Here is a 111,932-nt window from a genome sequence, read left to right on the forward strand (position 1 = left end):
GCGGTCTGCAACGAGTCCTCGCGGGTGCTGCCCGAGATCAACAGGATGCGCGTCATGCCGCCGAGCCTAGATCCCCGGCGTCACGAGCCTGCGCGTCAGGCGGCGCACATGAGGCTGATCTGGGTGGCGACCGGCGTGAGCGCGGGCTTGACTTCACTCGCCAGGGTGGCCGGCTGGTCGTCGTCCGGCTCGTCGGCGTCCGGCTGGTCGTTGCCGGGCCGGTCGGCGGCCGGGTCGTCGGTGGGCTCGTCGCCGGGCTGGTCGGTGGTGGGCTCGTCGGCGGGCTCGTCGTCGGCGGGCTTCGCGGCCCGTACGTCGATCTTGTGGAAGCCGACGCCGGGAACGAGGCTCGCGGCCGTGGCGGGGGCGGCGCAGCCCTTGCGGTGCCACGCGAACCTGGTGGCGGCGGTGACCGTGACAGTCAGGGTGGGGCCCTTGGTGTACGCCACCTTCAGCGTGCCGGTGGCGGCGTCGTACGAGGTCACCGTGCCCTTCTGGTCCTGCGGCACCGGCTTGGGGTCCTTGACCCTGGGCCGCTTGTCGTCGCCGTCGCGCACGCCGTCGCCGTCGGTGTCGGCCTTCGACGGGTCGGTGCCGGCCTTGTACTCGGCCAGGTTGGTCAGCTTGTCGCGGTCCTTGTCGGCCCTGGCGTCGTTCTTGCGCGCGTTGAGGCCGTTCGCCTTCTCGTACGCGTCGGGCATGCCGTCGCGGTCGCCGTCCTTCACCGCCGGGGCGGCCGGCTTGCCGGCGGGCTTCCTGGCCGCGAGCGCGGCGCCGGGGAACGACAGCGCGGTCAGCGAGACGGCGGTGGTCACAGCAACGAGGCGCAGCTTCATGCGGGGGTCCTTTCCGAGCCGGCGGCGGGGAGGGCCGCGGCGTCACCTGTCGATCACGGTAGGTGATCAATCGGCCGGAATGCTCGTTCGGGCGAGAGGTGCTACCGAGGTGCTCCCGACCTGCTCCCACCGCGTACGACGTGACACGCTGGACCCGTGGCGGACGACGTCGAGGTCTTTCTGAGCACGATCGGTGACGAGCAACGGCAGCGCGACGCGCGGCTGCTCGTGCGGCTCATGGGCGAGGTCACGGGCGAGCCGCCGGCGATGTGGGGCGGCGGCATCGTCGGGTTCGGCTCGCGGCACTACCGGTACGAGTCGGGCCGCGAGGGTGACGTGGCGGCGATCGGGTTCGCGCCGCGCAAGGCGCAGACCGTGCTCTATCTGACCGGCTACCTGCAGACGTACGCGGACCTGCTCGAACGGCTCGGGCCGCACACCCACGGCAAGGGCTGCCTGTATCTCAAGCGCGTCGACCGGGCGGACCAGCAGGCGCTGCGCGACATCGTGGCGCGCTCCTACGCCGCCGCCCGCTGATCAGCGGAAGGCGGCCAGGCGTACGCCCAGATCGGGGTCCAGGGTCTCGAGCGCGGTGGCGCGGCGCCCGTCCAGCCGCTGCACGAGGTCACGGATCTTGGTGTCTCCGGGCTCGGCGGCGCGGGCGAGCGTGTGCAAAGCCTGCGCCAGCAGCGCGTCGTCGAGCGTCTCGAGGTGGTCGCTCAGCAACATCCCCATCGGGGCGACCGCGGAGGGGAGGGCGGCGACGCGCGGCGTGAGCAGGCAGCGCAGGGCCAGTTCGGCGCCGCGCGGAGAGGTCAGCCGGCGGGACGCGGCGAGCGGGCCGATGAGGGCGACGACGCGGTCGGGCGGGAGGCGGTCGGCGTCCGCGCGCAACGCCTGCATCAGCAGCGTCGCGGTCGCGCGGCTCTCGGACGTGCGCTGATCGTCGCCGGAGCCGATCGCGGCCAGCGCGGCGGCGACGCGCTCGTAGCGGGCGAGCAGCGCCTCGGGCGACTCCTCGAAGGCGGACGCCAGCCACAGCTCGATCAGGCTGCGGGCCAGCGACTCGTCGGCGCCCGCGTGGTGCACGAAGGTGAGCAGCGCCTCCGGCATCCGGTCGAGCAGGGGCTCCAGCGTGTGCAGCAGGGTGTTGTCGCTGAGGTGGTTGCTCAGGTGCATCGAGGTGAGCGCCGCGCGCCACTCGAACTTGGGCCGCCACACCGGCGCGGGCTCCACGCCCGGCCGCAGGTCGTTGAACCAGCTCACGTCCATGGGGCCGGGGCGGGCGCCGGTCCACGGGACGGCGAGCCGCAGCACGATGTCACGGCGACCCTCGTGCCATTCCCGGGCGACCGTGACGATCTCCATCGCGTCCATGAACATGCCGCCCGGCACCGCCGCGCGCCACTGCAGGGCGGCGCCACGCAGCCAGTACGCCGGGTCCTCGGCCCGGGTGAACAGGTCCGAGGCGCGCAGTTCGCCCCCGCAGGCCAGGGTCAGCAGCAGCAGGTTGAACGAGTACGTGGCCATCCAGTGGTCGGCGCGCTTGTCGACGGGACGGTACGAGCTCTCCCCATACGACGGGTGGGTCAGCGCCTGGCTGGTGCGGCGCACCAGCCACGCGCGCAGGCGGTCGCGGTCCGGGCCGTCGAGCAGGTCGGCGACGAACGGCACGATGGTGCCGCGGGCGGTCAGCGGGGTGAACCCGAGCAGCGAGCGCAGCAGGTCGTCGTCGTGCGACGGGCCCAGGCGCAGCGCCAGCGTGCTCGCCGACTCGCGCGCCTCGGTGTCGCGGACGGCCTGCACGACCAGCCGCGCGACGAGGTACTCGCCGAACGTGGCGTGCAAGAACTCGTACGTCTGCAGGGTGCGGTCGTCGCGGATCGCCTGGGCGCGCTGGATGAAGAAGAACCGGCCGACCATCTCCTGGCCGGCGGTCAGCGGCGTGCGGAAGTTGTCCGCGCGGCCCGGGCGCGACGGGGCCAGGCCGAGGCCCGCGAGGTCGTCGTCGAGCTCACGCTCGGTCACCCACAGGCGCAGCCGATGGAACATCGCGAACGCCACCACCGACAGCCGCAGCAGCTCCTGCTCGACCAGCGCGGGCACGGCCGAGTCCGGCTGCCCGGCGTGCAGCCGGCGCACCTCGCGGGCGGCGAACGAGGCGAGCAGGCGCTCGTAGAGCCGGCCGCCGTCGAGGTCGGCGCCGGTGTCCTGCAGCTGCTGGCTGGTGCCGTCGTAGAGGGCGAGCATGAGCAGCAGCAACGGCTGCTCGGCGAGCTGGTGGAAGCGGCGCACCACCGCGGCGGGCAGCGGCTTGACCAGCGGGTTGGTGTCGTTCCACACGGTCAGCCAGCGCTCGATCTGCGCGTCGTCGAACGGCTCCAGCCGCACGGCCAGGGCGCCCGCGGGCAGCCGGGCGCGGTCGGCCACGGCGATCCGGCTGGTGACCATCACCGCGACCGGGCGGCCCAGCGACGCCTCGCGCTGCTGGAACGCGGCCACCCGCTGCAGGTAGTCGGACTGGTGCAGCCCGGTGGCCTGCAGCAGCTCGTCGAAGCCGTCGAGCAGCACCACCGGCAGCGCCCCGCCCGCGTCGCGCGACAGCTCGGCCCACGACACGGTCTCGCCGATCGCGGTGCGCAGCGCCAGCTCGATCTGGTCCTGGATCTCGGCCTCGGCGGGCACCTCGCGCAGCGCCACGCGGCAGACGAAGAAGTCGCTGGCGGGCAGCCGGGCGGCGAGGATGCGGGTCAGCGAGGACTTGCCGGCGCCGGGCTGGCCGAGCAGCAGCAACGGCGCCTCGGTGGCCTCGGGGCTGGTCAGGTAGGCGGCGAGGAACCCGGAGATGTCGTGGCGGGTCTCGGCGCCGGCCCACCACTGGTCGTCGGCGGGGTGGGCGCCGGGCCCGGCCGAGCGCACCCGGAAGATCGGGTCGAGGTACGCGGCACGCAGCGCGGGCAGCATCAGCTCGCCGGCGTCGCCGCCCAGCACGGGACGGGCCAGCTCGGCCCGGTAGGCACGGGCGAGCGCGTCGCGGTGGCGGCCCGGGTCGCGCCCGGCGGTGGCCCGCAGCAGCACGGCCTCGAGACGTTCGAGGCCGTGGGTGGTCGCTCGGGCCTCGAGGCGGTCGGCCCAGATCGCGAACTCGGGGATCTCCTCCGCCAGCCGCCGGTGCGCCTGGTCGTAGCGGGCGACGGCCGCCTCGGGCAGCCGGCCGAGCAGGCGCTCGGTGACGTAGCGCGCGTTGTCGTCGGCCCGGTCCCACGCCCGCGAGTCGGCGAGCTTGGTCATCAGGTCGGCGGTGGCCTCGGAGAACCAGGTCGCCAGCCGCTCGAGCAGCTCCTGGTAGGGCAGGTCGGGCGCGGGCAGCGGCACGGAGGCCGACAGGATCCGGCGGACGATCGAGCCGTCCTCGCCCGCCCGCACGAACCGCAGGTGATCGAATCCGGGGCTCTCCACGGCGGCCGCGGCCAGGCACTCCTCGAAGGTCTCGAAGAACGCGGTCACGACCAGGACGGCGTGGGCGGCCTGCAGGCGCTCGCTGCGCTCGTGCCGGCCCAGCCCGCGCAGGCTCTCGTTGATCGTGCTCTCGATCTGCGAGCCGAGCTTCACCACGTCGGGCAGCCCCAGCGCGGGCAGCACACTGTCGACGGTCTTGGCGAGCGGGCCCGTTCCGCCGAGGATCCGGACGGCGTCGGCATAGGACAGACTGCGCGGCATCGCATCATGATGGCGTACGGCCTAAAGTCGTCGACCATGCGCGCGAACGATTGGCACGACCCGCGGTGGCAGGCGCAGGCGCACGCGTGGATGCGCGAGCGGCTGGACGCGCCGGTCGACGGGGAGATCGAGGAGACGCGCGTACGGCCGTGGTCGGTCACCCTGTGGGCGCGCACCGCGGCGGGCGTGCGGTGGTTCAAGGCGAACACGCCCGGCTGCGCGTACGAGGCCTCGCTGGCGCCGGCGCTCGCGACGTGGGCGCCCGGCGCGGTCGTGCCGCCGCTGGCCGTGGACGAGGCGCGCGGCTGGCTGCTGACGGCCGACTGCGGGCCCACGCTGCGCGAGGCGCTCCCGGACGACCGGGAGGCCCGGCTGCGCGCATGGGCGGAGATGCTCCGGGCGTACGCGGAGCTGCAGCGCGCCGTCGCGCCCCGGGCCGCGGAGATGGTCGCGCTGGGGGTGCCGGACATGCGCCCGGCCGGGCTGCCCGCGGTGCTCGGCACGCTGCTGGCGGAGAACCCCGAGGTGAGTGTGGACGTCGACGCGTACGCCCGCTGGTGTGCCGAGCTGGCGGCGGACGGGGTGCCGGCGTCGTTGCAGCACGACGACCTGCACGACGACAACGTGTTCCCGGGCAACCGGTTCTTCGACTGGGGCGACGCGAGCGTGGGACACCCGTTCGGGTGCCTGCTCGTGGCGCTGGGCTCGGCACAGGCGTTCTTCGCCACCACGCCGCAGGAGCTGGCCGTGCTGCGGGACGCCTACCTGGAGGCGTGGTCCGATGTGGCCCCGCCCGCGGTCCTGCGCCGGTCGGTGACGCTGGCGTGCCGGGTCGGGCGGGTGCCCAAGGCCGCGGCCTGGCGGCGGGCGGTGCACGACGCAACGCTGCCGGTCGACGAGGACTTCCGTACGGCGGCCGCGTACTACCTGGCCGAGATCCCCAGCCCCACACCGCTCTAGGTCGACTTGACGGGCGTCCCGCCGAGGACTTAGGTGAGCTGTACGTCGATCGGGTGATTACCGACGGTTTATCTCTCGACGGAGGCTTCATGACGGCACCGCAACGGAGCGGCTCGGCGCCGCCATGGGACATGCTCGACGACGCCGAGCGGATGAGCGCGGACGAACTGCGGGCGGTGCAGCTGCAGCGGCTGCAGTGGACACTGCGCCACGCGTACGACAACGTCCCGCACTACCGGCGCGCGTTCGACGACGCCGGCGTGCACCCCGACGACTGCCATGACCTCGCCGACCTCGCGAAGTTCCCGACCACGAGCAAGGCCGACCTGCGCGAGAACTACCCGTTCGGCATGTTCGCCGTCCCCGAGGCCGACGTGCGGCGCATCCACGCCTCGTCCGGCACGACCGGCCGGCCCACGGTCGTCGGCTACACCGAGCGCGACCTCGACACGTGGGCCACGGTGATGGCGCGCTCGATCCGGGCCGCCGGCGGGCGCCCGGGCGACCGGCTGCACAACGCGTACGGCTACGGCCTGTTCACCGGCGGCCTGGGCGCCCACTACGGCGCCGAGCGGCTCGGGTGCACGGTCATCCCGGTCTCCGGCGGCATGACGCCCCGGCAGGTGCAGCTCATCAACGACTTCCGCCCGCGGGTCATCATGGTGACCCCGTCCTACATGCTCACCGTGATCGACGAGTTCGAGAAGCAGGGGCTCGACCCGCGCAAGTCCAGCCTGGAGATCGGCATCTTCGGCGCGGAGCCGTGGACCGAGCAGATGCGCGCCGAGATGGAGGAGCGCGCGGGCATCCACGCGGTCGACGTCTACGGGCTGTCCGAGGTGATCGGGCCGGGCGTCGCGCAGGAGTGCGTCGAGACCAAGGACGGCCTGCACATCTGGGAGGACCACTTCTATCCCGAGGTCATCGACCCGGTGTCCGGCGCGGTGCTGCCCGAGGGCGAGCCCGGCGAGCTGGTGTTCACGTCGCTGACCAAGCAGGCCATGCCGGTGATCCGCTACCGCACCCGCGACCTGACCCGGCTGCTGCCCGGCACCGCGCGGCCCGGCATGCGGCGCATGGAGAAGATCACCGGCCGCACCGACGACATGATCATCCTGCGCGGCGTGAACCTGTTCCCCACCCAGATCGAGGAGATCATTCTCCGGACGCCGGGGCTCGCGCCGCACTTCCAGCTGCTGCTCACGACGCAGGGCCGCATGGACCACCTCACCGTGCAGGTGGAGGCCCGCCCCGACTGCCCCGGCGAGCGCCGCCGACCGGCCGGCGCCGAGGTGGCGAAGGCGGTCAAGGACACCGTGGGCACCAGCGTCGAGGTCGAGGTCGTCGAGCCCGAGACGCTCGCCCGCTCGGCCGGCAAGATCCAGCGGCTCGTCGACCGACGGCAGCGTTAGGAGGTTCCATGGCGATCTTCCGGATACTCGAGGCCACCGCGCGGCCCGGCGCGATCGACCGGCTCACCGAACTGCTCGTGCAGCAGGAGCGCGACGTGGTGGCGAACGCCGCCGGCATCGTGTTCGTGCAGTCGCTGCGCAGCGGCGACAGCGTGCTCGCGGTGTCGAGCTGGGCCAGCGTCGAGGACATGCAGCGCTACCTCGACCAGGACGTGACCGGCGAGTTCTACCGCCGGCTGCCCGAGCTGCTGATGGGCATGCCGAGCGTGCGCACCTACGAAGTGATCAGTCCCGGCGGGTGGGCGTCGTGAGCTGGTACTACCCCAAGGGGTGGACCGACCAGGAGGACGGCGTCGACCAGGTGCTGATCCACTACGCCGCGACGCCGCCCGGGCAGTGGCCGGACTGGAGCTGGGGCCACGAGGCGCGGGTGCTGCAGGACCTGGGCGGCTTCCCCCGCCGGCGGCTCAAGGTGCTGCGCATGCCCCGCTCGGTGTGGGACCTCGAACACGGCTGGTCGACCCCCGAGTACCGCTTCCACTACTACTTCGAGGTCTTCCAGCACGGGCACCGGTGGACGACCGACCTGTTCACCGAGGACATCGTCTATCGCGACCTGTCCTACACCGACGAGTCCGGCTGGGTGACGAACATCTGCATCTACTGGTCCGTGGGCGACTGGACGGCGCCGGTCTACAGTCCCATGGAGGACCCGCGCATCCCCGCGGACTCCGAGTTCGTGGCGACCAACTACTACACGTACGAGGACAAGGAACGCTTCCACCACGAGAAGTACCAGCTGCTGTACGGGCTGAGCCTCCCGCACACGTTCCGCTCGCGCATGTGGGGCCCGCGCGGGGCGACGCTGGTGCAGCAGTACCACATCGGCCGCATGTACCCGCCACAGGAGAAGAGCGAGACGTGGCTGGGCCCGCACGGCCCCTCGAAGCCGGGAGGTGACAACCGTTGGGTGCACCACCTGTGACCATCTTCGGGCTGCGCAAGACATGGGTCGATCCCGGGCCGGGCATCTCCATGGTGCAGATCCACTACACCACCTCGCCGCGCGGCGAGCCGCCCGACTGGACGCTCGGCGACCAGGCCGTGCTGTCGCCCGTCACCGACAGCCCCGAACGCAGCACCGTGATCGAGGTGCCGCGCGACGCCGGGCGCTCGCTGCACCACTTCTTCTTCGTCGTGGGCATGCACGACCGCACGGCCTCGCCCGTCTTCACCGAGGACATCGTCTCCCACGACATCACGTATCCCGACCACGAGGGCGTCTACACCTCCGTCGGGATCATGTGGAGCTGCGCGGGCGTGCCGAACTACACGAGCACGGTCATGGACGGCCTGCCCTTCGAGTCCGCCGGCAGCTCGCCCGCCGGCGGCAACATCTACGAGTTCGTCCGCGCCCAGCCCCTCCCCCACGTCTTCCGCGGCGCGGTCTGGGGCGTCCCCGGTTCGACCATCCGGTACGGCTACCACCTGATCAGCAACGGCCACCCCGACCCGTCCGACAACACCGAGTCCTGGAACGACAACGACGGCGTCGGCTGGACCGTAGACCTGTGACCACCCCCGACCCGTCCCCCAACCACCCACCCGACCGCGCGCCACCCCCCGGCCACGCCTCGCCCACAGGGCACGCCTCCCCCACCGGGCACGCGTCCCCCGACGACGCACCCGGCGGCACGCGCGGCACCGCACCGCCCGGCGCCGCAGCGGCCGGCAGCACCGCAGGACCCGGCAGCACGCCGCACCGCACCGCCGCGCCCGACAGCACGCCGCACGCCATCGCCGCGCCCGGCAACGCGCCGTCCGGCACCGCCGCGCCCGACAACGCGCCGCACGCCACCGCCGCGCCCGGCGGATCGGCACGCCCCGGCGCCGCGCCACGGTGGGCAGGCGACGAAAGCGCCGCGCCCGGCCCCAGCGGCCCCGCCCAGCGGCCGGGTCGTTACGACCGCCCCCTCCAGTGGCTGACCCCGCCGGCGGAGCGGACGCGCCAGGCCCGGGTGCGCTACACCGGCCCGCTGGCGAGGGACGGCCGCGACCTCGTGCTGCATGTGGGCCACGACGGCTGGACGGCGCCGCGGAACATCGCGATGGAGCGCACCTCCCCGCACGCGTGGGTGGCCGACGTGCCGACCGAGGGCCGGCTGGTGCTCGACTGTGTGGTCCGCTCCTCCTCGTCCGCGCAGTGCGACAACAACGTCAACGCCGATTACCGGCTGTGGGTCGGGCTCGACCCGGTGGACGCGCACGTGCACGCCCGCGGACCCGGCGGCGGCCCGCTGGGCTTCGACAGCCTGCGGACAGCCGCGGCCTCCGGCGGCATGACCCATGCGCTGGTGTCGTGGGGCGACAACGACTTCGTCGACGTCGCCGCCGCGGCAACCCCGTGGCTGACCCGGCTCGTGTGGGTGCGTCCCTTCGGCCCCGACCCCTCCGACGTGCGCCGGAGGCTGGCGGACGGCGCCGCGGGACTCAAGCTACATCCGGCGTACGACAATTTTCCGGCCGACACCGCGGCGCTCGACCCGTACCTGACGGCGGCCGAGGAGGCCGGGGTGCCGGTCACCGTCCACAGCGGTCCGGGCAACGCCGACCCCGACCTCATCGCGCGGCTGGCCGAGCGGTTCCCGGCCGTGCCGTTCGTCTTCTACCACACCTTTCTCGGCTTCCCGGAAGGCCGGCGGCGGGCGAGCCGGCACGCGAGGCGGCTGCCCAACGTGCACCTGGAGACGTCGTGGTGCGCGTCGGACGAGGTCGAGCGGCTGATCGACGAGGTGGGGCCGGGCCGGGTGCTGTTCGGGTCGGACGCGGCCACCGACGGGCACGAGCACTTCGTCCGCAAGCCGCCCAACATCGAGATGCGCGAGAACTACAACGGCTCGCTGCTGCGCCTGGCCAAGCGCCTGCCGCCGGCGGTGACGCGCGCGCTGCTGGAGGACAATGCCCGCGCGCTCTTCGGCGTTCCGCGACCCGCGTACGGCGTACAGCTGCGGGCCTCGGATCTGCAAAGGCTGCTGGCGACGGCCCTGGACACCCACCGGCGGCTGATCGCGGCCGTGCGAGCGGACCAGTTGACGCTGGCCACGCCCTGCGCGGAGTGGGACGTACGGGCGCTGCTCCGGCACGTGATCGACGTCGCGCGCAGAGCCGGGCTCACCCCTGCCTCGCCCACGGACCGCGCCACTGTGGACGAGCTGCGGCGTACGTTCGATGCGGCCGCGGCCAGAGCCCGGTCGGCGTGGGCCCGCCCCGACGCCCTGACCGGCAACGTCGAGGGACCGTGGGGGCGCCTGCCCGCAGCCGTCGCACTATCCGGATTCGTCCTCGAGCTCGCGGCACACGCCTGGGACCTTTCCGCAGCCGTCGGCGACCGCACGCCGCTCGACCCCCGCCTGGCCACCACCGCGCTGGAGATCGCCACCCGGCTCGTCCCCGCCGAGTGGCGCGACGGCCGCACCTTCGCCGCGCCCCGGCCCGTACCGCCGGAATCCGACGACGGCATGCGCCTCGCCGCCTACCTGGGCCGCCACGTCTGAGGATCTAGCGGCGCAGGAACACCCCGTCGAGGGTCGCACCGGACGCGGCGGTCAGCGTCAACGTGCCGGTGCGCTGCTTGCCGGCGGGCAGCCAGACCACCACGCGGGTGGCCGCCGGCGCCTTGAGCGAGACCGTCCCGAGGGTCACGCCGGCGTGGGTGACCGTCACGCTTCCGCAGCTCGGGCAGGCGCGGGCGACGACGCCGACCTGGGTGGCGGTCACGCCGGCGTGCGAGGCGCTGCCCTTGGCCGGCACGGTGGTGGCCGTGTTCGCGACGAAGCCGGACCAGGCCACCCGCTTGCCGCCCTTGGACACCGTCAGCCAGCGGTCGTCGAACGGGCTCAGCGTGCAGCGCTCGGCGGACCAGTCGCTGGTGGTGGCGGCCACGTCGCGGGCGCGGGCCGAGAAGCAGTACGCCTTGCCGGCTGCCAGGGTCACCGTCGCACGGGCCGCCGCGATGCCCTGCAGCGACGACGGATAGCCGTAGCCGCTGGTCGGCTGGACCGCGGAGGTCGTACGCCATCGAACGTCGTAGGTGACCGGGCCGGCCGCGTCCGTGGCCGCCCAGCCGACCGCCGCCGAGCTCGCCAGCACGGTGGCCGGGGCCGAGACGGCGGGCACGGTCGGCGGGCCGAAGTCGACGGCGAACGAGGCGTCGGCGACGGGCACGGTCACGCCGCGGATCTTCGCGCTCAGGTGCAGGGTGTGCCGGCCCTCGCCGAGGTCGGCGGGCACGGCGACGTTGGTCCAGTACAGGCTCTGGGTGGCGGTGCGCCGGATCGGCGTCTGCATGTTCACCGGCAGCTTGCCGTCGAGGGTGGCGCTCACCACGTCGCCGGGCCCCGGGTTGGTGACCTGCAGCCCCAGCGACACCAGCGTCGTGCCCGTCCCGAAGACCTGCCCGGCCTTCGGCGCGGTGATCACGGCGGACGGGGTGGCCCTGACGGTGACGGCGGACGTGCCGAGGGCGCCGCACGTGGCCCAGTCGAGGCAGTCCTCGGCCAGGACGGCGACGCGTACGGGACCCTGCGTCACGTCCTGCGCGGGCACCGTCATGCGGAACGTGCCGTCCTCGGCCACCGGCGCGCTGACCCCGCGCATGCCCTGCGCGCCGATCATCGGCGTGACCCGGTGCACGACGTCCGGATGCGCCACCCGGCCGGCGATGACCAGCCCGTCGTCGCCGAACGAGGTGACCGTGGAGCCGGGCGCGGGCGAGGTCACGACGATGTCGCCGGGGTCCTCGTCGACGTACACGATCGTGCCCGCGGTGAACCGGTAGCCGTTGCCGTCGGGGACGTCGGCGTAGATCGTGTACGGCCCGTCGGGCAGCGGCCCGGTGTCGAACGTGCCCGAGAACCGTCCGTCCACCACCGGCACGGTCAGCTTCACGTCGTTCTGCAGCGAGATCCGTACGGTCTCGTCCGCCGGGGAGCCCGTGGTGTGCCCGCTCACAGTGATCTTGCCCGGTTCGATCAGCTGGTACGGCGTGAGGCTGTCCACCCGGATCGTGGTCGCCGCCTGCGCCCACGGCTGCACCACGGCCACCGCGCCCGCCACCAGCACAGATGCGCCGCCCACGGCGGCCCACCGCCTCGCCCGAGTCCACCGCATGCTGATCGTTTCCCCGTTCCCCGGATTAGCCGACGGCGCATCCTGTCGTCCCGGCGCCCGACCCCGCATCCTCCGTTCGGTCCGCCGACCCCGCCATCATGATCAATATGACGATCGCACAGGTCGGATAGGGTGGGCGCCATGCCGACCAGACGCCTTCGCCGCCCGTCGGCAGTCGCCGTCGCGGCCGTTCCGCTGGCCGGCGCGCTGCTCGTCGCCGGCTGCGCCTCCGCGAAGCCCGCGCCCGTGAGCAACGCCGCCGCCACGACGCCCGTGAGCACGCCGACGACCGCGTCGCCCTCACCGTCCGCATCGGCCGCAGTGGCCCCCAAGCTCGGGTCCGCCGCCTACCTGACCTCACCCCCGCCGAAGCCGTCGGCCAGCGCCGCCCGCAACGACGTCGACGTCGACCTCCACGTCGACTGCGAGAAGGGCGACGACGGCAACAAAGGGACGCTCGCCAAGCCGCTGCGCAGCATCGGGGCCGCCACCTCGCGGGACCTCGCCCCCGGCACGGTGATCGGGCTGGCTCGCGGGTGCACCTGGCAGACGACCGTTCAGCTGCGCGGCGACGGCACCGTTCTCACCGCGTACGGGACGGGCGCGCTGCCGGTCATCGACGGCGGATCGGCGGGCTCCGAGAGCGTGGTGCTGCTCACGGGCGAACGCCAGACCGTCCAGAACGTCCGCATCACCGACGCCGAGACCAACGGCGTCGAGATCCAGGGCGCGAACAGCGGCGTACGGTCGAGCACCATCGACAACGTCGGCGTGGGCGTGCTGCTCAAGGCCCGCGGCGCCTGGGCCGACCGGGTGACCGCCCGCGACCTGCACATGGTCCGCGACACCCCCGGCGGCGACGACGACTACGGCGCGATCGGCTTCTCGGTGGAGGCCGACGGCGTCGACATCGGCCGCAGCAGCTGCACCAACTGCCGCGCCACCAGCCACGACTACGGCCACGACGGCGGCTTCGTCGAGGTGTGGAACTACGCCGACGACCTCGACGTGCACGACAACACCGGCACCAACACCCAGGGCATCCTCGAGATCGGCGCCGACAAGGCCGACTCGTCGGCCCGCGGCATCAAGCTGCGCAACAACACGTTCCGCAACTCCCACGGCGGTCTGGTCCTGCACACCGACGGCAACTTCGCCATCGCCGCCGCGCAGATCGCCGTCAGCGGCAACACCATCACCAGCACCGGCTCCGAGGACCCGCCGATCCTCGACGGCGACCTGAGCAACGTCACCTTCGACAGCAACCGGGTGACCACGGCCAGCTTCGTGAGCCATTCCGAGCCCGCCAGCCACCGCTGCAACAGCATCACCCTCCGCGCCGGCGCCGAACTCGGCTACCAGCGCCACAGTTCCGAAAAACTGGGCGGCAAGGCCACCTGCTCCTGAGCTCCCGGCGTGCGTCCGGCCGCGCGTCAGCATGATCGACCCGCGCACGATCGACCGACAGGGGCCAGGCATGACGTACGACGAGACGGCGGAGCCGGTCGGCGCCGGTCGCGCCGCCACATCAGCGTCGGACGAGGCCGCACGCCTGATCGGCTGGAAGGGCAACGAGGAGCTCTGGCGCCGGCAGAACCTGCTCGGTGAGCTGAACGACTTCATCGCCGGGCTGCCGGGCATCGACGGTAGTGGCTACATCCAGTCGGTGAACGACCCGGACCGCATGGCGACGACCCTCCAGTGGCACGGCGCAGCCGATCCGATCCAGCAGGCGATCAAGGACGAGGCCCGCCGGCTCGGGATCACCGTGGCTGTCGAGCAGCGGCGATATGGCAGGAGCGACCTCGAGCGCGCTGCCGATGCGCTGGTGGGGCTCTCCGGAAGCGGGCTGCTCACCAACTTCAGCATCAACTACATCGCGGTGCTGACCTCCGACTTCGACGGTGTCATCGTCGTTGGCGAACACATTCACCCCATCACCGGGAGCCGCGCCGCAGCGGATTCCGCCCTCGCGGAGGCGCTGACCTCGGAGCTCGGCATCCCCGTCGCCGTCGAGGCCGGCGCGAAGTTCGAAATGCTCTGAGGGCGGACAGGCGCCGCTGTCACCAAGTTGGTCACCCCGCCGTCAGAATTTTCGGCGGATCGCCGGCCACGGCGTACAAAGCGTTCTCGTACGCGCCCCCGAAGTCGACCCTAGTGATCTTCCGTAGTGACCACTTCGTGGGTTCACGATCCCAGGTGGCCTGCGGGCTCACCTCCCGGATTCCCACGGTGCGCTTGCGGAAGCCGACGAGACGGCCGATGAAACACGCATCCGGGATGGACTTCTCCAGGTGCAGGGTCACCAACGCAAAGTGCTCGGCTACCGACGCGATGAGCCTTCGAACATCAGTCAGGTCCACGTTTGGTGGCGCGGTGGGTGGCCAGGTGCCTTGCAGTGCGAGCGCTTTGCCGACGAAGTCGCCTCTCAGAAGCGGCTTGACGGCAACGACGTCGGAGGATCGCAGCGCCGCGAAGCCGTTGAGCCGGATCCCGTCATCCACGACGGCCATCAACAGCCACGAGTCAGCGTGCATCACGACATACCCCTCGAGCTTGTCCGCCCGATCGATCCCGCGACGCAGACGTACCAGCCGGCGTTCGCGCATCGCCCGATCGAGCCGGAAAGCCACCAAGGCTCTTGCCCGTACCTTCGATCTGCCCATCGTTCGATCATCATCGAACGTAATATCGCGACGCGGGCATTTCCAGGCGAAAGACGAGCCTGGACCACAGACATGCGCACCCGCTGTCGATCCAGCCTTGACGCGGGGTTGGATGGCACCACCGAGTCGGTGACGGGTGCGGCGGCGCGCGAATGCAGTCACCTCGGCACGTCCCGGGGTGATCGGGCTGGCAAGCTGAGCGTCGTGAAGGTGAAGAACTATCCAGTCGTCCTGGGTCCCGAAGGAGGGCCGTTTGCGTGCCCCTGCTGCCGATACTTGACCTTGGGCGAGCGTGGCGGATTCGAAATCTGCGACGTGTGCTTCTGGGAAGATGACGGCCAGGACGATCCGGACGCCGACGCGGTACTCGGCGGCCCGAACGGTCCTCTGAGCTTGACGCAGGCGCGGGACAACTTCGCCGCCTACGGCGCTTGCGATCGCCGGATGGTGAAGCACGTGCGTGCACCCCGTCCCGAAGAGATCCCGAGCGGTGGTCAGGACCCCACCTCCTGAGTCACCGGCATGCCGTCGAGCGGGTGAACGCATCGGCCGACTCGGATCGACCGCCGCAGGTTGCGGCGCAGCCGTCGGCATCCGATACCGTCAGGGCGAGACGACGGAATTCAGGCGGACGTGCCACCCATGTCCCGAGACAGATCTGTCACGCACGTCATGAGACTCGGCATCCAGGCAGCCGCGGTGGACGCCCCGGGAGCAACGGAAAAAGACCACATCCATCAATGGGATGTGGTCTCTGACCTGCGTGGGCGATACTGGGATCGAACCAGTGACCTCTTCCGTGTCAAGGAAGCGCGCTCCCGCTGCGCCAATCGCCCTCTGGCAACTTCGCCGAGGTGGAGACGGGATTTGAACCCGTGTAGACGGCTTTGCAGGCCGTTGCCTCGCCTCTCGGCCACTCCACCGAGCCGGCCCAGCACGTCTGTGAAGGCCTCTCCGAGCGGACGACGGGATTCGAACCCGCGACCCTCACCTTGGCAAGGTGATGCGCTACCAGCTGCGCTACGTCCGCATGTCGCTTCGCTCACCCCGTGTTCGGGCTTGCCCGGCGACGGATGAAACATTAGCGGGTCACCCGGGGCCTTGCCAAACCGGGGTCCCCCGGCGCGTCGCGGGGCGGGGTTCACCAGGGCGCCGGGAGTTATCCACAGCTTGGAAATCCGGGCGGCGGCCGAGGGGCGCTCCAGTGTTGGATGAGCCCATGGAATTCCGACAGATCAGCGCGGCGGAGCGCACGGCGGCCATGTTCCCCCTGCAGTCGTACGCGTTCCTGCCGTCGCCGTGGCCCGAGGAGGACGAGGCTGCGTACCGGCGGCGCATGGTGTTCTTCCGGACGGCGATCAACTTTGTTGCCGAGGAGGGTGGGACGGCGCTGGCGGGCGCGGCGGCGCTGCGCATGCGGCAGAACGTACGCGGCAAGGTCCACGACATGGCCGGCGTGGCGTCCGTGGCGTCGCATCCGTCGGCCCGGCGACGAGGGCTGGTCCGTGGGGTGCTCGAGCGGCTGCTGCGCCAGGCGCGCGACGAGGGGCACACCGTAAGCGCGCTGTATCCGTTCCGCCCCAGCTTCTACGCACGGTTCGGCTATGTCGGGATCCCGCGCCACCGCACGGCGACGTTCGCACCGGAGGGGCTCGATCACCTGGTGCGGGCGGAGCTCGCGGGCGAGGTCGAGCGGCTGCCGATGACGGACGGCTTCGACGAATGGCAGCAGCTGCAGCAGCGCCTGCTGGGCGAAAGGCACGGTTTCGCGGTGTACGACGAGACGCGCGCGGCCGAGTTCCGTGGTGACAAGTGGTGGATGGCTGTCGCGCGCGCCGGCGGCGAAGTGGTCGGCGCGGTGCCGTACCGGGTGGGCTCGTACGGCGGGGAACTCGAGGCGGAAAATCTGCTGTCCACCGGCCCGCTGGGGCGTGCGCTGCTGTTGCAGTTCTTCGCCCGGCACGTCGACCAGGTGGCGCGCGTGCGCGTGAAGCTCGACGCCGACGACGTGCCGGAGCTGTGGGGCACCGATTTCGCCGTGACCACCGAGGCCAAGGTCGACCATCCGCGGCGCGGCGGCCCGATGGTGCGGGTGCTGGACATGCCCGCGCTGACCGGCAGCGAGGCCGGCGACGGGGACGTCACGATCGAGATCCCGGACGACACGCTGACCGGCGGCCTGTGGCGTCTGGTCGGCGAGGGCGGCCGCCTCACCGTGACCAAGGGCACGGCCACGCCCGAGGCGACGCTCACGATCGGCGGTCTCAGTGCGCTGCTGTACGGCGTGCTCGACCCCACGGAGGTCGTCCTCCGCGGGCTCGGCACGGTCGACGGCGCCGCCGAGGGGCCGTTGAGCAGTCTGTTCCCGCGGCACATGCCGTACCTCTGCGCGGACTTCTGAGGGCCGCGCGCCAACGGGAAGGGGGCCATAATCGCGGGATGAGAGACAGATCGATCCTGTCGTACCGGTCCGAGGGTTCCGTGCTCAGCGTCTACTCGAAGGGGTCGGTGCTGTCGATCGGGTCGGTCGGGTCGTCGCTCTCGATCGGGTCCATCGGCTCGAACCTGTCGATCCTCTCGATCGGGTCGTGGCTCTCGATCGGCTCGATCATGTCGGCCGTCTCGATCGGCTCGGTCATGGCCTGGCGGTCGCGCGGCAAGATCATGGCCGCCCCGCCGAAGGACGTGGAACGCGCGCAGGCCCTCCTTCGCCGGCACGGGAAGTGACGGGTCGACGGAGGGACCGGGCGGCCTGAAGCCCACGCCGGCTGCCGGGTGAGTGGCTTGCGGCTGCCGGGGCGATCTCGTCGATCCTGAGCAGGGCTCCGGGCTCCAACCGGTCCTGAGGGTGAGTCCGGGCTCCGATCGGTCCTAAGGGCGAGTCCGGGCTCCGATCGGTCCTAAGGGCGAGTCCGGGCTCCAATGCTGAGGGTGACTCCAAGCTCCGATATCGAAGAATGTGAACGCGGTCGCGATGCAAGCGACCGCGACAGTCGCGGGGCGCCGATCGCGCCGGCGCCGGTGCAACGGCGCGATCACGCCGCGGGTCTCCATGCGCGCTTTCTGGACTGAACAGGGGCGACCAGCCATCCCAGTGCTGGGTGGGTCGAGGGCGCGCACCGGGAGGAGCTCAAGCCTCCCCTGCCGTGAGGCGGACGTGGGTTCCGAGAAATTGAACTCCATGACATTATCGTTACCAGCCAGTAACGTCGATCTTCGAGGGCCGCCAACGCACAAGCTCCGGTTAGCCGGGCGAAGGCGCGGGCCGGTCGGATCCGCCGGTGGGGAGCGGGGCCGGTCGAAAGGCGCGGGCCGAGCGGCTTGGCCGGCGCGGAGTACGGCGGGTCGAAGGCGCGGGCCAGATGACTCGGCTGGTGCGGAGTACGGCGGGCTGAGAAGGAGGCCGGACGGCTCGGCTGGTGCGGAGTAAGGCGGGCTGAAAGGCAGGCCGGATGGCTCGGCCGGTGCGGAGTACGGCGGGTCGAACGGCGCGGGCCGGACGACTTGGCCGGTGGGGAGCAGGGCCGGGCGGAAGGCGCGGGCCGGGCGGCTCGGTCGGCGCGGAGCAGGGCGAGGTATGCGGACGCGGAGGGGCGGCCGATGTTGTACGGAGTGCAGGCGCCGCGCCGGCGGGATGCGCAGCGTAACCGGATGGCGATCGTGCGGGCGGCCAGCGATCTGATGACCAGTGAGCGCGCGGCGGTGGGCATGCCGGAGATCGCGCGGCGTGCGGGGGTCGGGCTGGCGACGCTCTACCGGCACTTCCCCGACCGGTGCGCCCTCACGGCGGCGGTCATCGGCTACCAGGTGGAGCGGCTCGAAGCGTGCATCGCGGCCACCCGGCAGCAGCCGGCCGCGTTCCGGGCGACGCTCGACGCGGTGCTGCGCGCGCAGATCGCGATGCGGCCACTGGTGGGTCTGGCCCGGCGGCTCGAACCGGCCGTGCAGAACCGCTACCTGCGCCGCATCGTTGCCCTGCTCGCCGAGCCGCTGAGCCGCGCGCAGGAGCAGGGCTACGTCCGCCGGGACCTGGAGCCCGGCGACCTCTTGCTGATCTTCAGCATGGTCGAGGGCGTCCTGGCCACCCGGGAGGACGCCGATGCCGCCGCGGACCGGACGATCGCGCTGGCGCTCGACGGCGTCTTCCGCACGGCGTGACCGCCGCCGGAGCGCGACCACCGTGTGACCCAACGCCGGACAACCCCGTGTGACCGGCGCCCGAGTTCATCCGCCCACAGCCAGAGGGCAACACCCGCGGGAGCCCCGCCGGAAGACAAGCAACTGCGGGAGCGCCGCCTGGAAACAAGCAACTGCGGAAGCGCCGACGGAGGACAAACGCTCGTCGAACTCGGCCGCGCACGAGCCCGCGTGACCGCCGTCGGAGGACGAGCCCGCGTGAGCGCCGCCGGAGGACGATCACTGGCCGAAATCAGCCACGCATGGCCGGAGGACAAGCCCACGGGAGCGGCGGCTGGGATCAGTCGCTGCTGTGCCAGGAACGCCAGAGGGCGGCGTAAGGGCCGTTCGCGGCGACCAGGGCGTCGTGGGTGCCTACCTCGATGATGCGGCCGTCCTCCATGACGACCACGCGGTCGGCGTCGTGGGCGGTCTGCAGGCGGTGGGCGATGGCGATCACCGTACGTTCGTGCAGGACGGCGGCCAGGGCGCGCTCGGCGGTGCGGGCGGCGGTGGGGTCGAGCAGGGCGGTGGCCTCGTCGAGGATGACCGTGTGCGGGTCGGCGAGCACGACCCGCGCCAGGGCGAGCTGCTGGGCCTGGGCGCCATCGGGCGGAGACTCGCCCAGGTCGCGGTCGAGGTCGTCGGCCCAGTCGGCGCCCACGGTCTTGAGGGCGCGGCGCAGCTCGTCGTCGGGGGCGGGAATCATGAGGTTGTCGCGCAGCGACTCGCGGAAGACGTGGTGCTCCTGGGTGACCAGGACGACCTGGCGGCGCAGCACGTCGGCCGGCAGGTCGGCCACGGGGACGCCGCCGACGGTCAGCGAGCCGGACCGGGGACGGTCGACGCCGGCCATGAGCCTGCCCAGGGTGGACTTGCCGGCGCCGGAGAGGCCGACGACGGCGAGCCGCTCGCCGGGGCGCACGGTGAGGTCGACGTCGTGCAGCACGTCGCGGCCCTCGTCGTACGCGTACCGGACCTTGCGGATCTCGATGCGGTCGTCGGCGGGCAGCGTGGTCGCGACCGGCGGCGCGGCGGGGACGGCGGCGAGGCCCTCGACGCGGGCGAACGACGCGAGGCTGCTCTGCAGCGACTCGATCCAGATCAGGATCATGTCGAGCGGGCCGACGAGCTGGCGCAGATAGAGCACGGCCGCGCTGACCGTGCCGAGCGTGACGCGGCCGTCGAAGTAGAGCAGGCCGCCGAGCAGCAGCACCAGCACGCTCGGGACGGCGTACGAGATCTCGACCGACGGGAAGAAGACGCTGCGCAGCCGCAGCGTCGCCAGCCGGGTGCGGCGGGTCTCGGCAATCGCGCGCCGGCCCACGTCGAGGCGCCGTCCGGCCAGGTCGAAGGCCTCGATCGTACGGGCGCCGGCGGTCGTCGCGGCCAGCTCGTCGGCGAGCCGGGAGTTGGCCGCGCCCTCCTTGAGGTAGGCGGCGCGGGCGCGGCGCAGGTACCACCGCGTGGAGAACCAGATGCTGGACAGACCCAGGACGCCGACGACGCCGAGCAGCGGGTCGAGCACCAGCACGGCGACGACGATGAAGATGATCTGGACCACGCCGATGAGCACGTTCGGCAGGATGTCGCGCAGCGTGGTGGCGACCGCGTCGACGTCGGTGGTGCCGCGCGCCGCGAGGTCGCCGGCGGGCACGCGTTCGATCACGGCGGCGGGCAGGCCCAGCGAGCGGCGCAGGAAGCCCTCGCGGATGCGGGCGGCGGTGCGTTCCCCGAAGCGGTACGCGATGGCGAGCGACTGCCGGGCCAGCAGCGTCTGCGCGAGCGCGCAGGCCAGCACGCCCGCGGCCAGCCGGTCGACCGCGCCCACGCCGCCTCCCCCGGCGACCGTGTCGATGATGCGGCCCAGCAGCCAGGGGCCGCCCAGCCCGGCGAGCGCGGCCAGCACGTTGACCGCGGTCATGACGGCGATCGCCCGCCGGTCGGCCACGATCAGGCGCCAGCCGGCCCTGGCGACCAGGCGCTGCCCGGCGATCGGCAGCGTGGCGCTCATCGGTCCTCCTCGCCGAAGACGCGGGCGACTGCGCGCCGGCCGACGATCGGCAGCGTGGCGCTCATCGGTCCTCCTTGTCGAAGAAGCGGAAGACCGCGCGCCGGCCGGCGATCGGCAGGGTGGTGTTCATCGGTCCTCCTCGCCGAAGACGCGGGTTACCAGGGCGCGGTAGCCCGGATGCGAGGCGAGCAGCTCGCGGTGGGTGCCGGAGGCGGCGACCCGGCCGTCGACCAGGTGGTGCACGACGTCGGCCCGGTCGAGCAGCACCGGCGACGTAGAGGCCACGACCGTGCCGCGGCCGCGCCGGGCCTCGGTGAGGCGTTCGGCGATGGCGGCCTCGGTGTGCGCGTCGACCGCGGAGGTGGGCTCGGCGGCGAGCAGCATCTCGGGGTCGGCGTGCACGGCGCGGGCCAGCCGCACGCGCTGCCGCTGCCCGCCGGAGACGTTGCGGCCCGCCCACTCGATCGGGCGGTCGAGCGAGGTGGCGACGTCGTGGGCCACGGCCGTGACGATCGCGGAGCGCACGCGCTCGTCGTCGGGCTCGTCGCGGCCGGCCACCACCTCGCGCAGCTCACCGGCGAACAGGGCGGCGTCGGGCTCGGCGACCAGGATGCGGGCGCGGACCTCGGACTGGGCGACCGCGGCCAGCGGCAGCCCGCCCCAGGTCGCGCCGGTCTCGCCGTAGCGGCCCAGCCGGTCGATGATCTCGGCGGCGTCGGCGGGGCGGGCGCCGGCCAGCGCGGTCAGCCGGCCGGGCTCGGCGACCACACCGGACACGGGGTCGTGCAGCGGCGCCGGCCCGCTCGGCCCCGGCCCGCCGCTCGGGTCGTCGGCGGGCAGCCGCAGGAAGTCGACCACGCGGCGGGCGGCGACCAGGCCGCGGACGACGTCGAACGAGCAGAAGATCATCACGTTGACGGGGATGACCAGCATGGCGGTGTAGCCGTACACGCCGACCAGTTCGCCCACGGTCAGCTCGCCGGACGCGGCCAGCCGGGCCGCCAGCCAGACGACCACTGCCAGGAACACCACCGGCAGCCCGTCGCCGAGCGCACCGATCCAGCTGAGCGGCCCGCCGACGCGGTAGCCCTGGTCGCGCAGCCGGGCGGACTGATCGTCGTACCGCCGCAGGTGGGTTTCCTTGCCGCCGAGCCCGTTGAGGATGCGCAGGCCGCCCAGCACGTCGACCAGCCGGGTGTTGAGCTCGCCCTGCTGCTCGCGGTAGGCCAGCCCGGCCCGCTGGCCGCGCTGCAGCAGCGGGCCGACCACCAGCGCGAGCGCCGGGACGCCGATCAGCACCACGGCGGCGAGCATGGGCGAGGTCCGGAAGAGGATCGTCGCGACCACGCTGATGACCACCGTCGACGCGACGCCGACGCCGCCCACGTTCATCGAGCGGCCGATCGTCCACACGTCGGAGATGCCGATCGTGACGACCTCGCCCGCAGTGATGCGCCGGGGCAGCGCCGAGCCCAGCCTGGTCGCGTGGGCCATCACCAGCTCGGCCGTCTGCAGGGCGGCCGCCATGCGCAGCTTGGTCATGCTGCGGTGGCGCATGATGCCGAGCCCCGCGCTGGCCGCGCCGACGACCAGCACCGTCGCGGCCCAGCCGAGCAGCGCGCCGGTCCGCTGCGGGGCGAGACCACGGTCGATGGCCTGCGAGAGCAGCCACGGCGTGGTCGCCAGGCTGAGGAACCACAGCGATCCGAACAGGGCCCCCAGCCCCACGCGTCCCTTGTTCGTCCGCCCCAACCACCAGAGAAAGCGCGCCGGTCCCCGTAAGTCCACGCCGTCATGCTGCCTCATGCGGGTCGATGACCGCTGCCCAGTTTCGCCCGGTTGTGGACAACCGCAAGGCGGACGTAGCGACTGTCCACAAGCGCGGACGGCTGCGGGGAACGGCTGGGTCAGACGGCGGCGGGCAGGTTCGCTGAGCTGAACGCCCGGCCGTCGTCGGTCACGACCGCCGAGTCGTAGCCGTCGGCCGCGCGCTTGGCCAGCCAGGCGATGCCGGCCTCCCCCATCGCGAGCGCCGCCGTGGCGTACGCGTCGGCGATGGACAGGTCGGGCCCGACGACGGTGACCGAGCGCAGCCCCCGGGCCGGCCTGCCCGTCCGCGGGTCGACGATGTGGTCGCCGCGCTCGTACGTGCCCGAGGTCGCCACCGCGCCGTCGGTCAGCGCCAGCACCCAGCTGACCTTGTCGGCCTCCCACGGGTGCCGGATGCCGACCCGCCACGGCCCGCCCTCGGGGTGGTGGCCGCGCATGCGGATGTCGCCGCCCGCGTTGATGTAGTGGTTCTGCGAGCCCGCCGCGAGCAGCCGGGCCGAGGCCACCTCGACCGACCAGCCCTTGACGTAGCCGGACGGGTCGAGCGACCCCGAGGCGTACGCGTCGAAGTAACCGTCCGTGTCGCGCCAGAGATCCGCACACGCTTCCAGAACGTGCCGCAGGTCGGCCGAGCAGTCGTCGATGCGCAGCTCGCCGCGCGCGAGCCGGGACACCTCGCTGTCGGCCTTGTACGTGCTGAACCGGGCGTCCACCTCGTGCAGCCAGTCGCAGACCTCGGCGACGAGCCGGCGGAGGTCGCCGTCGGGCCGGTCCTCGCCCAGCTCGATGCTGACGGTGGTCCCCATCACCTGCTCGACATGGCGCACGGAGCGGGACCTTACGCCTTTGCCGCGTCCAGTGCCGCCTGAAGCGACTTGACGTACGACTCGCTGGTGTAGGTGGCCCCGGAGACGGCCGCGACGTCGGCGTTCTGCGCGTCGAGCGTCGACTGCTTGAGCGCGGCGATCGCGGGCGGGTTGATCGTGGCGCTGTCGTTCGCGGTCGGATACGTGGCGTCGGCGCCGGTGATCTCGCCGCCCTCCACCTTGATGGTGACCTGGATCTTGCCGTACGGGTTGGCCGCCGCGGCGCCCTTGAAGACGCCGTCCTTGAGGCCGCTCTTCGGCTTCTCCGCGGCCCCCTTCGTGGGCTTCGCCGCCGCCTTGCGCGACGGGGCCGGGGTGCCGGTGCCCAGGTTGGCGACCGGCGCGGCCACGGCGGGCGCCTCGGGCGGCGTCACGCTCAGCCGCACCCCGACGATCAGGGCGGCTCCGGTCAGGGTGCCGACGGCGGCTGCGGTGCTACGTCGCATCGGGGGGAACCTCTCAGAATTCGAACGGGTCGAGGTGCAGCTGGCTGTCGGGGACGTCGAGCTCGCGCAGCGTCGTCACGGCGGCCTCGACCAGCCCGGGCGGGCCGCACAGGTAGACGTCGCGGCGGCTCACATCCGGCACCAGGCCGAGCAGGCCCTCCGGGGTGAACAGCCGCTGCGGGCCGGGGTCGGTGCGTGAGCCCACGATGTAGCGCACCCAGGCGTCGCGCTGCTCGGCCAGCTCCTCGAGCTCGCCGCGGAACACCAGCTCGTCGGGGCGCCCGGCGCGGTAGATCACGATCGTGTCCGGCGGCATGTCCTCGAGCAGGGCGCGGATCGGCGCGATGCCGCTGCCGCCGGCGATCAGCAGGGCCCGGCGGCGGGTGCGGCGCTGGGCGGTGAAGACGCCGAACGGCCCCTCGGCCCAGATCGGCGTGCCGGGCTTCATCTGGGCCAGCCGCTGGGTGTGCCCGCCGACCGCGGTCACGGTCAGCCGCAGCCACTGGGCGTTGGGCGCGGCCGACAGCGAGAACGGGTGCGACTGCCACCAGCCGTTGCGGGTCAGGAACCGCCACCGCATGAACTGGCCTGCTTGGGCGGGCAGCTTCTCGAGGTGCTTGCCGTCGATGTAGATCGAGAACGTGTTGCCGCCCTCGGAGACGACCTCGGCGACCTCGAACTTGTGGCGCAGGTTGAGCCAGACGGGCTCGACCAGGCGGCCCCAGACCAGCGCGGAGATCACCAGCGCGGTGAGGGCGGGCCAGAAGACGGACGCGAACGGGCCGCTCAGGTTGGCGCCGGTCGCGACCTGGTGGCCGTAGCCGAGCAGCAGGACCAGATAGCCGGTGAGGTGGATGAGGTGCCACAACTCGTACGGGAGCTTGGCCTTGGCGGCCCTGATCGAGAGCAGGCTGATGACCACCAGGATGATCGTCGCGGCCGAGGCGCTGAGCATCTCGGGCAGCGTCGTGATGATCGTCCAGCCCTGCTCGACGACGCCGGTCTCGGCGGTGAGCGCGTAGCCGTAGACGATGAACACGATGTGCGCGAGCACGAAGACGCACAGCGAGGTGCCCAGCCAGCGGTGCCAGCGCAGCAGGTCGCGGGCGCCCACCCACTCCTCGAGCCAGCTCACCCGGCTCATCATCAGCAGCTGGATGAACAGGACGTAGCCGCCGATCAGCCCGGTGATGCGGCCTGCCGCGAGCATCAGCGAGGCGGTGTCGCCCACCTCGCCGGCCTGGGTCTCGAACAGCCAGAGCGAGACGCTGGTGGCCAGCCCCGCGAAGAACAACAGGACCGTGAGCAGGCGGTTGCCCGAGACGGCCTCGGCGGGCGGGCGGTCGTCGGGGATCGGGGGCTGCGCCGGGCCGGACGCCTTCCAACCGGTCGGGTCCGTGTGCGACTCGACGAGGATGTCGCTGCGCCGGTACGGGTCGTCGCGGTGCGGGTCGTCGGGCCACGGCTCGGGATCCGCCAGGTCCTCGTAGCGATCGTCCTCGTAACGCTGCTGCGCGGGCCACAGATCGTCGTCCCCGGGCGCGCCCCGCAGCCCTGCGAAGTACTGCTCGTCCTCGTCGGGCACGTAGCGCTGATCTTGAGAGGTCTGGAACGTCGGCGGTCCCTGCGCCATGATCCCTCACCCGTCCAGCGGTCGACTGCGGCGTCTGCCACCCCCTGCGGCCGACGTGACGGCCCGGTCTCGGGGAGCCGTCGGGCTGTTGTACGCACCCGGCTCCGCCTTCGCTCAACCGGACGCGGAAAATCTCGCGGACACCCGCCGCGATAGGTTCGGTGCATGAGCGCCGACACCCCTGCCCTGGTCACGGTGGTCGGCATCGGCGCCGGCGGGTGGCCCGACCTCGGCCGGACGGCGCAGGACGCGCTCGCGCGCGCCGGGGTGGTGCTGGGCAGCCCGCGGCAGCTCGACCTGCTGCCCGCGCCGGACGTGCCGGGCCGCCGGGTGCCGCTGCCGTCACCGCTGCTGCCCGCGTTGCAACGGCTGATCGACGAGCACGCGCCGGCCGGGCTGGCGGTGCTGGCCAGCGGCGATCCGATGTTCCACGGCATCGGGGCGACACTCGTGCGGCTCGTGGGGGCTTCCCGCGTACGGGTCCTGCCGCACCCGTCCTCGGCCGCGCTCGCCGCCGCCCGGCTGGGCTGGCCGCTCGCGACCACGGAGGTGCTCAGCCTGGTCACCGCCGACCCCGCGACCGTGCGGCGCGCCCTCAACCCCGGGCGGCGGCTGCTCGTCCTGGCCCGGGACGCCTCGACGCCCGCGCTGGTGGCCTCGCTGGTGGCGGCCGCGGGTTTCGAGGCCGCCGGGATCACGGTGCTGTCGCAGCTGGGCGGGCCCGGCGAGCGGATCGTCAGCGGCCGGGCCGGTTCGTGGGACGAGCCGCCCGGCGACCCGCTCAACGTGATCGCCGTCGACTGCGGGCCGGACGGGCCGCGCACGTCCGTCGTTCCCGGGCTGCCCGACGCGGCGTACGAGACCGACGGGCAGCTCACCAAGCGGGAGGTGCGCGCCGTGACGCTTGCCGTGCTCGCGCCCGTGCCCGGCGAGCTGCTCTGGGACGTCGGGGCGGGGTCGGGCAGCGTCGGCATCGAGTGGATGCGCAGCCACCCGGCGTGCCGGGCCGTCGCTGTGGAGTCCTCCCCCGACCGGCTCGCGACCATCCGCGCGAACGCCTCGGCGCTCGGGGTGCCCGGCCTGCAAGTGATCGAGGGGCGCGCGCCCGCGGCGCTGGAGGGCCTGCCCACGCCGGACGCCGTGTTCATCGGCGGCGGCCTGACCGGCGACGGGGTGCTCGAGGCGTGCCTGACAGCGCTGCGTCCCGGCGGCCGGCTGGTCGCCAACGCCGTGACGGTGGAGTCGGAAGCCGTGCTGGCCGCCGCCCACGCCAAGCTGGGCGGCGAGCTGACGCGCCTGTCGGTGAGCCGCGGCTCCCCGGTCGGCGGCTTCACCGGCTGGCGCCCGATGATGCCCGTGACGATCTGGTCGGTGACGCGGTGACGGTCCGGCACACCCCCGCGGCCCGCCGCACGACCGGGACGGTGACGCGATGACAGCCCGGCCCACCCCGGCGGCCCGCCCCACGACGACCGGGACGGTGACGCGATGACGGTCCACTTCATCGGCGCCGGGCCCGGCGCCGCCGACCTCATCACCGTGCGCGGGCAGCGCCTGATCGCCTCGTCGCCGGTCTGCCTGTACGCGGGCAGCCTCGTGCCGCCCGAGCTGCTCCAGGAGTGCCCGCCCGGCTGCCGCCTGGTCGACACGGCGGGGTTGACCCTCGACGAGATCGTCGCCGAGCTGAGCGCCGCCCACGCTGCCGGCCACGACGTGGCCCGCCTGCACTCCGGCGACCCCGCCGTGTTCAGCGCCGTGGCCGAGCAGATGCGCCGCCTCGACGCCGCGGGCATCCCCTACGACGTGACCCCCGGCGTGCCCGCCTTCGCCGCCGCCGCGGCCTCGTTGTCGCGCGAGCTCACCGTGCCCGGCGTGGCCCAGACCGTGATCCTCACCCGGACCGCGGAGCGCGCCACCGCCATGCCGCCGGGCGAGGACCTGGCCACCCTGTCCGCGAGCCGCGCCACGATGGTGCTGCACCTGGCCGTCCAGCGCATCGACGCCGTGGTCGCCGACCTGCTGCCCGCCTACGGCCCCGGCTGCCCGGTGGCCGTCGTGGCGCGGGCCAGCCGCCCCGACGAGCTGATCGTCCGCGGCACCCTCGCCGACATCGCCGCCCGCGTCGAAGAGGCCGGCATCCGCCGCACGGCCGTCATCGTCGTCGGCGCCGCCCTGACCGCCGCCCAGTTCCCCGACAGCCACCTCTACTCGGCCGACCGCTGCCGCACCCCCTCCTCCCCGCCCGATGCCTGAAGACCCCACCTCCCACCGATCAAGCCGCACGCCCGCCGCCCGAACGGACAGCCCCGCACCCGGCAAGGCCGCCACCCCGACGGACGGCCCGCCGTCACCCGCGATCGGGGCGACGCGCGTGCTCATCCTGGGCGGCACCAGCGAGGCCCGGGCCCTGGCCGGCTCGCTGCCCGGCACCACGGTGATCACGTCGCTGGCGGGACGGACCTCCTCTCCCCTGCTGCCTCCCGGCGAAGTGCGGATCGGCGGCTTCGGCGGAGCCGACGGACTGGCCGACTATCTGCGGGCGCGGCGGATCGACGTGCTGGTCGACGCCACGCATCCGTTCGCGGCGCGGATCAGCAGCAACGCTGCAGCCGCCGCCGACTCCGCCGGGGTGCCGCTGGTGGTGCTGCGACGGCCGGGATGGGCCGAGCAGCCCGGCGACACGTGGCACCGCGTCCGCGATCTGGCGGAAGCCGCAGACCTGCTGCCGCGGCTGGGCCGCCGGGTCTTCCTGACGACCGGCAGGCAGGGCATCGCCGCGTTCGCCGACGTGGACGCCTGGTTTCTGGCGCGCTCGGTCGAGCCGCCGGAGCCGCCCCTGCCGCACCGGCTCGAGGTGCTGCTCGACCGGGGCCCGTTCACGCTCGACGGCGAGCGCGAACTGCTGGCCGCGCATCGCATCGACGTGCTCGTCAGCAAGGACAGCGGCGGCCCCGACGCCAAGCTGGTCGCGGCCCGGGAACGCGGCATCCCGGTCGTCATGGTGGATCGCCCCCCGGCCCCGGCGACCGCGCACGTGGCTGCCACCGTCGCCGAGGCCGCCGAGCGGGTGCTGAGCCTCTGAGCTCTTTCATGGCCCCGATCCTGCTCCGGGGGTACGACACTTTCCCGGGCCCGGCGGGAGTCCCCGCGGGGGCTACTGACCCAGGAGCCAGCGGTGCGGGGCGGCCAGCTTGCGCGCCGCGGTGGGGCCCCACGACTCCTGGGCGTACGGCACGGGCTTGGGACGGTTCTCGAGCAGTGGCCCGACCGCCTTCCACGTCGCGGCCAGGCCGTCCGGGCGGGTGAACAGCGAGCGGTCGCCCAGCAGCACGTCGTTGATGAGGCGCGCGTACGGCGGCAGCGGCTCGCCGTTCTCCAGCGAGGCCAGCGGCAGCCGCACCGAGCCCGGCTCCACCTCGAGCGCGACCCCGGGCCGCTTCACCAGCAGCGACAGGTCGATCTTCCCGTCGCCGGCCAGGTCGAAGGTCAGCACGTTCGCCTGGGGCGGCAGGTCGGCGATCGGGTGCGACGGCGTCCGCAGCACCAGGCTGACCACCTGGCGGCTCTCGGCCATCCGCTTGCCGGTGCGCAGCAGGAACGGCACTCCACGCCAGCGCGGGTTGTCGACGTAGAGCTTGGCGGCCACGTACGTGTCGGTGGCCGACGTCCGCTTGATGCCCTCGATCTGCTTGTAGCCCTTGTACTGCCCCAGCACCACGTCGGCGGGGTCGATCGGCCGGAACGAGCGGATCACCCTCTCCCGGGCCGTCTGCAGGTCGGCGGCGCCCAGGCTGGCCGGCGGCTCCATGGCGACCTCGGCGGCCACCTGGAACAGGTGGGTGACCAGCATGTCCAGCACCGCGCCGGTCGCGTCGTAGAAGGCGGCGCGCTGCTCCACGCCGAGCGTCTCGGGCACGTCGATCTGCACGCTCTCGATGTGCTCGCGGCTCCACAGGGCCGCGAACGCCTGGTTGGCGAACCGGGCCACGTGCAGGTTCTGGGTGGCCTCCTTGCCGAGGAAGTGGTCGATCCGATACACCTGCTCCTCGTCGAGCACCCGGTGCACGAGCCGGTTCAGCTCGCGGAACGACGAGGGCGAGGTCCCGTACGGCTTCTCGAAGACCACCCGCGCCCCGGCGGCGAGGTCGTGCTCGCCCAGCGCCTTGGTGGTCTCCTCGAAGGCGACCGGCGGGATCGCGAGGTAGTGGACCAGCTGCGGCGACCCGCCCAGCTCCTCGCGGGCGGAGGCGATGACGTCGAGCAGGCTGCCCGGGTCGTCGGTGTTGAACCCGCCGCCGGCGAACCGCAGCCGCGACGCGAAGCTGTCCCACGGCCCGTCCGAGGGCGCGGGGCCGAACTCCTCCAGCGCCTTGCGCACGTGGGTCCGGAAGTCCTCGTGCGAGACGTCCCCGCGGCCGTTGCCGACCAGGAGCCAGTCGGAAGGGAGCAGCCCTTCGATCGCGAGCGTGTAGAAGGCCGGCAGCACCATCCGCCGGGCCAGGTCTCCGGTCGCGCCGAACAGCACGAACACGGTGGGGCCAGGAGTCTTCGCCATGACTTGCAGCCTTGCCCGTTCGGCCGGAACTCACACCGGCTGTGACGACCGGAACGTTCCCCGGTAGGCCTGCGGGGTCGTCGACAGCCGCTGCGCGAAGTGGTGCCGCAGGGTCGCGGCGCTGCCGAACCCGGCCCGCTCGGCGATCGTGTCGATGCCCAGGTGCGAGTCCTCCAGCAGGCGCCGGGCGAGCAGCATGCGCTGGCTGACCAGCCAGTCGTGCGGGGTGGCGCCCGTCTCGTCGCGGAACTTGCGGGCGAACGTGCGCGGCGCCATGTGCGCCAGCTCGGCCATCGTGTCGACGGTGTGCGGCTGGTCGAGCGTCGCGAGCACGGCGTTGAGCACCGGCTGCAGGGTCTCGCACTCCACCGCCTTGAGCGGCGTCTCGATGTACTGCGCCTGGCCGCCCTCGCGGTGCGGCGGCACGACCATCCGCCGGGCGAGCATCGTCGCGACCGCGGTGCTGTGCTCCTGGCGGATCAGGTGCAGCCCGGCGTCGATGCTGGCCGCGGTGCCCGCGCTGGTGAGCACCCGGCCGTCCTGCACGTAGAGCACGTCGGGGTCGACGATCGCGGCCGGGTGCAGGCGGGCCAGCCGGGCGGCGTGCAGCCAGTGGGTGGTGCACCGGCGGCCGTCGAGCAGACCGGCCGCGCCGAGCGCGAACGCCCCGGTGCACACGCTCATCACCCAGGCGCCGCGCTCGTGCGCCCGGCGCAGCGCGTCCAGCACCGGGGCGGGCGGCTCGAAGGCCGGATTGTCGTAGGGCGCGACGACCACCAGGTCGGCCTCGTCGGCACGGGACAGGTCATGGCGCACGGCGACGTCGAACCCGGCACGGCTGGCCACCGGCCCGCCGTCGACCGAGCAGACCGCGAAGTCGTACGCCGGGAGTCCCTCGGCGGACCGGTCGTAGCCGAACAGCTCGCACACCACGCCGAGCTCGAAGACGGCCACCTCGGGAAGGGCGATCACGGCCACGTTGCGGAGCATGTGACGGAGCCTACGGCCACTTGGCAGGATTTTGAAGATGTATGGCATCACTGCCACTGTCGTCCATCGTGGAACCGGACGAGGCTCTCCCTCATGGAACTCGTCATCGCACTGTTCTTCCTGCTCATCCTCGTCGCCGCCATCGCCGGCCGGACCGTCGACTCGCGTGACAGCGCCGACTGGAAGCCATCGGACGGTGGCTTCCGGCATCCCTGAGAAAGGGCGGGGCACACGGCCCCGCCCTCTCGCCTACGGCACCAAGATCGACGGTGGCAGCACCGTCGCGATCGGCGGCCGCTTCTTGGCGGTCGCCGCCGACAGGGTCGTCGCCGTGGGCGCCGGCAACGGCTCGGTGAACGGCTGCGGAGCGTCGGTGCACGTCTTGCGGTCCGGCGGCACCTTGCCGGTCAGCAGGTAGTTGTCGATCGCCTTCGTGGCACAGACGCCGGAGCCGTACGCGGTGTGTCCCCAGTTGTTGCTGGACAGCAGGCTCGCGTTCGGCGCCAGCCGCCGCGACGACACGGCGCCCTGGTAGTTGGTCGCCGGGTCCCAGAAGCTGCCGACGATCAGGAACGGGTTCGCGGTGCGCCGGGTGAACGGCCCGGTGTACGCGTCCTCGTCGCGCACGGTCCAGGTCCGGTCAGCGCACTGGCTGTCGATCCAGCCCCAGTTGCGGCCGAAGTACGGCGCCTCGCGGTCGCGGCGCGCCGTGGCGGCCGGCCAGGACTCGGCCCGTGCCGGGTGGCGGCCGTCGGTGCAGATCACGGTGCTGCTCGCTTCGAACCCGTTCTCGTACGGGAAGTCGTACGCCCGGGCCGCCTTCGTGGCGTTGACCCGCTTGACCAGCGAGGCCGGCGAGCCGCCCTCCTGCACCGCGGCCACCTCGGCCACGAGCTGGGTCACCGCGGCGCCCGCGTCGAAGCTGTAGAGCGAGCCCAGCACGGCGCTGACGAAGATCGCGTACGTGACCCGGATCGTGCCGCCCGCGCCGTCCGGGAAGTCGAGCGGATCGGTCTTGAGGCGGTTGGCGACCTGGGCGAAGTGCTTGACCGGGTCACCCTCGGCGAACGCGCAGTACTTCTCGCCGGCCTTGTCGCAGCGCTTGAGCACCTCGATGAGCGCCCGATACGCGCCGTCGGAGGAGCGCAGCCGCTGATCGAGGATCTGCCGCGTGTTGCCCACCCACGCGACCGGGTTGAGCACGCCGTCGACCACCAGCGCGCGGAAGCGGTCCGGGAACATGTTCGCGTAGTACTGGCCCAGCGCGCTGCCGTAGCTGAACCCCAGGTAGTTGAGCTTGCGGTCACCCACCGCGCGGCGCATGACCTCCATGTCGCGGGCCACCTCGGCGGTCGAGGCGGCGCCGGTGAGCGGCCGGCCCGTGGTCGAGCAGGCGCGGCCCAGCCTCTTGGAGCCCTCGATGTAGTTGCGTTCCTCGGCCCTCGTGTACGGGAACGGGACGTCCATCAGGTCGAGGACCGCGGCTTGCGCGCGTACGGAGGGGAAGCAGCGCACGTTCTGGCTGGCGCCGATGCCCCGCGGATCGACGCCGACGACATCGAAGCGCTGCAGCAGCGCGTCGCTCATCCAGTACTGCGCGTCGAGCGCGAACGAGGTGGCCGACCCACCGGGGCCACCCGGGTTCACGAACAGGCTGCCGAGGCGCTGCGCCTTGTTCTTGGCCTTGACGCGCAGCACGGCGATCTCGGTGGTGGCGCCCTTGGGCTGGTTGTAGTCCAGCGGCAGGCGGACGGTGGTGCACTCGGCGATCCGATAGCACTTGTACCAGTCGAGCTTGGGCGTGGGCACGGCGTCGACGAGCCGAGACTCCTGCGAGCCCCGGCCGCCGGCGACCGCCGGTGCGGCGGCCACGCCGGTCAGGACGACGCCGGCGAGCGCCGCGGTCAGTAGTCGGTGCGTCTGCAAAGGCATAGGACGACCCTTCTGACGATGAGCCGCGGCGGCGGTGCCGCGACGCCAGAGATTGTAGGAAGTCGATGCACGTACAGTGATCTTGTCAAAAGCGACGAAACCCGGCACACCCCCTCAGGAGTGCGCCGGGCGCCGTTCATTTGTCCGGTAAGCGTCAAACCCCGGCCATCGCGAGGTTACGAGTGGTGATCGAGTCCCGCCAGCAGCGCATCGTGGCCGCGACCAGGTCGGCCTCGGTGACGGCGGGGCGCTCGCGGCGCACGTGCAGCACGCCGACGACGATGAGGGCGCTGGTCAGTCCCACGGCCGCGGAGGCCCACACGCCCACCTGGCCGGTCAGCAACCCGTACGTCATCCAGGAGGCGCACGCCCCGGCGGCCAGCCGCCAGCGCAGCGGCGAGAGGCCCGAGATGTCCTGGTCGCGGTCGCGCAGCAGCGCGAGCGGCTGCGGGATCGCCGAGAGGAACGAGACGCCCGCCAGCAGCATGCCGAGCACCGAGGCCACCGCGGGCCCGGAGACGTCCGGCAGGGCCGCCGCGGCGAGGCTGATCAGGGCCGCGGCCACGACCGCGCCGGCGCTGCCCGCGCTGACCCGCAGAGCCCGGCGGGTGCGCAGCTCCGGCCGCGTGACCAGCAGCGCGACCAGGATCGACAGGCCGGCCAGCCCGGTGGCCGCGTTGGTCAGCACCTGCAGACGCTCGCCGCTGAGCAGGCCGTACGTGATCCAGCCGAACGGCATGGCGACCCCGAGGGCGCAGGCCGTGGCGGACAGGCCGTTCGTGCGCCGCTGGACGCACGACTTGTGGACCTGGGGCCAGGAGAGGGACACGGACAGCGCGGCGGCGACGAAGCCGAGGGCGTGGGTAAGCATGATCCATTTCGCGGGTCGGGGTCAGGGTCCGCCGCGCATCACTGCGATCCGCGGCCAGGGTTCTGTTCGCCCGGCTCCCGGGCCCGCTGACCGGCTGCCACCCACCTGCAACGGGGTGCCCCCGAACCGCAACCGGGGAGTCCGGAACGCGCACGGGACAGCAGGGGGGTGCCGGGACAGCGAACCGGTTTGGCACAGTGGACGAATGCTCACCGACGTGGATCTGCCCGCGCCCGGACTGCTCTGGACGCGCTGGGCGGCGCTGTCCGCAGCCCTGACCGGCATCGGCTACCCCGATGTCTGGTTCGTCGACGACCGCGGAGCGCACCACGACGACCACGGCGGCAGCTGGGCCCGCCTGGCGCTGATCGACGGCGCCCGGGCGGTGCTGTTCGGCTACGACCGCGACCACAGCGCCACGGCCGCCGCGGACCCGCCGATCGACGTGCTCACCGGCGCGCCCGACTGGCTGCCATGGGACGACCTGACCACGCTGGCCGAGGCCGACCGGCTGGGGTTCGTGGTGTGGCACGCGGAGGGCCGCTGGTCACGCACCCGCTACCGCGACGGGCTCACCGACGGCCTGGTCGACACTGTCGGGCCCGTGCTGAGCACCGAGAACACGCTGCGCGAGCTGGCCGAGGTGGTCACCGACTGGGGCCGGCACGAGCTGCGGACGCCCGCCGAACGCGACGACGTGCGCGCCGCCGCCGAGGACCTGCTCACCTCGGCCGTCCGCGGCGAGGTCGCCGGTCCCGGCTTCGAGCGGCTGCTCGGCCGGCTCACCGACCCCGCGCTCGACCTGCGGTCGGCCCTGTTCGCGGCGGGGCGGGGCGGCATCACCGCGGGCACCCGGCCGCCGCGGATCGCGCCCGGCGTGCGCCCGCCGATGCGCCGGGTCCGCCGGCTCAGCCAGGGCGAGCACGACCGGCTCGTGTGGGCCGCGATGCAGGATGCGTCCGAGCTGGCCCGGCCGGAGCCGCCAGAGACCACCGAGCTGGAGGCGCTGGTGGCGTGGATGCGCGACCGGTCGCCGTACCACGACGGGCGCTGCACGGTCCTGGCCTACGCCGACGCCACCAGCCTGAGCGTGCAGGCCGGCAAGCACCCGCCGGCCGAGCAGCCGGGCGAGCCGCGCTTCGGCACGTTTCAGCAGATCAGCGGGCTGGTGCGGGCGCTGCGCCGGGCCGAGGCCGATCCCCGGTACGGGCGGTGGCTGTTCCTGCGCGTGCAGACCACCGCGACCGAGGTGATCGTCGAGCGCCGCTACGACTCGTGGCCGAAGTGGTGGGCCGACGACGGCGTCTCCGGACCGTGGCGCACCAACCTGCAGGAAGAGATGGCGGGCCGCGCCCCGCAGTGGCAGCCGGGCTGGCTCCGCCTGCTCGACCCCGAGGTGGCCTACCGCCCCGCGGGCGGCTAGCGGGCCTTGCCGGCGGCCAGCAGCGCCACGGACTTCGCCAGCCGGCGGGCCCGGGTCTCGGCGGTCTTCGCGGACGTCAGCTGGTCGACGTGGTAACGCTGGTTCGAGAACGACAGCGTCGCCCAGAAATCGCGGGCGGCGGGCTCGGCGTCGAGCGCGGCGCGCAGGTCGTCGGGCACCTCGATCTCGCGCGGCGCGGTGTCCAGCTCGACGTCGACGTCGTACGTCTCGCCGCCGCTGATGCCGGCCGCCTCCCGGCGCTCCGAGCTGACGCCGAGCCAGTAGCTGCCGCCCATCTTGGCGATCGCCGAGCGGAACGTGAAGCCGTTGACCACGGCGACGACCTTGGGGCGGCCGCCGCCCGCCAGCCCGGTCACGATCTCGTCGGGCACCTCGAAGCCGGTGGTGGTGCCGCCCGTACGCTGCAGCTCCGCGCGAAACCTCATGCGCGTCAGCCTAGCGGCTCCTCGATCAAGGCGGACCAGTCCGTGACCAGCGGAATCAGCTCACCCGCCGCCCACAGCGGCAGCTGGTCGCGAAAGTGCGGCGAGGCCGGGTCGCCGGACGCGCCGAACGGCACGATCCAGCGGCTGCGCTGCCGGTCGAGGACGTCCCAGACGTAGCGGGCGACCGGACCGCGCCCGCACCGGTCCGTCACGCCGGGAATGCTCGACAGGCAGAGGACCGAGTCGCGCTCGCCGCCGAGCTCGGTGCGCGGGATCTCGGCGGTGAGCCCGGGCAGGCGTACGGGCTCCAGCAGGTGCCGCTGCCCCCAGGTGCCCGCCGGCTCGACCGTCGCCGGGTCCACCACCTCGGCCGCGGTGAGCCCGAGCCCGCGCAGCACGCCGTCGAGGTTGAGCCCGATCCTGACCCGCGGATCGGTCCACGCGTCGAACAGCGGGTCGAACCCGTGCGGCTTCAGCAGCGGCTCGAGCGCGGGGTGCTCGTGCAGGCGCCGTGCCATCGCGGCGCGCCAGGCCGCGAGCCGCCCGGCCTCGACGCTGTCCGCGGGCATCGGCGTGTCCATGTGGATCCGCTGCGACGGCACGCCCTCGTCGAGCAGCTCCCGGATCCGGTCGGCGCGGGCCTTGGCGGCGAAGTCGTTCCCGTACGCCTCGGTGTCCGGCCGCCGGTCGTTGGCGTTCACCGCGGTGCCCGTCACCTCCGCGCGGGTCGTCGGCAGGTATCCCGGCCGCCACGCGTACGCCCGGTCCCACGCCGGCACCGGAACGCTGCGCCGCCCGTCGCGCACCGGGACCCGGCCGACCGTGAGCTGCAGCACCCGTCCGGTGGTGTCGGCCGTGAGGACGCTGTTGACCGGCTCCACCCACCGCTCGAGCGCGGCCGCGACGTCGTCCACCGTGGACGCGTGCAGCAGCGGCAGCAGCGCGCCGAACCCCAGATCCAGCCCCACCCGGGTGGGCGTGCGCAGGCTGAGGGCGCCGTCGACGATCGGCCCGCGCGCCGTCTCGATGACCTCGACCAGCTCACTGCCCGCCCCGCGTACGGGAATGGTCTCGGTGTGCGCCTCGGCCGGCTCCCACCCGCCGGGCCCGCGCGCCTCGACGCCCGACGCCGTGCGGCGCAGCTCCTCCTCGTACAGGTCCTGATAGTCGGCCATCGCGTTCGTGACCGCCCAGGCGACGCCGCCGGTGTGCCCGAAGTGCTGCACGCCCGGCACCCCCGCGAAGGCCAGCCCCGCCACGTCGAAATCCGGGCACGACAGCCGGATCTGCTGGTAGACGCCCGGCAGCTCGATCGCGCGGTGCGGGTCCCCCGCGATCTCCCCCGGCCGGTACCACGCGTTGCTGCCCGAGCCGGCCGACGCCTCCGCCCGGAACCAGCCGACCGCCTCCGGCCCGAGCGTGCGTTCGACGTGCGCGTTCCACATCTTGCCGGGGAAGGTCGCGAACATGATGTGCCGCGCGAGGAACACCCCCAGCGCCGACCACGGATGCCACGCTACGCCGCCGGCACGGACCCCCTCCGCGTACGCCCGCAGCCACTCCCGCGTCCGCACGTCCAGGTTCGCGTAGCACCGCCGGGCCGTGTCGTCGATGCGGGCCCGCCGCGCGAACCTGTCCCACCCCAGCCCGTCCGGCCCGACGAGCTCGGCCAGCAGCCCCTCGGACCGCCGCCGCTCCACCTCGATCTGCTGCCCGCGGTCGAGCGCCGTCACCCGGCCCTGCAGGAACGCCAGCTCGTCGACCGTGCCCGCCCGCAGATGCGGAACGCCGTACCCGTCCCGGAAAACTTGCATCCCCCATCAATACAGGCCCCGGCCGCGGTCCGGTGTCACCGCGAGGTCTCAGAACCAGTCGGTGCAGAAGATCTGGCCGGCGTCGTCGGCGCAGGCGCGCATCGTGCGCGGGTTCGCGTCGGACCAGACGCCGGTGTACGCCGTGGTGCTGTCGGCCTGCCGGTCGACCTGGAAGACGGCGCCGTCCTCCTCGTACTCGAGGTAGACACCGACCGTGCTGCCGCCCTCGTACGAGCCCCACGCGCACTGGCTCTCGTCGTTGAAGCGCAGCTGCACGGTGTTGTAGGAGGTGCCGTCGACCCAGGTGCGCTCGGCCGCGACGCCGAACTCGTCGGTGGACGTCCAGTACTCGGCGTAGATCCGGTCGCCGTCGCCGCAGGCGGGCTCGGCGGCGGAGGCGGCCGGCGCACCGCTCACGGCGGCGACGGTGGCGAGGGCGGCGCTGGTGGCGATCGTGGCGGCGATGCGGCGCAGGTTCATGGCGGTGTCCCTTCCCAGGTGGGCCGCCGTTCTCGGCGGCTTCACTGCCACCACGGGCCCGGCGGCCGCCCTGTTCACCGCGTCATCCGATCGGGGTGGCGGTCACCTCCCTCCCCGTGTCGGCGGCCTCCTCGACGGCCAGCGCGAGCACCTGGTCGTGCACCCCGTCGGCCAGCGGGTACGGCGGCGGGCCCTCGCCGCGCACCCAGGCGGCCATGGCGTCCAGCAGGGTGGCGGTGGCGATCTCGTCGTCGTTGAGGCGGTGACCGGCGTATGGGTTGCGGTGGAGCACCCGGTCGCCGAGCAGGATCGTCTCGGTGTCGAAGCCGTTGAGGTCGAGGTCGTGGCCGCTCTGCCGGCGCACCAGCCGGGTGCGGGCGAGGGTCTCGGGGGCGGGCAGGTGCACGATCTCGTCGTCGTTCAGCTCCCCGTGCGTGCCGCGCACCAGCAGCCGCCGGAAGCGCAGCAGGTTGCGGGTCTGGCCGGTGGTGAAGTCGTACAAGCCGGATCGGCCGCCGCCGAAGTCGAGCGTGGCGATCGTGGTGGTGGCCGGCTCCGGCCGGGTGGCGCCCGTCCATCCGGAACGGTCGAGCGGGTCGAGCAGCGGCGCGACGGTGCGGACCGCGCGCACGGCGGCCCCCACGCGACCGATGCCGAGCAGCCCGCGGATCAGCGACATCGCGTGGTACTGCTGGGTCGACGACACCTGCACCTGGGTGGGGGCGCCGATGAGGCCGGAGCGGACCGCGGCGAGCCGGGCGGCGTGCGAGGGCATCAGCAGGTACTGCTCGGCCACCTGCACCGGCGCGGACGGCCCGACGGAGGCCAGCAGCGCCCGCAGCCCGGCCTCGTCCGCCGCGGGCGGGGTCTCCGCCAGCACCGGCAGGCCGAGCCCGACGGCTTCGGCGATCACGCCGGCGTTCGCCGTACGCGGGACCGCGGTGACGACGAAGTCCGGTTGCGCGCCGCGCACGCACGCCGCGAGGTCGCCGTACGCGGGCACCGGCAGCGGACGCGGGGAGCGCACCACCGCGCCGACGCAGCGCACGCCGGGCAGCGCCTGCGCCACCCGGTGGAACGCCGCCGCGCGGAAGCCGAACCCGACCAGCGCGAACCGCGTCATCAGCCGGCGTCGGCGTCGGCGGGGCCCTCGAGGCCGGCCTTCTCGTCGCGATCGGCCCACTCGAGCAGCGTCTCGAGCGAGTGCGCCTTGTCGTCGATGGTGGCGTGCAGGTCGCCCAGCTCGGCGAAGCGGGCCGGAACCGTGCGGATCGTGAAGTCGCGCGGGTCGGCGTCGGGGATCTCGGCCCACGTGACCGGCGTCGACACCGCGCCGGTCGGCACCCCGCGTACCGAGTAGGCGCTCGCGATCGTGTGGTCGCGGGCGTTCTGGTTGTAGTCGACGAACAGCAGCCGCGGGTCGCGGTCCTTGCGCCACCACGTGGTCGTGACGTCGTCCGGCGCGCGCCGCTCCACCTCGCGGGCGAAGGCGAGAGCCGCCCGGCGTACGTCGGAGAAGCCCCACGACGGCTCGATGCGCACATAGATGTGCAGCCCGCGGCCCCCGGAGGTTTTCGGATAGCCGGTGATGCCCAGGTCGTCGAGCACCTCGTGGGCGACCGCGGCGACCCGCCGCACCCGGTCGTAAGGGCAGTCCGGCATGGGGTCGAGGTCGATGCGCCACTCGTCGGGCTTCTCGGTGTCGGCGCGGCGCGAGTTCCACGGGTGGAACTCGACGGTCGACATCTGCACCGCCCAGATGACGTCGGCCGTCTTGGTCACACACAGCTCGTCCGCGTGCCGGTTGTAGCGCGGAAACTTCACCCGCACCGTCTCCAGCCACGGCGGCGCCCCGTGCGGCACCCTCTTCTGGTGCACCTTCTCGCCGGCCAGCCCGTCGGGAAAGCGGTGCAACATGCACGGCCGCTCCCGCAGCGCCCGCACGATGCCGTCCCCCACCGCCAGGTAGTACTCGACCAGGTCGAGCTTCGTCAGCCCGAGCTCCGGAAAGTAGACCCGGTCCGGGTTCGACACCCGCACCGTGAAGCCACCGACCTCGACCTCGGTCGCCGGGGCCTTGCTCGAAGAGGCCATGCAGCCACCTTAGGACCCCACCGCCCGGCATGCACCGACATCGCCGAGCACCCTCGACCCGGTTCCCCCACCCACCACCGCCACCGGCCGACAGTCCACAGTCCTCGCCGCCGGCGCACGCGGCTCGGCGCCGGGCCGCCGGTGGTGGAACCCACGGGTGTTTAGCCGAGGCAGGAGTCGTCGAGGTCGGCCAGCAACGTGTCACCGGAGTCGAGCAGGTCGAGCAGGGGGACGATGCGGGGCAGTTCGTGGGTGACGAAGTAGCGGGCGGCCAGGCGCTTGCCGTCGTAGAACGGGCCGGGCTTGTCGGCGGCGGCGTTGAGCTGGGAGAGCCAGAGCCACGCGATGACGAGGTGGCCGGTGGCCTCGAGGTACGAGGTGGCGTTGGCGAGCGCGGCGGTGGGGTCGCCGGCGGCCCACAGCTTGCGGGTGGTGGCGGCCAGGCGGTCGCAGAGGGCGATCACCGGACGGCCGAGGTCGGCGGGGGCGGCCACGGCGGTGGTCACGATGCGGCCGATCAGCGTCTGCAGGCCGGCGCCGCCGCGCATGACGACCTTGCGGCCGAGCAGGTCGAGCGCCTGGATGCCGTCGGTGCCCTCGTGGATGGAGTTGAGCCGGTTGTCGCGGTAGAACTGCTCGACCGGATATTCGCGGGTGTAGCCGTAGCCGCCGTGGATCTGGATGGCGTGGTCGTTGGCCAGCCGGCACCACTGCGACGGCCACGCCTTCACGATCGGGGTGAGCACGTCGAGCAGCAGGTCGTTCTCCTCGCCGGGCTCGTCGAGCAGCTTCGACGCATACAGGATCAGCGCCATGCCCCCCTCGACGTACGCCTTGGAGGCGAGCAGCATCCGGCGGACATCGGGGTGCTGGACGATCGGCACGGGCGGCGCCAGCGGGTCCTTGCCCGCCACCGGCCGGCCCTGGGTGCGCTCGCGCGCGTAGTCCAGCGCGTGCAGGTAGCCCGTGTAGCCGAGCGCCACGGCGCCCGCGCCCACGCCGATGCGGGCCTCGTTCATCATGTGGAACATGTAGGCCAGCCCCTTGCCCTCCTCCCCGACGAGGTAGCCGGTGGCGCCGTCGAGGGAGAGCACGGCGTTGGTCGTGCCGCGGTAGCCCATCTTGTGGTTGAGCCCGGCCAGCGCCACCCCGTTGCGCTCGCCGACCGTGCCGTCGGGCTCGACGTGGTGCTTGGGGACGATGAACAGCGACAGGCCCTTGACCCCGGCCGGCGCGCCCGCGACCCGGGCCAGCACCAGGTGGACGATCGTCTCGCTGAGCTCGTGGTCCCCGCCCGAGATCCACATCTTGGAGCCGTTGAGGCGGTAGCTGCCGTCGCCCGCGGGAGTGGCCCTGGTGAGCACGTCGCTCAGCGACGATCCGGCCTGCGGCTCGGACAGGCACATCGTGCCGGTGAAGCGGCCCTCGAGCATCGGGCGCACGAACGTGTCGATCTGCTGCGGGGAGCCGTACGTCAGCAGGAGGTTGGCATTTCCCGCGGTGAGCAGCGAATACGACGACGTCGCGATGTTCGCCGCCTGGAACCAGGCGAAGCAGGCCCGCGCCACCACGTGCGGGAGCTGCAGGCCGCCGACCGACGCGTCCATGGTGGCGCTGAGCAGGCCAGTCTCGTTGAAGACCTTGAGCGCCGCGGCGACCTCGGGGATGACCGAGACGCGCACCCCGTCGAAGGTCGGCTCCTCGAGGTCGCTGCGCCGGTTGTGCGGCGCGAAGTCGCGCTCGGCGATCTGGGCCGAGACGTCGAGGAACGCGTCGAACGTCTCGCGGGAGTGCTCGGCGAACCTCTCGGCGGTGGTGAGCGCCTCGACGTCGAGCCACTCGTACAGCAGGAAGTCGAGGTCGCGACGCGAAAGGATGGAGGACACCGCGGGCACCGCCGTTCTCTGCAGGAGACAGGCCAGGCCCATAGTGTGCCCTGTCAGTCCGCCGCGCGGTGCCTTCCGGCCGGGGGCTGTGGATGGCGGGACCGCTTGACCGCGTACATGGCGTGGTCCGCTGCCCGCAGGGCCTCGTCCGGGTCGGAGGCGCCCGCGGCCAGGTGCACGCCGACGCTGGCGCCGATCCGCACCTCGGCGCCGCCGATCGCGAACGGCCGCTCGAGCGCGTGCCGGATGCGGGCGGACATCGCGTCGCCGTCGGCCGGCGACAGCACGCCCGGCATCAGCACCACGAACTCGTCGCCGCCGACCCGGGCCAGCACGTCGCGCTCGCGGACGCAGCCGCTGAGCCGCTCGGCGACCTGGCGCAGCAGCTCGTCGCCGGCCTCGTGACCGTACGCGTCGTTGACCGGCTTGAACCCGTCGAGGTCGACGAAGAGCACCGCGACCGGCTCCTCGCTCAGCGAGGCGTCCAGCTCGTCCTGCATGCGGCGGCGGTTGGGCAGGCCGGTGAGCGGGTCGTGCTGCGCCTCGTGGGCCAGCCGCTCCTGGAACGCGCGGGTCTCCGAGATGTCCCGCGCGTTGATGACGATGCCGTGCAGCGACGGGTCGTGCAGCTTGTTGGAGGCGGTGAACTCGAACCAGCGGTACTCGCCGTGCCCGGAGCGCACCACGGCCTGCAGCCGCAGCACGGCGTCGCGGTTGGCCCGCAGCAGGGCGAACTGCTCGCGCATGTACGACAGGTGCTCGGGGTGCACGATGTCGAAGACGCTGCTGCCGACCAGCTTGCCCTCGGGGAAGCCCAGCACGGCGACCGCGCTGGGGCTGGAGTACTCGATCCGGCCCTCGGCGTCGAGCACCGAGACCAGGTCGGGGGCGTGCTGGAACAGCGCCTGGAAGCGCTCGTCGGCGCGGCGGCGCTGGATCTGCGTGCGGTAGCCGAGCGCGGTGATCGCCAGCACCCCGATCAGCAGCATGGCGCCGAGCGTCAGGTTCAGCGTCTGGCTCTTGGTGTGCACCGCGCCGTCGAACGACTTCCTGGTCTGGGTACGGACGTACGCCCAGTCGCCCGGCAGGCCGCCCACCACGATCGCGATCATGTCGGTGCCCGCGAGCGTCCGGTACTCGATGAACTGCGTCTGCGGGTCCGCGGCGAGCGCGCGCCGGATGGCCGGGTCGATCTGCGTGCCGAGCAGCTTCGCGTTGCTCGCGGCGGCCACCGTGCCGGTGCTGTCGACGATCGTGGTCGAGTGCGCCCCGGAGTTCAGCGTCACGGTGTACTGCTGCAGCGAGGTCTGCGCGACGTCGTTGAGGCCCACCAGGATCGCCGCCGGCGCCCCGCCGACGACCACCGGCACGCCCACGGCCTGCAGGTACGCGCCGTCCACGACCATGATCGAGGAGAAGCCGGCCTTCTGCCCGGCCTGCAGCGTCGCGAGCATCGGCTGCCAGCCGGTGTTGTCCGCGGCGGGCAGCCCGGTGTCCCGCGAGGCGTTCAGCACGGTGCCGTCGAAGCCGATCAGCATGGCCCCGTACCGGAAGGTGCTGCTCTCGCCGACCAGCGAGCGCAGGGCCGCCCGGTCGGCGGCGTTGCCGCGGCCCAGGTGCAGCGACGCGTCGCCGAGGAACTCACCGAGCTCGGTGGCCGACAGCAGCTCCATCTGGCCCACCAGCGTGCTGTTGTTGACGGCCAGGGCACGGGAGTCGGCCCGGTGCACCCCGTCGGCCGCCTGCAGCGCCGAGCGGTTGACCAGGAAGCCGATCGTTCCCGCGGCGGCCAGCAGCGCGATGCCGATGACCACGGCGATCCAGTTGCGCAGCCGCATGAACCCACCTCTCCTCGCCGGGAAAGATCGGCAGGCGGGGCCGCGACTGTACGGAAATCAGCGTTCGATCAGCCAGACGAAGCCCAGCCCGGGCAGGTGCGCGCGCCCCTCCCGCACCACCAGCGGCCCGTCGCTGCTCAGCGCCGTCTCCAGCCACCCGTAGTGGCCGATCGCGGCGGCGTCCACGGTCTGCGGCTGCTCGCTGAAGTTGGCCAGTCCCACGAAGGTGCCGCTGCGCGGGTGCCGGCGCCGCCACGCGAACACGTGCCCGTTGTCGACCCCCACGACCGCCGTCTCGCCGCCGCCGCGCAGCGCGAGCAGGTCCTTGCGGGCGGCGATCAGCTCGCGCAGCCGGCCGAAGACCATGCCCTCGAGCGTCGCCGGGTCGTGCCGGCGGGCCGCGGCGGCCCAGTCCATCCGCGGGCGGTGCATCCAGCGGTTGTCGCCGGCGAGCGCCGGGTCCTGCAGGTACGTGTGGTCGTTGCGCATCGCGAGCTCGTCGCCCATGTAGATCAGCGGGATGCCGCCGTACGCGAACGCCACCGCATGCAGCAGGACCAGACGGCGTACGCCCGTCGGCCAGCTCGACGGGTCGTCGGTGAGCCCGCAGAGGCTCGCCGCGGAGCCGGAGATGCGCGCGTCACCGGTGTCCGGGTTCTCCTGGAAAAGGGCCCCCTGGGCGTACGAGCCCTCGAATCGGCCCGAGAAGAACGCGTTGAGGAAGTTGCGGTGGTTCCACCAGTCCCAGCCCACCGCGGCGGCGTCCTCGGCGCTGATCGCCCAGCCGATGTCGTCGTGCCCGCGGACGTACGTCACCCACGTCGCCTCGGCCGGGATCGGCTTCATCCGCGTGAGCGACTGCGCGAGCAGCCGCGCGTCCCGGGTCGCCAGGCTGCTCCAGAGCATCACCATGAGCTGGTTGTGGTAGGCCAGCTCGCACTCCGGCCGGTAGCGGTCGTGGGCGCCCAGGTAGGGCACCAGGTCGTCGGGGGCAACGATCGCCTCGGCCTTGAAGATCACGCCGGGCGCGGCGAGCCGGACGAGCGCGTGCAGCGCCTGCACGATCCGGTGCACCTCGGGCTCGTTCAGGCAGGTGGTGCCGAGCCGCTTCCAGAGGAACGGGACGGCGTCGAGGCGGAACACGTCCACCCCGCGGTTGGCCAGCCACAGGATCGTCCGCAGCATCGCCCGGAAGACGTCCGGGCTGGCCCAGTTGAGGTCCCACTGGTAGCTCCAGAACGTCGTCCACACCCAGCGGTCGCCGAACCGGGTGAACGAGCCGGGCGCGCGGTCCGGGAAGACCGGCACGATCGTCCGCTCGTACGCGTCCGGCATCTCCCGGTCGGGGAAAGACAGATAGAAGTCCGCGTACGCGGGATCGCCGTCCTCCCACGCCCGGGCCCACGGGTGCTCCTTGGCCGTGTGGTTGAGCACGAGGTCGACGCAGAGGCTCATGCCCCGCTCGTGCAGGCGGCCGGCGAGCTCGCTCAGGTCGGCCATCGTCCCCAGCCGCGGGTCGACCGCGCGGTAGTCGGCCACCGCGTATCCGCCGTCGTTCTCGCCCGTACGGGGTTGAAGCAGCGGCATGAGATGCAGATACGTAACTCCCAGCTCGTCCAGATAGTCCAAGTTCTCGGCCACTGCACGAAGCGACCCCGCGAACCGGTCGGTGTAGCAGACGTACCCGACCTGCCGGGCGCGCTGATACCACCGGGGATCGATCTCCCGGCGCCGGTCCAGTTCGCGCAGCGGCTGCGGACGCTCGGCGGCCGCGTCCAGAGCGGTGCTCACCAGGTCGTTCAGCTCGACGGCGCCGTAGACGACCTCCAACGGCTCGTAGATGTCGAGCAGCGAGGTCTCCAGCCGGGCCAGGAACGCCACCGCCTCCGATCGGCCCAGCCGCTGGGTGGCGTCCGCGGTCAAAGATGGAAGCAGGGACTCGAACGCGCTTGCGGCCCGGGTGCGAACGGAAGATCCTGCCATCGGGTCAACGTAACCGCCGGTGGCGCACGGGTCACGCATATCGACGGCGGTGACGAGGGGGCGGGGAGCGGATGCGCAGACTGGTGGTCCCGGCCGCTGCCCGCGTCATCATCCCCACCCAGCGGCGCGCCTCCGCCCCGCAGCCGACTGTCGTGCCCCGCCGCCGCGTGGTGCGCTGCGGGCTCAGCGTCACCGGGTTCGGCGTGTGCGCGGTCTTCTACTGCCTCACCTACACCCCCTCGCTGCTGCCCCGGACGTGGTACCTGCAGGGTGTCGTCGCCGGGCTGACGGCCTCCTTCGGATACGCCGGGGGGACCGCGGCCGGCGCCCTGGTGCGGCTGCGCTGGTGGCCGTCGCGCCGGGCCGAGCGGATCGCCTGGCACGTGCTGTTCCTGCTGGTCCCCCCGCTGGTGCTGCTGTTCCTCTGGCTGAGCACCCGCTGGCAGCGCGACCTGCGGGTGCGCCTGGGCATGCCGCCCCAGCAGGAGTACGACCTGGTCAAGACCGTCGGCATCAGCCTGGTCACGTTCGGCGCGCTGCTGCTGCTCGCCCGCTGTCTGCGGCTCGCCGCGCACGGCCTGGCCCGGCTGTTCGGCAGGCTGGTGCCCGAGTCGGCCGCGTACTGCGCAGGCTTCGTCGTCGTGACGCTGCTGAGCTACACCGCGTTCGACGGGCTGCTGGTCGGCAACCTCTACACCAACGCCGACCGCTCCGCCGCGATCACCGACAGCGGCACCGGCAGCGGCGTCGTGCAGCCCGCGTCCGTGCTGCGCTCCGGCAGCGCCCAGTCGTTGATGACCTGGAACTCGCTGGGCCGCCAGGGCCGCAACTTCGTGACCAAGGCGCCCCGAGTCGCCGAGCTGAACGCGTTCACCGGCCGTTCCGCCCTCGAGCCGATCCGCCTCTACGCCGGGCTGTCCTCCGCCTCGTCGGTCGCCGCGCGCGCCGAGCTGGTCGTGCGCGAGATGGACCGTACGCATGCCTGGGACCGCAAGGTGATCGCCGTGTTCACCCCCACCGGCACCGGCTGGGTGGACAACGACGTGCCCAGCTCGCTGGAGTACATGTACGCCGGCGACACCGCGCTGGTCTCGATGCAGTACAGCTACCTGCCCAGCTGGATCTCGTTCGCGGTCGACCGCACCACCGTGGTCGAGGCCGCCTCGGCGCTGATCACCGCCGTGCGCTCCCGCTGGGCCGCGATGCCCGCGTCGCACCGCCCCAAGCTGCTCGTCTTCGGCGAGAGCCTCGGCACGTACGGCACCGAGAAGACCTTCGGCAGCGCGGCCGCCATGGTCGACGGCGCCGACGGGATCCTGCTCGAGGGCCCCACCTTCGCCAACCCCATCCACCAGGACCTGACCGCCGACCGGCAGGCAGGCTCGCCCGTGTGGGACCCGTCGTACCCCTCGCTGCCCGTCGAGTTCGCCTCCCGCGCCGACGAGCTGCGCACCCTCGCCGGCCCGCCGCGCAAGGTCGTCTACATGCAGAACTCCACCGACCCGGTCGTCTGGTGGAGCCCCAGCCTGCTGTGGCACAGGCCCGCCTGGCTGCGCGGCACCCGGAGCCCCGACGTCACCCCCGACATGCACTGGTATCCGGTGATCACGTTCTGGCAGACCACCGTCGACCTGCTCTTCGCCAACAAGGCCCCGATCGGCCGCGGCCACGTCTACAAGTCAGGCGCCGTCGACGGCTGGGCCGCGCTCGCCCCGCCCCCCGGCTGGACCGTCGGCGACACCCTCCGCCTGCGCGCGCTGCTCGACCGCTGAGCGCGCCACCCGATCCTTGAGCGCGCCCCCACCACCAGCCGGCCCACCAGCCGGCCCACCAGCCGGCCCACCAGCCAGCCCACCCGCCCTGGGGGCCACCGACCCTAGGGCAATCTACGCCGTCGGGCCGACAAAAACGGCGCGTCGTCCACAGGGCCGAGGGCCGCCGCCCACCGGCGATTCCCGCTGTCCACAGGACTGCGGAAGCCTGCGTCGGCCGGTCAGCGGCGCAGCCACGGCTGGAGCAGACGGGTGACCTGCGGCAACACCAGGTACGTCATGATCGGGGTCAGGCAGAGCGTGCTGACCAGCGTCCGCAGCACCACGTTGAGGTCGACCAGCAGGTGGTTGAGGGTCACGGCGGCCAGCAGGCTGACCGGGAAGAAGCCCAGCCAGATGGTCACCGCCTGCTTCCAGCGCGGCGGCGGCTCGGGCGCGGACACGCTCATCTCGCGCTGGAGGTCGCGGGGCGGGTCGAACCAGCCCTCGATGCCCGTACGGCGCTCGGTGCGGGTGTGTTCCACGAAGCCCTCCGCCGACGACAGCCACCAGCGGCGCTGCGGGGACTCCTCCCAGTTGCGCAGCGACTGCTCGTCGGCGAAGCGGTAGAGCATGTGCCACTCCGCCGAGCGCTGGTCGGGCCGCACCCAGCCGGTGCCCAGGAAGCCGGGGAAGTCCTCGGCCAGCGTCGTGCCCGCGTTCACCCAGGCGATCATCTCGGCGGTCCGGGCGGGGTCGGCGCGGCGGGTGATCGCGACGGTGACGGCGGCAGTGTCCATGTCTCACATTGTGGTATCCGCGGGTTTCGGGGACGTGGCAGTTCCGGTTTCCGTGCCGTGGCCCACACGGTAAGTTCTGCTGCATGACGTTGCAGCGAAAGTTGTCGATGGGCCTCGTCGCGGCTGCCCTGACCGTAGCCGCCCCGGCACCGGCGCACGCGACGCCCTGGGGCTGGCAGCTGACCAAGGCGGGCACTCAGGCGGGCCAACAAACCTGGCAGCTCACCCCGACCGGCACGGAGGCGCGCTTCCGCGGCCTCGCCCCGGTCAGCGCGAAGGTCGCGTGGGTCGCCGGTTCGGCCGGCACCATCCTGCGGACGGTCGACGGCGGCCGCACCTGGTCCTCGACCGGCCCGGCGGAGGCCGCGGCGCTCGAGTTCCGCGACATCGAGGCGTTCGACGCCCGGCACGCGGTCGCGCTGACGATCGGCAACGGCCCGGACTCGCGCGTGTACGCCACCTCCGACGGCGGCCGTACGTGGTCCGAGACGTTCCGCAACGAGGACCCGGCCGCGTTCTACGACTGCATGACGTTCCTCGACCGGCGGCACGGCCTCGCGCTGTCCGACCCGGTCGACGGCAAATTCCGCATCCTCGCCACCCGCGACGGCGGCCGCTCGTGGCAGGTGCTGCCCACCTCCGGCATGCCGGACGCGCTCGCCGGCGAGTTCGCGTTCGCCGCCAGCGGCACGTGTCTGGTGTCCGCGGGCGGCAGGGCCATGTTCGCCACCGGCGGCGGCGCGTCCTCGCGGGTCTTCACGTCGCGCGACGGCGGCCGATCGTGGTCGGTCACCACGACGCCGATCCCCAGCGGCCCCAGCGCCGGCATCTACAGCCTGGCCCTGCGCCGCTCCGGCGAGGCGATCGCCGTCGGCGGCGACTACGCGGCCCCCACCGCCGCGCCCGACGGCGCCGCCTACCTGCGCGGCCGCACCTGGACCGTTTCCCGTACGGTCCCCGGCGAGTACCGCTCGGGATCGGCCTGGCACGGTCGCGCCGCGCTGGCCGTCGGCCCCACGGGCAGCGACGTCTCGTACGACGGCGGACGCACCTGGAAGCGTTTCGACACCGGCAGCTTCGACGCCGTCGACTGCACCTCCGACGGCGCCTGCTGGGCCTCGGGCGAGAAGGGCCGGGTCGCCCGGCTCACCCGCCGCTAGGACGCCTGCCGGACGGGCATGTCGGCCAGCCAGACGTCGGCCAGGTCGGCGAGGGGAACCTCGAGGGCCTGGCTCAGGCACACCACGGTGCCGAACGCGGGCGCGGGCAGGCGGCCTGCCTCGATCTTGCGCAGCGTCTCGGGAGAGATGCCGGCCGCCAGCGCCACCTCGACGAGGCTGCGGCCGGCCCGCGCGGCCCGCAGCGCGGCCCCGAGGCGCCGGCCCGCTGCGATCTGTTCAGCGGTGAGCGGTTGGCGAACCATGCCAGCAGGATAGCCCTCCGGACCGGCGTGGTATAAAAATACCGCACCGGGAGAGGGAGGCTGTCGTGATCGAGCTCAAGTCCGCCGCGGAGATCGGCCGGATGGCGGTGGCCGGGCAGTTCGTCGGCGAGCTGCTCGAGGAGCTGAGCGGCGTGGCCGCGGTCGGCGTCAACCTGATGGACATCGAGCGGCACGCCCGCCGCCGCATCCAGGAGCGGGGCGCCGACTCGTGCTACTGGGACTACGCCCCCTCGTTCGGCCGCGGCCCGTTCCGCAACGTGCTGTGCCTGTCGGTCAACGACGCGGTGCTGCACGGCCTGCCGCACGACTACGTGCTGCGCGACGGCGACCTGCTCAGCATCGACATGGCGGTCGGCATCGACGGCTGGGTGGCCGACTCCGCGCTGTCGTTCGTCGTCGGCACCCCCGACCCGGAGGACCTGAAGCTGATCGAGGCCACCGAGGTCGCGCTGGCGGCGGGGATCGCGGCGGCGCAGCCGGGCGGGCGCGTCGGCGACATCTCGGCCGCGATCGGCGAGGTCGCCCGGTCGTACGGCTACGGCGTCAACACCGAGTTCGGCGGGCACGGCATCGGCCGCACCATGCACGAGGAGGGCCCGCACATCCCGAACAACGGGCGCCCGCGCCGCGGCATGCGGCTCGACCCGGGGCTCACCATCGCGATCGAGCCCTGGTTCTGCCGCTCCACCGACAAGATCCGGTTCGACGCGGACGGCTGGACGATCCGCTCGGCCGACGGCTCGCGCACCGCCCACTCCGAGCACACCGTCGCGATCACCGAGGCCGGCCCGCAGATCCTCACCCGCCGCCCCGCCGACCGCGCCCGCACCGAACAGCCGGCCGCCCGCGCCTGACCCCTAAACCGTCAGGCGGTCGTGCCGCGCACCCAGGGCAGCGCCAGCCGCTCGATCCACACCAGCGCGTAGTAGAGCAGGATGCTCACGATCGCCATCAGCGTGAGCGCGGCGAACGCCGTGGCGGTGTCGCCCTGGCCGGCGGTCTGCACGATGACCGTGCCCAGGCCCTCGTCGACGCCGCCGGACTGCATCTCGCCCACGGCCACGCCGATCACGGCCAGCGGCATCGCGAGCTTGAGGCCGGTGAAGAACTGCGGCAGGGCGGCCGGGACCCGTACGCGCAGGAAGGTCTGGAGCCGGGTGGCGTCCAGCGACCGCGCGAGCTCGGCGAGGTCGGCCGGCGTGCTGGTCAGGCCGGTGGCGGTGGACAGCACGATCGGGAAGAAGCAGAGCAGGAACGCCATCGCCAGCACCGGGGTCGTGCCGAAGCCGAACCACGCGATCATCAGCGGGGCGATGGCGACCTTGGGTACGGCGTTCAGCGCGACCAGCAGCGGGCCGAACGCGCGCTCGAAGGGCCGCCACGCGGCGATCGCGGCGCCCAGCGCCCCGCCCACGACGACCGACAGCGCGAAGCCGATGAGCGTGACGCGCACCGTGTCCCACGTCGTGTCGAGCAGCAGCTCGGGGTAGGCGCGGAAGCCCTCGGCCACGTCGAGCGGGGACGGCAGGATGATCGGCTGGATGTCGAAGATCTCGACGGCCGCCCACCAGACCGCGACGGTGACGGCGATGCCGAGCACCGGCCAGGCCACCACCCCGATCGACCAGCGCCTCTGCGGGCGGGCGGGACGGGCCACGGCGGCCTCCGATGGGGGCGTCAGGGTGTCTTGCACCGGGTGCTCCTCGAAACCGGCGGGGGCACGCCGTCGCCGGCGCGCCCCCGCCTGCCTTGCAGCGGCCGGGACGGTCAGGCCTTGGGCGTCAGGTCGAAGTTGATGACCTGCTCGGGCTTGAGGCCCGGCTCGATCTGGCCGGAGCCCTGCAGGATCGCGATGCTGCGCGCGACCCGCTCGGCGTCGAGCGCGCCGACCGGGATGCCGGCGGCGGCCGACTTGACGTACGGGCCCATCAGCGTGAGCTCGGCGGCGACGCCCTCGGGCTTGGCCGTCTGGACGTACTTCTGCATGATCTTGCCGGCCTCGTCCGGGTTCTGGATCGAGTCGGACAGACCCTTGAGCAGCGCGGCCGAGAACTTCTTGACCTTCTCGGGGTTGTCCTGCGCGTACTTGGTCGAGGTGATCAGCACGTTGCCGTAGAGGTCCTGCAGGAAGTCGCTGTAGGGCAGCACGACGGCCGTCTTGCCCTTGGCGACCGTCTCGACGGTGGGCTTGCCGACCACGAACTGGCCGATGCCCTGCACCCGGCCGGAGGCGAGCGTGCCGATCAGGTCCTGCGCCTTGCCGCTGACGAACTTGACCTTGGTGCTGTCCACGTTGGCGAGCTTGGCGTAGGTCGGGAACAGGGTCTTGACGACCGAGCCGGGCTGGTCGGCGATCGTCTTGCCCTCGAGGTCCTTGGGCGCGTTGATGCCGTTGCCCTCGAGCGAGATGATCGCCGACATCGTGCGCTGCTGGACGGCGGCCACGGCGGTGAAGCCCGTGGTCTTGTCCTTGCCGCCGGCGGCGATCAGGCCACCGGTCAGGTCGATCGGGGTGAACTGCGCGTTGCCGGCCACGATCGACTTGATGTTCTCGCCGGAGCCGGAGCCGGGCTTGACCTCGACGTCGAAGCCGGCGTCCTTGAAGTACCCCTTCTCCAGGGCGACGTACGCGTACGAGTCCCGGCCGAACGTGCCGAACGAGGTCAGGTAGGTGATCTTCTCGAGCGCGGTGCCGCCGCCACCGTCGCTGTCAGCCGAGTCGTCGCTGCACCCGGCGGCTGCGCTCATCGTGAGAGCGAGGGCACCGGCGACAACGGAGCGAACGAGGGTCCTTCTGTGCACCGTGGATCCTTCCGTGGGGGACGACTCCGGCGCAAAAGGCGCGCCGGGGCCGCGGAGGCCGAACGAGGGACAAGGGTGTCCCGATCGGGGATCGTAGGGCAAACTGGCACATGCATCGATGACAGATTCGTCTCAAACACCGAAGTAGACGTATTCGCGGCGATGGATCATGATGAGCCGGTCAACGTGGGGAATCGGCGTTCACGAGGGACGATGATGCGAGTCTGTCTGTTCATCGAGCCTCACCGGGGTGCGACGTACGACACCCAGTTGAGGTTCGCCCGGCAGGCTGAATCCGCCGGTTTCGAGGGTCTGCTGCGGGCCGACCACTACCGCGCCCTCACGCCCGACCCGGGGCTGCCCGGGCCCACCGACGCCTGGGTCACGCTCGCCGGGCTGGCCCGCGAGACCACGACGCTGCGGCTGGGCACGCTGGTGAACTCCGCCACGTTCCGGCTGCCCGGTCCACTGTCGATCATCGTGGCGCAGGTCGATCAGATGAGCGGCGGGCGGATCGAGCTCGGCATGGGCGCCGGCTGGGTGGAGCGCGAGCACACGGCGTACGGGATTCCCTTCCCGTCGCTGGGTGAGCGCTTCGACCGCCTGGAGGAGCAGCTCGAGATCCTGACCGGGCTGTGGTCAACGCCCGAGGATCAGACGTACTCGTTCGACGGCAAGCACTACCGCCTGGTGGACGCGCACGCGCTGCCGCGGCCGGCGCAGCGGCCGCACCCCCCGATCATCGTCGGCGGCAGGGGCCCGAGGCGTACGCCGGAACTGGCGGCCCGCTACGCCGACGAGTTCAACATGCCGTTCAAGACGGTGGCCGAGACCGCCGCCGCGTTCGAGCGGGTCCGCCGGGCGTCGGAGCGGACCGGCCGCGAGCTCACCCTGTCCGCGGGCATCGTGGTCGCGATCGGGCGCACGGACGCCGAGGCGCAGCGGCGGGCCGCTCCCCTGCACGTCAAGAGCGTGCTGCCGCCCGAGGACCCGGTGGTCGGCTCGCCCGGCCGGCTGGTGCAGCGGATCGGCGAGATGCGCGAGATCGGCGCCTCCCGCGTGCACCTGCGCCTGATCGACATGGACGACCTCGACCACGTCGACCTGATCGCCTCGGACGTGCTGCCTCAGCTGTCGAGGTAGGCGAGCACGGCCAGCACGCGCCGGTTGTCGTCCTCGGAGGGCGGCAGACCCAGCTTGGTGAACAGGTTGTTGATGTGCTTGCTGACCGCCTTCTCGGTGACGAACAGCTTCGCCGCGATCGCCGCGTTCGAGCGGCCCGCGGCCATCTCGCCGAGCACCTCCCGCTCGCGCGCGGTGAGCACGTCGAGCGGCCGGGAGCGGTCGAGCAGGCGGGCCACCACCTCGGGGTCCATGACCGTGCCGCCGCCGGCCACCTGCTGCACGGCGTCGACGAACTGGGTCACGTCGGAGACCCGGTCCTTGAGCAGGTAGCCGACCCCGCCGCGGCGGTCGGAGAGCAGCTCGCGGGCGTACAGCGGCTCGACGTGCTGGGAGAGCACCAGGATCGGCAGCCCGGGCGCCTGCCGGCGGGCCGCGATCGCCGCCTGCAGGCCCTCGTCGGTGAAGGTGGGCGGCAGCCGCACGTCGAGCACGGCCACGTCGGGCTTGGCCTCGAGCAGCATGGGCAGCACGTCGGGCCCGCGGCCGACGACCGCGACGACCTCGAAGTCGAAGGCCTCGAGGATCCGGGTCAGTCCGTCCCGGAGGAGAGCATGGTCCTCGGCGATGACGACGCGCACGGCAGCTCCATGGTCACGATGGTCGGCCCGCCGGGCGGGCTGGACACGCTCATCGTGCCATCGAAGGCGGCGAGGCGTCGCTCCATTCCGGCCAGACCGGTGCCGCGCGTCAGGTCCGCGCCGCCGTGGCCGTCGTCGCCGACCTCCAGGCGCAGCACGTCGCCGGCGTGGTGCATGCTGACGTACGCGAAGGTGGCCCCGCTGTGCCGCTGCACGTTGGTCAGCGCCTCGGCGACCGCGAAGTACGCCGCCGACTCCACCGGTGTCTCGAACCGGCCCTCCACATCGGAGTCGACCGTGGTCGGGATGCGCAGCGTGAGCGCGAGCGCCCGCACGGCGCCGTCGAGGCCGCGCTCGGCCAGCACCGGCGGGTGGATGCCGCGCACCAGGTGCCGCAGCTCGACCAGCGCGGTGGAGCTGTTCTCGCGGGCCTCGGCGAGCAGCTTGCGGGCCGTCTCGGGGTCGCGCTCGACCAGCTCCTCGGCGAGCCCGATGGTCATGCCCAGCGACACCAGCCGGGCCTGGGCGCCGTCGTGCAGGTCGCGCTCGATGCGCCGCAGCTCGGCGGCCTGGGCGTCGACCGTGTCGGCCCGGGTGACGGTGAGCTGGGTGACCCGCAGGCGCAGCTCGGCGGCCCGGGTGGGCGCCAGGAACAGCCGGGCGAACAGCGCGTCGACCCGGCGCAGCCAGGGCGCGACGGCCAGGCCGAGCACCAGGATCACCACGCCCTGCGGGAACGACAGGAAGCCCTCGGCGACGCTCTCGATGGGCCACATCGCGCCGTAGCCGGACCAGCCCTCGGCCAGGTAGATCCAGAGCGGCAGCAGGATGATGCCCTCCACCCCGTACGCCGGGATCGCGAGCGTCAGCACGCCGAGCACCAGCCCGGCGACCGCGCCGGGCAGCAGCCACGCGAAGTCGCGCCAGGTGGCGGGGTCGGTGATGATCCACTTCCAGCGGCCCCAGCCGAACGGCGCGAGGCCCGCGGGCCTGGGCCGGTAGGGCCGCGCCACCGTCACGCCGTGCCAGCCGGCGATCCGGCGGGCCGCGTCAGCGCGCAGGCGGACCAGCGCGGTCACCGCCGGCAGCAGCACGAAGCCGATGCCGAGCACCGGGGTGAGCACCAGCGACAGCACGAACAGCACGAAGAGGGGGATGTTCAGGACCGCGAGAACGATCGCCAGCAGCCCCGCGGCCATCGCCCGCAGCCCGTCACGAATCCAGTTGCTCGTCTCCACGTAACTCATCCTGACCCACGGGCGCCCGCCGATCAGTAGTGCTAGCCCTACCAATGGGCGGGGGTCCTGCACTCCTGACCTTGGGCCTGTCCGCGGGGTCTCCTGGAACGCATGACGACAATGGCAGAGCGGCCGCGAGCGGCGGCCGGAAGCGACTTCGCCGAGCTGGGGCGCCGCATCAACGCGGCCGGTCTGCTGCGCCGGCGGCCGGGCTACTACGCCGCACGGCTCGGCCTGGTCGCCGGCGCGCTGACGCTGGGCTGGGCGGCGTTCTTCGTGGTCGGCGCCTCGTGGTGGACGCTGGCCGTGGCCGTCGTGCTGGCGGTCGCGTTCGCGCAGACCGCGCTGGTGGCCCACGACCTCGCGCACCGGCAGGTGTTCCGCACCAACCGGCCCAGCGCCCGGGCCGGGCTGATCGCGGGCAACCTGGCGATCGGCATGTCGTACGGCTACTGGATGGACAAGCACACCAAGCACCACGCGAACCCCAACCACGACGACCTCGATCCCGACGTGGGGCCGGGCGTGCTGGTCTGGTCGCGCGAGGCCGCGGAGGGCAAGGGCTTCCTCGCGCGCCACCAGGCGTACCTGTTCTTCCCGCTGCTGACCCTGCTCGGGCTGTCGCTCAAGCGGGACAGCGTCAGGTGGGTCGCCGCCAAGCGCGCGAGGGCGGAGGCCGCGCTGCTGGCCGTTCACTTCGCCGGCTACCTCGCCGCGCTGCTGCTGGTGCTCACGCCGCTGCAGGCGCTGGCGTTCTTCGTGGTGCACCAGGCGGTGTTCGGCGTCTACCTGGGCCTGACGTTCGCGCCCAACCACAAGGGCATGCCGCACCCCGACGGCACCGAGGACTTCCTGCGCAAGCAGGTGCTGACCTCGCGCAACGTGCGTGGCGGGCGCCTCGTCGACGCCGCGCTGGGCGGGCTGAACTACCAGATCGAGCACCACCTGTTCCCGGCCATGCCGACGCCGAACCTGCGCAGGGCCCAGCCGATCGTGCAGCGGTACTGCGCGGAGATCGGGGTGCCGTACGAGATGACGAGCCTGACGGATTCGTACCGCCAGGCCCTGCGCCACCTGCACGACGTGGGCGCGGAGCTGCGCGCGCGGCGTTAGGTTCACGGCATGGATCTGCGTCTCGAGAACAAGGTCGCCGTGATCACGGGCGGAAGCGCCGGGATCGGCGAGGCGATCGCCCGTGGCCTGGCGGCCGAAGGCACGCATCTGGTGTTATGCGCCCGCGACGAGCAGCGGCTGCGAGCCGTGGCCGAGTCGATCGCGGGCGTACGCGTCCTCACCGTACCCGCCGACCTGGCCGAGCCCGGCGACGCGGAACGGGTGGCCGCGGCCGTCGAACGCGAGTTCGGCGGCGCGGACATCCTGATCAACAACGCCGGCACCGGCAGCGAGGAGAAGATCCTCACGGCGCCCGACTCCCGGTGGCAGCACTACTGGGAGCTGCACGTGATGGCGGCCGTCCGGCTGGCCCGCGCGATCGCGCCGCAGATGAAGGCGCGCGGTGGCGGGGTGATCCTGCACAACGCGTCGATCTGCGCGACCCAGCCGCTGGGCTACGAGCCGATCTACAACGTCACCAAGGCGGCGCTCGTGATGTTCTCCAAGTGCCTGGCGGGCGAGCTGATCGGGGACAACATCCGGGTGAACGCGGTCAACCCCGGCCTGGTGATGACCGGGGACTGGGTCAAGACCGCGAAGGCGCTGACCGCGGGCACCGACCAGACGTGGGAGCAGTACCTGCAGAACATCGCCGAGGAGAACGCGCCGATCGGGCGGTTCGCGACCCCCGAGGAGGTCGCGGACTTCTTCGTCTTCCTCTGCTCGGAGCGCGCCGCCTATTCGGTCGGGTCGACCTATTACGTGGACGGCGGCTGGCTCAAAGTGACGACCTGAGCCAGGGGATCAGGATCGGCAGCACCGTCGCGGCCTGCAGGGCCACCATGTGATCGGCGCCGGGGACGAGGCGGACCTCCCAGCCGTACGCCTCCAGCTCGGCCCGGTTCCTGCGCAGCGGCTCGGCGAGGGCCACGTACGCGTTGTCCCACGCCGGGCCGTACCGGATGTCGTCCTGCTCCCCGGCGAAGGCGAGCCGCGGAACGGCGAGCCGGACCTGCCGGTCGTCGAAGTCGCGCAGCGACTCGTAGAGCGTCACGAACTGCCGGGTCTGGTCGGGCGTCTGGGTGAAGGCGACCGAGTCCCAGTCGCCGGGCACCGGCTCCCCGGCGGGCGGGGGCGGCGGGTCGAGGGCCAGGCGGTGGGCGGTGCGGGTGACGGCGAGCATCGCTTCGTACGGGCCGTCGAGCGGTGGGTAGCCGCCCATGGCCAGCGCGGTGAGGCGGTCGGTACGCAGCGCCAGCTGCAGCCCGCAGAGGGCGAGCCAGGAGTAGCCGTAGTAGGCGAACCGGTCGGCTGCGGCCGCGTCGGCGATGGCGAGCAGGTCGGCCGTCACGTTCGCGGCGGTCAGGGTCGCGGGCGCGGGGTGCCGCAGGCGGTGGCCCTCGTAGTCGGCGGTGATCGCCCGGAAGCCCGCGTCGGCCACGCCGGTCGCGAGCTTGTGGCCGGAGTCGGGGTCGGCGCCCCAGGCGCGCATGGCCTCGGCCTGCGCGCCCACGACGGGCTGGGCGTCGATGGGGAGGAGGATGGCGGGGCCGGCGCCTCGGGCGGTGACCTCGATGGATGATCCGTCGTGCAGTCGCGCGATGGGCATGCAAAACACTATACACTGTCAGGAGTTATGGACGACCACCTCAGACGGCTCTGGCGGCATCGGGGCACCACCCTGCCCACGCCCCGCCGCGGGCCGCGTCAGCAGCTGGACCTCGACGACATCCTGACCGCGGCGATCGCGATCGCGGACGCCTCGGGGCTGGAGGCGGTGTCGACGCGGGCCGTGGCGGCGCGCTTCGGCAAGACCGCGATGGCGCTCTATCCGTACGTGGGAACAAAGGAGAACCTGCTCGCGCTCATGCAGGACCAGGCGGTGGCCATGCCGGCTCCCCCCGCGGACCTGCAGGGGTGGGCGCTGGCCCTGTTCGACGTCCATCTGGCCCACCCGTGGCTGACCGAGCGGCCGTGGTCGCAGGCGAGCCAGGGGCCGAACGAGCAGGACTGGCTCGAGGCGCTGCTGGAGATCCTCGAACGCCTGGCGGTGCCGGCCGCGTCGCGGGCGCCGGCGGTCACCATGCTGTACGCGACGGTGCGCGCCACGGCCCAGACGGCGGCCGCCTACCAGCGCCTGACCGCCGCCGAGACGGCCGCCTGGCTGGCGCGGGCCACCGCGATCGACGACTTCGCGGTCCGCTATCCCCGCTCGGCCAACCTGGTGCCCGTCACCGCGGACTGGCGGGACAGCCCGCGTGCCGGCCTCGTCGCCGCCGTCGGCCTGCTCGCCGCCGGACTGGCGTCACTCGACAACCGCGAGGCCGAGTGAGGCCAGCGCATCCCCGCCCGCGGGCGTCAGCCGCACCGCACGCCCCGACCCGATCCTGATCACCCAGCGCCGCTCGAGCAACGTCTCGCACAGCCGCGCGCCGGCCACCCCCGCCAGGTGCGGGCGTCTTTCCGTCCAATCCAGGCAACCCCGGGCGAGGGGCCGCCTCGTCGCGCGCAGCCGATCCGGCGCGATCCCGACCTCCGAGGCGAGAAACTCCTTCCCGTACGGGGTGAGCGCGAAGCCGCCGTCCTGGTCGAGCATGCCGGCGGCGGTCATCGCGTCCGTCAGGGCGACGCCCAGCCGCCCGGCCAGATGGTCGTAGCAGGTGCGCCCGCGCCGCAGCGCCGCCGACGCGGTCGCCGCCCGCAGTCCCGTGACCGGCGCCGGCCGGGGCTCCAGCCGGGCGGCCAGATCCTCGATCAGGTGCGCCGTGGCGTCGTCGGCGAGCCGCACGTACCGGTGCCGCCCCTGCCGCTGCTCGGCCAGCAGCCCGCCCTCCACCAGCCGGTGCAGGTGCTCGGTCGCGGTGGACGGCGCGACGCCCGCGTGCCGGGCCAGCTCCCCCGCCGTCCACGCCCGCCCGTCGAGCAGCGCCAGGCACATCGCCGCCCGGGTCTCGTCCGCGAGCAGCGCCGCCAGCGCGGCCAGATCGGATGCCGAGGTCATGCCCCATTCTCGGACGGCGCCGGTTCGGCCCGCACCGAACTACGCCCTCGCGCGCTGCAGAAGGAAGGCCTCGATGCGGGCGAACGCGCCGGCCCAGACCTCGCCGGCGAAGAAGTCGCGGACCTCGGGCACCGGGAAGCCGCTCTGCGCCACGGTCATCAGCGTGCCACCGTCGCGGTCCTCGAAGGTGACCTCGATGCGGGTGGTCATCTCCATCCCGTCCGGCCCCGACCCGACCGACTCGGTGACCAGCCGGCGCGGCCGGTCGATCTCGAGGAACGTCTGCGTCTCGCGGAACAGCGTCTCGCGGTCCGGCCCCCAGACGGCGGTCTGCTTGCCGCCGACGCGAAGGTCCACCTCGATCTCGACGATGCCCGGCTCCTCGTCGAGGATGCTGAACCAGATCTTCTGCTTCTCCGCGTCGGTGTAGGCGTCGAACACCTCCTCCGGCGTGGCCGGCAGCTGCCTCGTCATTCGCAGGTCAAGCGTCATGCCCGTGCTCCCTCTCGCTGGTCGTGTCGTCCCGCTCGCTTCCCGCGCTTGCGCTCCCGGGGATGCCTCGGCGCAGGGTGAAGTAGGCGTCGAGGCCGTCGAGGCGCCGCGCCCACAGCCGCTGGTAGAAGCCGATCCAGGCCATGGCGTCGTCGAGCGGCGCCGGCGCCAGCCGGCACTGCCGGGTGCGCCCCACCTTCTCGGTGACCACCAGCCCGGCGGCCTCGAGCACCCGGACGTGCTTCTTCATGCCGGTGAGCGTCATCCCGGCCGGCTCGGCGAGTTCCCCGATCGTCGCGGGGCCGTCACCCAGCCGGATCAGGACCGCCCGCCGGGTCGCGTCCGCCAGCGAGGCGAACACCCGATCCAAACCCTCTTGCTGAACCACATGGTTCACCTTACGAAACTGAACCGCAAAGTTCAACGTCGATCGGGATCGGGCGCCTACGCTGGCCGCCATGAGATCCCGTACCCGAGGCATGTGGTGGGGCGTGGCGGTGGAGGCCCCCGATCCCGGCGCGCTCGCCCGGTTCTACTCCGAGCTGATCGGCTGGCCCGTCGTCCACGAGGAGCCGGGTACCTCGGTGCTCGCCACCGCCCCCGACGGCTCGGCCTTCGTCGTCTTCCAGCAGGGGACGACTATCAACCACCGGTCTGGCCGCCGACGGACGGCCGGCAGCGCCCGATGATGCATCTCGACTGCCGGGTGGGCGACCTCGACGAGGCGACCGCCGAGGCGCAGGCCCTGGGCGCCCGGCTCGCCGACCACCAGCCGCAGCAGCACGTGCGGGTCCTGCTCGACCCGGCCGGGCACCCGTTCTGTCTCGTCCGGGACGACGGCTGAGCCGAGGTGTGGATCGTGGCGGCGGCCGGCGCGTTGGCCGGGTAGCGCAAGTAGTCCCGGCCGGCCGGCCCGGCGGTCGTCGTACCCGCCGCAGCCGGCCCGCGTGGCCGCCGCCTGTCCGTCACCTATTCGAACCCGGCCCCGGTGCCGGCCACAATGGATTTATCCGTGCCGCACCGTCCAGCCGTCGGCGTACTCGGCTCGCACCAGCCGCACCTCGTCGTGGCAGGCGCCGGGGACGGGCTCGGTGAGCAGGACCACCGGGCGTTCGGAGAGCACGCAGCGGTGCTCGCCGGGCCACCACCAGCCCGCCGAGCGGTTCAGCGTCGCCCACGACTCCAGCCCGCGGTGGCTGCCGAGGCCGGGCGAGACGGCTCGGCGTACGACGTCCTCGAGGACCACCCCCACGTCCTGGTGGCCGTACCAGCCGACGGGCAGCGGTCCGGCCGCCGCCCGGATCGGCAGGTAGATGTTGCCCAGGCTGCGGGCGACGGCATCCCGTACGCCCTGGGTCAGCACCACGGAGAACGGGATGCCCGACTCGATCGCGCGCTCGGCCGGCAACACCGGCCACGGCTCGCCCTTCTTGCGTCTGGGGGCGGGACGGTCGGCCGGCGGTTCGACGTAGCCGGACTCGAGCTGCGAGCGCAGCCGGCTCAGGCCGGCCGCGATGTCGCTCGCGAGCGGCGGCGGCCGCAGGTCACCCAGGGCGGCCCGCAGGTCGTCGTGGGTGGGCAGACCCCGGACGTACGGGATGGCAGCGCGCGGCGACGGCACCCAGAGGAACTCGGGGAGTGGCCGTCCGTGCCTGGCGTAGATCGAGGCGAGCGCCTCTTCGGTGGTGCCGTGGTCGGCGGGTTCGCAGGAGGTGGCGAGGTCGAGCCACTCGCGGCGGACCTTCACCACCCGGGACCACAGCTCGGAGAGCGCGGCGGATCGCCGCGCGGGCGCGATCAAAGCGCGAGGGCGCACGCGCCCTTCCGGGAGAAGATCATCATGTGTTCAGCTTCCCCCGGAAGGGGCCGCGTGTCCAGCCGTTATTTCGGGGCGCCGAGGTCGTCGAGCGCCTTCGCGGCGCCGCGGTGCAGCGGCACGGGGTCGGTCCTGCGGGCCCGGTCGAGCGAGATCTCCCTGGCCGCGGCGTTGGCCTGCTCGAGCTGCGTCTTGCGCTCGAACAGCGTCCGGGTGAGCACGCAGGCGACGTTCGCGTCGAGGTCGTCCTTCACCAGCAGCACGTTCGGGACGACGATCGTCTTGGTGTCGGCGGCCAGCTTGTAGGTCGCGGCCGGGATGGTGCCGGCCTCGTACACCTCGTTGATCTTCTGCATCTCGGGCAGCAGCGGCGTGATGTCGAGGAACTCCACCTGGCCGCCCGCGGTGGTGAGCAGGTCGGTGATGCCCGGGGTGGGCAGGCCACCCGACCAGAACAGCGCGTCGATCGAGCCGTCCTTCATGCCGTCGACGGTCTTGGTGAGGTCGAGCTTCTGGGCGCTGATGTCCTTGGCCGGGTCGAGGCCCGCGGCGGTCAGCAGGCGGTTCGCGATGACCTCGGTGCCGGACTTGGGCGAGCCGGTGGAGACCCGCTTGCCCTTCATGCCGGCCACGTCCTTGATGCCCGCGGCCCTGCGGACGATCACCTGCGTGTAGTTGGTGTGGATGCGGGCGAGCGCGGCGACCGGCTGCTTGCTGTCGAAGCTGCCCGCCCCGTTGACGGCGTCCGCGGCGGTGTCGGCCAGCGAGAACGCCACGCCGTACGTGCCGGCGACGAGCTGCTGGATGTTCTGCACCGAGGCGCCGGTCTCGGACGCGGTCGCCTTGACCTTGCCGCCGGCGGCGCCGATCTGCTCGGCGTACGCGTTGCCGAGCGCGAAGTACACACCCGTCGCGTTGCCGGTGGCGATGCCGATCCGGGTTTCGTTCGCGACGTCGCAGGTGACCTCGCCGCCCGCGTCGGTCTCGGCCGCGTCCTGCCGTCCCCCACAGGCCGCCAGCGCCGCGGCGACCGCGAGCGCGATCCCGGCGGCTGCCATTCGTCTCATCTCAACCCCGTTCTTCGGTATGCGCAGTGTCACGGCCGGACCGGCGGCCCGACCCCGTCGTTGGCTGCTCCTCGGAGGGCGCGGACCCGCGGGGCGCGACGGACCCGGGCGCGCACCCATCGGGCGCGACGGACCCGGGCGCGGACCCATCGGGCGCGACGGACCCGGGCGCGGCCGCAGACGCGGTTTCGGGCCGGGCGGGCCCGGCGGGCGCGGGCGCGGGCGCGGGCGCGGCGGACGCCGTCTCGGGCTGGGCTGACTTGTCCGGTGCGGCCGTCTGCGCGGCGGACGCGGGCGCGGGCTGAGCGGATCCGTCGTGCACAGCGGGCGCGGGCGCTGCGGACACGGCGGCCCCAGGCCCGGGCGACGCAGGCGCAGGCGGGGTGGGCGCGGCGGACTCCGGCGCGGGCGGGGTGGTGCGGCGGCGGGTCAGCGCGGACCAGGCGACGGTCAGCGCGAGCAGCAGGACGCCGAGGGCGATCGTCAGGGGCTTCAAGTAGAGCAGCAGCAGGCCGGCCAGGGCGGCGAGCACGCGGGGGCCGGCGCCGGCGCGGCCGACGCCCAGGACCCAGCCGCCGGTGGCGATCGCGAGGGCCGCCACACCGGCCACGGCGGCCGCGGTGGCCCAGGCGATGTCGGCGAACGAGCCGCGGGCGAGCAGGTAGGAGCCGGCGGGCGTGAGCACGAACGCGATCGGCGCCAGGAACGCCGGGAGGGCGTACTTGAGGGCCTGCCACATCGTCGGGATCGTGCGGCCGCCGGTTATCGCGCTCGCGCCGACCGCGGCGAGCGCGGTGGGCGGGGTGACCTCGGAGAGCACCGAGTAGTAGAAGACGAACATCGCGGCGGCAGGCGCGGGGACGCCCAGGGCGAGCAGCGCGGGGCCGATGATGACCCAGCCGATGATGAAGCTCGCCGTGACGGGCACCGCGAGGCCGAGGACGGCGAGCGCGACCGCGGCCAGCACGACGGTGAACGCCAGTACGGCGGTGGGGTTCGAGGTGAGCGCCTGCGCGCCGCGCACCAGCAGGGACGCGAGCTGCGCGCCGAGGCCGGTCTTGGTCGTGATCGCCGTGATGATGCCGGCCGCGGCGCAGACCGCGACGACGGGCAGCACCCCGCGTACGCCCGAACTCAGAGCACCGAAGAGCCGCTGCGGGGTCAGCCAAGCGCGCCGGTCGAGGAACGACAGGGCGAACGCGAGCAGGGTGGCGTAGACGACGGCCCGGGTGGCGCTCTCCCCCAGCGCGAGCAGGACGACGATCAGGATCAGCGACGAGAAGTGGTAGCCGAACCGGCCCAGCAGCCGCAACGTGCTGACCTGCGGCGGATCGAGGCCGCGGACGCGGAACCGGCGTACGTCGATCTCGACCGCCAGCAGGATGCCCAGGTAGTACAGCACCGTGGGGATCGTCGCCCAGCCGAGGACGGTGAGGTAGGAGACGTCGAGGTACTCCGCCACGATGAACGCCGCGGCGCCCAGTGTGGGCGGGGAGAGGATCGCGCCGACGCCCGCCGCGGCGAGCATGCCGCCCGCCTGCTCGGCCGGGTAGCCCGCGCGGCGCAGCATCGGCCAGGTGACCGCGCCGACGCTGACCGCGGTGGCCGTGCCCGAGCCCGACACGGTGCCCAGCAGGAAGCCTGCCGCCACCGCCGTACGGCCCGCGGCGCTGCGCGACTTGCGGAAGGCGGCCACGGAGAGGTCGACGAAGAAGCGGCTGGCGCCGGACAGGTCGAGCACCGCGCCATAGATCGTGAACAGCACGATGTACGTCGCGGCGACGTCCAGCGGCGTGCCGTAGAACCCGCTGCCCGAGTTGTAGAGCGCGTCGACGATCTGCGCGAAGTCGAGCCCCGCGTGCGCGATCTCCCAGTGCTGCGGGAGGAGCCCGCCGTAGTACCCGTACGCCAGGAACACCCCGCACACGATGGGCAGCGCCAGGCCGGTGGTGCGCCGGCACGCCTCCACGACCAGGATCAGCAGCACCGCGCCGAACGCGACGTCGGCCGGTTCGAGCAGCCCCTGGCGGTCGAGGAAGCCGTCGTAGCCGCCGCCGAACGGGTTGACCGGATAGAGGCAGACCACCAGCGCGGCCGCGGCCAGGATCCAGTCCGGCACCGTGGGCCGCTCGCTCTTCCTCTTGACGAGCCGGGACCGGTACGCCAGGAAGACCAGCGGCAGCGTGCCGGCCAGAAAGATGATCAGGTAGTACTGGCTGCCCCGCGCCAGCGGCCGGAACACCTGCCACAGCACCAGCAGCGCCACCGCGAACGCCACGGCCGCGACGCCCAGCCCGACGCGGCCCTTGAGCTCGCGGGCCGGCAGCTCCTCGTCGTCGTAGTGCACCGCGTCCATGGTGGACACACCGGTCGCCCGATCGTCCGGAGATCGACGTTCGGCCATGAAACGGACAGTACTAGCTCGGATCGCCCTTCGTAACCGCCGTTTTTGTCCGGCACACGACCGCAACCACATCGAAGATCAACACGTTGGGCCACCGCCTCCCCCGCCCACCCAAGGGACGCGCGGGACGGGCGAGACCCTACGCGCCGCGCGGGGCGCGCCGGGCGTTGTCCACAGACGCGCGCCGTCCACAGGCATGCGGCAACCGGGTGGCAACCGGCCGGGACCCGCGGCTACAACCGGGCGACGGCGTAATGAGGAGCCGGAACGTCGACGCCAGGGGGCCGTGATGACCGTACAGACGCAGGTGCAGGCGCGACCGCAGCGGCGCGCCCACGGGCTCGACCGCGACCTCGCGGTGCTGCGCCGCCGCCGCATGACGGGGCTGGGCAACGGGGTCACGGTCGCCGCGCTGGCGGGGCTGGGCGCCGACACCCTGACCTGCTCGGGCATCGTGCGCGACGACCTGCGGCGCAGCTTCGGCAGGGCGAGCGGGGTCGCCCGCGGCGTGCCGCTGACCGTGCGGCTGCGGCTGGTCAGCGCCAACTCCGGCCGCCCGCTCGCCGGCCACGCGCTCTACCTGTGGCACGCGGACCGCGACGGGGCGTACTCGCTGCACTCCCCCGGCCTGGAGGCGTGCACCTACCTGCGCGGCGTCCAGCACACCGACGGCAGCGGCTGGGTCACGTTCTCGACGATCTTCCCGGGTGCGCACGACGCCCGGTGGCCCCACCTGAACTACGAGATCCCCTCGGCGGAGGTCGCCGGCCGGATCGCGCTGCCGGGCGACGCGTGCGCCAAGGCCTATGACACCGGCGGCTACGAAGACAGCGCCGTCCACCTCGCGCTGGCCCGTCCGGTCACCGACGACGGCGGCGAGCTGACCATGGCGACGGTCACCGGGGATCTTGCCCGTGGCCTGGTGGCGACCAGGACCATTAGCATCTGAGCCCGGGAGGCCCAGATGACGGCACAAGAGGGTACGAAGGCGTTCCGCGCGGCGCGCGACTTCCTGCTGGCGCACAGCACGGACTACGACACCGCGGTGAACGAGTTCCGATGGCCCGACCTGTCCGAGTTCAACTGGGCGCTCGACTGGTTCGACGTGATCGCCGCGGGCAACGACGCGCCGGCCCTTTGGATCGTCGAGGAGGACGGCTCGGAGCAGCGGTTCTCGTTCGCCGAGATGGCGCAGCGGTCGGACCGGGTCGCGAACTGGCTGCGGGCCCGGGGCGTGCGCCGGGGTGACCGCATCGTGGTGATGCTGGGCAACCAGGTCGAGCTGTGGGACACGATCCTCGCCGTCATGAAGCTGGGCGCGGTGCTGATCCCGGCCACGCCGCTGCTCGGCCCCGCCGACGCGGCCGGCCGGGTGGCGCGCGGCGGCGCCCGCCACGTCATCGCCACGTCCGCGGCGGCGGGCAAGTTCGCCCAGGCCGGGGACGTCACCCGGATCGCGGTGGGCGACCCGGTCGACGGCTGGCTGTCCTTCGCCGACGCGTACGGCGCGGATGCCCCTTTCGTCCCGGACGGCCCGACGCGCGCGAGCGACACCCTGCTGCTGTACTTCACCTCGGGCACGACCGCGCGCCCCAAGCTCGTCGAGCACACCCACGCCTCGTACCCGGTGGGTCACCTGTCGACCATGTACTGGATCGGCCTGGAGCCCGGGGACGTGCACCTCAACATCTCGTCGCCGGGCTGGGCGAAGCACGCGTGGAGCAACGTCTTCGCGCCCTGGAACGCGCAGGCCTGCGTGTTCATCTACAACTACACGCGCTTCGACCCGGCCCGGCTGATGGGCGAGATGCAGCGCTGCGGGGTGACCAGCTTCTGCGCGCCGCCGACCGTGTGGCGCATGCTGATCCAGTCGGACCTGTCGGCGCTGGCCACGCCGCCGCGGGTCGTGGTGGGCGCGGGCGAGCCTCTCAACCCCGAGGTCATCGACCAGGTGAGCAAGGCGTGGGGGGTGACGATCCGCGACGGTTTCGGCCAGACCGAGACGACCGTGCAGATCGCCAACACGCCCGGCCAGCCGGTCAAGCCGGGCTCGATGGGCCGGCCGGTGCCGGGCTACCGCATCGCGCTGATCGACGCGAACGGCGCGGAGGCCGACGAGGGCGAGATCTGCGTGGCGCTCGACCCGCGGCCGCTGGGGCTGATGGTGGGCTACCACGGCGATGAGGAGCTGACCGCCGAGCGGGTGACCGACGGCTGGTACCACACCGGCGACGTGGCGAGCCGGGACGCGGACGGCTACATCACGTACGTGGGACGCACCGACGACGTGTTCAAGGCCTCCGACTACCGGATCTCCCCGTTCGAGCTGGAGAGCGTGCTGATCGAGCACGAGGCCGTGGTGGAGGCGGCGGTGGTGCCGTCACCCGATCCGGTGCGGCTGGCCGTCCCCAAGGCGTACGTCGTGCTGGCCGAGGGCTGGCCGGCCGACGCGTCGACGGCGGAGGCGATCTTCGCGTACGCCCGGGAGCACATGCCGCCGTACGCGCGGATCCGCCGCCTGGAGTTCGCCGACCTGCCCAAGACGATCTCCGGCAAGATCCGCCGCGTCGAGCTCAGGGCCGCCGAGCAGCACAAGCACGCCGACCCGGCCTCCGCGCCGCCCGGGGAGTTCGCCGGATAGATTGGCGCGATGCTCCGACGGCGCCTGCTCTTTCCGCTCGCCGTGGTGCTGTTGCTCGGGCAGATGGCGTTCGCCATGGTGACCACCGCCGTGCAGCAGTCGCCGACGATCGACGAACCGGTGTACGTGGCGACCGCCGAGGTCTATCGGCAGCAGCACAGCCTGGTCTACAACCCCGAGCATCCGCCGCTGGCCAAGCTCGCGATGGCGGCCGGGCTGGCGTTCGCCGACCCCCGGCTGGACGCGCCGCGCCGGGTCGACCAGACCTATCTGGGGCGGCAGCTGCTCTACGGGAGCGGCAACAACCCGGCCGAGCTGATGCTGGCCGCGCGGCTGCCGATCATCGCGCTGACGCTGCTGTTCGGGCTGGTGGTGCTGTTCTTCGCGCGCGACCTGGCGGGCCCGTGGGCGGGCCTGCTCGCCCTGGCGCTGTACGCGTTCTCGCCCGACGTCATCGCGCACGGCTCGCTGGCCACGCTCGACGTGCCCGCGGCCGGCCTGGTGCTGGTGACGTTCTGGATGCTGTGGCGCGCCCGGGACCGGCCCCGGGTGTACCTGCCGCTGGCCGGGGTGGCGCTGGGCGCGGCGCTCGCGACGCGGATGAGCACGCTCCCGGTCGTACCCCTCGCCCTGCTCCTGGCCCTCGTGCCGGCGCCGTTCGGGCGGGCTCTGTGGCGGCGCGTGCTCGGCGCCGCCGGGGTGGGGCTGATCGCGGTCGCCGTGGTGTGGCTGACCTACCTGGCCGTCGACCCGCGGCTGCGGTGGAGCACGCCGGTCGGGCTGCCGCACCCCGGCGGGCTCAAGGGGCTGGCCGTCGACCTGTTGCCGTTCCCTGCGGCCTACCGGGACGGCGTGCTGATCCAGTTCCAGTTCGAGTCCCGTACGTTCAACGGGTTCCTGCTCGGCGAGGCCTACCGCGGCGCGCGGTGGTACTACCTGCCGGTCGCGCTGCTGATCAAGACGCCGATCGGGATGCTGCTGCTCTGGCTCGCAGGCACGGTCACGCTGCTGCTCAAGCGCCGCTTCGCCGCGCTCTACCTGCTGGTGCCGGCGGGCGTGCTGCTGCTGGTGGCGATGACCGGCGCCCGCGACTACGGCACCCGGTACGTCATCTTCATGCCGATCATGCTGGCGGTGGTGGCCGGCACGGTCGTGCTCATCCGGTGGCGGTGGGCGTGGATCCCGGCCGCCGCGCTGGTGGCCTTCGTCGGGGTGAGCTCGCTGCTGACGTTCCCCTACTACCTGCCCTACTCGAACGAGGCCTTCGGCGGCACCGCCAACACGCACAACAACCTGCACGACTCGAACGTCGACTGGGGTCAGGACCTGCCCCGGCTCGCCGCCCGGCTGCGCTCGCAGTATCCCGGCGAGCCCGTCTGGCTGGTCTACAAGGGCGCGGGCGTGCCCTCGTACTACGGCATCCAGGGCCGCAACCCGCTTTCCGTGCCGATCGACGAGGTGCGCGGCCTGCTGGTGGTCTCCGACTCCAGCGCGGCGCTCGCCCGCAACCGGCTCAAGGAGCTGCTCGACACCAGCACGGCGATCGACCAGGTCGGCTACTCGATGACGATCTATCGCCGCTGAGCCGGCGGGTCAGGCGTTGCGGACCGCGGCGGCTTCCTCGAGGCCCAGGATGCCTACCGCCTGCTCGCGCATCTCGACCTTGCGCACCTTGCCGGTGACGGTCATCGGGAAGCCGTCGACGACGTGCACGTACCGCGGCACCTTGTAGTGGGTCAGCTTGCCGGCGCAGAACGCGCGCACGTCGTCGGCGGTGAGCGGCGTCGCGCCGGGCCGCATCACCACCCACGCCATGAGCTCCTCGCCGTACTTGGCGTCGGGCACGCCGACGACCTGCACGTCCGCGATGTCGGGGTGGGTGTAGAGGAACTCCTCGACCTCGCGCGGATAGACGTTCTCGCCGCCGCGGATGACCAGGTCCTTGATCCGGCCGACGATGTTGACGTAGCCGTCGGCGTCCATCGTGGCCAGGTCGCCGGTGTGCATCCAGCGGGCCGCGTCGATCGCCTCGGCCGTCGCGTCGGGCTGGTTCCAGTAGCCCAGCATCACCGAGTAGCCGCGGGTGCACAGCTCGCCCGGCTCCCCGCGCGGCACGGGCCGGCCGGTGGCGGGGTCGACGACCTTGGACTCGAGGTGCGGCATGACCCGCCCGACCGTGCCGGTGCGGCGGGCGAGGTTGTCGTCGGGGCGGGTCATCGTCGAGACCGGCGACGTCTCGGTCATCCCGTAGCAGATGGCGACCTCGGCCATGTTCATCTCGGCGACCACGCGCTTCATCACCTCGACGGGGCACGGCGAGCCCGCCATGATCCCGGTGCGCAACGAGCCGAGGTCGTACGAGGAGAAGTCCGCCAGGCCGAGCTCGGCGATGAACATGGTCGGCACGCCGTACAGCGAAGTGACCTTCTCCCGGCCCACCGCGGCGAGCGTGGCCGCCGGGTCGAAGCCGGGCGCGGGCAGCACGATGCAGGCGCCGTGCGAGGTGGCCGCGAGGTTGCCCATCACCATGCCGAAGCAGTGGTAGAGCGGCACCGGCAGGCACACGCGGTCGTGCTCGGTGTAGTTGATCAGCTCGCCGACGAAGTAGCCGTTGTTGAGGATGTTGTGGTGCGAGAGCGTCGCGCCCTTGGGGAAGCCGGTCGTGCCCGACGTGTACTGGATGTTGATCGGGTCGTCGAACGCCAGCTCGCTCATGTCGATCCGCTCGCCGGGCAGGAACAGGTCCGCGAAGCTGGCCTCGCCGATGAACACCACGTCGGTGAAGCCGATCTCGCCGACCATCGCGCGGTAGTCGCTCGTCTTGAACGACACGGCACTGACCAGCAGCTTCAGCCCCGACTGCTCGACCACGAAGCGCAGCTCGTGCGTCCGGTACGCCGGGTTGACGTTCACCAGGATCGCGCCGATCTTCGCGGTCGCGTACTGCGTGATCACCCACTCGGCGCAGTTGGGCGCCCAGATGCCGACCCGGTCGCCCTTCGCGATGCCCCGCGCGAGCAGCCCCCGCGCCAGCCGGTCGACGTCGGCGTCCAGTTCCGCGTACGTCCACCGGCGCCCGGCCGCCACGTCGACCAGCGCCTCGCGGTCGCCGAAGCGGGCCACCGTACGCTCGAGGTTCGCGCCGATTGTCTCGCCCAGCAGCGGCAGGTCCGTCACACCCGAGGCATAGGACAACATCTCCGCAGCATGACCCCTTAGGGTCGCGACGTGAAGATGCGGCGGGTAATCGTTTCGAACGACGGGGTGTCGGTGGTCTCCGCGGAGGCGCCGGCGCCGGGACCGAACGAGGTTCTGGTGCGTACGGCCGTGGCCGGCGTCTGCGGTTCGGACACGCACGCGCTGGCGGGCCTGCACCCGTTCATCGAGCTGCCGTACGCGCCGGGGCACGAGGTGTGCGGCACGGTCGAGCAGGTCGGGCCGGCGGTGACCACGGTCGTGGTGGGTCAGCGGGTCACGCTCGAGCCGTTCCTGCCCTGCTGGGAGTGCAAGCAGTGCGTCGCGGGCCGGCAGAACGTCTGCGAGCGGCTGCGGTTCTTCGGCTGCGCCCACGACCAGGGCGGCATGGCGGACCTGTTCACGGTCGATGAGCGGCGCCAGCACGTCGTTCCCGACGGGCTCGACTGGCGTACGGCGGCGTTCATCGAGCCGCTGAGTACCCCGGTGCACGCTGTCGGGCTGGCCGGTGGCGTACGGGACCGGGCCGTGGCCATCCTGGGCGCCGGCACCATCGGCATCCTGACGTTGCAGGTCGCGCGGGCGTACGGCGCCCGCCGCGTCGTGGTGACCGCCCGGTCCGCCGCCTCGCGGAAGCGCGCGCTCGCCTTCGGCGCCGACGCCGCCGTCGACGCGACCGCCCCCTCCTGCGTCGACGACGTGCGCGCCGCGCTGGGCGAGAGCGCCGACGTGGTGTTCGACTGCGTGGCCGAGCAGTCGACGACCGACCAGGCCCTCGGCATGGTGCTCAAGGGCGGCACCGTCGTCGTGGTCGGCGTGCCGCCCGCCGACGTGACGATCCCGCTGCCGCTCATCCAGGACGCCCAGCTGCGCATCCAGGGCAGCGCCACCTACCTGCCGCCGGACTTCACGGAGTCCATGCGCCTCCTGCAGTCCGGCGACGTGGACGTCTCCGCCATGGTCACCGCCGTCCACCCGCTGGACGCGGCCGCCGCCGCTTTCGCCGACGCCGCCTCCGGCCGCCACCTCAAGGTGCTGCTCACGCCTTGATCGCAGTCTTCGCATAGCGGTGGGCCATCCCTAGCCCCCACCCACCCGGGGGTCCGACCCTACGCGACCGCGAAGCCCGGCCCGGAGTTATCCACAGGCCCCCTTTTGGTTACCGGCTGGTAATGCGACAGTGGGGCGATGGCGGACTACGACGTGGTGATCGTGGGCAGCGGCTTCGGCGGCAGCGTCAGCGCGCTGCGCCTGGCGGAGAAGGGCTACCGGGTCGGCGTGCTCGAGGCGGGCCGCCGCTTCACCGCCGACACGCTGCCGAAGACGTCGTGGGACCTGCGCAACTTCCTCTGGGCGCCCCGGCTGGGCCTGCGCGGCATTCAGCGGATCACCCTGCTCAAGGACATCATGGTGCTGTCGGCCGCGGGTGTCGGCGGCGGCTCGCTGGTCTACGCGAACACGCTCTACCGGCCGCCGGCCACGTTCTTCGCCGACCCGCGCTGGGCCGGCATCACCGACTGGGCCGACGAGCTGGCGCCGTTCTACGACCAGGCCTCCCGCATGCTCGGCGTGACCGAGCAGCCGACGATGACGCCCTCCGACGTGGTGATCCGCCGGGTCGCGGACGAGATGGGGGCCGGTGCGACCTTCCGGCGTACGCCCGTGGGGGTCTTCTTCGGCAAGCCCGGTGAGACGGTGCCCGACCCGTACTTCGGCGGAGCCGGCCCGGACCGGACGGGCTGCATCGAGTGCGGGAACTGCATGATCGGCTGCCGGGTGGGCGCCAAGAACCGGCTCGACGTGAACTACCTGTACCTGGCCGAGCGGGCCGGCGCGGTGGTGCACCCGTCCACGGAGGTGCTGTCGATCCGGCCCGGCTGGACGGTGGAGACGACCCGCGGCACGTTCACGGCCCGCGACGTCATCCTGTCGGCCGGGGCCCTGGGCACCCAGCGGCTGCTGCACAAGATGCGCGACACGGGCACGCTTCCGGCGTTGTCGGCACGGCTGGGCGCGCTGACCCGGACGAACTCGGAGGCGCTGCTCGGCGCGCAGGCCGCCCGGGTGCCGCAGCAGCCGTTCTCGCGGGGCGTGGCGATCACGTCGTCGTTCCACCCCGACGAGACGACCCACATCGAGCCCGTACGGTACGGGCCGGGCAGCAACGCGATGGGGCTGCTGTCGACGCTGCTCGTGGACGGCGGCGGCCGCGTGCCCCGGCCGGTGCGCTTCCTCGGGCAGGCGCTGCGACACCCGTACGTGCTGGTCCGCTCCTTGTCAGTGCGGCGGTGGAGCGAACGTTCGATCATCGCGCTCGTCATGCAGACGGCCGACAACTCGCTCACCGTGCGCCGCACCCGCCGCGGCCGGCTGACCACCGGTCCGGGCCACGGCGCGCCGAACCCTACGTGGATCCCGATCGGGCACGAGGCCGTCCGGCGGATCGCGCAGCACATCGGCGGCTTTGCGGGCGGCACGGTCGGCGACATCTTCGACATCCCGATGACCGCGCACATCCTGGGCGGCGCCACCATCGGCGCGTCCGCCGAGACCGGGGTCGTCGACGCCTACCACCGAGTCTTCGGGTACGAGGGTCTGCACGTCATCGACGGCTCGGCCGTCCCCGCGAACCTCGGCGTCAACCCGTCGCTGACCATCACCGCGCTGGCCGAGCGCGCCGTCGCGCTGTGGCCGAACAGGGGCGAGCCGGACGAGCGTCCTCCGCTGGGCGCGGACTACCGCCGGTTGGCGCCGATCGCGCCGCACTCCCCCGCCGTGCCCGCACACGCCCCCGCGGCGCTGCGTCTGACCACTTAGGCTGCCCGCATGGCAGATCCGGACGAGCCGCACGAGTCGCTGGCCACGCACGCCCGCGAACTGCTGGACGCGAACCGCTACCTCACCCTCGGCACGGTCTCGCCGGGCGGGCAGCCGTGGGTGAGCCCGGTGTACTTCGCGTGGGCCGACGGCTGGCAGTTCCTGTGGGTGTCTTCTGTGGACGCCCAGCACTCCCGCAACCTGGCGGACCGTCCAGCCGTGAGCCTGACCGTGTTCGACTCGACCGTTCCCGCTTATCACGGCCGGGCTCTGTACGCGGTGGGCGAGGCCCGCGAGGTGCCGCCCGACGCGCTCGACGACGCGCTGCCGCACTACCCCGGCCCACCCGCCCGCGGCGGCGGCCCGATCACCCGGGAGGACCTGACCGGCGACTCCCCGTGGCGCCTCTACCGGGCCACCGCCTCGGAAGTGTGGGTGTTGTGCCCGCGCGAACCCCGCCAGGCGTGCGCCCTGCACGCCATCGACCAGGATCACCGGGCCCGCGTCCGCTGAGCATCAGCGCCCAGCACGCCGGCCCTGCTGCCGCGCGCGGTGCTCCTCGTCGTACGTCGGATCGCCGGGGCCGTTGTCGGGCTCGGTCATCGCCTCGGGACCCATCGAGCCGGGGTCCGCGATGCTCGAAAGATCGTCGTTCGGATCAGTCGTGCCGCCGCAGTACCCGCGACGGCCGCGGTGGCGCCCTTTATCGATGGCGGCGCCGCCGTCCGGTTGCGATGCTGAGCCCGTGATCGACGACCCCCTGCTGATCCGGGCCCGGCGGCTGTGGGTCGAGCTGGCCGCGGCCCCGGTCGCGTTCGGCACCGGCGCCGACGTGGCGGTGTCCCCGCGATCGCTGCTCTGCCCGCCCGGCTGGGCCGGCATCGTGACGCTGGCCGGCTCGGCGATCGTCACCGTTCCCGACGAGACCCGCGCCGTGACCGTACGGGCGGCGTTCGCAGGCGTGCCCGCGACGAGCCTGACCGATCCGGCCGTCGTCCGCGCGCGGCTCGCGGTCACCGAGGTGCTGGGCCCGGCGACGTTGGCTTTCTGCGACGCGGACCGCTTCCGCCCGCTTGCGACCGACGGCGTCGAGGCGGTTTCCGTCCCGGCCCTCCGAACGCTGCTCGATCAGGTGGACAGCGACGACGCCGACGAGGCAGGTCTCGGCGGCATCTCCTCCCCGGCCTTCGTGCTCCGCGACGGCGACGCGATCGTGGCCGCCGCCGGCTACCACCTGTGGCCCGCCGGCACGGCCCACCTCAGCGTGCTGACCGCCCCGGGCCACCGCGACCGCGGTCTCGCCCGCATCGTGGCCTCCGCCGCCGTGGCCGCAGCGCTTTCCGCCGGCCTGATGCCCCAGTGGCGGGCCCGCCCACCGGCGTCCCGCCGCGTCGCCCGGGCGCTGGGCTTCGAGGTCCTGGGCGCGCAACTGAGCCTGCGCCTCGATCAACCGTGACCGCCCGATGAGGCCGGCCGAATCGATCGGGCTCACGGATCGGCCAGACCGGCCCGCCACGCCCAGGCGGCTATGCCTACCCGGTTGTTGAACCCCAGTTTCGCCTGGATGTTCGCGACGTGGGTCTTGGCGGTTCCGGCGGAGATAAACAGCTCGGCGCCGATCTGCGCATTGGTCAGGCCCTGAGCGACCAGCCGTACGATGTCGGTTTCCCGGTGTGTCAGGGGGTTGGGCTCCGAAGGGCGGTCGGCCTCGGCCACTGCGCGCAGCAGCCGGACGGTGACCTGAGGGCTGATCAGCGCGTCACCGGCCATTGCCGCACGGACACCTTCGACCAGAAGCGCGGGCCCGGAACGTTTGAGCAGGAAACCGCAGGCGCCGTTGCGCAGTGCGGCATCCACGTACTCGTCGAGGTCGAAGGTGGTGACCACGACCACCCGCAGGCCCTCGTGGGTCAGCAGCCGGGTCAGTTCCAGTCCGTCGATGTCGGGCATCCGGATGTCGGTGAGCACGACGTCCGGCCGCAGCCTGCGGGCCAGGGCCAGGGCCGTGGTTCCGTCGGTGGCCTCGCCGACCACGGTGATGTCGGGCTGGGAGTCCAGGACGAGGCGGAAGCCGCTGCGCACGTCCGGGTGGTCGTCGGCGAGCAGGACGCGGGTGCCGGTCATGCCGCGGCTCCCGGGATGACCGCGATGACTTCCCAGCCACGCTCGCACGGCCCGGCTGTCAGGGTGCCGCCACACGCGGCGACGTGCTCCCGTAGACCGGAGAGGCCCCGCCCACCGCGCCTGGCAGCCCGCGGCGAGGGTGACCCCGCGGTGTCGTTGCGAACCCGCACTTCGATACCGCCGGCGTCGCCGGTGACGGACACGTCGACCCGGGTCGCTGCTGGTGCGTGCCGCCGGACATTGGTCAAGGCTTCGACCACGATCCGGTACGCCACTGCGGCGCTGTCGCGCGGCACCTCGCCGGCTCGGGGATCCTGGACGAGTCGCGCGTCGAGGTGGCCCGCGGTGCGGAAGCGATCGACCAGGCCCGGCAGATCATCCAGCGTGGGCAACGGCCGCACCGTGACGGCCTCTGGTTCATACAGCATGCCGACCATCCGGTCCATCGTTGCCAGCGCAGCCAGACCGGCGGCCTCGATGCGCTCCAGTGCCGGGCCCGCCGCTTCGGGCCGGCTGTCGGCGACGAAGCGTGCGGCCTGGGCCTGCGCCACGATCCCGCTGATGTCATGGGCGACGAAGTCGTGCAGGTCACGGGCCACCTGTGAGCGCTGAGCATGCCGGGCGTGCTCGACGGCCACGGCCCGCCGGTGCAGCATCAGCCGCGGGTAGCCGCCGACGACGATCGCGATGACGGCAGGCGTCGCCCAGACCGCCGCCGCGGCGACCCGTTGCCCTGTCGCCATGCCCTCGGAGATCGACCAGAGTGCGAGCGCCATCGCGGTCCCAGCGAGCCCGGCAGAAGGGGCGATGTGCCGGCGCGGCCCCCACCGCACGGCGACGGCCAACAGCACCGCGAGAACGGCCACCGCCAGGACGGCAAGGTACGGCGGGCCGCCGAGGTCTCCCACAAACGTCGCCGCCAGAGTGGCCCCGCTCGCCGTCATGCTGATCCAGCCGAGGTGCCGACGCGTCATCACGTGATCGTAGGCGAGCATCGCCGTACGCCGATCGGCATAGAACGCCACGGCCGGCGTGTCCCCCTCGCCACATCGGCAGATGGTCGAGCCCACTCAGCACGGCCGAGGCTGGTGAGGCAGCGGCGAACGTTCGTCGCGCTCACCGAGGAGTGACATGTCTACACAGGAGAAAGCAGCCGCGGTCGCGCCGAACCGTCGCCGGCTCAGCTGGTGGCGGCGTTGGCCGATCTGGTCCGGGTACGCGGCGGCCGGCTGGTCGCTGATGTACGCCATGCTCGCGCTGTACTGGACGGCCGGCGGCGACGGCTTTCCGTTCGCGCCGATCGACGACAACCACAAGTCGGCATCCATTTTGGAAGGCGTTCCGGTCGAGGTCGTCGCGCCGCTCATGGCGCTGCTCGGACTGCTCGGCGCTGTCGTCGCGCTGGCGATGGTCCGAGGCGCCGGCTCCGGCCGCTGGTCAGCGGCGATGATCGCGTTCGGCTGGATCGTGGCGGCCGCCCTGACTCTGGTCATCCCCGACTACACCTTGATTGCTCTGTTGGCATTCGGCCCGCTGCTGCTGGTGTTCGCCTTCACCGGCGTGCCCGGCCCGCAGGACGGCATCGGTGACATCCTGTACTGGCACCGGATCAACCTGATCATCCTGTTCGCCGGTGGCCTGCTGTGGGCCGCGGCCACGCTGGCCTACCAGCGGCGCAGGCGGGCGGCCTGTCAGCACTGCGGCCGTCGTCACGGACCGGCCGGCAACGGCCCGTCCCGGCAGGCGCTACTGCGGTGGGGGCGCTGGGCGGTCGTGGTCGCCTGCCTGGCGCCACTGCCGTACGAGATCACTCGAGTGGCCTGGTACTTCGGCTATCCACTCGGCGTCACCCGGGACTTCCTTTCCATGATGCAGAACACTGACGGCATGCTCGCGATCGGGCTGGGATGCGCCATCGCCTCGGCGCTGGGTGGCGTGCTGACCCACGGTCTGGTCAGCCGGTGGGGCGAGGTCTATCCGCGGTGGATCTGGTTCAAGGCCGGGAAACCGGTGCCGCCGGCACTCGCGATCGTTCCGGCTTCCCTTGTCGCCGTGGTTCTCATCCCGGCCGGATTGATGATGCTCTGGCAGCCCGCGATCGGCGACGGGTGGGGCGTGCGGCTTCCCAGCGTGCCCTGGGTGCTCTGGGGCGTCGCACTCGGCGTGGCCACCATCGCCTACCACCTGCGCCGACGTGGCGCATGCCGGCATTGCGGCCGGGGCGCGAAGGCTGAGGGACAGCGCCGGCCGTGAATTCCCCGTGCGTGAGCAGGTCGTCGGGCGCATTCGCCGATGCTGCGCTGGTGCCCGCGATCCCGGCCGAAGTGCCCGCAGAAGGAATGGACGAACCGCCCCGGCGTCGGAGAATCGGCGACGAGGCGGCTCGGGTCGGTGGGGAAAGCGTCACGCCGTGGCGCAGCGGTTCCCGTTGAGGGTGAAGGCGGACGGCGCCGCGGTGGAGCCGGTGTGGGTGGCCTGGAAGCCGAACGACGTGCTGCCGTTCGCGGGAATGGTGCCGTTCCAGGCGATGTTGCGGGCGGTCACCGCGCCGCTGGAACCGGTCAGTGCGGCGTTCCAGGAACTGGTGATGGTCTGGCCCGCGGGCAGCGTGAAGGCGAGCTGCCAGCCGTTCACCGCGCTGGATCCGGTGTTGGCCACGGTGACGTTGGCCGTGTAGCCGTTGTTCCAGGTGTTGGTCGCGTACGTGACCCGGCACGACGTGGTGCCGCCGGTCGGCGGGGGCGACGTGGTGGTGGGCGGAGTCGTCGGCGTGGTGGGCGTGCCGCCGCCGCCGTTCACCTGGGCGCTGAAATTCGTGACCGCGAGGCCCGCGCCGCCGATCCACGGCTCGAATCCGGCCTGAATACTCGTCAGATACCAGCTGCTGGTGATGGCGCCGCGGTTCTGCACGTCGCGGATGAAGTCGAGGACGCTGAAGCTCCAGCTCTCGATGGGCGACGGGGCGACGTACGAGACGACGGCGTTGGAGCCGTTGCTGCCCTGCCACACCTGCCAGGTGCGCCCGCCGATGGTGGCGTTGCCGACCACCGAGCCGATCGGCTGGATCGAGCCCTGGCGGTTGAACCAGATCATGATCTCCTGCTGGTTGACGCCGTCACGCTTGGGCGTCGGGTCCAGCCAGATGTCGAACGCCGCGTCGTAGGTGGCGCCCGAGACGTACCGGTAGCTGACGCTGCTGGTCGCGCTCGAGATGTCGCTGACGCGGATCGGCAGGTTCGTGCCGGGTGAGCAGTTGGTGTAGTGGCACCCGAAGTACACGGCCGGGTACGAGACCGGGGCGCCGCTCGTGTTGCCGGTGCCCTGCTGGCTGGTGATCTCGAAGCCGGTGCCGGTGACGTTGATGCACTGCTGGGCCGAGGTGCCCCAGCGGTTGTTCATGACGACGTAGCGGCCGCCGATCGTGGTCGAGCCGTACTGGTCGCAGATCTCGGCGTCGGCGGCGGCCGGCCCGGCCACGGCGAAGGTGGTCACACCGGCGGCGGCCAGCAGGCCGGCGGCCAGGGCGGCACGGAGAAGACGTCTCATTTCTCCAGCTCCTTGGGGAGGGGGACCCGCGGGGACAGGCACGTTGGGAGCGCTCCCAGGCGACGTTACAGGACATTCACGAGCATGAAAAGAGCCCGGCCCGGCTTGCCGCGAACCGCCCTCCTCGCCGGGTGTAAGCGGAGCAGAATGGCGACATGCGCAAGGGGGGCAATTTGCCCTGGCAGTTATGGCACGACAGAATGAAAGCGGATCGACATTACGGGGCAGCCACGTGCGCATAGTCGTGGCTCAAATGACATCGTTACAGGAGCGGGGCACGCCATGGCCAAGCAGGTAATAACCCTTCTGACCGACGACCTCGACGGCGGCGAGGCCGATCGCACCGTCGAGTTCGGACTCGACGGTGTGAACTACACGATCGATCTGTCGGAGAAGAACGCCGGCAAGCTGCGCAAGGCGCTCGACCCGTTCCTGAATGCGGCGACCCGGGTCGGCCGCACCGCGGGCGGCGTTCCCGCCACCCGGCGCACCGCCGCCCCCGCGAGCACCGGCCGCGCGAGCCGCGACCAGAACCAGGCGATTCGCGAGTGGGCGAACAAGAACGGCTACGAGGTCTCCGAGCGCGGGCGCATCCCGAGCCACATCGTGGAGGCGTACCACAGCAAGCGATAGATTGATCCGGTGAGACGGCGTCGCCGATTCGGGCGGCGCCGTTCGTCGGATACAGGGGTCTCGCCATGCCAGTGGTCATCGTGACGGGCGCGTCGAGCGGAATCGGCCGCGCCACGGCGGAACGGCTCGCCCGCAACGGGACGACCGTGGTGCTCGCCGCCCGTCGTGCCTCGCACCTGACGGCGCTGGCCGACGAGCTCCCGGGGGCCGTGGCGGTGCCCACCGACGTACGGGACCCGGCGGCTCTGGAGAATCTGGTGGCCCAGGCCCTCGCGGTCACCGGGCGCATCGACGGCCTGGTCAACAACGCGGGCGTCGGCGGCGTCGCGTCCGTGCTCTCCGACGACGACGCGGCCGAGGGCATGATCCAGGTCAACCTGCTCGCCCCGATACGGCTGATGCGCGCGGTCGTGCCGCTCATGCGGGCGCAGGGCGCAGGCTCGATCGTGAACATCGGCTCGGTGGCCGGCGAGGTCGGCATCAGCGGCGTCTACTCGGCGACCAAGTTCGCCCTGCGGGGCATGACCGATTCTGTACGCCGTGAGCTCGCCGGCACCGGCATCGGCGTCACGCTGGTCGAGCCCGGATACATCGCCGGCCCCGCAAACCGCAACCGCAAGGGCCTGCCCGGCCCCGAAATCGTCGCCGCCGCCGTCGAATCGGCCCTGCGCCGCCCCCGCCGCCGCATCATCGTTCCCGGCCGCTATCGGGCGGCCGTCCTCGCGGCGAACGCTTTCCCCGCCGTCGCCGACCGTCTCTATGCCGGAAAGGCCGCCGGCAAGGGCGCCGTGAAAGGCTACCTTTGAGCTCTCTCCTAGAATGCTCTTCCGGGGAATCGCGCTGTCCCGCCCATTCGGCGAGCCCGCTTCTTGGTGCGGGCACTTCCCTGCCCCTCTGGCACCCCACTTCCTTCAAGTCGGTCGCGCCTGCCCGAAATGAGGCTCGGCCGCACTTGGCTTGAATCCGGATGCCCTCGGCCATTCGGCGGCCGGACGCCCTTGAGGAAGCGTCCCGGCACCCTGAGCGGACGAGGCGCGGACCGGACCGGGCGCAGGGCGGGCCGACAAGGCCGGGCCGGGGCTACAGGTGCGGGAGGATCTTGTCGAGGCGGGCGGGCAGGTCCCGGACGCGGACGCCGGTGGCGTGCCAGATGGCGTTGAGGATGGCGGCCGGTGAGCCGACGATGCCGATCTCGCCGATCCCCTTGCTGCCCATCGGGTTGAGCTGGTCGTCGTGTTCGTCGATCCACTCGGCCTCGACGGACTCGACGTCGGCGTGCGAGGGCACGTGGTACTCGGCCAGGTCGTGGTTGACCCAGGCGCCCATCGCGGGGTCGAGGACCGACTCCTCGTGCAGCGCCATGCCCATCCCCATGATCATGGCGCCGAGGAACTGGCTCCGCGCGGTCCGGGGGTTGAGGATGCGGCCGGCGGCGTACATCCCGAAGAGGCGCGACACCCGCACCTCGCCGGTGACGGCGTCGACCCGTACCTCCGCGAAGTGGGCGCCGAAGGCGTGTTTCCCCTCCTTCTTCTGCTCCCCGATCAGCTCGGTGGTGTCGAAGACGGCCTCCGAGGACGAGGACGACAGCAGCGCCCGGCAGGCGCCGGTGACGGCCCAGCCCCACGAGGCGGTGCCGGACGAGCCGCCGGCCACGGACGCCTGCGGCAGCGTGCTGTCGCCGATGCGCATCCGCACCTGGGACACCGGCACGCCGAGCGCGTCCGCCGCGATCTGGGTGAGGATCGTCCGCGCGCCCGTGCCCAGGTCGGTGGCGGCGATCGAGACCTCGTACCCGCCGTCCTGGCGAGCGGCACGGGCGGTCGACGGCTGCGCCATGGTCGGATAGGTCGCGCCGGCCACGCCGGTGCCGATCCACCAGTCGCCCTCGCGCCGCCGGCGGGGTCGCGGGTCGCGGTCGTGCCAGCCGAAGCGTTCGGCGCCGCGCCGCAGGCACTCCACGTAGTGCCGGCTGCTGAACGGCACCCCGGCCTCGGGGTCCACGGCGGGCTCGTTGCGCACGCGCAGCTCGATCGGGTCGAGGTCGAGCGCGACGGCCAGCTCGTCCATCGCGCACTCGAGGACAGCCATGCCGGGCGCCTCGCCGGGCGCGCGCATCCAGCGCGGCGTGGGCACGTCGAGGCGGACCAGCTGGTGGCCGGTGCGGCGGTGGGGTGCGGCGTACATGTGCCGGGTCGACACGGCGGTCTGCTCGGCGAACTCGAACAGCCGCGACGAGTGCGAGTAGGCCTGGTGGTCGATCGCGGTGAGCCGGCCGTCGGCGGTGGCGGCCAGCCGTACGCGCTGGATCGTCGGGGTGCGGTGCCCGACCATGCTGAACATCGCCTGCCGGGGCAGCGCCAGCCGTACGGGACGGCCGGTCACCCGCGCGGCCATCGCGGCGAGCACGGCGTTCGGCCGCGCCGACCCCTTGGAGCCGAAGCCGCCGCCGACGTGCTCGGTGATGACGTGGACGCGCTCGGCGGGCAGCTCGAACAGCGTGCCCACGGCGGCGGCGATGCCCGGCGGGTGCTGGTTGGAGTCGTAGAGCACCAGGTCGTCGCCGTACCACAGCGCGGTGGTGGCGTGCGGCTCCATCGGGTTGTTGTGCAGCGCCGGGGTGCTGTACGTGACGTCGACCTTGACCGGCGCCTCGGCAAACGCGGCGTCCACGTCGCCCGACGAGGCCTCGGCCGGGAACGCCGGGTTCACCTTCTCGGGCGTGTAGAGGTCCGGGTGGTCGGCGCGCAGCACGCTGTCGTGCGGCTCCTCGTCGATCTCCAGCAGAAGCGAGGACGCCGCCCGCCGCGCCGCCTCGAGGGTGCGCGCCACGACCAGCGCGAGCGCCTGGCCGCGGTAGCTGATCCGGCCGGACTGCAGCACGGCCAGCTCGGGGTCGTCGGCCGCGGCGAGCCGGGGCGCGTTGCCGTGCCACAGCACGGCGATCACGTCGTCGGCCTCCACCAGCGGGTCGATCGTCACGCCGGTCAGCGTGCCGCGCGCGACCGTCGACTGCGCCACCCACGCGTACGCCAGGTCGTCGCCCACCTGATATTCGGCGGCGTACTTCGCGGCGCCGGTGACCTTGTCGGGCCCCTCGATGCGGCCGATCGGCTGCCCGACGCTGCGCTGCGCGGTGGTGGTCATGACAGGCCTTCCAGGACGGCGGCGGTCAGGTTGCGGATCAGGGTGACCTTGAAGGCGTTGTCCCGCAGCGGTTCGGCGGCGGCGAGCTCGGCGTCCGCGGCGGCCAGGAACGCCTCCCGGCTGGCCGGGCGGCCGCGCAGGGCGTCCTCGGCGAGCCGGGCACGCCACGGCTTGTGCGCGACGGCGCCGAACGCGAGGCGGACGTCGGTCACCGTGCCGTCGTCGACCTGCGCGGCCGCGGCGACCGAGCCGACGGCGAAGGCGTACGAGGCCCGGTCGCGTACCTTGCGGTAGGCGCTGTTGGCCGCGAGGCCGAGCACCGGCAGGTCGACGGCAGTGATCAGCTCGCCGTGCTCGAGCACGGTGTCGCGCTCGGGTGCGTCGCCGGGCAGCCGGTGCAGCTCGGTCACGGGCACCGACCGCTCCCCCGCCGGCCCGCTGACCTGCACGACCGCGTCGAGGGCGGCCAGCGCGACCGCCATGTCCGACGGGTGCGTGGCGATGCACGCCTCGCTGCCGCCCAGGATGGCCAGGTTACGGTGGTCGCCCCCGCGGGCCGGGCAGCCGGAGCCGGGCCGGTGCTTGTTGCACGGCATGGTGGCGTCCATGAAGTAGCGGCAGCGGGTGCGCTGCAGCAGGTTGCCGGCGGTGGTGGCCATGTTGCGCAGCTGCCCGGACGCGCCGGCGAGCAGGGCCTGGCTGAGCACGGGATAGTCGCGGCGCACCCGCGGGTGCGCCGCGAGGTCGCTGTTGCGCACGCCCGCGCCGATCCGCAGGCCGCCGCCGGGCAGGTCGGTGACCTCGTCGAGCCGCAGCCTGGTCACGTCGACGAGCACGTCGGGGGTGGCCACGCCGAGCTTCATGAGGTCGACGAGGTTGGTGCCGCCGGCCAGGAACGTCGCGCCCGGCTCCAGGCCCGCGTGCGGGTCGGTGGCCGTACGGCAGGTGAAGGTCTTCACTGCCCCGCCGCCTCGCGGATCGCCGGAACCATGTTCGGGTACGCGCCGCACCGGCACAGGTTGCCGCTCATCCGCTCGCGGATCTCCGCGTCGGTCAGGTCGTCGTCGCCGATCGCGCTCGGCCAGCCCTTCGCCACCTCGTCGAGCATCCCCACCGCCGAGCAGATCTGCCCCGGCGTGCAGTAGCCGCACTGGAACCCGTCGTGCTCGAGGAACTTGTCCTGCACCGGGTGGTTCAGGCCCTCGATCGTGGTGACCTGCGCATCCTGCTGGGCGATCGCCAGCACCAGGCAGCTGTTGACCCGGCGGCCGTCGAGCAGCACGGTGCAGGCGCCGCACTGGCCGTGGTCGCAGCCCTTCTTGGCGCCCGTGAGGCCGAGGTGCTCGCGCAGCGCGTCCAGCAGCGTGGTGCGCGGGTCCAGGTCGAGGCTGTGCTCGACGCCGTTCACGACGAGGTTCATGAACGGCTGCTACCCCCGGCCGGGTGATTCAACCTCGCGGTGGCGGGTAGCGAAGGGGTCATGCGAGTCGTGATCGTGGGAGCCACCGGGAACGCCGGAACCGCCCTGCTGCGCCGATTGAGCACCGAGCCGGACGTCTCGCTCGTCGGTGTCGCGCGGCGGCTCCCCTCACCGACCGGGGTGTACGCCAAGGCGTCGTGGCACTCCGTCGACATCGGCTCGTCGCAGGCCGTCGACCAGCTGGCCGAGGTGTTCGCCGGCGCCGACGCGGTGGTGCACCTGGCCTGGCAGATCCAGCCCAGCCACGACCAGAAGCTGCTCTACCGTACGAACGTGCTGGGCAGCCGCGCGGTGAGCAAGGCCGTGCTGCGCGCGGGCGTCGGCACCCTGGTGTTCGCGTCGTCGGTCGGGGTCTACTCGCCGGGCCCCAAGGACGCGTTCGTCCGCGAGGACTGGCCGCGCGCCGGCGTGCTGCAGTCCTCGTACAGCCGGCACAAGGCCCTCGTGGAGCGGCTGCTCGACCGGATCGAGGCCGACCACCCGCAGCTGCGCGTCGTCCGGCTGCGCCCCGGCCTGATCTTCCAGCGCGCGGTGGGCACCGAGATCTCGCGCTACTTCGCGGGGCCGCTGCTGCCGGCGTGGCTGCTGAAGCCGCAGTGGCTGCCGGTGGTCCCGTCGCATCCCGCGCTGCGCGTGCAGGCCGTGCACGCCGACGACGTCGCCGACGCGTACGCCCGGGCCCTGCTCTCCGACGCCCACGGCGCCTACAACATCGCCGCCGGCCCCGTGCTCGACCCCGAGGTCGCCGCCCGCACGTTCCACGGCGTGCGCGTGCCCGTCCCCGGTTTCGCCCTGACCACCGCCGCGGCCGCGAGCTGGTGGCTGCGCCTGCAGCCGGTCGACGCCGGCTGGGTGCACCTGGGCCTGCGCGCCCCGCTGATGTCCTGCGACCGCGCCGCCACCGAGCTGGGCTGGCAGCCACGCCGGGACGCCGTCTCCGCCCTCAAGGAGCTGGTCGCCGGCATGGCCGACCGCGCCCACGACGACGACGGCCCACCCCTGTCCGGCGACCCGTTCCTCTCCGGCCGCCTCGGCGGCCTGCTGCGCGGCCGCCTGCCGGGCACCGGGAACCCGTACTGACCGCTTCCGCGTTCTCCGCCGGAACTCCGCCGAGTCAAGCCTCCGAGCACCTGCAGTCGGGAAGCCGACACATTCACCATCGCCGCGGTGACACTTCGTAGCTTTGCGGTGACGTGTCCGCGTGGGCTGCAGGGGGTCCTGGTGTCTGACGTTGTCGTCGAGGTCAGCTTCACTTCTCTTCCGGACGACGACGAGTTCGTTCTCGATCAGCTCACCGACGAACTCGGCGAGGACTTGCGCACCCTCGGTGCAGTACGGCGGGTCGAGGCCGGCCGGCCGGACGCCGACAGCAAGGGCGTCGGGGAGGTCGCACTTGCCGCGGTTGCCGTGATCGCCGGAACCGATCCGGGCTATGCCCAGGCCCTCGTCGACCTAATCGTGGGCTTTCTGGGTCGCCATCGTGGGCGCACGGCCCGCCTCCAGGTGGGCGATGTCGAGCTGACCATCGATCAGCCGACGAAGGCACAGGCTTCCGAGCTGATCGACCTCGCACGGAGTGCCATCGAGCGGTCCCGCTGATGGGCCGGCATGCGCTTCTGCTGGGCACTGCGACGTATCACTCCGACCCGCTCCTGCACCCTTTACCCGGCGTACACGCCGACGTCCGGGAACTGAAGGCCGTCCTCGACAGCGACGGCGACTTCGACACTGCCGAGGCGCATCTCGACCTGTCCTCCGCCGGGATGCGCCGCGTGGTCGAGGAGTTCTTCGGTGCACGACGTACCGGGGATCTGGCGTTCTTCTACTACTCGGGTCACGGTGTGCTGCGCGACGACGATCGGCAATCGCTCTTCCTCGCCGCCAACGACACCGACACCTCTGCGCCGCATGCCACGGCATTCGACGTCGACGGCATCCTGCGTGACATGCTCGGCCGCACCAAGGCCGCCCAGAGGGTTGTCATCTTCGACTGCTGCTTCTCCGGCGCGTTCTCCGCACGACACCGCTTCAGTGGCGGCATGCGGCAGGAACCTCGCTACTTCCGGCGTGAGCGCGGCACGTTCATTCTGCAGTCGAGCGATCACCAGAAGGCATCGAAGGCCCGAGGCCCGGACGAGCCCTCCGTGTTCACCGCGGTTCTTCTCGACGGCCTCCGAGGGGCGGCACAGGCGACAGCCGACGACGGCTGGATCACCACGAGCGACCTTGCCCGCTACGCCATGGCCGAGATGGCGCGCCGTCGGGAGAACCGGCCCGTTGAGTCCAGCGAGGGCGTGACCGAGCCGATCCGACTGGTGGCGGGAGCGAGCGACCGCGTAACGCGAACCGTGCGGACGCCTCCGGAGCCCGACGACGCGCCCTTCGACGCCGAGCGTTGGCGGCGGCTCCTCGTCTACTACGCCGACTGTTTGCAACGATCCGCTGTCCTTCAATTCTTCATCGACCCTGCTCAGAAAGACTCCTATCTCGCCGCGCCATCCGGCCGGGAGCTCATCTTCCTGGGCACCCAGCCGACACCCCTCAAAGAGCGCGGAAGGAAACTCGCGGCTTTCGCCGAAGCCGAAGGCCGATCCCTGCAGTACGGCTACCCGGTCGTGGCGCTCCGGCCGGACGGCCGGAGTCAGATCCGCCTCGCCCCTCTGCTCGTGTGCGATCTGACCGTCGGCGACGACGGAACTCTCCATTCGGAGCCGCCCCATCCGAGCCCCGTTCTCGTGGACCATTTCCAACTCTCCCCGGTGGAGGCCGACGAGTTGCGGCAAGCGGTGGCCGAGCGGTTGGTGCCGGGCGATCGAGGCACACTCGCCGAGGTGACCAGCCTGGTGGCCACGACGTTCGGCTTGAAGCCGGTGACGGCTCTGGATCCGGGAGACCTGGACTCGACGGTTCGCACGGCTCCGCTGAACCGGGTCCAGAACGCCGCCCTTCTCTTCGCCGCCGGGGGAGCCGAGTCCCCGGAGCGGCAATTGATCGAGGATCTGCGGGAGATCGCCAGAATGCCGGGACAGATCGCCACGACCGCGCTGGGTGCGCTGGCGGGCGGTTCGGGCCACCAGGAGCCGGCACAGGTCCTGACCGTAGCCGCCGGCCCGGTCAACGAGGCACAGGAGGCCATCATCCGGTCGGCGATGAGCACGGCGTTGACCGTCGCGCAGGGACCGCCCGGCACCGGGAAGAGCCAGTTGGTGACAGCGCTCCTGGCCACCGCTACCGCAGCCGGTCAAAGTGTGCTCATCGGCTCCACCAACAACCAGGCGGTCGACGAGGTCGTCAAGCGAGTCGACGACATGGTGGGTCCCGGCCTTCTGCTTCGCACCGGAAACAAGAAATACCGTCAGCAGGAGCCGCAGTACCTGACCGATGTGATCCGCAAGTGGCCACCACCCGCGCCGGGCGAACCCGCGCCGGACGAGCGCCCGCCACGCGAGGAGCTTCGGATCGTGGCCCAGGAGATCGATCGGCTGCGAGACGAGTTGCAGCAGCGACGGCGCATCGAACGGGACCTCGCCGACCTTGCAGTCGAGCGGGACCCCGACGCCTTCGATCTGCCGACGGACGACATAGCGCTCAAGAAGTTAGTGGTACGCACCGATCGCGCTCTCCACAGCCGATGGTTGGGTTGGTGGTATCGCCATCGGCTTCGCGCCCTCGGCGTGGTCGACAGCGAGGCGATCGCCACCCTGGGCGAGCGCGCAGAGATCGAGTCACGGTGGCGCGAACGACAGCTGCGTCTCGGTTCCCTGAGCGAACCGGAGGCCGTCGTGTGGGAACGCCTCCAACGTCTCCAGCGGACGGACCGTCCACAACACAGCCGTGACCTGCTCCGTGCGCAGGTGGCAGCACGTGTCGCCAGGCACGCCGACCTGTTGCGCGACCGTGCCGACGAGATGGCCAAGCCGGAGGGCAAGAGCTGGCGCCATCTGCCGCAGCTGTTGTCCGTCCTGCCTGGCTGGGCGGTCACTGCGATGTCGGCACGCCGATTGAGACCACTTCCCGCCATGTTCGATCTGGTCGTCATCGACGAGGCGGCGCAGTGCACGGTGCCGGCGATCCTGCCCATGCTCTTCCGCGCGAAGCGTGCTCTGGTCATCGGCGATCCCCGGCAGCTGACGCCGGTGGTCGAACTGAGCGACGAGGACGACCGTGCCCAGCAAGCCCGCGCCGGGGTCGGCAACGCGTGGCTCGAGGCGCGCCGACTCACCTACTCGGGCTACTCGGCCTATGAAGCGTTCGCTGCCGCGGCCGGGAGCACCAGCCTCCTCGACGAGCACTACCGCTGTCATCCGGAGATCATCGATGCCCCGAACCAGGCCATCTATCAGGGAAGGCTCACCGTTCTGACCGATCCCCGCCGGCTGGCCGCAACGGCCGAGCGCGCCAGCCGATGGGTACACGTGGGGGGCCGCTACAACCGTGGTTCCACCGGCTCCGGCTGGAACGCGGCGGAGGTCGAGGCCGTCGCCGGCGAAGTGCGGCAGCTCCGTGAGTCCTGGCCGGCGGCCTCGATCGGCGTCGTGACACCGCTCGCCGCTCAGCAGAGGAGGCTGGAACAGGCGCTCCGGCGCAGCGGTCTCGCCGGCGACGTGATGTGCGAGACGATCCACAAGTTCCAGGGCAGCGAAAAGGACATCATGGTGGTCTCGCCCGTGGGTGCACAGGGCATCAGCGATCGGACCCGCGGCTGGCTCGTGAACCAGACGAACCTGTGGAACGTCGCGATCACGCGCGCACGCTCCCAACTGATCGTGGTGGGTGACCGATCATGGTGGTCCGGCCAGCGCGGGCTGCTCGCCTCGCTCGCTGTCGCGACTCCCCCGGCAACCGGCGCCGAGCTCGGCACCCGGCCGTCCGACCGGCTGGTCGGCGGATTGCGAAAAGCCGGCCTGTCGGTTGGCTGGGACACGCCGCTGCGAGGTTATCCGGTCGACTTGACCGTGCGTGACGGCGCGAAGCAGCTTGCCGTGCTGATCGACGATCCCGCGGGCGATCCGGACGGACGAGCGCTACGGCGGATCCTGGCACGGCTCGAGATTCTTGCCACGACCACCGAGGTACGGCGCATCCCGGCCTGGCGCTGTTTCGCCGAGCCCGACCGGGTCGTGGCCGAACTGCGTGCCGCACTGACCTAGGCGGCCACCCGCTGGCGGTGGGTGATCTGGCTCAGCGCCTCGGTGCCGTCGACCGGGCTCGACCAGAGGTAGCCCTGGCCCAGCGGGCAGCCGAGGCGGGCCAGCAGGGTGCGGTGGGCCGGCGACTCGATGCCCTCGGCGATCACGGTCAGGCCGAGCGAGCGGGCCCGGGCGACGATGCCGGCCACCAGCTCGAGGCGGTCCGGGTCGCCGACCATGTCGACCTTGACCACGTCCAGCGGGCGGCGGCTCAGGTCGGCCGGCGACGTGTGGGCGGTGCCGAAGTCGTCGATCGCGATCCGCACGCCGTGCTCGCGCAGCAGGGCGAGGTCCGCCCACACGCGCTCGTGGTCGCCGGACAGGACCCGCTCGTCGAGCTCCAGCATGAGGGCCTGCGGCGGCACCCCGGCGTACGCGAGGGCCTGTTTCACCTGGTCGACGAAGCCGGGCTCGCGGAACTGGCGCACCGACACGTTGATGCTGACGAACGGCTGACGGGTACGCGGCAGGATCCGCCGCCACTGGGCGACGGTGTGCAGCGCCTGGTCGAGCACCCAGCGGCCCATCGGCACGACCAGCCCGCTCTCCTCGGCCACCTCGAGGAACTCCGCGGGCGCGACCACCCCGCGCGTGGGGTGGTGCCAGCGCACCAGCGCCTCGAAGCCGACCGGCTCGTCGGTGCCCAGGTCGACGATCGGCTGGTACGCCAGCAGGAAGTGACCCTCGTGCACCGCGTGGTCCAGCGCCGAGCGCAGCTCGAGCCGTTCCACCATCGCGCCGTGCAGGTGCGCCTGGTAGCGGCGCCACTGGTTCTTGCCGGCGCCCTTGGCCACGTACAGGGCCAGGTCGGCCTGGCGCAGCAGCTCGTCGGCCGTGTCCGCCTCGGGCGTCGTGGTGATGCCGATGCTGGCCACCGCGGTCAGCTCGGAGCCGTCGTCGAGCACGATGGGCTCCGCCAGCGCGGCCAGGATCCGCTGGGCGGTCTCCTCGACCGCGCCCGGGTCCTGCACGTTCTCGACCAGCGCCGCGAACTCGTCGCCGCCGAGGCGGGCCGCGGTGTCGTCGGCGCGCAGCGCGCCCGCGATCCGGTTCGCGACGCCGATCAGCAGCTGGTCGCCGGCGGCGTGGCCCAGCGTGTCGTTGACGATCTTGAAGTCGTCCAGGTCGATGAAGAGCACGCCCACCACCGAGCCGTCCCGCGCGCCGCGGGCCAGCGCGTGGCCGAGCCGGTCGTGGAACAGCACCCGGTTGGCCAGCCCGGTCATCGAGTCGTGGAACGCCTGGTGGGTCAGCTCCTGCTCGAGCCGGCGGCGTTCGGTGACGTCGCGCAGGGTCAGCACGAGCGCGGCGACGGTCGGCTCGGAGCGCAGGTCCTGCCCGTGCATCTCGAGCACCACCCCGGCGCCGGCCCGGAAGTCGAGTCCCTCCTGCAGACCCTCTCCCGTACGCAGTGCGCCGAGCACCTCGTGCATCCGGGAGCGGTCGGCGCGGTGGATCACGTCGGGCATCGGACGGCCGGTCGGGTCCTCGCCGAGCACGGCTCCGGCGGACGGGCTGGCGTACCGGACCCGGTCGTCCTCGTCGACGATGAGGATCACGTCGGAGGTCTTCTGCACGAGCGTCCGGAAGTAGGTCTCGCTGTTGCGGCGGACCACCTCGTGGCTCAGCTCGATCCGTTCGAGGGCGAGGGCGGCCTGCGTGGCGAGCACCTCGACCGCGCGCAGCAGCCCGGGCAGCGCCGGCGCGGGGGCGGCCACGTGCAGCACCCCGACGAGCGGGTCGCCGGCGGGCCGGTCGGCGAGCACGAGCGGGCAGCGCAGCGTCGTCGCGAAGCCGGACAGACGCACCGACACGGCCCAGTCGACCTCGCGGGTCGGCAGCACGCGCGCGGCCGTGCCGCTCGCGCGGTCGACGGCGGCCTGCTCGACGGCCTCGGGTGAGCGCGGGCCGGATTCGGCGATCGCCACGGCGAGCACCACCCCGTGCGGCGTGTCCGGGGGCAGCAAATGGGCCACGGCCGTCCGCACGGCGGCCGCCACCTGGTCGGTGTCGGCGGCCGAGACGAGCGCCGCGGACGCCTCGCGCAGCGCCCGCTCGCGGGCCAGCGCCAGCCGGTGGCTCGCCATGATGCCGGACATCCGCGCCAGCACCAGCAGGAACGTGAGCGCGCTGAGCCCGGCGACCACGGTCAGGTCGGGTCCCCCGCCATCGCGGACGAGGCGCACCAGCAGCACCGTCGGCGCGACCATCGACGCGACACCCAGCAGGACGAGCCGGCCGCGGCCGAGCTGCGCCGCCGTCGTCTCGGCCGGGTTGTCGAGCTCGGTCATCGACGGGTGCAGGGCGGCCAGGCCCGCGGCCGTGTAGAGCGCGAACCGGCCCAGGCCGGTCATCAGCGAGGTGTCGCCGAACAGGCCCAGCTCGTAGCCCACGTCGGTGAGCAGCATCAGCACCGTGCCGGCGCCGAGCACCCGGCCGGCGAGCGCCACGCCGCCGATGAGCAGCCGGGTCAGCAGGCCCAGCAGCACCAGGTCGCCCACGGGGAAGGCGACCTGCACCCAGGTCGGGAGCGTGCCGCCCTGCAGGTGCGGCCCGACGACGAAGCTCCACACCAGCAGGGACAGCGCCGAGGTGACGGTGAGCGAGTCGAGCAGCGCGGCGCGGTGCCGCCACCGGCGTACGCGCCGCCGGGGAGCCGGATCGCCGGCGCGCCGCCGCAGCGAGGCGGTGCCGCCCCGCCGCCGCAGGAAGGCCAGCAGCATGACCCCGAGCACCGGATAGCTCAGGAACACCAGGACCGTGGCGGTGGCGGCCGAGCCCGGAAGCACCGAGGCGACCGGCTGCGGCGCCACGTACAGCGCGACGCCGAGCACCGACAGGACGAGCGCGGCGGTCAGCATCCGCCAGGCGAACCGATGCCCGGGCCGGTGCCGGCGCACGCCGACGGTGACCGCGACGATCGCCGTGATGCCGGCGAGCAGGAGCAGCGGCTTCTGCGCACCCGGCGGCGCCAGCGCGAACAGCACCGCGAGCACCGCCATCCAGCCGCCGAGGAGTGCCGGCATGCGTGATCCTTCTCTGTGGGAGGTGCCCCGTCTCATCGGTCCCGCGCGGCCGCAGTTGAGCAACCGGGCACAATCGTCTGGTGCTCCTGGAATTCGTTCGCGGCAACACGCGCCTCGCGCCGGTCCCCTTCGTCCCCGAGGTCACCCTCCACCAGGCGGACGAGCCGATCGCGCTGTGGGAGAAGACCGAGCAGGACGGCGGCGAGCAGCCCCCGCCGTTCTGGGCCTTCGCGTGGGCGGGCGGCCAGGCGCTCGCCCGGCACGTGCTCGACCACCCCGAGCTGGTGGCCGGCCGCTCCGTCCTCGACCTCGCCACGGGCTCCGGCCTGGTCGCCGTGGCCGCCGCCCGCGCCGGCGCCTCCCCGGTGACCGCCAACGACATCGACCCGTACTCGCTGGCCGCCGCCTCGGCCAACGCCGCCGCCAACGGTGTCGCCGTCACCCTGCTGGAGGCCGACATCCTGGACACCGACGACCCGTACGGCGTGATCCTGGCCGGCGACGTCTTCTACAGCCGCGAGATGGCCGCCCGCGTCCTGCCCTTCCTGCGCAGGGCCGCCGCCCGTGGCGGCCTGGTGCTGGTCGGCGACCCGGGCCGCGCCTACCTGCCCGACTCGGGGCTGGTCGAACGGGCCGCGTACGACATTCCCGTGCCGGTCTCGCTGGAGAGCGTCCCGAGCCGCCGTACGAGGGTCTGGCAGCTCGTCAACCAGTGACCGGAGCGGTCTCCGCGGCTGCCCATGCCGCCCACGCCGAGCGCACCGCCTCGCCGAGGCCCCGCTCGGCCTTCCACTGCAGGCGGCGGGCGGCCAGCCCGGTCGCCGCGACCACCGCCGGCACGTCGCCGTCGCGCGGCGGCGCCATCCGGTAGGGCACCGGGGTGTGGGCGGCGTCGGCGGCCGCCCGCAGCACCTCGAACACGGTGCGTCCCTCGCCGGTGCCCACGTTGACGACCAGGTGCCGCTCGCCGTCGCGGGTCAGCAGGTGCTCGACGGCCGCGCCATAGATCTCCGCGACGTCCTCGACGTGCACGTAGTCGCGGACTGCCGTGCCGTCGGCGGTGTCGTAGCCGCTGCCGAGCACCCGGACAGCCGGGCCGCCGGGCCGCAGCGCGCGGAACACGGCCGGCAGCAGGTTGGTGCCTCCCCGGTCGGCGGCGTGGCGATGGCCGCCCGCGCCGATGACGTTGAACTGCCGGAGCCCGACCGAGCGCATCGGGTACGTCGCGATCAGGCGCTCGCCCGCCAGCTTGGTGCGGCCGTACGGGCTGAGCGGCTCCACCGGCGACAGCTCGTCGACGACGGCCCCTTCCGGATGGCCGTACACCGCGGCCGAGGAACTGAAGACCAGCCGGGTCACGCGGGCGGCGCCCATGGCGTCGAGCAGCCGCCGGAGCCCGTCGACGTTGACCTCCTCGTACCGCCGGGGCTGCGCGATCGACTCGGCGACCGACTTGAGCGCCGCTAGGTGGATGACGCCGTCGACCCGGCGGCCTGCGAACAGCCGGCGCAGGTCGCCGGCGTCGGTGATCGAGCCCCGGACCACCTCGACGCCGGCGGGCAGCCGGTCGGCGCGACCCGTGGACAGGTCATCGAAGACCACCACGTCGCGGCGCCCGGCGCACAGCCGGTGCACCACGTGCGCGCCGATGTAGCCGGCGCCGCCGGTCACGATCCAGGTCACCGACGTAACCTACGCAGTCGGTGGCGTCAGTTTCTTGACGAACACGCGGCATCGCTCGATCGCGCTCGGACGGCCGTACCCGTGCGTCCTGATGGTTCCGAACCGCCATTCCGCATAGCCGAGCCGCTCGTAGAACGGGATCGGCTCGGGCCGGGTCTCCACGACGCCCAGCGCGATCCGCCGGCGCCGGCGCTCCCACGCGGTCGCCTCCGCCATGGCCACCAGCAGCCGCCCGATCCCGTTGAGCCGTCGGCCCTCCCGGACGCGGAGCCTCTCCAGCAGCGGCGCGCGGGTCAGGAACAGCCGCAGCTTGAACTCCTCCGCGGTCTGCAGCCGCAAGTACACGTAGCCGACCGCACGCCCGTCCTCGATGGCCAGGAAGACCTGCCCGCCCTTCGGTCCGCGGCGGCGCAGACGATCGAGGAAGAACTGCCTGTCCTCGGCGTTCCAGACGAACGCCTCGACCTCCCGCTCGCTCGCCTCCGTTATCCGCACACCGCTCACGGAATGCCCGCCCTCCCCCGGTCCCCTTGCGGGTGACCATCCCGGACCGATACTCCCTGTCCGGTACGCGGCTGTCGATCCGAGCGGAGCAGCCGCGCACCGGCCGGTCACCGGGGAAGGACGGCGAGAAACAGGACGACGACCGCCGCGGCGATCAGCACGAAGCTGGTCATCGCCGCGAGCGCGGCCTTGAGAACCTCGACCACCGGGACCACCGCGCGCATCATCGAGCGCGCGGTGAGCAGGAGGATGCCGATGGCCACCAGGATGATGAGAACCCGGCCGTTGTCGGAGCCGGTTGCCGCCAGGGCGGCGAGGTGCGTCGACGAGAAAGCGTCTACGGTAGTCATGGAGTGGATGCCTTTCAGCTAGCCCTGAATCACCACCACTTCGCAAGCACCTTCGGCGGCCACCGGAGGTGCTTGGCTTTTGCGTGCCCGGCGTTGCTCGAGTCGGATGTGCTGCACGACTGCCGTGCCGGTCGGAGCGCGGATGAAGGATCGGTGCGTCATGGCACCTCCCGCCAGTCTTTTCAGCTGAAATTTCAGCTCACCGACTTTGGTAGCTGGAGATAAGGCTAGACTTCCAGCCTGACTCCAGCAATCGCTTGAATTTGCACGGTGTCTTCTCGTGCAGAGGGTGAACATCGCACGCCGTGAGCGCGATGTGACAGGTGAATACCCTCGACTCGTCCGGCGCTGAGCGGTATAACTTTCAGGCCGGAGCTGAAGTTAGGAGGGCCGATGGCGCAGCCAACTGAAGATCCGGCCACCGAGCTGGCCTCCGCGCTCAAGGACCTGCGACTCCGCGGCCTCGGACGGAAGATCACGCAAAGCAACCTCGCCGCGGCGCTGGACTGCAGCATCGCGCTGATCTCGTCGTGGGAGAACGCGACGGCCACGCCCCCGGCCGAGCGCCTCGACGAGTACGCGCTGTTCTTCTGCACACCCGGCTCGATCGCGTCGAAGCCCCACCGGCTTCTCCCGCAGTCCGACCTCTCGCCCGCCGAGACGGAACGACGCGACCACCTCAGCCGGCACCTGGCCCGGCTGCGGGACGCCGCCGCCGGTGAGGCCCCCGCGCCCGGCGTGAGCTCCGGCGACACGCTGGTGGGCCGGGGACCGTGGCACTTCGCCGACGGCGACCCGGAGAAGGCCATCGTCATCGTGTGCCCGCAACGCCCGCAGCGCGAGCTCGACGTGCTGCCGCACGCGGACCCGGCGGACCCGGACCACTCGGCGCTGTCCCGGCTCACCGACATCGATGCGCTTCTCGAGCTGTACGGTCACATCCGGGCGGTCAACCCGGACCTGCGCGTCGAGTTCCGCAATGTTCGGGAGCTCACCAGCGACGACCTGACGGGGCATCTCGTCGTTCTCGGGGGCGTGGACTGGAACGCGATGTCACGGGACGTGATGCGCCGCAGCGAGGCGCCCGTCACCCAGATCTCGGAGAACGACCCGATGTACCGCGGGTGTTTCCGGGTGACCGAGGACGCCTCGAAGGCCTACGCCCCGTTGATCGAGGAGATCGACGGGCGGCGGGTGCTGGTGGAGGACGTCGGTCATTTCTTCCGCGGACCGAACCCCTACAACGTCGAGCGCACTGTCACCCTGTGCAACGGGATGTTCGGCCGCGGGGTGCTGGGAGCTGTCCGTACGCTGACGGACAAGGAGTTCCGCGACAAGAACGCGGACTTCATCGAGCGGGAGTTCGGCGAGCACGACTCGTACAGCGTCCTGTTCCGGGTGGCCGTCCCCGACGAGCGGAGAGTGGTCACCCCCGACTGGAACAACCCCCACACGGTTCTGCACACGTGGTCGGAGCGAAGCGAATGACGCGTGCCCAGGGCCGCACGAGCCGCGGCCGGGCCGCTGTCGACCACGCCGTCGACCATGCCATCGACGTTCCGGACCTGCACCACGGAGACCACACGCATCTGCTCTCGACCTTGGAGCCGCTTCCCGTGCCCGGGTCCGACACGCCCGGGTCCGGGATGCAGCGGAGCCTCGACGCGATCGTGGTGCCCACGTTCCGGCCGCACCACGCGCTGCGCGACTCGCTGAGCGTCGCCCGCAGCGCGAACTGCCCGGTCGTGACGCTGTGCAGCGGACCGGCCCAGCGCCGCCATGCCGTGGAGCTCGGCGACGACTTCGGGGTCTCGGTCCTGGCCGTCGATCTGCACGAGGCGCGGCCGGAGATGCCCCGGTTCCGCAGCGACGAGGTGCTGGCCCGCAACGGCTTCGTGCACGGCAGCGACCTCAGCCTCAAGCGCAACCTCGGGCTGTTGCTCGGCCGGATGATGGGGTGGCAGCGCGTGCTGTTCCTCGACGACGACATCACGGGGGTGAAGGCCGACGAGCTGCGGGGCGCCGCCCGGCACCTCGACAGCGGCGAGTATCGCGCCGTCGGCCTGGCGAACCACGGGTATCACGACAACTCCGTCGTCTGCCATGCCTACCGCGCGATCGGCGCGGACCAGCGCAGCTTCATCGGGGGCGGCGCGATGATCGTCGACCCCGGGCGGACGCGGTCGTTCTTCCCGAACCTCTACAACGAGGACTGGTTCTTCCTGCTCGGCGACGGGGTGCCGTTCCGGGCCGCCGTCTCCGGCACGATGGTGCAACGGTCCTACGATCCGTTCGCCACCATCGGCCGGGCCGTCGGCGAGGAGTTCGGCGACACCCTGGCCGAGGGCCTGTTCTGGCTGCTCGACCTCGGCCTGGAGCTCGAGTCCGGCGATGCCGGCTTCTGGGGCGACTTCCTGTTCCGCCGCCGGCGCCTGCTCGACCACGTGCTCGACCTGGTCGACGCCGAGGTGAAGGACGAGCAATTGCGCGAGCCGATCAAGGCCTCGCTGCGGGCCGCGCGGGGGCGGAGTGCCGCCATCAACCCGTGGCTGTGCGCCTCGTTCGTGGAGGCCTGGCGCCACGACCTGACCAGGTGGGGCCGGTTCCTGGCCGGCCTGCCGCGCTGCCCCCGCGACCCCGACAAGGCGCTGAAGGAGCTGGGCCTCGCCGACGTCGCGTCGCAAGCCGGTGACGGCGTGGTCTAGCTCCTTTCGAGCAGCGTCCGCAAGCCGAAGCCGTCCTCGACGACGTCGTCGGGGGCGGGGCCCGACGGCTCGAGGCGGGTGCGGGGCGACGGCATGAGGATGGTGCGGGCCACCCCGGCGCGGCGGCCGCAGACGATGTCGCGGCGCGGGGTGTCGCCGACGAACCAGCAGCGGTCGGGCCGCACGCCGAGCTCGTCGGTGGCGTACCAGATCATCTGCGGGTTGGGTTTGCGGACGCCGACCTCGTCGCTGTAGATCTGGGCGTCGAACATCTCGCCGATGCCGGTCTTGTCGAGGAAGTCGCGGTGGGCCGCGCCGGACAGCGTATTGGAGACCACGGCCACCCGGATGCCGGCCTCGGCCGCCGCCTGCAGCGCCTCGACGATGCCCGGCCGCAGCGCCCAGTTGTCGCGCCAGGCCCAGTCGTAGCTCAGCTTGCGCACCGACCCGCGCACCGGCACCTGCGCGGCAGGCGGCCACCCGGGCAGGAAGAACCGCTCCCACACCTCGGCCTGGCTCAGCTCGTCGGGCCAGTCCTCGTCGCGCCACGCGGCGTAGGCGACCGCGCCCTCGGTGAGCGAGCGCTGGATCTCCCCGGGCGTCAGCACGCCCCGGGTGAGGTTGAAGATGCGCAGCACCAGGCCGGGCGGCGCGGTGCGCTGCGCGGGCGCGTCGGCCAGCACGCCCCCGAAGTCGAACAGGATCGCGGCGGGACTCATGTCAGCGGGTCGCCCCCAGCGTCCACGCGCGCACACCCCCGACGATGCCGGCGGTGTTGGGCACCACCACCACGTCGTCGCCCATGCGCGCGAGCTGGGCCGGCGTGATCAGCCGCGAGTTGCCGCCGCCCAGGTAGAGCCGGTCCCACAGGAACACCGGCCGCAGGCCCTCGACGACGTTGCGCACCCGGCGGCTCCAGAGCGCGTCGCCCAGCCGGCGCCGCTCGTGCTCGCCGATGTAGGTGTCGTACGACATCCCCCACCGCACCGGGGCCTGGGACATCTCGAGGTGCGGGGCCAGCGCGCCGCCGTCGAACAACGCGCAGCCCAGCCCGGTCCCCAGGGTCAGCACCAGCTCGCAGCCCGTGCCCGCGACCACCCCGGCGCCGTGCACCTCGGCGTCGTTGAGCACCAGCGTGGGCCGGCCGAACGCGTCCTCGAGCGCGGTGCGGGCGTCGAAGCCGAACCAGGCGTCCTGGAGCTCGGGGTCGATCTTGGTGCGCGGGCCGCTGCGGGTGATGTAGTGCGGGGTGGCGACCACGACGCCGTGCCGCAGCATGCCGGGCATCCCCACGGTGACCCGGTCGTGCGCGGGCAACCGCTCGCCCAGCTGCACCAGGGTCTTGACGAACAGCTCCGGGGGCAGCGGGTACGGGGTGGGCACGCGCAACGGCTGTGCCCGCATCGTCCCCGCCTCGTCGAGAACGGAACCCTTGATGCCGCCGCCGCCACAGTCGATCGTCAGGGTGAAAGCCACGCCGCCAGTGTGCATGGAGTACACCTCCTCGCACAGCCATTGTGACCCGGTATCGTCGCTGCGGTGTCGAGGGCCGTCCGGGTGAGCACCCGCAATGCGAGCTTCCAGCAATGGCAGGCGTTGCTGACGAACCGGACGAAAAGGCACCGCGCGGGCGAGTTCCTGGTCCACGGCGTGCGCCCCATCTCGCTCGCCGTCGACCACGGCTGGGAGATCCGCGACCTGATCTATCCCGACCGCCAGGCGCTGTCGAGCTGGGCGCGCTCGGTGCTGGAACGCACGGGCGCGCGCCCGGTGGCGATGGACGCCGCGCTGGTCGCCGAGCTGGCCGGCAAGGAGTCCGCCGAGCTGATCGCCGTGGTCGGGCTGCCCGACCCGCCGGAGCTGCCCGGCACGGGCGACCCGCACCTGCTGGTCGTGGTGTTCGACCGCCCCGCGGCGCCCGGCAACATCGGCACGCTGATCCGCTCGGCCGACGCGTTCGGCGCCGCCGCCGTCGTGGTCAGCGGGCACGCCGCCGACCCGTACGACCCGAAGTCGGTGCGGGCCAGCACGGGCTCGATCTTCGCGCTGCCCGTGATCCAGGCCGACGGCCCCGCACCGGTGGTCGAGTGGGCGGCCCGGACGGGCGTGCAGCTGGTGGGCACCGACGAGCACGGCGCGGTGGACGTCGCCGACCACGACCTGACCGGGCCGACCGCGCTGCTGGTCGGCAACGAGACGCACGGGCTCAGCGCGGCGTGGCGGGACGCGGCCGACGCGCTGGTCCGCATCCCGATCACGGGCGCGGCCAGCTCGCTGAACGCGGCGACCGCGGCTACGGTCGTGCTGTACGAGACCAGTCGCCAGCGGTCCCGCGGCTGATCTGTTCCCACGCGTGCAGGTCGGCGGCCCGTCGCGCCTGCGCCGCGGCGATCGCGTCGACCGCGTCGTCGCCCAGCGCCAGGTGCAGCGGCGCGTCCGGGCTGTTGACCGCCCGTACGATCGCGGCGGCCGCCTTGGCGGGGTCGCCGGGCTGGGTGCCGTCCATCGAGTCGGTCGCGGCGCGGGTGGCGGAGGTCGAGACCGCGTACGCGTCGATCGTGCGCGACCGGTGCATGCGGGCGCCGCCGAACTCGGTGCGGAACGCGCCCGGCTCGACGATCAGGACCCGTACGCCGAAGGGCTCGACCTCGGCCGCCAGCGCCTCGGACATGCCCTCGAGCGCGAACTTCGCCGCGCAGTACGCGCCGAAGCCGGGCATCGTGACCTGGCCGCCCATCGAGCTGATCTGCACGATCGTGCCGCTGCCCTGCTCGCGCAGGTGGGGCAGAGCCGCCTTCGTGACGGCCACCGCGCCGAAGAACATCACGTCCATGATCGCGCGCAGCTCCGCGAGCGTGAACTCCTCGACCGCGCCGACGCTGCCGTGCCCGGCGTTGTTCACCACCACGTCGAGGCGGCCGAGGTCGCGGACGGCGTCGGCGACCACCCGGTCGACCTGCCGATCGTCGGTGACGTCGAGAGCGGCCGTACGGGTGGCGCCCAGACCCTCGAGCGTCTCGGGGCGGCGAGCGGTGGCGACGACCCGGTCGCCCGCGGCGAGGGCCGCCTCGACGATCGCGCGTCCGAAGCCCGCGGAGCAGCCGGTGATGAGCCAGTTCTTCATGCGTCCACCCTGACCGTACGGGTGACAGCGGTCCAACATCGACTTCCTGGCCCGGCTACAGTCCACACCTGTGGCTGTCGAGCTGCGCCATCTGCGCTACTTCGTCGCGGTCGCCGAGCAGGAGAGCTTCGGCCGCGCCGCGCAACGGCTGCACCTCGCGCAGCAGTCGCTGTCGCAGCAGATCGCGGCCCTGGAAAGGCTGGTCGGCGTGCGGCTCTTCGACCGCGACAGCCGCGGTACCCGGCTCACCCCCGCCGGTTCGGCCTTCCTGCCGCTCGCCAGGGACGTGCTGGCCCGGCTGGAGACGGCGATCTCGGCCGTACGCCGGGTGGCGGGCACGCTCGATCTGGCGTTTCTGGAGTCGACCGCCAACTACATGCTCCCGCCCGTGGTGCGGGCCGTGCGCGAGCGGTTCCCCGACGCGAGGCTGACCACGCACGACGTCGCGATCGCGGAGCTGGTCGCCGGGCTGCGCGAGGGCCGGTACGACGCCGCGTTCACCCGTCCCCCGCAGGTTCCCGACCTGGCCACCCGGGTGCTGGTCACCGAGCCCGTCTGCATCGCCGTGGCCGAGGAGCACCCGCTGGCCGGCCGCGCGTCCGTGCGGCTCGCCGAGCTGGCGGACGAGAGCTGGGTGCTCACCCCGCGCGACTCGTGGCCGCCGTGGCACGAGAAGTACGACCGTGACTTCGCAGCCGCCGGGTTCACGCCCCGGGTCGTTCAGCGCGCCGCCGGCGTTCCGAACCTGCTGGGCCTCGTCGCCGCGGGCGTCGGCGTCACGTGGCTGGCCCGGTCCGCGCGCAGCATCCGCCGCGGTGGGGTCGTCTTCGTGCCGCTCGAGGGCGAGGTGGCCGAGACCGTGGTGGCGTGGCTGCCCGGCCGGGAGAACCCGCTGCTCGGCGACCTGCTCGAGCTGGCCGGCGAGCTGGCGCGCACCGTCGACCTGACCAGCTGGGGCTGACGCGCTCAGAATTTGGCGAACGACCGGATCGTCATGCGCGGGCCGAACTTGGGCGCGCCGATGCGGCCGTGGGCGAACAGGTCGCAGACCCGGCCCCGGTGACCGCGGAACGGCTCGAGCAGCTCCAGCATGCGCTCGTCGGTGCCGCGCACCTCGCCGGCCAGCGCCCACGCGACCGTGTTGGGGATGTGGAAGTCGCCGACGCTCACGGCGTCGGGGTCGCCGAACGCGACGCGCACGACCTCGGCGGCGGTCCACGGGCCGATGCCGGGCAGCGAGGTGAGGCGGCGGGTGGCGTCCGCCGAGTCGGTGCAGCCCTCCAGCCGGGCGGCGACCAGGGCGGCGCGCTGCAGGGCCTGGGTGCGGCGCTGCTCCATGCCGAACGGGTGGAAGACCCAGTACGGCGTCGCCGCGATCACGTCGGGGTCGGGTGGCAGCATCAGCTCGACGGGACCGGGCGCGGGCTCACTGAGGCGGTTGCAGATCATCCGGTACGCCCGGTGGGCCTCCTTGCCGGTGACCTTCTGCTCCAGCACGGCGCGCAGCACGCTGCGGAAGACGAGGCCGGTGCTGGGCATCCGTACGCCCGCGAAGGTCTTGGCCAGCCGGGCGACGAGCGGATGGGCCGCGGCCAGCTCGGCGAACGAGCTCAGGTCGTCGCGGAGCCCGGCGACGGCGTCGGCGCGGTCGACGATCCAGGCGGCGCCGGGGCCGTGGCCCGTCGCGGTCATCCCGGTGCGGTCGCGGTGGAGATGCAGCGTGGCCGGGCCCTCGGGGGTGCGGACCGCCAGCCACAGCTCGTCACCGGTGAAGCGGCCGCAAGGGTCGTGCTGGGGAACCAGCAGGGAGCGGATGGAGGCGCCGAAGTGGTAGCGCTCGGGCGTCTGCAGCCTGCGGGTGGAGCTCACCGGGTCACTCTGCCATCCCGCGGGCCGATTGCCCACCTCCCGCTGCGCCGATCCCCGGCCGGCGCGCAGGCCCATCGCCCGCCTCGCCGCTCCGCCGATCCCGGCCGGTGCGCAGGCCGAGGCCCACCTCGCCGCTCCGCCGATCCCGGCCGGTGCGCAGGCCGATGGCCCTGACCGCGCTCCCGGTCAGGGCCATCGGAGAGGCGACCGGACACCCGAGTCGGTCCGGTTCGCCAGGGAGCTGCCGCGTCCGTCGTCCGTCAGGGGGAAGGACGACCCCCGGAGCCGATGGGGGGCCCGTCGGGGGCGGGGCCATGTCGGTGACCCCGTCCCGTCCGGTTCGCCTCCGGGACGCGCGGCGTGGCTCCTGGATCAGCGACGACGGCCCACCTGGATGCGGACGACGTCGAAGGCCGGGGTCTGGTTGGCCCGGACCATCATCGGGATGCGGTGCGAGCCGTCACCGGCCCACGAGGCGCACTGCGCGGTGCCCGCCTGCGGCAGACCCGGGACCTGGATGTCCACCGAGTCGGGGGTCGCGCCACCCTTGCTGTCCTCGGTCGCCACGAAGAACGCGGGAACCGGGTCGGGCGCCGGGGCCTCGTTGGTGTTCGCCAGCATGCGGCAGGCGGTGTGGAAGTGACCGCGGACCAGGCCGTTGGCCAGGACCGAGCTCTCCACGTAGTAGCCGCCCTTGCCGGCCGCGAGGAAGCGGTCACGGATCAGGTTGCGCGTGCTGATGGTCAGGGTGAACGCCTGGTTCACGCCGACCTGGCGCGGCGCGCGGGTGATCAGCAGGCTCGGGTTGGCGTTGGCCTCGCCGACCTCACCGAACTCGGTCGAGACACAGCGGCTGCCCTCCTGGAAGCCGTTGTGCGGGGTCAGGTTGCTGGTGTCGCAGCTGTTGGTCAGCACGCCGAGGCCGGCGCCGGGGGGCGGGGTGGTCTGCTCGCCCTGGCCGTTGTCGCCACCCTGGCCGTTGTCCTCGTTGCCCTGACCCTGGTCGCCGCCGGCCTGCTCGCCACCGTTGCCCTGACCCTGGTCGCCACCGGCCTGCTCACCGCCGTTGCCCTGACCCTGGTCACCGCCGGCCTGCTCGCCACCGTTGCCCTGACCCTGGTCGCCGCCGGCCTGCTCACCGCCGTTGCCCTGCTCGCCGCCGTTGCCCTGGCCCTGGTCACCGCCGGCCTGCTCGCCGCCACCGGCCTGCTCGCCGCCACCGGCCTGCTCGCCGCCACCGGCCTGCTCGCCGCCACCCGCGCTCGGGTCGGCGGCCGGGGCGGTGGTCGCGGCCTCGGTCGGCGGGGTCTGGTTGTCGTCGTCGTTGTTGCCGACGTTGTTCATCACCCAGTTGCGGCAGCGCGTGCGCAGCGTCTGGGTCGACACGGTCTCGCCGGCGCCGTCGTCCGGGTGCTGGGTGACCTGCCCACCGTTGGTGGTGTAGGCGCCCCGGCGCGTCTCGGTCGACAGCTTCGAGCGCTGGGGGGCCTGGATGTTGTCACACGCGGCCAGCGCCTTGCGCTGCGTCCGGTCGGTGCTCGCGTTGGAGACCTGGGTGACGGTCACGATGCCGCCGAAGGCCACCAGCGTGGCAGCCACCGCGACGATGCGACGCTTGCCACTGAACCAGTTGTTGCTCCTGGATGCGCGCCGGTACTTGGACCTTCGCATGGGGGTGACACCTTTCTCTTACGCGATGAGGGCTCGGCTGGGGCTACCGGGCCCGGAAGATGCGCATGGACGTGATGACGCCGGCCACGAGCGCGGCGGCGAGGACGAGCAGGACCACGGTGGTGCTGACGCCCGGGATGCCGCCGCTGGTGCTGGCCGCGGCGAGCATCTGCCCGTCCACCGGCACCGGTCCGCTGCCGGGGGCCGCCGGGGCGGGAGCGGTGGGAAGCGCCGCGTAGTCGACGATGTTGCTCGACTCCAGCAGCGTCATGTGCGTCATGACGAACTGGTTGGCCTCCTGGGCCAGCTTGCGGACCGTGTCGTTGCGCGTGCTGGCCCGGATCGTCGCGATCGCCGGGAAGATCTTGCCGTGGGCGGCGCGGAGACGGTCGATGAAGATCTGGTCGAACGTCGTCGAGTTCGCGTCCCGCATCTCCTGGAGCCAGAACTGCTGGTCGCCGTTCGGCTGGTTGGGCAGGTCGATGTTGAGCTTCTTGGCCGCCGCCCGGTCGAGCTTGTCGAGGAGCACGTGCTGCGCCGCGATCGACTTGCCGATCTGCACGACCCGCGGGTCGTTCGACTTCTCCTGGGCCATGTTGCCGGCCGGGATCTCCCAGAGGCCCGCGAGCCGCACCTTGATGACGAAGTCCTTGTCGGCGTCGCTCACCGCGCCGACACCCTTGTTGCTCAGCCCCGTCGAGGCCGGCACCGGGATGCCGTCGCCGCCGGGAGCTGCCCGGACCGGGCTGACGGGCGCCATCAGGAAAGTCAGAACGGCCGCGGAAATGCCCACCAACCAACGCGTCGAACGGCGCGAAAAGCGAGCGGTAAGCACTTTCTCTCAACCTCCGGAATCAGCGGTCTATCGAAAACTCGGCGAGCGGGTTCGGTCAGTAGCTGTAGTCGCTGCCGGCGTCGCTGTCGCCACCGGAACCGGCCCCGGAATCGCCGGCGGAATCGTCCTTCGGCGGGGCGACCGGCTTGGACACCTTGGGCAGGCAGGTCAGGTTCTTGGCGCCGTCGGGCTGGATGACGAACCAGGTGCCGTTGACGTTCTGGCCCTTCCAGGCGCCGGGCTTCTTGTCGCCGACGTAGGTGTAGAGCGGCCAGCCCTTGAGCGTGAGCTGCTTGGTGCCGTCCGCGCGGGCGACCGTGCCGACGAGCTTGGAGTCGACGCCCTTGAGGGTCGGCTTGCCGTCGTCGGTCAGCGCCGGCGGCCAGGTCTCGGCGCAGTCGCCGACGCAGTTCGACTTGGCCGGGTTGTTGCCGTCCTTGTCGAAGCGGTAGAGCACGAAGCCCTCGTCGTTGACGACGACCTTGCCCATGCGGGCCACCTTGGTGCCGGTCAGCGAGTCGGTCGACTCCTCGGCGCTGAGCTCGGGGGCGGCGTTGGGGTCGCCGGGGCCCTCGGTCGCGTTCGGGTCGGCCTCGGCGACGGGGTCGGCCGTGGCGGCCGGGTCCGCGGTGGCGCCGGCCGTGGCGGCGACGTTCTCCGCGGCGGGCTCGGCGGCGTTGCCGTAGTCGGCCGCGTTGTACCCGGTCGGGGCACAACCTTGCAGTGCGAACGCCGCGGCGATGGCTGCGCCGACGACTGTCAACTTTCGCTTCTGCGGTACCACGTGCCCTCCAGGCTTTGTTTCTCCGTCTGGCGTTTCCGGGCTGTAGTACGAGGGCAGGGTCGCGGCGGTTGAAGAAAGTTCCCATCAATTTCCGAGTTTTTGGCCCGGCGCCGCCGGACCTGCGCGGCTAAGACAAAAGAAAGGATCCCGGCCGTTCGGCCGGGATCCCATTTCCGTGCTAGGTCGGTTACGGAGTGCGTTCTTAAAGGATGCGCACCAGGGTCTCGCCCCCGCCGTTCGCGGTGACCTCCTGCACCTGCACGTGCGCGATCTCGTCCCGCGGGGTGGCGGTGATCGCCTGCAGCAGCAGCGGCTCCGGGTTGTCGGCCGTGCCCCAGCCCTTGGCGCCCACCTTCCACGAGACGAGCGGCTCGGAGGTGCCGTCGGTGTGCACGGCGACCAGCCGGCAGACCTTGGGGCCCTGGATGTTGGAGATGGCGAACGAGATCTGCGTCCCCCAGTCCTTGGCCTCCAGGCCGGCCGAGGCCGTGACGCCCGTGCGCGGGTCGGAGCCGGTGAACCGCTTGCCCGCCAGGTCGGGACCGCCGATGCCCGGGCCGTCGGCCGTGTTGGGCAGCGGGTCGATCTGCGTGCTGTCGCGCTGCGCCGTGTTGGTGGTCGCCGGGTCGTCGTTGCCGCCGCCGAACACCTGGCCGCCGACGAAGAACGCGCCGATCGAGAGCATCGCGAAGATGACCACGGCGGCGGCCAGCGAGTAGAGCCGCCGGCTGTTCGCCCGCTGCCGCTCGTGGCTGACCTCGCCGATCACCTTCTGCAGCATGAAGCCGTCGCGCCGGGTCTCCTCGGCGGCGATCACGCCGGCCGCGTCGACGTCGGCGAGCAGGTCGGCGACCTCGACGAACGACTCGAGCTCGTACGCGCACCTCGGGCACTCGATGAGGTGGTCCTCGAAACGCGCGGCGTCGTGCTCGTCGAGCACCCCCAAGGCGTACGACGCGACGTCGAAGTGGTCTTCCTGGGTCATTCGGTCACCCCCCGCTGCTGCAACGCCGTCCGCAGCGCACGCAGAGCGTAATACACCCGTGACTTGGCGGTGCCCAACGGAAGGTTGAGCTTTTCCGCCGCTTCCGGCACCGTGCGGCCCCGGAAGTAGGTCTCGATGAGGATCTCGCGGTGCGACTGGCTGAGCTCGCGCAGCGCGTCGGAGACCGTCATCGACTGGAGCACCCGGTCGGTGTCGTCGGCCTGGCTGGGGAAGCTCTCCAGCTCGCGGTCGTACGTCTCGGCCGGCCGGGCGCTCGCGCTGCGGTGGTCGTCGATCGCGATCCGCCGCGCGACGGTCACCAGCCACGGGCGCAGCGACTGCTGACCCTGCGCGCCGAGCCGGTGCGCGTTGCGCCAGGCCCGCAGCAGCGTCTCCTGCACGATGTCCTCGGCGCGCTGCCGGTCACCGCCGGTCAGCCGCAGCACGAACATCAGCAGGGGCCCGGCGTGCTCCTCGTAGAGCATCCGGACCAGCGTGTCCTCGTGACTCGAGCCACCCGCCGTCGCGGCCTCGTGCCGCGGCGCCTGCCGGGGGATCACCGAACCACCATCGTCAGCACCACGGCCTCCGTCGAGTGACTGCCACCGTCCACCGGAACGCTGCTGTGTCATCAGGCGCACCCCGCCCGGCGCCAGCCGATGTTCGGCCACCGCATGCATCGATACCTCCGCCCGGAGCTTTCCCCGTCGCCTGAGATACGGCTGGGGACAGCCCTCGGGATCAACGCGGACGGGAAAATTTCCGGGAGCGGTCTCAAACGATCCTCCGGTCTCGTGTGGGGGGTCACGAGGCACGGCGCCGGCCGATGGGATTTCATCGATCTGCACCGATATGACTGCCAGGGCAGCCGAATAATACTCAGCCACGCGGGTCCCATGAAACGGCGATCTGAGCAGGGCCGACGCACTGGCGGTGCGGCCCTACCGCTGAGTAGGCAAGCCCTTCCGTAGCGTTCCGATCACGGACGGTGGGAGCGCTCCCAACCTTTCGCCCAGCTTACGTCCTGCCCGATCGGAGGACGTGTGGCCGCCATCCGGCCCGATCACGTGATCCCTGTCGCATCCGTACCCCTAAAGCCGATCTGTCTCATCTGCCGCCTCGCGCCCGACAGCCCGACCCTCCCGTCGCAGACGCTCCCTTGCGCCACTCCTGCCCTCCTGCTCCCCCGTCCCGCGGCCCGCCGCCGCCCCCTTCCCACCACCGCGCGGCGCCGCCTCCCTGCCGGGCGTCCCGTCCCGCCGACCGCTCCCGCCCAAGCGACCGTTGCCACCGTCCCCGCCCAAACGACACCCGCCGCCGAGCACGACCGTTGCCGCACCGCCGTCCAAACGCCACCCGCCGCCGAACACGACCGTTGCCGCACCGCCGTCCAAACGCCACCCGCCGCCGAACACCACCGTTGCCGCCACCAACGCCGAGCCCCACCGTCGCCGCCACCGTCGCCGAGCCCACCGTCGCCGCCACCGTCGCCGAGCCCCACCGTTGCCGCCACCGTCGCTGAGCCCGACCGCCGTCGCCGTCGCCGAGCACGACTGCCGCCGCCCACCGCCGTCCAAACGCCGCCGTGGCTGACCGCCCCGACCGAGCGTCGCCCTCTCCAACGCCCCACGATCAAGCGCTACCGCTGCCGATCACACCGGCCGAGGGCGATCAGTTGCCGTCATTCCCGGCCAAACGCCACCATCGCTGACCGCCCGCGCCCGAGCGCCACCGCCGCCAACCACCCCCACCGAGCGTCGCCCTCTCCAACGCCCCACGACCAAGCGCTACCGCTGCCGATCACACCGGCCGAGGGCGATCAGTTGCCGTCATTCCCGGCCAAACGCCACCATCGCTGACCGCCCGCGCCCGAGCGCCACCGCCGCCAACCACCCCCAGCCGAACGCCACCCTCTCCAACGCCCCACGACCAAGCGCTACCGCTGCCGATCACACCGGCCGAGGGCGATCAGTTGCCGTCATTCCCGGCCAAACGCCACCATCGCTGACCGCCCGCGCCCGAGCGCCACCGCCGCCAACCACCCCCAGCCGAACGCCACCCTCTCCAACGCCCCACGACCAGCCGCTACCGCTGCCGATCACCTCGGCCAATCACCACCATTGCCGACCGCCCTCGCCCGAGGGCCCTTCCCCACCAACCCGGCCACGCGCCCCCTCCAACGGCCCCAACCGAGCACCTTCCTCTACACGCGCCTCCCTCTCCGACTGCCTCTTGCTGGGCACCTCCCTTCCGACCGCCTTTCATGCCGGGCGATGCGCAAAGAGAGCCAGCGAAGCGACCACCGCGCTCGGAAGCGCGGGCACAGAAGTGCCATCCGCGCCGAGGCGGCTCCCCTCATGCCGGGCGAGCCGGCCGAGCGGCTCGATCGCTCCCAGGCGCGGCATACTGCCTTCGAGCGCGGGCTCCCTTGAACCGGACGCTGCGCGAGGGCGAACCGTCGGAGCGCATCGTCAGGACGCGGCGTGCAGCCTCCGGGCGCCGAGCGGCGCAAAGCGAGTCGATGCGGCTCCCATGCTGCAGGATGCGGCGCAGAGGAGTCATCCAATTGCCGTGGCGCAACGCAGAGCCGCCCATTTGCCGAGGCACGGCGCAGGACGAGCCGTCCAGTCGCGGCGCGACGCAATCGGAGCCGCCCGATTGCTGAGGCACGGCGCAGAGCGAGCCGTCCAATCGCGCAGCGCGACGCAATGGGAGCCGCCCAACCACCGGGCCCGGCGCAGAGTGAGCGCCCCATCGCCGCAGCACAACGCAGAGCGAGACCCTCAAGCCCGCCGGAGCGCCGTCGTGGCGACTGTCGTGAAGTGCATCGTGAAGCTTCCGCCCAGCGCGTCGACGGCGTCGGCCATTGCGGACACCAGGGCGGCCGACTGCTCGGGCGGCAGGCTCGTGTTGGTTCCGAGAGTGAGCACCTGGTCGATCCACTCCGCGGCCGTGTAGACCTGCTCCCACTCGAAGCTCCACCGCTCCCCGCCGGCGGCGAAGGCGCCGGTGGCGCGCAGCGCCTCCTCCACCTTGTCGAAGCCGCCCAGGTAGACCGACGCCGCGGAGGCCGGGGTGCGGTAGAGCTTCGCGGCCACGCTGCCGGGCATCAGCCGCTCGTAGACCTCGGCGAACGCGGCGGCGGCCGGCGCGGAGGGCTGGCCGGCGTTCCAGAAGAGCGCGAGCAGGCCGCCGGGGCGCAGCACGGCCGCGGCCTTGGCGGCGCCGGCGTCGAGGTCGACCCAGTGCCAGGTCTGGCCGGCGACGACCGCGTCGAACGTGCGGCCGGCCGGATCCCAGGCCTCGAACGTCGACACGTCGACCTCGAAGCCGCCGGCGCGGGCGAAGGTCGCCATCCGCGGGTCGGGCTCGACGCCGAGCACGCGGCAACCGGCGGCGCGGAGCTGCCGCGCCCCGATGCCGGTGCCGATGCCGACGTCGAGCACGTCGTGGCCGGGGCTGCGGGCGACGACCCGGTCGATCAGGGCGGCGGGATAGCGGGGACGGGAGCGGTCGTAGCGTTCCGCGTCGGCGCCGAACGACTCCGCCGCCTGCCGCTGCCGGAAGGGCTCGGACTGGGGAGTGGGCATGCGCCCACTCTAAACGAGCGGGCGATGTGCGAGGCTGGTCGAGTGCCGACCGGGGTGGCGCTGCGCGACGTACGCCAGCAGTTGTTCGACGCGGCCCAGCGCGTGCTCGTGCGGGACGGGCCCACCGCGCTGACCAGCCGCGCGGTGACCGCCGAGGCGGGCTGCGCCAAGGGCGTGCTGCACCGGCACTTCGCGGACTTCGACGACTTCCTGGCCGAGCTGGTGCGGCGGCGCACCGCGGGGATCGAGGCGTGGGGCGCGACGATGTGCGAGACGGCGGGCACGGGCGTCGTCGCCGAGAAC

99 protein-coding genes, 3 tRNA genes and 2 pseudogenes (2 of these 104 running past the window's edge) are annotated in these 111,932 nt (G+C 72.5%); 45 read left to right on the forward strand and 59 right to left on the reverse strand.

What is annotated here, in order from left to right:
* A protein-coding gene (locus tag ACSNN8_RS04550) for an NADPH-dependent FMN reductase (RefSeq protein ID WP_436647127.1) crosses the window boundary here: on the reverse strand, positions 1-56 show its 5' portion. Its footprint begins 571 nt before the window's first position; only the first 56 of its 627 coding nucleotides appear in the window; it begins with the start codon at positions 54-56; the stop codon falls past the left edge of the window.
* Positions 57-95: 39 nt separating this feature from the next.
* On the reverse strand, positions 96-836 hold the full coding sequence (locus ACSNN8_RS04555) for a hypothetical protein (RefSeq protein ID WP_436647128.1): 741 nt from the start codon (positions 834-836) through the stop codon (positions 96-98).
* A gap of 156 nt (positions 837-992) precedes the next feature.
* On the opposite strand from ACSNN8_RS04555, the gene ACSNN8_RS04560 reads away from it, so the two are divergent.
* Complete coding sequence (locus tag ACSNN8_RS04560; RefSeq protein ID WP_436647129.1) at positions 993-1,373, forward strand: DUF1801 domain-containing protein; 381 nt, start codon at positions 993-995, stop codon at positions 1,371-1,373.
* Here the strand turns inward: ACSNN8_RS04560 and ACSNN8_RS04565 are convergent, their stop codons facing one another.
* Positions 1,374-4,556: an NACHT domain-containing protein gene (locus ACSNN8_RS04565; RefSeq protein WP_436647130.1), complete on the reverse strand. Its 3,183-nt coding sequence runs from the start codon at positions 4,554-4,556 to the stop codon at positions 1,374-1,376.
* 36 nt (positions 4,557-4,592) lie between these two features.
* On the opposite strand from ACSNN8_RS04565, the gene ACSNN8_RS04570 reads away from it, so the two are divergent.
* From ACSNN8_RS04570 to ACSNN8_RS04595, 6 genes are all read left to right on the forward strand, one after another.
* The gene (locus ACSNN8_RS04570; protein WP_436647131.1) at positions 4,593-5,516 is read left to right on the forward strand and encodes a phosphotransferase family protein; all 924 of its coding nucleotides are present in this window, start codon (positions 4,593-4,595) and stop codon (positions 5,514-5,516) included.
* 89 nt (positions 5,517-5,605) lie between these two features.
* On the forward strand, positions 5,606-6,928 hold the full coding sequence (gene paaK, locus ACSNN8_RS04575; RefSeq protein ID WP_436647132.1) for a phenylacetate--CoA ligase PaaK: 1,323 nt from the start codon (positions 5,606-5,608) through the stop codon (positions 6,926-6,928).
* A gap of 8 nt (positions 6,929-6,936) precedes the next feature.
* The gene (locus tag ACSNN8_RS04580; RefSeq protein ID WP_436647133.1) at positions 6,937-7,239 is read left to right on the forward strand and encodes a hypothetical protein; all 303 of its coding nucleotides are present in this window, start codon (positions 6,937-6,939) and stop codon (positions 7,237-7,239) included.
* Positions 7,236-7,913, forward strand: a complete 678-nt coding sequence (locus ACSNN8_RS04585; protein ID WP_436647134.1) for a hypothetical protein — start codon at positions 7,236-7,238, stop codon at positions 7,911-7,913. The genes ACSNN8_RS04580 and ACSNN8_RS04585 overlap by 4 nt, the downstream gene beginning before the upstream one ends.
* Positions 7,910-8,503, forward strand: a complete 594-nt coding sequence (locus ACSNN8_RS04590) for a hypothetical protein (protein ID WP_436647135.1) — start codon at positions 7,910-7,912, stop codon at positions 8,501-8,503. Before ACSNN8_RS04585 ends, ACSNN8_RS04590 begins: the two co-directional genes overlap by 4 nt.
* Positions 8,500-10,482 carry a TIGR03086 family metal-binding protein gene (locus tag ACSNN8_RS04595; RefSeq protein ID WP_436647136.1) on the forward strand — a complete coding sequence of 661 codons (1,983 nt, stop codon included), beginning with the start codon at positions 8,500-8,502 and terminating at the stop codon, positions 10,480-10,482. Before ACSNN8_RS04590 ends, ACSNN8_RS04595 begins: the two co-directional genes overlap by 4 nt.
* A 4-nt stretch (positions 10,483-10,486) precedes the next feature.
* Here the strand turns inward: ACSNN8_RS04595 and ACSNN8_RS04600 are convergent, their stop codons facing one another.
* Positions 10,487-12,064, reverse strand: coding sequence for a hypothetical protein (locus tag ACSNN8_RS04600; protein ID WP_436647137.1), 1,578 nt, complete (start codon positions 12,062-12,064; stop codon positions 10,487-10,489).
* Between the two features lie 174 nt (positions 12,065-12,238).
* Here ACSNN8_RS04600 and ACSNN8_RS04605 point away from each other — a divergent pair, with 174 nt between their 5' ends.
* Positions 12,239-13,504: a hypothetical protein gene (locus ACSNN8_RS04605; protein ID WP_436647138.1), complete on the forward strand. Its 1,266-nt coding sequence runs from the start codon at positions 12,239-12,241 to the stop codon at positions 13,502-13,504.
* A 70-nt stretch (positions 13,505-13,574) separates the two neighbouring features.
* Positions 13,575-14,141, forward strand: a complete 567-nt coding sequence (locus tag ACSNN8_RS04610; protein WP_436647139.1) for a hypothetical protein — start codon at positions 13,575-13,577, stop codon at positions 14,139-14,141.
* Positions 14,142-14,172: 31 nt separating this feature from the next.
* Here ACSNN8_RS04610 and ACSNN8_RS04615 read toward each other — a convergent pair whose 3' ends face one another.
* The gene (locus tag ACSNN8_RS04615) at positions 14,173-14,730 is read right to left on the reverse strand and encodes a hypothetical protein (protein WP_436647140.1); all 558 of its coding nucleotides are present in this window, start codon (positions 14,728-14,730) and stop codon (positions 14,173-14,175) included.
* 141 nt (positions 14,731-14,871) lie between these two features.
* On the opposite strand from ACSNN8_RS04615, the gene ACSNN8_RS04620 reads away from it, so the two are divergent.
* The gene (locus ACSNN8_RS04620; RefSeq protein WP_436647141.1) at positions 14,872-15,276 is read left to right on the forward strand and encodes a CPCC family cysteine-rich protein; all 405 of its coding nucleotides are present in this window, start codon (positions 14,872-14,874) and stop codon (positions 15,274-15,276) included.
* A gap of 251 nt (positions 15,277-15,527) precedes the next feature.
* Here the strand turns inward: ACSNN8_RS04620 and ACSNN8_RS04625 are convergent.
* The 3 genes from ACSNN8_RS04625 to ACSNN8_RS04635 all read right to left on the reverse strand — a co-directional run bounded on the left by ACSNN8_RS04625 (position 15,528) and on the right by ACSNN8_RS04635 (position 15,793).
* A tRNA-Val gene (locus ACSNN8_RS04625) sits at positions 15,528-15,599 on the reverse strand.
* 16 nt (positions 15,600-15,615) lie between these two features.
* Positions 15,616-15,686 (reverse strand) — tRNA-Cys (locus tag ACSNN8_RS04630).
* 34 nt (positions 15,687-15,720) lie between these two features.
* A tRNA-Gly gene (locus ACSNN8_RS04635) sits at positions 15,721-15,793 on the reverse strand.
* Positions 15,794-15,982: 189 nt separating this feature from the next.
* On the opposite strand from ACSNN8_RS04635, the gene ACSNN8_RS04640 reads away from it, so the two are divergent.
* The 3 genes and pseudogenes from ACSNN8_RS04640 (at position 15,983) to ACSNN8_RS04650 (ending at position 18,921) form a co-directional block, all read left to right on the forward strand.
* A complete protein-coding gene (locus ACSNN8_RS04640) occupies positions 15,983-17,164 on the forward strand; it encodes a GNAT family N-acetyltransferase (protein ID WP_436647142.1) in 1,182 nt (393 codons plus the stop codon).
* Between the two features lie 38 nt (positions 17,165-17,202).
* Positions 17,203-17,433, forward strand: a pseudogene (locus tag ACSNN8_RS04645) (hypothetical protein); the annotation flags it as partial.
* Positions 17,434-18,414: 981 nt separating this feature from the next.
* Complete coding sequence (locus ACSNN8_RS04650) at positions 18,415-18,921, forward strand: TetR/AcrR family transcriptional regulator (protein WP_436647143.1); 507 nt, start codon at positions 18,415-18,417, stop codon at positions 18,919-18,921.
* 319 nt (positions 18,922-19,240) lie between these two features.
* On the opposite strand, the gene ACSNN8_RS04655 is transcribed toward ACSNN8_RS04650, so the two are convergent.
* From ACSNN8_RS04655 to ACSNN8_RS04675, 5 genes are all read right to left on the reverse strand, one after another.
* Positions 19,241-20,953, reverse strand: coding sequence for an ABC transporter ATP-binding protein (locus ACSNN8_RS04655; protein ID WP_436647144.1), 1,713 nt, complete (start codon positions 20,951-20,953; stop codon positions 19,241-19,243).
* Between the two features lie 126 nt (positions 20,954-21,079).
* Entirely contained in the window at positions 21,080-22,681 is a 1,602-nt protein-coding gene (locus ACSNN8_RS04660; protein ID WP_436647145.1) for an ABC transporter transmembrane domain-containing protein, read from the reverse strand.
* Between the two features lie 179 nt (positions 22,682-22,860).
* Entirely contained in the window at positions 22,861-23,589 is a 729-nt protein-coding gene (locus ACSNN8_RS04665) for an FAD:protein FMN transferase (RefSeq protein ID WP_436649408.1), read from the reverse strand.
* A gap of 32 nt (positions 23,590-23,621) precedes the next feature.
* Complete coding sequence (locus ACSNN8_RS04670; RefSeq protein WP_436647146.1) at positions 23,622-24,095, reverse strand: FMN-binding protein; 474 nt, start codon at positions 24,093-24,095, stop codon at positions 23,622-23,624.
* A 13-nt stretch (positions 24,096-24,108) separates the two neighbouring features.
* A complete protein-coding gene (locus tag ACSNN8_RS04675; protein ID WP_436647147.1) occupies positions 24,109-25,728 on the reverse strand; it encodes a ferredoxin reductase family protein in 1,620 nt (539 codons plus the stop codon).
* A gap of 165 nt (positions 25,729-25,893) precedes the next feature.
* On the opposite strand from ACSNN8_RS04675, the gene cbiE reads away from it, so the two are divergent.
* The 3 genes from cbiE to ACSNN8_RS04690 all read left to right on the forward strand — a co-directional run bounded on the left by cbiE (position 25,894) and on the right by ACSNN8_RS04690 (position 28,810).
* A complete protein-coding gene (gene cbiE, locus ACSNN8_RS04680) occupies positions 25,894-27,111 on the forward strand; it encodes a precorrin-6y C5,15-methyltransferase (decarboxylating) subunit CbiE (RefSeq protein ID WP_436647148.1) in 1,218 nt (405 codons plus the stop codon).
* 105 nt (positions 27,112-27,216) lie between these two features.
* The gene (gene cobM, locus ACSNN8_RS04685; RefSeq protein ID WP_436647149.1) at positions 27,217-27,981 is read left to right on the forward strand and encodes a precorrin-4 C(11)-methyltransferase; all 765 of its coding nucleotides are present in this window, start codon (positions 27,217-27,219) and stop codon (positions 27,979-27,981) included.
* Between the two features lie 118 nt (positions 27,982-28,099).
* Entirely contained in the window at positions 28,100-28,810 is a 711-nt protein-coding gene (locus ACSNN8_RS04690; RefSeq protein ID WP_436647150.1) for a cobalt-precorrin-6A reductase, read from the forward strand.
* A gap of 72 nt (positions 28,811-28,882) precedes the next feature.
* Here ACSNN8_RS04690 and ACSNN8_RS04695 read toward each other — a convergent pair whose 3' ends face one another.
* Entirely contained in the window at positions 28,883-30,283 is a 1,401-nt protein-coding gene (locus ACSNN8_RS04695; protein WP_436647151.1) for a glucose-6-phosphate dehydrogenase, read from the reverse strand.
* Between the two features lie 30 nt (positions 30,284-30,313).
* On the reverse strand, positions 30,314-31,273 hold the full coding sequence (locus ACSNN8_RS04700) for a GlxA family transcriptional regulator (RefSeq protein WP_436647152.1): 960 nt from the start codon (positions 31,271-31,273) through the stop codon (positions 30,314-30,316).
* A gap of 93 nt (positions 31,274-31,366) precedes the next feature.
* Here ACSNN8_RS04700 and ACSNN8_RS04705 point away from each other — a divergent pair, with 93 nt between their 5' ends.
* Positions 31,367-31,489 carry a hypothetical protein gene (locus tag ACSNN8_RS04705; RefSeq protein ID WP_436647153.1) on the forward strand — a complete coding sequence of 41 codons (123 nt, stop codon included), beginning with the start codon at positions 31,367-31,369 and terminating at the stop codon, positions 31,487-31,489.
* Positions 31,490-31,522: 33 nt separating this feature from the next.
* On the opposite strand, the gene ACSNN8_RS04710 is transcribed toward ACSNN8_RS04705, so the two are convergent.
* Both ACSNN8_RS04710 and ACSNN8_RS04715 read right to left on the reverse strand, forming a co-directional pair.
* Positions 31,523-33,205 (reverse strand): alpha/beta hydrolase, encoded by a 1,683-nt coding sequence (locus tag ACSNN8_RS04710; protein ID WP_436647154.1) that lies wholly within the window; start codon positions 33,203-33,205, stop codon positions 31,523-31,525.
* Between the two features lie 154 nt (positions 33,206-33,359).
* Complete coding sequence (locus tag ACSNN8_RS04715) at positions 33,360-34,076, reverse strand: SemiSWEET transporter (protein WP_436647155.1); 717 nt, start codon at positions 34,074-34,076, stop codon at positions 33,360-33,362.
* 205 nt (positions 34,077-34,281) lie between these two features.
* Between ACSNN8_RS04715 and ACSNN8_RS04720 the strand changes: the two genes are divergently transcribed.
* Complete coding sequence (locus ACSNN8_RS04720; RefSeq protein WP_436647156.1) at positions 34,282-35,499, forward strand: hypothetical protein; 1,218 nt, start codon at positions 34,282-34,284, stop codon at positions 35,497-35,499.
* Here ACSNN8_RS04720 and ACSNN8_RS04725 read toward each other — a convergent pair.
* From ACSNN8_RS04725 to ACSNN8_RS04760, 8 genes are all read right to left on the reverse strand, one after another.
* On the reverse strand, positions 35,496-35,945 hold the full coding sequence (locus ACSNN8_RS04725) for a YdeI/OmpD-associated family protein (RefSeq protein WP_436647157.1): 450 nt from the start codon (positions 35,943-35,945) through the stop codon (positions 35,496-35,498). The two genes, ACSNN8_RS04720 and ACSNN8_RS04725, sit on opposite strands and share 4 nt — an antisense overlap.
* Positions 35,946-35,950: 5 nt before the next feature.
* Positions 35,951-37,759, reverse strand: a complete 1,809-nt coding sequence (locus ACSNN8_RS04730; protein WP_436647158.1) for a penicillin acylase family protein — start codon at positions 37,757-37,759, stop codon at positions 35,951-35,953.
* Between the two features lie 48 nt (positions 37,760-37,807).
* Positions 37,808-38,239, reverse strand: a complete 432-nt coding sequence (locus ACSNN8_RS04735; protein ID WP_436647159.1) for a DUF2690 domain-containing protein — start codon at positions 38,237-38,239, stop codon at positions 37,808-37,810.
* An 82-nt stretch (positions 38,240-38,321) separates the two neighbouring features.
* On the reverse strand, positions 38,322-39,362 hold the full coding sequence (locus tag ACSNN8_RS04740; RefSeq protein ID WP_436647160.1) for a gfo/Idh/MocA family oxidoreductase: 1,041 nt from the start codon (positions 39,360-39,362) through the stop codon (positions 38,322-38,324).
* On the reverse strand, positions 39,362-40,333 hold the full coding sequence (gene ligD / locus ACSNN8_RS04745; protein ID WP_436647161.1) for a non-homologous end-joining DNA ligase: 972 nt from the start codon (positions 40,331-40,333) through the stop codon (positions 39,362-39,364). The genes ACSNN8_RS04740 and ligD overlap by 1 nt, the downstream gene beginning before the upstream one ends.
* A 161-nt stretch (positions 40,334-40,494) precedes the next feature.
* Entirely contained in the window at positions 40,495-42,261 is a 1,767-nt protein-coding gene (locus tag ACSNN8_RS04750) for an acyl-CoA dehydrogenase (protein WP_436647162.1), read from the reverse strand.
* An 11-nt stretch (positions 42,262-42,272) separates the two neighbouring features.
* On the reverse strand, positions 42,273-44,057 hold the full coding sequence (locus tag ACSNN8_RS04755) for a diguanylate cyclase domain-containing protein (RefSeq protein ID WP_436647163.1): 1,785 nt from the start codon (positions 44,055-44,057) through the stop codon (positions 42,273-42,275).
* Positions 44,058-44,114: 57 nt separating this feature from the next.
* Positions 44,115-45,980 (reverse strand): amylosucrase, encoded by a 1,866-nt coding sequence (locus tag ACSNN8_RS04760; protein WP_436647164.1) that lies wholly within the window; start codon positions 45,978-45,980, stop codon positions 44,115-44,117.
* A 131-nt stretch (positions 45,981-46,111) separates the two neighbouring features.
* Here ACSNN8_RS04760 and ACSNN8_RS04765 point away from each other — a divergent pair, with 131 nt between their 5' ends.
* Positions 46,112-47,812, forward strand: coding sequence for an alpha/beta hydrolase (locus ACSNN8_RS04765; RefSeq protein ID WP_436647165.1), 1,701 nt, complete (start codon positions 46,112-46,114; stop codon positions 47,810-47,812).
* Positions 47,813-48,033: 221 nt separating this feature from the next.
* On the opposite strand, the gene ACSNN8_RS04770 is transcribed toward ACSNN8_RS04765, so the two are convergent.
* Entirely contained in the window at positions 48,034-48,591 is a 558-nt protein-coding gene (locus ACSNN8_RS04770; RefSeq protein ID WP_436647166.1) for an antibiotic biosynthesis monooxygenase, read from the reverse strand.
* A gap of 83 nt (positions 48,592-48,674) precedes the next feature.
* Between ACSNN8_RS04770 and ACSNN8_RS04775 the strand changes: the two genes are divergently transcribed.
* Entirely contained in the window at positions 48,675-49,751 is a 1,077-nt protein-coding gene (locus ACSNN8_RS04775; protein WP_436647167.1) for an oxidoreductase, read from the forward strand.
* Here the strand turns inward: ACSNN8_RS04775 and ACSNN8_RS04780 are convergent.
* Complete coding sequence (locus tag ACSNN8_RS04780) at positions 49,748-50,014, reverse strand: helix-turn-helix domain-containing protein (protein ID WP_436647168.1); 267 nt, start codon at positions 50,012-50,014, stop codon at positions 49,748-49,750. The two genes, ACSNN8_RS04775 and ACSNN8_RS04780, sit on opposite strands and share 4 nt — an antisense overlap.
* A gap of 65 nt (positions 50,015-50,079) precedes the next feature.
* Here ACSNN8_RS04780 and map point away from each other — a divergent pair, with 65 nt between their 5' ends.
* A complete protein-coding gene (map, locus tag ACSNN8_RS04785; RefSeq protein ID WP_436647169.1) occupies positions 50,080-50,889 on the forward strand; it encodes a type I methionyl aminopeptidase in 810 nt (269 codons plus the stop codon).
* A gap of 11 nt (positions 50,890-50,900) precedes the next feature.
* On the opposite strand, the gene ACSNN8_RS04790 is transcribed toward map, so the two are convergent.
* Entirely contained in the window at positions 50,901-51,728 is an 828-nt protein-coding gene (locus ACSNN8_RS04790; protein ID WP_436647170.1) for an ABC transporter permease, read from the reverse strand.
* A 74-nt stretch (positions 51,729-51,802) separates the two neighbouring features.
* Positions 51,803-52,783 carry an ABC transporter substrate-binding protein gene (locus ACSNN8_RS04795; protein ID WP_436647171.1) on the reverse strand — a complete coding sequence of 327 codons (981 nt, stop codon included), beginning with the start codon at positions 52,781-52,783 and terminating at the stop codon, positions 51,803-51,805.
* Between the two features lie 270 nt (positions 52,784-53,053).
* Between ACSNN8_RS04795 and ACSNN8_RS04800 the strand changes: the two genes are divergently transcribed.
* Positions 53,054-53,980: an LLM class F420-dependent oxidoreductase gene (locus tag ACSNN8_RS04800; protein ID WP_436649410.1), complete on the forward strand. Its 927-nt coding sequence runs from the start codon at positions 53,054-53,056 to the stop codon at positions 53,978-53,980.
* On the opposite strand, the gene ACSNN8_RS04805 is transcribed toward ACSNN8_RS04800, so the two are convergent.
* Positions 53,965-54,600 (reverse strand): response regulator transcription factor, encoded by a 636-nt coding sequence (locus tag ACSNN8_RS04805; RefSeq protein WP_436647172.1) that lies wholly within the window; start codon positions 54,598-54,600, stop codon positions 53,965-53,967. The two genes, ACSNN8_RS04800 and ACSNN8_RS04805, sit on opposite strands and share 16 nt — an antisense overlap.
* Positions 54,552-55,838, reverse strand: coding sequence for a sensor histidine kinase (locus ACSNN8_RS04810; protein WP_436647173.1), 1,287 nt, complete (start codon positions 55,836-55,838; stop codon positions 54,552-54,554). Before ACSNN8_RS04810 ends, ACSNN8_RS04805 begins: the two co-directional genes overlap by 49 nt.
* A gap of 111 nt (positions 55,839-55,949) precedes the next feature.
* On the opposite strand from ACSNN8_RS04810, the gene ACSNN8_RS04815 reads away from it, so the two are divergent.
* Entirely contained in the window at positions 55,950-56,951 is a 1,002-nt protein-coding gene (locus tag ACSNN8_RS04815) for a fatty acid desaturase family protein (protein ID WP_436647174.1), read from the forward strand.
* 9 nt (positions 56,952-56,960) lie between these two features.
* Entirely contained in the window at positions 56,961-57,746 is a 786-nt protein-coding gene (locus ACSNN8_RS04820; protein ID WP_436647175.1) for an SDR family NAD(P)-dependent oxidoreductase, read from the forward strand.
* Here the strand turns inward: ACSNN8_RS04820 and ACSNN8_RS04825 are convergent.
* Entirely contained in the window at positions 57,730-58,560 is an 831-nt protein-coding gene (locus ACSNN8_RS04825; RefSeq protein WP_436647176.1) for an alpha/beta hydrolase, read from the reverse strand. The two genes, ACSNN8_RS04820 and ACSNN8_RS04825, sit on opposite strands and share 17 nt — an antisense overlap.
* A 27-nt stretch (positions 58,561-58,587) precedes the next feature.
* Here ACSNN8_RS04825 and ACSNN8_RS04830 point away from each other — a divergent pair, with 27 nt between their 5' ends.
* Complete coding sequence (locus tag ACSNN8_RS04830) at positions 58,588-59,283, forward strand: TetR/AcrR family transcriptional regulator (protein ID WP_436647177.1); 696 nt, start codon at positions 58,588-58,590, stop codon at positions 59,281-59,283.
* Here ACSNN8_RS04830 and ACSNN8_RS04835 read toward each other — a convergent pair.
* From ACSNN8_RS04835 to ACSNN8_RS04845, 3 genes are read right to left on the reverse strand one after another with little or no spacing between them, the layout of a single operon-like run.
* Positions 59,257-59,952: an ArsR/SmtB family transcription factor gene (locus ACSNN8_RS04835; protein ID WP_436647178.1), complete on the reverse strand. Its 696-nt coding sequence runs from the start codon at positions 59,950-59,952 to the stop codon at positions 59,257-59,259. The genes ACSNN8_RS04830 and ACSNN8_RS04835 overlap by 27 nt on opposite strands.
* A gap of 39 nt (positions 59,953-59,991) precedes the next feature.
* On the reverse strand, positions 59,992-60,444 hold the full coding sequence (locus tag ACSNN8_RS04840) for an SRPBCC family protein (protein WP_436647179.1): 453 nt from the start codon (positions 60,442-60,444) through the stop codon (positions 59,992-59,994).
* Positions 60,434-60,832: an ArsR/SmtB family transcription factor gene (locus ACSNN8_RS04845; protein WP_436647180.1), complete on the reverse strand. Its 399-nt coding sequence runs from the start codon at positions 60,830-60,832 to the stop codon at positions 60,434-60,436. Before ACSNN8_RS04845 ends, ACSNN8_RS04840 begins: the two co-directional genes overlap by 11 nt.
* A 91-nt stretch (positions 60,833-60,923) precedes the next feature.
* Between ACSNN8_RS04845 and ACSNN8_RS04850 the strand changes: the two are divergent.
* A pseudogene (locus tag ACSNN8_RS04850) lies at positions 60,924-61,288 on the forward strand (VOC family protein).
* Between the two features lie 162 nt (positions 61,289-61,450).
* Here the strand turns inward: ACSNN8_RS04850 and ACSNN8_RS04855 are convergent.
* From ACSNN8_RS04855 to ACSNN8_RS04865, 3 genes are all read right to left on the reverse strand, one after another.
* A complete protein-coding gene (locus ACSNN8_RS04855) occupies positions 61,451-62,260 on the reverse strand; it encodes a hypothetical protein (RefSeq protein WP_436647181.1) in 810 nt (269 codons plus the stop codon).
* A 65-nt stretch (positions 62,261-62,325) separates the two neighbouring features.
* Entirely contained in the window at positions 62,326-63,318 is a 993-nt protein-coding gene (locus ACSNN8_RS04860; protein WP_436647182.1) for a TAXI family TRAP transporter solute-binding subunit, read from the reverse strand.
* A gap of 10 nt (positions 63,319-63,328) precedes the next feature.
* Positions 63,329-65,731 (reverse strand): TRAP transporter permease, encoded by a 2,403-nt coding sequence (locus ACSNN8_RS04865; protein WP_436647183.1) that lies wholly within the window; start codon positions 65,729-65,731, stop codon positions 63,329-63,331.
* A 289-nt stretch (positions 65,732-66,020) separates the two neighbouring features.
* Between ACSNN8_RS04865 and ACSNN8_RS04870 the strand changes: the two genes are divergently transcribed.
* Genes ACSNN8_RS04870 through ACSNN8_RS04880 form a run of 3 tightly spaced genes read left to right on the forward strand, consistent with a single transcriptional unit; the run spans position 66,021 to position 69,956 of the window.
* Entirely contained in the window at positions 66,021-66,680 is a 660-nt protein-coding gene (locus tag ACSNN8_RS04870; protein WP_436647184.1) for a hypothetical protein, read from the forward strand.
* A 15-nt stretch (positions 66,681-66,695) separates the two neighbouring features.
* Positions 66,696-68,372 (forward strand): AMP-binding protein, encoded by a 1,677-nt coding sequence (locus ACSNN8_RS04875; RefSeq protein WP_436647185.1) that lies wholly within the window; start codon positions 66,696-66,698, stop codon positions 68,370-68,372.
* A gap of 9 nt (positions 68,373-68,381) precedes the next feature.
* A complete protein-coding gene (locus tag ACSNN8_RS04880; protein ID WP_436647186.1) occupies positions 68,382-69,956 on the forward strand; it encodes a glycosyltransferase family 39 protein in 1,575 nt (524 codons plus the stop codon).
* 9 nt (positions 69,957-69,965) lie between these two features.
* Here the strand turns inward: ACSNN8_RS04880 and ACSNN8_RS04885 are convergent, their stop codons facing one another.
* On the reverse strand, positions 69,966-71,570 hold the full coding sequence (locus tag ACSNN8_RS04885) for an AMP-binding protein (RefSeq protein ID WP_436647187.1): 1,605 nt from the start codon (positions 71,568-71,570) through the stop codon (positions 69,966-69,968).
* A 36-nt stretch (positions 71,571-71,606) separates the two neighbouring features.
* Here ACSNN8_RS04885 and ACSNN8_RS04890 point away from each other — a divergent pair, with 36 nt between their 5' ends.
* From ACSNN8_RS04890 to ACSNN8_RS04905, 4 genes are all read left to right on the forward strand, one after another.
* Complete coding sequence (locus tag ACSNN8_RS04890) at positions 71,607-72,617, forward strand: zinc-dependent alcohol dehydrogenase (protein ID WP_436649412.1); 1,011 nt, start codon at positions 71,607-71,609, stop codon at positions 72,615-72,617.
* Between the two features lie 138 nt (positions 72,618-72,755).
* Positions 72,756-74,384 (forward strand): GMC oxidoreductase, encoded by a 1,629-nt coding sequence (locus tag ACSNN8_RS04895; protein WP_436647188.1) that lies wholly within the window; start codon positions 72,756-72,758, stop codon positions 74,382-74,384.
* A 9-nt stretch (positions 74,385-74,393) separates the two neighbouring features.
* Positions 74,394-74,897: a pyridoxamine 5'-phosphate oxidase family protein gene (locus ACSNN8_RS04900; protein ID WP_436647189.1), complete on the forward strand. Its 504-nt coding sequence runs from the start codon at positions 74,394-74,396 to the stop codon at positions 74,895-74,897.
* A gap of 232 nt (positions 74,898-75,129) precedes the next feature.
* On the forward strand, positions 75,130-75,840 hold the full coding sequence (locus ACSNN8_RS04905; RefSeq protein ID WP_436647190.1) for a GNAT family N-acetyltransferase: 711 nt from the start codon (positions 75,130-75,132) through the stop codon (positions 75,838-75,840).
* A gap of 32 nt (positions 75,841-75,872) precedes the next feature.
* Here the strand turns inward: ACSNN8_RS04905 and ACSNN8_RS04910 are convergent, their stop codons facing one another.
* Together ACSNN8_RS04910 and ACSNN8_RS04915 are read right to left on the reverse strand one after the other, a co-directional pair.
* Positions 75,873-76,508, reverse strand: coding sequence for a response regulator (locus ACSNN8_RS04910; protein WP_436647191.1), 636 nt, complete (start codon positions 76,506-76,508; stop codon positions 75,873-75,875).
* Complete coding sequence (locus ACSNN8_RS04915) at positions 76,505-77,533, reverse strand: sensor histidine kinase (RefSeq protein WP_436647192.1); 1,029 nt, start codon at positions 77,531-77,533, stop codon at positions 76,505-76,507. The genes ACSNN8_RS04910 and ACSNN8_RS04915 overlap by 4 nt, the downstream gene beginning before the upstream one ends.
* A gap of 214 nt (positions 77,534-77,747) precedes the next feature.
* Between ACSNN8_RS04915 and ACSNN8_RS04920 the strand changes: the two genes are divergently transcribed.
* Positions 77,748-78,761, forward strand: coding sequence for an NYN domain-containing protein (locus ACSNN8_RS04920; RefSeq protein WP_436647193.1), 1,014 nt, complete (start codon positions 77,748-77,750; stop codon positions 78,759-78,761).
* 150 nt (positions 78,762-78,911) lie between these two features.
* Here the strand turns inward: ACSNN8_RS04920 and ACSNN8_RS04925 are convergent, their stop codons facing one another.
* A complete protein-coding gene (locus tag ACSNN8_RS04925; RefSeq protein ID WP_436647194.1) occupies positions 78,912-80,054 on the reverse strand; it encodes a GH12 family glycosyl hydrolase domain-containing protein in 1,143 nt (380 codons plus the stop codon).
* Between the two features lie 282 nt (positions 80,055-80,336).
* On the opposite strand from ACSNN8_RS04925, the gene ACSNN8_RS04930 reads away from it, so the two are divergent.
* Positions 80,337-80,687, forward strand: coding sequence for a histone-like nucleoid-structuring protein Lsr2 (locus ACSNN8_RS04930; protein WP_436647195.1), 351 nt, complete (start codon positions 80,337-80,339; stop codon positions 80,685-80,687).
* Positions 80,688-80,752: 65 nt separating this feature from the next.
* Positions 80,753-81,493, forward strand: a complete 741-nt coding sequence (locus tag ACSNN8_RS04935; protein ID WP_436647196.1) for an SDR family NAD(P)-dependent oxidoreductase — start codon at positions 80,753-80,755, stop codon at positions 81,491-81,493.
* Positions 81,494-81,767: 274 nt separating this feature from the next.
* Here ACSNN8_RS04935 and ACSNN8_RS04940 read toward each other — a convergent pair whose 3' ends face one another.
* Genes ACSNN8_RS04940 through ACSNN8_RS04950 form a run of 3 tightly spaced genes read right to left on the reverse strand, consistent with a single transcriptional unit; the run spans position 81,768 to position 85,254 of the window.
* Positions 81,768-83,834, reverse strand: a complete 2,067-nt coding sequence (locus tag ACSNN8_RS04940) for a xanthine dehydrogenase family protein molybdopterin-binding subunit (protein WP_436647197.1) — start codon at positions 83,832-83,834, stop codon at positions 81,768-81,770.
* Entirely contained in the window at positions 83,831-84,793 is a 963-nt protein-coding gene (locus ACSNN8_RS04945) for an FAD binding domain-containing protein (protein ID WP_436647198.1), read from the reverse strand. Before ACSNN8_RS04945 ends, ACSNN8_RS04940 begins: the two co-directional genes overlap by 4 nt.
* The gene (locus tag ACSNN8_RS04950; protein WP_436647199.1) at positions 84,790-85,254 is read right to left on the reverse strand and encodes a 2Fe-2S iron-sulfur cluster-binding protein; all 465 of its coding nucleotides are present in this window, start codon (positions 85,252-85,254) and stop codon (positions 84,790-84,792) included. Before ACSNN8_RS04950 ends, ACSNN8_RS04945 begins: the two co-directional genes overlap by 4 nt.
* A gap of 60 nt (positions 85,255-85,314) precedes the next feature.
* Between ACSNN8_RS04950 and ACSNN8_RS04955 the strand changes: the two genes are divergently transcribed.
* The 3 genes from ACSNN8_RS04955 to ACSNN8_RS04965 all read left to right on the forward strand — a co-directional run bounded on the left by ACSNN8_RS04955 (position 85,315) and on the right by ACSNN8_RS04965 (position 90,464).
* A complete protein-coding gene (locus ACSNN8_RS04955) occupies positions 85,315-86,394 on the forward strand; it encodes an NAD-dependent epimerase/dehydratase family protein (protein ID WP_436647200.1) in 1,080 nt (359 codons plus the stop codon).
* Between the two features lie 141 nt (positions 86,395-86,535).
* Positions 86,536-86,913, forward strand: a complete 378-nt coding sequence (locus tag ACSNN8_RS04960) for a hypothetical protein (protein ID WP_436647201.1) — start codon at positions 86,536-86,538, stop codon at positions 86,911-86,913.
* Positions 86,913-90,464 (forward strand): caspase, EACC1-associated type, encoded by a 3,552-nt coding sequence (locus tag ACSNN8_RS04965; protein WP_436647202.1) that lies wholly within the window; start codon positions 86,913-86,915, stop codon positions 90,462-90,464. The genes ACSNN8_RS04960 and ACSNN8_RS04965 overlap by 1 nt, the downstream gene beginning before the upstream one ends.
* Here the strand turns inward: ACSNN8_RS04965 and ACSNN8_RS04970 are convergent.
* Entirely contained in the window at positions 90,461-93,529 is a 3,069-nt protein-coding gene (locus ACSNN8_RS04970) for an EAL domain-containing protein (RefSeq protein WP_436647203.1), read from the reverse strand. The genes ACSNN8_RS04965 and ACSNN8_RS04970 overlap by 4 nt on opposite strands.
* Before the next feature lie 80 nt (positions 93,530-93,609).
* Between ACSNN8_RS04970 and ACSNN8_RS04975 the strand changes: the two genes are divergently transcribed.
* A complete protein-coding gene (locus ACSNN8_RS04975; protein WP_436647204.1) occupies positions 93,610-94,245 on the forward strand; it encodes a class I SAM-dependent methyltransferase in 636 nt (211 codons plus the stop codon).
* Here the strand turns inward: ACSNN8_RS04975 and galE are convergent.
* The 3 genes from galE to ACSNN8_RS04990 form a co-directional block, all read right to left on the reverse strand.
* On the reverse strand, positions 94,235-95,212 hold the full coding sequence (gene galE / locus ACSNN8_RS04980) for a UDP-glucose 4-epimerase GalE (RefSeq protein WP_436647205.1): 978 nt from the start codon (positions 95,210-95,212) through the stop codon (positions 94,235-94,237). The two genes, ACSNN8_RS04975 and galE, sit on opposite strands and share 11 nt — an antisense overlap.
* A 9-nt stretch (positions 95,213-95,221) precedes the next feature.
* Positions 95,222-95,707 carry a GNAT family N-acetyltransferase gene (locus tag ACSNN8_RS04985; protein WP_436647206.1) on the reverse strand — a complete coding sequence of 162 codons (486 nt, stop codon included), beginning with the start codon at positions 95,705-95,707 and terminating at the stop codon, positions 95,222-95,224.
* A gap of 116 nt (positions 95,708-95,823) precedes the next feature.
* A complete protein-coding gene (locus ACSNN8_RS04990) occupies positions 95,824-96,066 on the reverse strand; it encodes a hypothetical protein (protein ID WP_436647207.1) in 243 nt (80 codons plus the stop codon).
* Between the two features lie 393 nt (positions 96,067-96,459).
* Between ACSNN8_RS04990 and ACSNN8_RS04995 the strand changes: the two genes are divergently transcribed.
* Both ACSNN8_RS04995 and ACSNN8_RS05000 read left to right on the forward strand, forming a co-directional pair.
* Positions 96,460-97,554 (forward strand): helix-turn-helix domain-containing protein, encoded by a 1,095-nt coding sequence (locus ACSNN8_RS04995; protein WP_436647208.1) that lies wholly within the window; start codon positions 96,460-96,462, stop codon positions 97,552-97,554.
* The gene (locus ACSNN8_RS05000; RefSeq protein WP_436647209.1) at positions 97,551-98,771 is read left to right on the forward strand and encodes a hypothetical protein; all 1,221 of its coding nucleotides are present in this window, start codon (positions 97,551-97,553) and stop codon (positions 98,769-98,771) included. The genes ACSNN8_RS04995 and ACSNN8_RS05000 overlap by 4 nt, the downstream gene beginning before the upstream one ends.
* Here ACSNN8_RS05000 and ACSNN8_RS05005 read toward each other — a convergent pair.
* Complete coding sequence (locus tag ACSNN8_RS05005; protein WP_436647210.1) at positions 98,768-99,490, reverse strand: HAD family hydrolase; 723 nt, start codon at positions 99,488-99,490, stop codon at positions 98,768-98,770. The two genes, ACSNN8_RS05000 and ACSNN8_RS05005, sit on opposite strands and share 4 nt — an antisense overlap.
* Position 99,491: 1 nt before the next feature.
* Positions 99,492-100,247, reverse strand: coding sequence for an ROK family protein (locus ACSNN8_RS05010; protein WP_436647211.1), 756 nt, complete (start codon positions 100,245-100,247; stop codon positions 99,492-99,494).
* Between the two features lie 63 nt (positions 100,248-100,310).
* Here ACSNN8_RS05010 and ACSNN8_RS05015 point away from each other — a divergent pair, with 63 nt between their 5' ends.
* Positions 100,311-101,111: a TrmH family RNA methyltransferase gene (locus tag ACSNN8_RS05015; RefSeq protein WP_436647212.1), complete on the forward strand. Its 801-nt coding sequence runs from the start codon at positions 100,311-100,313 to the stop codon at positions 101,109-101,111.
* Here ACSNN8_RS05015 and ACSNN8_RS05020 read toward each other — a convergent pair.
* Positions 101,065-101,895, reverse strand: coding sequence for an oxidoreductase (locus tag ACSNN8_RS05020; RefSeq protein ID WP_436647213.1), 831 nt, complete (start codon positions 101,893-101,895; stop codon positions 101,065-101,067). The two genes, ACSNN8_RS05015 and ACSNN8_RS05020, sit on opposite strands and share 47 nt — an antisense overlap.
* Before the next feature lie 70 nt (positions 101,896-101,965).
* Here ACSNN8_RS05020 and ACSNN8_RS05025 point away from each other — a divergent pair, with 70 nt between their 5' ends.
* Positions 101,966-102,856 carry a LysR family transcriptional regulator gene (locus ACSNN8_RS05025; RefSeq protein ID WP_436647214.1) on the forward strand — a complete coding sequence of 297 codons (891 nt, stop codon included), beginning with the start codon at positions 101,966-101,968 and terminating at the stop codon, positions 102,854-102,856.
* Positions 102,857-102,861: 5 nt separating this feature from the next.
* Here the strand turns inward: ACSNN8_RS05025 and ACSNN8_RS05030 are convergent, their stop codons facing one another.
* From ACSNN8_RS05030 to ACSNN8_RS05060, 7 genes are all read right to left on the reverse strand, one after another.
* Positions 102,862-103,764, reverse strand: coding sequence for a DNA-3-methyladenine glycosylase family protein (locus ACSNN8_RS05030; protein ID WP_436647215.1), 903 nt, complete (start codon positions 103,762-103,764; stop codon positions 102,862-102,864).
* Between the two features lie 372 nt (positions 103,765-104,136).
* Complete coding sequence (locus tag ACSNN8_RS05035) at positions 104,137-105,435, reverse strand: Pecanex-like protein 1 (protein WP_436647216.1); 1,299 nt, start codon at positions 105,433-105,435, stop codon at positions 104,137-104,139.
* A 43-nt stretch (positions 105,436-105,478) separates the two neighbouring features.
* Positions 105,479-106,195 (reverse strand): DUF4142 domain-containing protein, encoded by a 717-nt coding sequence (locus ACSNN8_RS05040; RefSeq protein WP_436647217.1) that lies wholly within the window; start codon positions 106,193-106,195, stop codon positions 105,479-105,481.
* Between the two features lie 130 nt (positions 106,196-106,325).
* Complete coding sequence (locus tag ACSNN8_RS05045; protein WP_436647218.1) at positions 106,326-107,033, reverse strand: COG4315 family predicted lipoprotein; 708 nt, start codon at positions 107,031-107,033, stop codon at positions 106,326-106,328.
* A 223-nt stretch (positions 107,034-107,256) separates the two neighbouring features.
* Positions 107,257-108,039, reverse strand: a complete 783-nt coding sequence (locus tag ACSNN8_RS05050) for an anti-sigma factor family protein (RefSeq protein ID WP_436647219.1) — start codon at positions 108,037-108,039, stop codon at positions 107,257-107,259.
* Positions 108,036-108,719 carry a sigma-70 family RNA polymerase sigma factor gene (locus ACSNN8_RS05055; RefSeq protein WP_436647220.1) on the reverse strand — a complete coding sequence of 228 codons (684 nt, stop codon included), beginning with the start codon at positions 108,717-108,719 and terminating at the stop codon, positions 108,036-108,038. The genes ACSNN8_RS05050 and ACSNN8_RS05055 overlap by 4 nt, the downstream gene beginning before the upstream one ends.
* A gap of 2,103 nt (positions 108,720-110,822) precedes the next feature.
* Complete coding sequence (locus ACSNN8_RS05060; RefSeq protein ID WP_436647221.1) at positions 110,823-111,629, reverse strand: class I SAM-dependent methyltransferase; 807 nt, start codon at positions 111,627-111,629, stop codon at positions 110,823-110,825.
* Between the two features lie 42 nt (positions 111,630-111,671).
* On the opposite strand from ACSNN8_RS05060, the gene ACSNN8_RS05065 reads away from it, so the two are divergent.
* Positions 111,672-111,932, forward strand: partial view of a TetR/AcrR family transcriptional regulator gene (locus ACSNN8_RS05065; RefSeq protein ID WP_436647222.1) — the beginning only. The gene runs 300 nt beyond the window's last position; the window shows 261 of its 561 coding nt (coding positions 1-261); the start codon lies at positions 111,672-111,674; its stop codon lies beyond the right edge, outside the window.

Source organism: Actinoplanes sp. URMC 104 (assembly GCF_051386375.1).
Taxonomy (GTDB): domain Bacteria; phylum Actinomycetota; class Actinomycetes; order Mycobacteriales; family Micromonosporaceae; genus Actinoplanes.

Excerpts from the sequence above, each read along its gene's own strand:
- ACSNN8_RS04555 (WP_436647128.1), bottom strand. The coding sequence starts at position 836 with ATGAAGCTGCGCCTCGTTGCTGTGACCACCGCCGTCTCGCTGACCGCG.
- ACSNN8_RS04565 (WP_436647130.1), bottom strand. The coding sequence starts at position 4,556 with ATGCCGCGCAGTCTGTCCTATGCCGACGCCGTCCGGATCCTCGGCGGA.
- ACSNN8_RS04570 (WP_436647131.1), top strand. The coding sequence starts at position 4,593 with ATGCGCGCGAACGATTGGCACGACCCGCGGTGGCAGGCGCAGGCGCAC.
- paaK (WP_436647132.1), top strand. The coding sequence starts at position 5,606 with ATGACGGCACCGCAACGGAGCGGCTCGGCGCCGCCATGGGACATGCTC.
- ACSNN8_RS04580 (WP_436647133.1), top strand. The coding sequence starts at position 6,937 with ATGGCGATCTTCCGGATACTCGAGGCCACCGCGCGGCCCGGCGCGATC.
- ACSNN8_RS04605 (WP_436647138.1), top strand. The coding sequence starts at position 12,239 with ATGCCGACCAGACGCCTTCGCCGCCCGTCGGCAGTCGCCGTCGCGGCC.
- ACSNN8_RS04610 (WP_436647139.1), top strand. The coding sequence starts at position 13,575 with ATGACGTACGACGAGACGGCGGAGCCGGTCGGCGCCGGTCGCGCCGCC.
- ACSNN8_RS04640 (WP_436647142.1), top strand. The coding sequence starts at position 15,983 with ATGGAATTCCGACAGATCAGCGCGGCGGAGCGCACGGCGGCCATGTTC.
- ACSNN8_RS04650 (WP_436647143.1), top strand. The coding sequence starts at position 18,415 with ATGGCGATCGTGCGGGCGGCCAGCGATCTGATGACCAGTGAGCGCGCG.
- ACSNN8_RS04655 (WP_436647144.1), bottom strand. The coding sequence starts at position 20,953 with ATGAGCGCCACGCTGCCGATCGCCGGGCAGCGCCTGGTCGCCAGGGCC.
- ACSNN8_RS04665 (WP_436649408.1), bottom strand. The coding sequence starts at position 23,589 with ATGGGGACCACCGTCAGCATCGAGCTGGGCGAGGACCGGCCCGACGGC.
- ACSNN8_RS04670 (WP_436647146.1), bottom strand. The coding sequence starts at position 24,095 with ATGCGACGTAGCACCGCAGCCGCCGTCGGCACCCTGACCGGAGCCGCC.
- ACSNN8_RS04675 (WP_436647147.1), bottom strand. The coding sequence starts at position 25,728 with ATGGCGCAGGGACCGCCGACGTTCCAGACCTCTCAAGATCAGCGCTAC.
- cbiE (WP_436647148.1), top strand. The coding sequence starts at position 25,894 with ATGAGCGCCGACACCCCTGCCCTGGTCACGGTGGTCGGCATCGGCGCC.
- cobM (WP_436647149.1), top strand. The coding sequence starts at position 27,217 with ATGACGGTCCACTTCATCGGCGCCGGGCCCGGCGCCGCCGACCTCATC.
- ACSNN8_RS04695 (WP_436647151.1), bottom strand. The coding sequence starts at position 30,283 with ATGGCGAAGACTCCTGGCCCCACCGTGTTCGTGCTGTTCGGCGCGACC.
- ACSNN8_RS04700 (WP_436647152.1), bottom strand. The coding sequence starts at position 31,273 with ATGCTCCGCAACGTGGCCGTGATCGCCCTTCCCGAGGTGGCCGTCTTC.
- ACSNN8_RS04705 (WP_436647153.1), top strand. The coding sequence starts at position 31,367 with ATGGAACTCGTCATCGCACTGTTCTTCCTGCTCATCCTCGTCGCCGCC.
- ACSNN8_RS04710 (WP_436647154.1), bottom strand. The coding sequence starts at position 33,205 with ATGCCTTTGCAGACGCACCGACTACTGACCGCGGCGCTCGCCGGCGTC.
- ACSNN8_RS04715 (WP_436647155.1), bottom strand. The coding sequence starts at position 34,076 with ATGCTTACCCACGCCCTCGGCTTCGTCGCCGCCGCGCTGTCCGTGTCC.
- ACSNN8_RS04720 (WP_436647156.1), top strand. The coding sequence starts at position 34,282 with ATGCTCACCGACGTGGATCTGCCCGCGCCCGGACTGCTCTGGACGCGC.
- ACSNN8_RS04725 (WP_436647157.1), bottom strand. The coding sequence starts at position 35,945 with ATGAGGTTTCGCGCGGAGCTGCAGCGTACGGGCGGCACCACCACCGGC.
- ACSNN8_RS04730 (WP_436647158.1), bottom strand. The coding sequence starts at position 37,759 with ATGCAAGTTTTCCGGGACGGGTACGGCGTTCCGCATCTGCGGGCGGGC.
- ACSNN8_RS04735 (WP_436647159.1), bottom strand. The coding sequence starts at position 38,239 with ATGAACCTGCGCCGCATCGCCGCCACGATCGCCACCAGCGCCGCCCTC.
- ACSNN8_RS04740 (WP_436647160.1), bottom strand. The coding sequence starts at position 39,362 with ATGACGCGGTTCGCGCTGGTCGGGTTCGGCTTCCGCGCGGCGGCGTTC.
- ligD (WP_436647161.1), bottom strand. The coding sequence starts at position 40,333 with ATGGCCTCTTCGAGCAAGGCCCCGGCGACCGAGGTCGAGGTCGGTGGC.
- ACSNN8_RS04750 (WP_436647162.1), bottom strand. The coding sequence starts at position 42,261 with ATGGGCCTGGCCTGTCTCCTGCAGAGAACGGCGGTGCCCGCGGTGTCC.
- ACSNN8_RS04755 (WP_436647163.1), bottom strand. The coding sequence starts at position 44,057 with ATGCGGCTGCGCAACTGGATCGCCGTGGTCATCGGCATCGCGCTGCTG.
- ACSNN8_RS04765 (WP_436647165.1), top strand. The coding sequence starts at position 46,112 with ATGCGCAGACTGGTGGTCCCGGCCGCTGCCCGCGTCATCATCCCCACC.
- ACSNN8_RS04770 (WP_436647166.1), bottom strand. The coding sequence starts at position 48,591 with ATGGACACTGCCGCCGTCACCGTCGCGATCACCCGCCGCGCCGACCCC.
- ACSNN8_RS04775 (WP_436647167.1), top strand. The coding sequence starts at position 48,675 with ATGACGTTGCAGCGAAAGTTGTCGATGGGCCTCGTCGCGGCTGCCCTG.
- ACSNN8_RS04780 (WP_436647168.1), bottom strand. The coding sequence starts at position 50,014 with ATGGTTCGCCAACCGCTCACCGCTGAACAGATCGCAGCGGGCCGGCGC.
- ACSNN8_RS04795 (WP_436647171.1), bottom strand. The coding sequence starts at position 52,783 with ATGAGCGCAGCCGCCGGGTGCAGCGACGACTCGGCTGACAGCGACGGT.
- ACSNN8_RS04800 (WP_436649410.1), top strand. The coding sequence starts at position 53,054 with ATGCGAGTCTGTCTGTTCATCGAGCCTCACCGGGGTGCGACGTACGAC.
- ACSNN8_RS04815 (WP_436647174.1), top strand. The coding sequence starts at position 55,950 with ATGACGACAATGGCAGAGCGGCCGCGAGCGGCGGCCGGAAGCGACTTC.
- ACSNN8_RS04820 (WP_436647175.1), top strand. The coding sequence starts at position 56,961 with ATGGATCTGCGTCTCGAGAACAAGGTCGCCGTGATCACGGGCGGAAGC.
- ACSNN8_RS04825 (WP_436647176.1), bottom strand. The coding sequence starts at position 58,560 with ATGCCCATCGCGCGACTGCACGACGGATCATCCATCGAGGTCACCGCC.
- ACSNN8_RS04830 (WP_436647177.1), top strand. The coding sequence starts at position 58,588 with ATGGACGACCACCTCAGACGGCTCTGGCGGCATCGGGGCACCACCCTG.
- ACSNN8_RS04835 (WP_436647178.1), bottom strand. The coding sequence starts at position 59,952 with ATGACCTCGGCATCCGATCTGGCCGCGCTGGCGGCGCTGCTCGCGGAC.
- ACSNN8_RS04840 (WP_436647179.1), bottom strand. The coding sequence starts at position 60,444 with ATGACGCTTGACCTGCGAATGACGAGGCAGCTGCCGGCCACGCCGGAG.
- ACSNN8_RS04860 (WP_436647182.1), bottom strand. The coding sequence starts at position 63,318 with ATGGCAGCCGCCGGGATCGCGCTCGCGGTCGCCGCGGCGCTGGCGGCC.
- ACSNN8_RS04865 (WP_436647183.1), bottom strand. The coding sequence starts at position 65,731 with ATGGCCGAACGTCGATCTCCGGACGATCGGGCGACCGGTGTGTCCACC.
- ACSNN8_RS04870 (WP_436647184.1), top strand. The coding sequence starts at position 66,021 with ATGACCGTACAGACGCAGGTGCAGGCGCGACCGCAGCGGCGCGCCCAC.
- ACSNN8_RS04875 (WP_436647185.1), top strand. The coding sequence starts at position 66,696 with ATGACGGCACAAGAGGGTACGAAGGCGTTCCGCGCGGCGCGCGACTTC.
- ACSNN8_RS04880 (WP_436647186.1), top strand. The coding sequence starts at position 68,382 with ATGCTCCGACGGCGCCTGCTCTTTCCGCTCGCCGTGGTGCTGTTGCTC.
- ACSNN8_RS04885 (WP_436647187.1), bottom strand. The coding sequence starts at position 71,570 with ATGTTGTCCTATGCCTCGGGTGTGACGGACCTGCCGCTGCTGGGCGAG.
- ACSNN8_RS04890 (WP_436649412.1), top strand. The coding sequence starts at position 71,607 with ATGCGGCGGGTAATCGTTTCGAACGACGGGGTGTCGGTGGTCTCCGCG.
- ACSNN8_RS04895 (WP_436647188.1), top strand. The coding sequence starts at position 72,756 with ATGGCGGACTACGACGTGGTGATCGTGGGCAGCGGCTTCGGCGGCAGC.
- ACSNN8_RS04900 (WP_436647189.1), top strand. The coding sequence starts at position 74,394 with ATGGCAGATCCGGACGAGCCGCACGAGTCGCTGGCCACGCACGCCCGC.
- ACSNN8_RS04910 (WP_436647191.1), bottom strand. The coding sequence starts at position 76,508 with ATGACCGGCACCCGCGTCCTGCTCGCCGACGACCACCCGGACGTGCGC.
- ACSNN8_RS04920 (WP_436647193.1), top strand. The coding sequence starts at position 77,748 with ATGTACGCCATGCTCGCGCTGTACTGGACGGCCGGCGGCGACGGCTTT.
- ACSNN8_RS04925 (WP_436647194.1), bottom strand. The coding sequence starts at position 80,054 with ATGAGACGTCTTCTCCGTGCCGCCCTGGCCGCCGGCCTGCTGGCCGCC.
- ACSNN8_RS04930 (WP_436647195.1), top strand. The coding sequence starts at position 80,337 with ATGGCCAAGCAGGTAATAACCCTTCTGACCGACGACCTCGACGGCGGC.
- ACSNN8_RS04935 (WP_436647196.1), top strand. The coding sequence starts at position 80,753 with ATGCCAGTGGTCATCGTGACGGGCGCGTCGAGCGGAATCGGCCGCGCC.
- ACSNN8_RS04940 (WP_436647197.1), bottom strand. The coding sequence starts at position 83,834 with ATGACCACCACCGCGCAGCGCAGCGTCGGGCAGCCGATCGGCCGCATC.
- ACSNN8_RS04950 (WP_436647199.1), bottom strand. The coding sequence starts at position 85,254 with ATGAACCTCGTCGTGAACGGCGTCGAGCACAGCCTCGACCTGGACCCG.
- ACSNN8_RS04955 (WP_436647200.1), top strand. The coding sequence starts at position 85,315 with ATGCGAGTCGTGATCGTGGGAGCCACCGGGAACGCCGGAACCGCCCTG.
- ACSNN8_RS04965 (WP_436647202.1), top strand. The coding sequence starts at position 86,913 with ATGGGCCGGCATGCGCTTCTGCTGGGCACTGCGACGTATCACTCCGAC.
- ACSNN8_RS04970 (WP_436647203.1), bottom strand. The coding sequence starts at position 93,529 with ATGCCGGCACTCCTCGGCGGCTGGATGGCGGTGCTCGCGGTGCTGTTC.
- ACSNN8_RS04990 (WP_436647207.1), bottom strand. The coding sequence starts at position 96,066 with ATGACTACCGTAGACGCTTTCTCGTCGACGCACCTCGCCGCCCTGGCG.
- ACSNN8_RS04995 (WP_436647208.1), top strand. The coding sequence starts at position 96,460 with ATGGCGCAGCCAACTGAAGATCCGGCCACCGAGCTGGCCTCCGCGCTC.
- ACSNN8_RS05000 (WP_436647209.1), top strand. The coding sequence starts at position 97,551 with ATGACGCGTGCCCAGGGCCGCACGAGCCGCGGCCGGGCCGCTGTCGAC.
- ACSNN8_RS05005 (WP_436647210.1), bottom strand. The coding sequence starts at position 99,490 with ATGAGTCCCGCCGCGATCCTGTTCGACTTCGGGGGCGTGCTGGCCGAC.
- ACSNN8_RS05020 (WP_436647213.1), bottom strand. The coding sequence starts at position 101,895 with ATGAAGAACTGGCTCATCACCGGCTGCTCCGCGGGCTTCGGACGCGCG.
- ACSNN8_RS05035 (WP_436647216.1), bottom strand. The coding sequence starts at position 105,435 with ATGCGAAGGTCCAAGTACCGGCGCGCATCCAGGAGCAACAACTGGTTC.
- ACSNN8_RS05040 (WP_436647217.1), bottom strand. The coding sequence starts at position 106,195 with ATGGCGCCCGTCAGCCCGGTCCGGGCAGCTCCCGGCGGCGACGGCATC.
- ACSNN8_RS05050 (WP_436647219.1), bottom strand. The coding sequence starts at position 108,039 with ATGACCCAGGAAGACCACTTCGACGTCGCGTCGTACGCCTTGGGGGTG.
- ACSNN8_RS05055 (WP_436647220.1), bottom strand. The coding sequence starts at position 108,719 with ATGCATGCGGTGGCCGAACATCGGCTGGCGCCGGGCGGGGTGCGCCTG.
- ACSNN8_RS05060 (WP_436647221.1), bottom strand. The coding sequence starts at position 111,629 with ATGCCCACTCCCCAGTCCGAGCCCTTCCGGCAGCGGCAGGCGGCGGAG.